This window comes from Cyclobacterium plantarum, from assembly GCF_011290685.1.
Taxonomy (GTDB): Bacteria; Bacteroidota; Bacteroidia; order Cytophagales; family Cyclobacteriaceae; genus Cyclobacterium; species Cyclobacterium plantarum.
Genome location: NZ_JAANYN010000004.1, coordinates 288,357 through 403,699, shown reverse-complemented (window position 1 = coordinate 403,699; position 115,343 = coordinate 288,357). Strand labels below are relative to the sequence as shown.

Genomic DNA, 115,343 nt, shown 5'->3' with positions numbered 1-115,343 from the left:
GTAGACCTTCTGACTGACTGCCTTTTCATTTCTTGTTTTGTTTACCATTCCACCAATAACAATTTTTTCCTCCAGGGTAATTTAATAATGGACAGGTTCCAGGGTAATCCATCCAACAAAACATCCTGGGCTTTCCGCTCAATAAATAAACGGTCCTGATGGTCTTCTAAAACCAGCTTCCCACTGCGGGTCAAAAATTCATTGCGAACTGTCTCTGCACCTGTATTTTTCAGTTTACTCCAATTTTCCAACAAAGATTCCAATAACATAGCCGCTTTTTCCCGGATGCCCCTACTTAATTTTATATCCCTGGGTATGGGTTGATGAATGTCCAATCCACAGAGGTATTTTTCAAAAACCAATTCAAAATCAAATGGAGCAACCTGTCTGCTGGCCAGGTAATAAAGGCTATGGACGGCAAGCTCAGGTTCAATAAGTTTACCACCCTGATCCAAAAACCCACAATCACTAAAAAATGCCTTCAGAAATGGATGTATTAAGACCAACCCCGCATGTTCAAGGTAATGGCTTTCTCCATCATTCTTTTGACTCCTGTCCGAAGATTCAATCATTACATGCTGTGCTTCTGAACCATCACCGCCTTGATGACCCTTTTGGCTTTCGATAATATTTTTAAATTCATCAAAAAAACTTTCCCAAATGGGTAATTCAGATTTTCTTAGGGTATCTTGAACCACTGCGTTAATTGAAGCAAAAAACTTTATAGGGATACCATTTGCTGTCAGTGCCTTACTGAAGGGTACTTCATAAGAAGCTTTACCTTCCTGGTAATGGCTTATCCCGATAAGGATTTGAAAAAAAACTTCCTGCTCATTGCTGGATATTTTCTTGTTGATACGCTCAAAATCTAACCGACTCATTGGAATTTTATCGTTTAAAATAAACCATAACAACTGCTTTATCTCTTCACCCGAATATTGTGACAGCAGCCGATCAAAAAACACCCGATTAGAAGCTATTTTTTGCCATAAAGCATTTCTATTTAAGTCATTTTCCAAAAAGGGCTTCAAAGTTTTGAACTGAAAATTGATTCTTGCCTGAACTTCAGGATACCACCAGGGCAGCTCACCTTTTTCCAAAAAATATATCCAAGCCTGAAAATCCTTGTTTTCATTTTCCAAAAGCAGGACCTTTTCTGTTTCATTTTCCCCTGAGAAATTTTCTACTGGTAAATTATTCCTCAATTGCCCGTTTGCTTTTTTGGACAGCCGAAAAGAATCCTTTTGGTAAGAAATAGCCGGTGCTTTTTCCATTACTTCATACATTTGAGCATTAATTTGAACTTCCAGGTCGGCTATGGTCGGGAAATCATTTTTGGCAAAACCAATTTCCAGAGACAAAAGCGGTATTTGAAGAGAACGATTATCCAGTTTACTTTCCAGTTCATCCAGATATTGCTCGATCAAGGGGAAGATCCTCTCCCGGATAAATGACCTCATGTCCCTTTCCATCAACTTACCTGTATCCATGGAAGAAGTGAAAATATCCACCTGAACTTTTTGTATGCTATGAGTTTTATTTTTACTCATAATATTTTGATTCGTAGCCAATTATTCTTTATCTTTATTTCAGCAAAGTCGGTAAGACTAAGCGTTATTTTACTGGCAATAAGTATGGAATAGGAATCAGTCTGGAAGTCAAAATGTCTGGAAATCGCGCACTTTCTGTGTTGTTTACATCACTGTTGAGTCGTTGAGTTACTGGATTAGAGATTAAAGTCTGTGGAACTAGGAAAGAAGCCCATGAGGGACCAATCATCATCCGGAATTTGTATGATTGGTCCCTTTTCATAACCTTAATTTTTCAGTAATACCATCAATAATTCTTCTTCTCCCTCTTACCTGAGGCCCTTCGATATATATATCTGCCTTATCAGTCCAGGGTTCCATAAGGTTTTCTATTTCGGCTCTATTGGATTCATTGGTCAATACTACAAAAAGGGAGGCCTTTGTGGCTTGTTCTTTCTCGTGTAATTTAGACCTTAGATTCAAAAACCGGAAAATCAAGTCATTTGTATTGGTTGTGTTTTTGTAGTCATCAATCATTTCTATACTGGCCCAGCTTCCATTCATCCAATCACCGGTCAGGTAAAGTTGATGAGAAACTCCTGACCCTGTCAATTCATTTCTAATCGGCCCGATGATCCTTCTCAGGGAGGCGGGCAGGTCTTCATAACTTTGGGGGATTCGGGGAGGGTTATTGGTTCCGGTAAATCTTGCGTCTGTTTTGAGTCGTTCAATAAGCGAATACCATTCCTGCCACTTTCCCTTGTATGCCCCATAATCGTCATCTTTATTGGTAGGGGCAAATTCATTCTGCAACTGCATATAGGTAGATTCTCTGTACAATCTTTTCTCCTCACAACGAATGGCATCCAGCCTGAAGGTCTGATCGGTTTTCTCCATTCCGTCCTGGGTATAGGTATAGACAGGGCTGTTGATATTCAGGGTGGTATCTGCAAAACTTACTGTAAATTCATCATCATATGGTCTCGTGATTAGAAACCTCTTTAAAGATTCATCATAATCAAACACCAATCCCTTTGGAAAACGCTCATTAAGGCTTTCAGTAATGGCATGCATCCTCCGATTAAATATATTCTCCAAAGGAATGGCCAAAGTTACAGGTCCACTGATCATCGGCTGCCCGTTGATCTCGTAATCCCTGATCACCAAAAGGTAAGATTCGGGTTGTACTCCGGAATTTCTGCGACTTCCCTTCAGACTCCTGGACAAATTATTCAGGTATTTGAGGGTACTGATCCAGGGATAGGAACAAGCAGCTACCCTGACGTGCGAATGGTCCGACTGCCTGATCTCATCCACCACCCGGTAGGAAAGAGACAAGTCCCCAAATACCTGGTTTTGATAACTCAACAGGATATAGGTTCCCGATTTGGCCACTCCTCCCATACTTATACTAGAAGGATGGGATTGCAAAAACTTCTTTAACTTCCCATCTGTAGCCGACAAATCAAAATGATATACTTTAAACTCCAATCCAAACTGCTTCACCATCGACAGCAGCGACTGATAGGTTTGTTCTCCATCTGCTCCTAAATGCCCTCCTATCCAATACGAATCCAGTCCGCTGTATTCCATCAATAAAGGGTTACTTCCAATATCATATCTGAAAATCAATGGATTACCCTTAAATCGCCAATGGGCAGTGAGGCCCTGGTTGTTTTGATAGAAAAATGGAATGGAAGGAAAACGGCTATTGGAAGATGAGTTCCCATTGGGAATGATTCTCAGCCCTTCCCCTCCGCTGATTCCAAAGGAAACGAGAAGGTAATAGGTTTTTTTCAAAAGAGAATTGATCAATTCCAGCTGTTCGGTTCCTGAGCCCAGGGATGGGGAAGGAAAAAAAGCATGCCGGAAGGACGCATCGCTAATTTTTCCAAAAAGCAGGTGCTTGGGAAATGCAGCTATATCAGGATTTGGCCAGGAGTTAAAGATTTTCAATTCAGCCAATAATTCATTGTAAGTTCCTACCAAATCTTTAGCCAAAAGATAGCGATACTGATTGTATTGATAAGCAGCGTCCTGTTCAAAATTGAATACCGCATCCAATAAAGTATCCAGATCCTCCCTTAAGGCAGTTATTAAAACACTATCCTCAAAAAGAAATTCAAATTCGTTTAGAATAGTCTGGATTCCTGATTTAAGGTCTGCAATGGTGTTTCCATCCAGTATAGCATCTCTGTAAAGGCGATCTATCTGCAATTGGGAAGACGTATTACTTTCCTGATGCACTACTTTCAGCAATTGAAGCGGAGAAAGGGCAGAAACGGCATTGTCGATTTGTCTTTTTCTTAGGAAAAGAGGATCATGACTGACAAGCTGTTCCACATCACCTTCGTTCATCATCAAAATTCTCAACCGGGTAACCTGTTCTTCTCCCTGATTGTCACAATTTATATCCCCACATATATCCTGGGGTTTGGGGTAGCACTCCAGGTAGGCCAGCAGGATTTTGTCCTGCCAGTCAGGAAGACTATCCAATGACTGGGCATTTTCATCGTTTTCCTGACACATTTCCCACAGAGGTACCTGTCCTTCTTCAGGAAAAAAATATGGGCTATACCTGGCATTCGCATCTTCATATTCCCTGAAATGGGTAAATATGAGCTGATCTATGCCAATATTTTTCTCTTTGGGTTGGGTTTCGGTTAGGGCCTGATGCAGCAAAATTAAATCACCATCGGTTGTAATTCCCACCCCCTGACGAATGATAAGCTGGGTCGTTTCGGAAGACTCGTCCAACTCGATTTGCAGGCCATGGAGGATGCCTACACCGAACAGGGCCATACGTGTGAGCCGGTCCTGATCTTCAAAATAGGCTATGGTCTCGTTTAGCTGGGTATGGGTAAGCACCTGATCAGCCTTATAGTGTCTGTATTGGTAGATGACGGAACTAAGTTTGTTTGACATGGCCGTTGGGATTAAATGGTACCTAAATTTGTTCTTCCTAATATGATGCTATCCCGCAATGCATTGCTTTCATTCTCTTCTTCACAATTATACAATGTGCCTGTGGGATAAATGGAGCGCAATTCGGAAAGTATTTTTATAAATTGTCCGTGATTTTCATATGTTCCCTGGCTTAAACCCTTTAAAAATTCCAGGTAGGCCTCTTCAAAGAGTGACAGCTGGTCTTCCTGGTCTAGATCTCCGGTATTGGCTCTTCCAATCCAACATATTTTTGCCAGGATGTGGGCCGGTAACTCCTCCCTGATCAGGTTTTCCAAAAAATCCCTGAAATCCCTATCCGCAAAACGAAAGGTATTTCCAGGTAAAACCATCGTTACCCTGAAAGAATAGGGATCCAGGCAATTTCCTACCTGACAATCTTCTTTACAAAAGGGTAAAAAGGTGTTATTTGTGTCATCTTCCTCATCGATATTGGGCCTCAACAAGATGTTTTCTACCAAAAATAAGCCTTCATCATCAAATTCACGATCCATAAAATCTTTAAATGAAAGGATTGCCTGTGGAAAGTTCTGAAAGGCATAATACCTGTATTGGCTGGCGATAATATAGTCCGGGTCATCAGTGTCAGTAATGGACGGATCAATGATGCTGAAAGAAAACCTTCCCGATGGAGACTGTGTGATGCGAAAACAGCCCAGAGAAAACGGAGTCTCCGGAATTTCTTCTAACCCATCAAAAAAAGCACTGATTTCTTCCCTGGAAAAACCTTTCACCAATTGAATTACCAGGTAAATTTCTTTATGGGCAGCAGTTCGGCTAGGGTATTCTTCAGTTGCCGTCAATAAAATGCTTCTGTTATGGTCATAGATCCTCCAGCGGTACACCTTGTCGCCCTGAGCATTAGTAAGTGGATAAATCTCGACGAAGGATCTGGCCAGGTTTTTCCGCATAAAATTTCTTATCCCAGCCAATAAGGCCACTCTTTTTTCGAATCCAGAAGTATTGTCGCTGTCCCAGATACGGTTTAAAGGTTGCTGGTAATAATTCATGGCCGTGGACCTTTCTACACTTATTTTTCCATACTCTTTTAAAAAAAAGGACTTGGTATCCAGCACTTGCTGGTCAATACCCGTTCCATAGATCTTTTTCATTAAAAAAGCATAGTCACTGAATTTCTCTGCAAACCTGGCCAGAAGATGATCCTTGATTTTCTGGTTCCTTGCATTGGCTTCATCGAAGGCAGCAAATAATTCCTCATTCAGGTCCCCGGTTGTATACCCCTCTACCAAAAATTCATTATGGTCTCCAATATCTGTCACCGCTCTGGTGAAATAAGTTTTTTCAGAGGTTGTAAAAACTGATAATAAGGATTTTACCTGAGACAGGTGTTGGAAATAACTGACCAATACCTGGTCAAAGAAGGACAAATAAGCCTTCAGTTGATTGGCCTTTCTTTTCCGCGCCGGGTCAACCGTTTCGGGCAATCCAATGGGACCCACCCCATATACTTCCGGAAAGTCATTGCGGATACTTGCATATTCTCCCAATGGATAACTGTAGGGTTCTGGTAAAGAATAACCCTTTTCCTTCACCCCATATTGCAAATCGTATTGTTCCTTTCTCAATACCTCCTTGTAATTGGCCACCCGTTCTTGATTCACATTTACCGGCAATAAACCTTTAAAAAAGTTGAATTTACTTTTGTCGCAAAGCACAGGTTTTTTTCCGGGATCCACTGGGATGACCCATCCTCCATCTTCATTTTCTTGCTCACAGTGGTTGATCCTGATCTCCTTGATGGCCGTAACCCCCTCCAGGTCCATGATCAATTGAATAATATCAGATTGCCGGATTTCTTTTCTAAGGGAAGCTTGCTTTACCTCCTTGGGATCCAAAAACCCATGTTTCAAGGCAGGTCCTTCAAATATCTGATCTGTAGTATATCCCTTTTCAAGCATTTCACTAAAGGAATAAAACCGGATATCCGGAGAAAAATATTGCCTGATGCCCTGGTCAATGGAGGCTGCAATCCACTCCTCATCTGCCTCCGATTCCAGCTCAATTATGGCACAAACCTGAATCGGATGCTCATCTACAGCCACAACTTCTACCAGATCCTCACATAAATTCCTGTTTTCATGATAGCTTTTCCTGATTCTATTCTTAACCGATTCCACCGACACTTCCTCCTCTACATCTACCAGGATGCGGTGCAGCCCCTTAAGGTCAAAAGAACGACTGTCTTTGGACGCTATCCCCTCCAAAACCTCCGGATGGTAGGACATTTTAAGGTTTTTGCAATCTGCATAAAGGGTCTGCTGATAAGGTTCAAGCCAACAATTGCGAACTCCCTTCAAATCGATGAAAAGCATTCTGTAATCCAGTTCGGTTAAGGCTTTACAAGGCAGAACATCCGGACCCAGGTGAAAATGATCCTTCAGAAAACTCTTCTTATCCCCCTCAAAAAGTAAATCCTGCACAGGTAAAGAAAGCCGGTATCCCAAATCTGTGATGGCATAACACAAAACCTCCAAAATGGTAACCCCCGGATCATGGGCATTATAGTCAGTCCATAGGCCGGAACCCAGCTTTTGAATCCTCGAAATTCCCTCCTTCCTTAGAAATTGAAAATCCAGATCATCCTTGCTGTGGACATCTTTAGAAATAGGGCCATATGTTTTGGAATTCATCATTGGTCAAATCAATTGGATCCGTACAAAATGATATCGTGTGATTTGGCAGATACCAAAATATGCCTGGGGCTTTTGGGTAATATTTCTTTTGAAGTTTCTATTCCATCTTTAAATACCCTGAGTTGCTGTATAAAGTCCACATAATCCAACTTCTCAATAAAGTAAATCAAACCGCTAAAGTTGAAATGATTGCTGAAATCAATGGCCTGCCTGTTTTCAGCAGTCCAGGGTGCCAAATGATGAATAATGTCTTCTTCCATAAAGTTGGAATAATAGGCTTTGTCCAGTCCTGACTTAAAACTCACCACCACCTTGATGCTAATTTCCTCATACAGAGGATTCATTACAGTGAGTTTCACCTGAGGGGATATTTTTGCTTCCAGGAAAACTTTGATCTGATTTAATTTGGACGCGCTAAGCGTTGGTTGAAACAAATCGTATACGTTTTTATTCACCGTGTCGGGCACGGTGATCAGCGTTACCTGCCCTGGCGAAAGGTGAGATTTTTCACAGGTATGGTTCAAACATTTCACCTTGTAAACTTCCGGGAATTCCTGGAGCACCAGGTGTTCATAATCCCATAGGGAAACAGCCCGGTTTTTATGTCTCAGGCGTTCGCTGACCCTGGTATAGAATTTTTTATCAGTCTCCGGGGCTTTCCCCCCAAATGTATTATAGGGTTGACTTACGGCCTTGACTCCCGCTTTTCGTTCTGCCATTTTACCGATAGTACCGGCAGGCAAGCCATCCTGAAGATGTTTGAGTTCATTTCCCCGGTCCTGAAATTTCACTTTTACCGCCTGCGCAAAAACGCCCAATACCCGGCTGGTCGCATCATAGGGAGCCATTGATTTAAGCCTGATCCAGGTAAATTCGCCGGGCATTCTGGTTTGACTTTCAAGTGCTTCCTGAGGTAAATTCAAAACGATAATTCCGGATTGAAGCAGGTTTTCCGTTTGATTGGAAACGATCTGATCCTTGCTCAGAGGTTTCCAGTAATTATCCACCAGGACTGCCCAGGAAAGGGTATTTTCTTCGGAAAAATCCGCATGCTGGGGGTTTTCACTTCCTTCCAGCACCTGAAATAATAGGGACAGTTGCTGGTTCTTTTCCAGATTTTCAATCCCCACAAAAAGTTCTCCTCCCGAGCCTGGGAAAGACAGTAGATAAGGTTGCTTTTCCTTTACATGAGCAATGCCCTCTTTTTTCGTTTTTTGCTCCTCCAGGTAGCCAAAATCATCCCTAAGAAACAATTGTAAATCTTGTGCTGAATTAGTAGTTAAATCATAAGTTACTTCACAATCAAAATCCACTTCCAGACTTTCCATAAGTGGGGTATAGGGTTCGTTGGGGATGGGCGTTTCAGGCTGGTCACTGGCCATGGCCAAAGCATACAACCTTGGGTAAAGTTCATGCAGAAAAGACTGTAAGAGGGAAATTTTAACCCCTCCCCTGGCATCGATCTCTGTTTTACCAGGTTTTGGGGAGATGGCTATTGAAGTACTGTAATTGCCCGAATTCTCCTCGAAAAGTGCTTTGGAGCCGGTGTAATTGGTCCAGTTGTTTCCATCACCTAAAGAAATACTGGCTTTAAAATAATCATCCCCATCGACAATTAAATTTTCCGGATCGTCATTTACCTTGATCTTTTTGTCCAACAAGGGAGCTTTTAACCCAGTGGGCTGCAACAAAAACATTTTAATGGGTTCGGCCAAGGTTGTTACCGGTTTGAAATGTTGGGAAAAATAATTGTCTTTGCTTAAATAGTTCTCCCCTAAATCACGGTATCCAAAATACCAATGCTTAAAATGTTGGGGAGGTTTTTCTGTGGATTTATCCGGCGTGTTGGACCATTTTCCTTTTATAGAAATGCTTTTTGGTTGCTTGTAATCCCATTCCGGATATTTAATATAAAAGCTGCTGCCTTTTTTGGGAACACTGCCAAAAGGCTGAAAGGGTTTGGATGGATTGAGTATACCCAGATCGGACTCCAAAACAGGTTGCTGAATACCTTTGTATTTAGATTTGACCTTGACCTTTTTGACCGGTGATTCTCCCAGTGCTTTGATCCATTTAAAGGTTTTTGGGATTCCGACAGTCAAATCAAACCAAATGATGGGGGAGCCCTCCCCTACGATTTGGCCATGAATTTTTTCATCCTGCGAGACCAGAGAGGGCTGTTCTTTCCCCAGATGAATAACGATACCCAATTGGTTTTCGGTAACCGAACAGCTGAGCCCGACTTCAGGATGATTGGATGGGGTCAAAGTGATCCACCCTTTTTCCCCACTCAGATGAGCGGTTAAAATTTCAGGGATATCACTGGCTTCACCGGAAAAAGCCAATTTTTTTGTGAATTCAAACTCAAATTTAAAATATCTGTCCGCTGTGGCAGCGGCTCGCAGGGAAGGAAAAGCAAGACCAAAACCGAAGGTGGCCGGGGCCAATTCCGGAAAATCCGCTGTACCCAGCTGATGTCCAAATGGCCACCATCCCGAAGTTTCCGATTTGAAAGGTTCGCCTCTGCCATCAAGAGAATTCGCCACCTGACTGATCCTTATTTTCTTGCCAGCCTCGTCTACCCATCTGTTTTTCAAGTGGGCCACCTGGGCCAGATTGGGAGAAAATCCCCGGGTACTGCTATAATACCTGGCAATTCCTTTTTCGTCCTTCCCTGCATCGAAAAGCTCCCCTTCAGGAAGGAAAACCGCAGGGCTTTTGGATGCTTCAATCAGCAGGAAGGTTTCATCAGCCTGGGGTGCTTTTCTGGGGATATTCAAAACAGTGGAATAATAAAAATCAAGGTGCCTTTTGGTAATTCCATTTATGTGGTCCTTTGAATAGCCCAAAAGTTCAAGAAAAGCAACTAGTAGGGTCATATGGGGGGCCAAATCAGCAGAGGCGGAGAAAGCCTCTAATTTGGATGCTATGGACTTTTGTAAATCCCGGTAAGCGGTGGAACCCTTTTCTGGCAGCTCCTGTATATCGATTAACTCCTTGAAAAATAGTTGCCAGTCTTTGTGGATTACAGGGGAACTGATTTTAGGAAAATAAGGCAAAAACCGGGCAAAATTATGGGCAAAAAGCAACCAATCTTCCACTTCCAGACCCATCAACTCTATATTGTCAGGATCAAGTGCTGAAAGATTTCTATCAGCTTGTGAGCTGCCCTTCCTCCATAATAATTTCAATATGTGCAGGTTTTCCGGTTGCATGTGTTTTAGTTGGCATTTCCTTCATTGAGGTAATAGGGATAGACCAGGTTGAACCTGGAATTGGTACCTCGTACCATGTAGGTTAAATGGATCAATACCTTACCTTCGACCATTTCTTCTTCTGTGATGTCAATTTTTTCCACTTCAATACGCGGTTCATGGTACAAGATGGCAGTACGGATCAATTCAGACACATAAGTAATAGTGGTCCGGTTCAGGGGGCTGAACTGCAATTCATCCAACTGGCAGCCATATTTGGGTTGCATTACCCGCTCCCCAAGCCGGGTGGACAAAAGAATCCAAAGGCTTTCCTGAATATCTGTGACCCCGAAACTCATTTCTACCGATTCGGACTTATCATTGAAGGCAGGAGGAAAGCTCCATCCCGTACCTAAAAATTCCATTTCATCTTCCATGTTCACCTGTTTTTTTATCCAATCAGAACAGTTGCTAAACCCGCCACAATGGACCCTCCATGTGAGGTGCTGTCTCCCATTCTTGCTGCAGGCATGCCACCAATCATTACAGTAGCAGAACCGGCCACAATGCTATCCGGTGGTCCGGAACAGGTGGCCATATCTCCTACCCTCGCAGCAGGCATTCCTCCAATTAATACCGTTGGCTCACCAGGGGGCATTACTGGCCCACCTACATGCGGAACCCCTCCGGGATTGACCATGGGGCAAATGTGCATGTCTGTAATTCTTGCTGCTGGCATTCCCATTTTATATTAATTTATTTGTATCAAAGATCCTTTAATGGTAGTAGTCGCACTACTGGAAACCGTAGACCCGGCCGATCCCTCAGCGGTAAATTCTGCCTGGGCCCTGACCTTAACATTGGTACCCTCCAAACTCAGGTCACCACTGCACTTCAGGATCAGGTCACCCGCACTTTCCACTTCAATGCCATCGGCATTGAGGATTACTGTATTACCGTGGTCATCGCTCATCTCCATCTGGTCAGCATCATCATCCAGGGAAAACTTTTTTCCCTTTGGCGTTTCAATAGTGACCGCTGCCTTTTCATCATCAAACAGAATCTTTATCCCTTCACGTGACACATAGCCCTTTTGATGGTTATCATCTGCAAGGGCTATGGGAGCCGGATTTTTACTGCTGTGAAGGGAGCCCAAAACAACTGCCTGATTGGGGTCTTCATTGATAAATCCAACGATTACCTCGTCTTCAATTTCAGGACGGAATACTATGCCTCTTTCATTGCCGGCATCCAAACAGGCCAACCGACACCAAATCCCTTGTTCTTCTCCATTAATAACGGGTAAGGTCACCATTATCCTGTCCTCTCCCTCGGGGTCGTCCTGTAGTTGGGACACCTTTCCGATCTGCAGGCCTTTAACTGCTCCAAACAGACCTGAGGCAGGTTGGGCATGAATTGGGAATTTTTCCGAAAACCATTCAGGATCCATTCCGAATTGCACATCTACCAGCCAATTTCCCGCCGCCAACTGATGCATGACACCTGATACAAAAGCCTTACCAGAGAATCTATTACCTACCCCGCTGAGATCAATTAATTTACCTGGCGCTGCTTGCGGAATCCCCTGAAATTTGACCCTGCCTCTGATTTTGGATAATTGCTGTATTAGCCACTTTGAATCCGCCCAGTCCTGAAGACTTACTTCGGCAATTCTTCCTCCATTTCGGAGTTCAATTGGACCCAAACCCATGCGATCTGCCAGGTTTGAAGGAGAAAGGTTGCCATTTAGACTTATTCCTGGATCATTGGCTTCAATTTTTTCCATTACCTGGTCTGCCGAATTCCAGGCTTGTGTAGACACACTTTCCACCTGATTCCTGGCATCTATTTCTGCATCAAATTCCAGTATATTGGCGCCAAAAGTAACCGTCTCCAGGCTATCCTGTGCTAAATCGGGCTCGGTGACCAGTACCTTTCCCCCTTCTACCAAAACAATCCTTCCATTGGCCTGAGCCCTTGTTACCAGAAAATCCCAATCTGTACACTGGTATTGGGTCAATTCGGGATGGGTAAAATTGGTGGCGGCTACTTCAGCCTCCAATCCATTTCGGGAAATCAATTGCTCCATCAGATCACTGTCCTTTTGATCATAGAAATATCCCGAACTGCGGTTAACGTGCATTTTATAGGCTTTGTCCCTGCACTCAATTACCAATTCCTGCCTGCCATCCCTGACCCTGAGTTTATGGTTGACGATTATCCCTTTGAAGATGGATTCGTTGTCCGAATGGTATCCTGCCAAAACTTCTATTTCATTTCCGGGAATAAAGGTATCCTCATTGCTTAAAGGAAAGTCACTAAGTGAAACATCTCCATCTACAATACTTATTTTTGCATAGGGAATCCGATTGATTTCCTTTTGGACAACAATACTTTGCACATGGACAGTATCCGGTAAGGTGTCTCCTTCAATAATCAAATCAAAAGTGACTAAATCTGAACTTCTACTGGTTTGTATCACATTGTTATTGGGCATTGGCTTGTTTTTGTAGAGGTGGAAAATAGAGTACCTGCCCGGGTTTGAGGCTTCTGAAATTGATCAGCTTATTAACTCTGGCTACTTCCAGGTAATATTTTGGATCTCCGTATATCCTTTGCGACATCAAAGAAAGATTTTCACCCGCCTTTACGACCCTGAAATGGGTCAGGTCCGGCGAACTGTTGTTTTCTTTGGCGGCACGCAGGTTATCTTCAACAAAACCTTTGAATTTGGCTTTTGCCAAAGCCCTGAGGGGTGTACCATCTGCCCTAAATAGCTTGAACTCCAAAGTCATCTCGGTCAGACATCCCTTGAAAAGCAGGCTGCCCCAGGAAATCATCACATAATTGGGTTTGTGCTGATCGCCATTGTAATCCAGGATTACTTTTTTGAAGTGTTCGATATCATCAATCACGCCATCTTCGGTAGCTTCCTTTCCCGGAACCACTCCAGTGCGGTCGAAAAGGAATTCTAAATCCAGTTCTTCGGGAAGCTTCTTGTTGAACCTGGTTGGAGCGGCACTGGTACCCGGAGCCTGGTCCTCATTTTGATCTATTTTATATTGATAAATGTATTTCTCAGGATTCAGCAGGGTCGTAAATTCTCCATCAGCCACCTTTTCGTTAAACTCAGGGTCACTGTAAGCCACCAATTTCAATTTCTCCAATTTACCTTCGCTCATTTATCTTTCATTTTGAAGCCTCAGGATTTCCATGACCTGTTCCACACACTGGGCTACCAATTCCTCTTTTCCCGTAACATTCCCATTTTTTTTCTTTCCGGGATCGTCCACATGAATTTTAATGTGCAACTCTTTGATTTCTATAGGCATCATTCAATGGTTTTAAAATACTGGTAGGAAAACTCAAGGGTTTCGATCACCAGCTTGCTCTCCTGTGCATTAAAATCATCCACAGCCCATTTCACCGGAAAGGCATGCACCACATTCCAGGTCATCAAAGGCTCATGTTCCTCATTCAACAGTTGCACGGTAAGGTCTTTGGGAGCAAACTCAAAATTCTCAAGGGCATCTCTGCACCAACTGATCAATTCGGACCCCACCATCAAGCCTCTTTTCAGGACCAGGTTGGCATATTTGGTTTTTACCGGAAACTTGTGCTTGAACCTGTTTTCGCCACCTTCGGCAAACTCCTCTGTATCCATGTCCACCGTCAATCCGGAAACAGACTGAAAATGGGTGTCATTCTCCTCCCCGTCTAAGCCCGAAAAGCTGACAGAAAAATGAAAGCCAACCGGAGGATATGCATAGGCCATAAATTAGTCGTTTTGGATGCTGAGTCCTTCATGAACCAATTCCATGCTTTCTATGGCCACCTCATTGCCATCTGCTTTCAGGTCGGTTGACTGTACTTTTGTGGGCCATGCATTTTTTACCTTCCAGACCACCACGGGCTCGTGTTCCTCATTCAGCAGGGAAATGGTAATGTCCCTCCTTTCGATTTGATTGAGCTGAACCGAATTCCACCAGGCATAAAACTCATTGTCGCTGGCGAAAGTCCCTCTTTTCAGGGTAATGTTGCTGAATTTTTGCATGCCTGGCATTTTGGTTTTGCTATATTCAGGACTTGCCCCGTGTCTGTACTCAATGACTTCGGTCTCTACATCCAGACCGGAAACTTCTGTAAAACCGATATTTGTTCCAGCCCACTCTACTTGAAAGTGAAACTTAGATAATGGGTAACTCATGGTTTGTTACATTTAAATGGTTCATTGTATAAATCAGGATTCCTGCATTTTATGAGAGAACTTCAGAATGATAAATTCTGCCGGCCTCACGACGGCCATGCCAATCTCCACATTCATCCGGCCTTCCAGAATATCCATGGCGGTCATGGTCTGCCCCAGGCCCACTCTTACGTAAAAGGCATGTTCCGGCTTGGCCCCGGGCAATGCTCCGGCCCTCCATTGTTGTACCAGAAAATTCTCTATCATGGCCCTGACCTTCACCCAGGTGTTGGCATCATTGGCTTCAAATACAAATTGTTCCGTAGCTTTTTTTACGGATTCTTCCACCATATTGAAAAATCTCCTGACCGGCACATAACGCCATTCATTGTCGTTACCGGCTAATGTTCTCGCTCCCCAAACCAAGGTGCCTTTACCCGTAAAGGATCGGATGGCATTGATGGACTTCCCGGCAGTAGTGTCCACATTCAACCTGTCCTGCATTTCGTTGGTGATTTTTACCGTTGGCTTGACCACATATTTCAATGAAACATTGGCGGGTGCTTTCCAAACCCCATTGTTGGCATCCACCCGGGCATAAACTCCGGCGATAAGCGGGGAAGGAGGCAATATTACCCTGAGCCGATTGATTTCATTTTTTATTTTATTATAGGTGCTGCTGTCTATATCCTCCACTTCACTGAGGGCCAGGTCATGTAAAGCCCCTTCGGATTCCATATCCAGCTCTTCAATATCCAGCAGGGCATCCAAAATAGGAGGATCGATCAAATCAAGGATCCCTTGTAGCAGGGCATTTACATCGGTCGAAGTAATGCTGGTATTCGCATCACCCGAGGCCTGTTTTACAGCCGTTCCATCCACATCCTGGTTTAGAATATCCAAATGGCCCTGAAGCCCTGCAATAAATGCAGGCAGGTCAGCACCCTCTTCCAATTCATCATTCAGTGCATTGGCTGCCTCTGTGGCTGCTGTTGCCAGGGCTTCATCTGTTGGCTGGGCCAGTGCAGCCACATTATTGGTATCATCTACTACTTCGGCCATCAGACTTGAAAATTCATTCAAGGCATCAATGATGTCCTGAAGGGGATCACCAACGGTGGCCTTATTGGTAACCGCATCTCCATCCGATCCGGCCTGAATGGCTGTATTGGCATCGGTAAAAGCAGTAATTTCACCCGGCAAATCGGTCATGATACCTTCGGCCTCCACTAAAATTTCATCTATTTCCTCCATGATATCCGAAACAGGTGAAGCATCGGTAATCATATGGGAAATCTCCGTTTGTTCCGGATCATAACTGTAATTGAGAATGGTTTCCACATAAGGGTAATAAACGGCCCCATATTTTTTCTCTTCCAGATCCCCGGTAATCAATTCCCTAACTCCTGTATCCAAAGAAATCTCCGTTTCCATGATATTGGTATAGGTGTCGATGATGGTAAACCGGTCCCTCATTTTCCGGCAGAGTGCCAGGGCATTGTTATAGACAGAATAATACTGACTTGGTTCCGGCAGGGATATGGCATCCGGAAACAAGATCAAAGTCGGTTCATCCTCTTTTTCCAATTCCTGCAAGCCCAGGTTAAGTGCCGCCATGGTAACCGGGGAAGCGGGATCCGCTTCTTCGTAAATACCGACCGAAATGATAAAACAGGGCCCGCCTCCATTGGCAAAATAGGCCTGCATGGAATAATACATCAGAAAGGGCGACTTGTCCTCGGGGTCCGGCCCTTCCACCAATACCGATTTATCTCCTTCCGTCTCTGAAATCTGCACTTTTATTCCAATTTCAGGGTCAGGTCCTCCAAAGAACGTTTCATATTCCAAAAGGGAAACGATACGTTTAGGCTGGTTCAAAAGGGTTTCGGTGGTATCTGCCTCCTTCTCCCTTGCTTTTTCCGTGTAGCCAATAAAGGCCGGAATTGCGGTTTCTACCTGTGCTACGGACGGGGGGAATTTTGAAATCTCCTCAATGTAGACACCTGGTGTTCTGTAATTTGCTGCCATGATTCATCCTGTTAAATATTAATTTCTGAATAGTAATTGATTCCATCTGATTGAATGTGTTTTACCCCGGGATTGGGGAACCGCAAATGGCTGATTGCTGCCGGATCTGTATCAAAATCCGTCTCTGTGGACAGCTGCACAAATCCATTTTTGGTTAAGGGCTTAGGCTGGTTGGTCTCGGCACCGGTATCACTGGATGCCTGATAATATCGCCAATACGTGCTTCGATTGGCAAAATGCATTTTAAAGACCGTGGGATTTATTTTAAGGGTATTGTTTACATTGATCACATTGAGATTACCAGTTTCCCCCTGCATCCGGATGAGAATAAGACCTGCGGTATCCTTACCTGCTTCTTTTATGCGGTAAGCATCCAGTAACAGTTCAAAGTTTACTGCTGAAAGGAGAAAGCTGTCGGAAAAATATTCTTCGGTAGCTTCCATAGATATGGGCTGAAAGTCCAAGCCTTCCAAGGGGGCAGGATGAAAATTGCTGAAAAACATTTTTTCACCCGATAGAAAATTCATATCGGTATAATTCTCGAAATAAGGATCCCTGTAGCTAATCAGGAAAGCCAGGGTAAGTTCCTGATCCAATGGAATAAAACTATCCTGTGAATCGACCTCCAGTGTGCGCACCATTACCCGCAGGCTTTTGTTGGTATTTTTACTTAGGAGTTGAAATCGCCGGAACTGCCTTTGGGTTTCCCTCGTTGGACTTAATTTGAGAAATTGGTTCCAATCGTATCCGGCCATCATTTTTTCCTGATTTGCCACATTCAGATCCAGGTAGTTTTCTTCCCCGTTATTGAGGTGATACCCGTGCAGGATATTTATGGAAAAAAGGGTGGTATAGTGAGTAGTGAACATGATCAGGGTTTGTTTTTAACATCTGAATGTACACTTTGTATCAAAGGACCTGCTGCCTGATCCAACTCTCTTTCCAAAGGAAGGAGGTTCAGCTGGTACAAGACCGAGGGAAGCTGTTTTCCTCCCAGGGTGCCCCAGATAAAATTAAGCTCTTCGAAAGTAGGCGTATACAGCTCCATGGTAAAGCGAAAATTCCCCACTTGTTGCATGGTATCAAGGTCCCGGTCAAAAACCGTGTTCCCCTGAGTAAACAATTTCTTTCCCTGGAAAAATGAAATGATGGCCGATAAATCCTTCAGGGATTTGCCATAGGCATTTCTGTTGGCAGAAAACAAGAGAAACAAGTGCAGGTGAATGACCCTGTTGCGGTATTGTATCTGATCGTTTCTAACATGGTGGTTGGGTTGGTTTTTCATGGTCCCCTCTTCATGCAGATTTACCAGGCTGAGCACCACCTTGTCCCGCATGGCATCAGCTGCATCTGAAGAACCCTCTGCCAGTGCGATGTTGTCAATGACCAATTGAGAATCCTCCAGGCCTATTTCCTGAAAATAGGCATTTACCTGCTCGCTTAAAATTTGAAAAACCTCAAAAACCATTATTCACTCCAACTAAAAGAATTTAACGAAGCTTCCTTTTGTTTTAAAGTTGGTCCTGTTTCAGAAATAACAAAAGGTTACAGAAGAAAAGATTGTATTTAAAAGCAATTTGCAGACATGCACAAAGAAAATCACCTTAAACCAAATCCAAATACCTGTCATTATAGACAGGTCAAAATAAATATACTGTCACTCCCAAATTTCAAATAAATAAATCGAAAATCCTAACAGGAATTTAAATTTATTAAGTGGAAAAAACAGTATTTACTTTTAATAAGGCTCTCCTAAACCCATTAAATTAGTTAGATGAAAAATTATATTTGGATCATGCAATTTATGGGAGAAGCGTGAAGATTTGGTGGGTGTTAATAAGTTTATGCTGAGATATTTTTTTGTATAAATGAGTCGTTTGGGTCGTAAAATACAGGTTAAAGTCATTTCTAATCGAGGATTTATTGATAGACTTACTGATAATATGGCTTTTATTTGGTGAAGGTCTATCATTCTACCTTAAATAATCAAATTGATCAAATTTTGAATTCTTATTGACTGCAATTTTCTGGCATTCCAGGAATTGGTCCTGCAGTAGATGGCCTGAATCTGTTAGAAGGGTAAAGAAGCACATCGTGTTCTATAGCATAGAGAGTAGGTAACAGTCACTGGATCTGCGGCCTGCCGAGGAGCGTTATACACAACTGGCAGCATCAAGAAAGAAAAAAAGGAGGAAATAATAATAGATTAATTTATTTAATTTTGAAGAATTATTGGCTTAACAATGTAGCGTACTAAACTTTTCCCCACTAGCAAAATTACCCCTTGGTATGAAAAATATTCTGGTCATAATGGCCCATCCCAAATTTGAGCATTCCAGGATAATGAAAGGAATGGTAGACGAAATTCAGGACATGCCTAACGTAACCATACGTGATTTGTATGAGCTGTATCCCGATTTTAATGTACAGGTGCAGGAAGAACAGGAATTACTTCTTTTGGCGGATGTCCTTGTGTGGTTGCACCCTGTTTACTGGTATTCTTCCCCCCCACTCCTGAAACAATGGATCGACCTGGTTTTGGAATTCAATTGGGCTTATGGTCCTCGCGGGACCTATCTAAAGGGGAAAACTGCTTTTAGCGCAATTAGTACAGGAGGAAATGATGCCGCCTATTCTGCTAATGGAAAGCGCGGTCATGGCCTAACCCAATTTTTGCTGCCCTTCAAACAGACCGCTACCTTGTGTGGAATGAACTATTTACCGCCTTTTCATATCGGCGGATCACATGAGCTGGCTGCACAAAAACTAAAGCAGGAAACAGGTTTGTTTAAATCCCTTCTTGAATTTCTTACTCAAAACCGCGATTTTTCCGGTTTGCACCAATTTCCAAAACTCAACCAGTAAAATCCTTAATCATATGGAAAACGGATTTCTATTTCAGGCTATGATTTACCTGTCTGCAGCCATCGTTTGTGTTCCAATTGCAAAAAAATTGGGAATGGGCTCGGTATTGGGCTATTTACTAGCGGGTATGCTCATAGGCCCCTTTGTACTCGGCTTCATAGGAGAAGAAGGTGAAGATATCCTTCACTTTGCGGAGTTTGGTGTGGTAATGATGCTTTTTCTGATTGGACTGGAACTTGAACCAGCAAAACTTTGGAGCATGCGAAAAATGATCAGCAGGGTGGGACTTTCTCAGGTATTGCTGACTACATTCCTTTTTTTCGTAGTTTTACTCGCACTGGGGCAAGATTGGAGGCAGGCGCTTGCAATCAGTTGCTCGCTGGCACTTTCGTCCACAGCCATTGTTTTACAATCTCTGGGAGAAAAAAACCAATTGAATAGTACCGCCGGGCAGAACTCATTTGCCGTATTGTTGATGCAGGATATTGTCGTCATCCCGATTCTTGCACTCCTTCCTCTGCTGGCAGCAAGTGGAGCAATGGTTTCAGAGGAGGCGCTTCATAGCCCCATTTCTCAATTTTCTGCGTTGGTCCAAACGTTATTCGTGTTTGGAGCTGTAATCTTTATCATAATCGCTGGCAAATACTTGCTTGTACCTTTGCTGAGACTCATTGCAAAGACCAGGCTGCGGGAATTATTTGTTGGCTCTGCATTATTGATAATTGTTGGAATCGCCTTTTTAATGGAATTTGTCGGCCTCAGTCCGGCCTTAGGGGCTTTTCTCGGAGGGGTGGTTCTGGCAAATTCGGAATTTAAACATGAATTGGAGAGTGACCTGGAACCTTTCAAAGGATTGTTGCTGGGATTATTTTTTATTGCCGTCGGGGCCTCTATAAACTTTGGGTTGATTCGCGAAAATTTCTTGCTTTTAGTTGCCGCCACGTTGTCTGTCTTGCTATTGAAAAGCATACTACTATTTGGTATCGGCAAGTACAATAAAATGGGCACAGATCAAAACTTAACCTTTTCCCTGGGTTTGAGCCAGGTTGGGGAATTTGCCTTCGTAACCTTTTCATTTGCTACCCAACTATCCATCATCCCTCCTTCTACCACCGAGTTTCTGATGGCCATAACGGCCCTTAGCATGGCATGCACACCTATACTTTTACTGATTCGTGAAAAATGGATTCTTCCGCGGATTGGCACCCGGGAAAAGGCGTCCAGGGAACAAGATTACATGCATGAAAAAAATAAAGTTATTTTAGCCGGGTTTTCGCATTACGGAAGTACTGTAGGTCGCTTTCTAAGAGCCAATGGAATCCAGGCAACCATTCTGGACTTTGATTCGGACCGGGTTGATTTGTTGAGAAAAATGGGATTTGAAGTGTACTATGGCGATGTCACCAGACTAGACTTACTTGAAATGGCCGGAGCAAAGGATGCCAGCATTTTTATTTCTGCAATTGAAGATCCGGAAACCAATCTGAGGCTGGTACGGCTACTCAAGAAACACTTTCCGCATCTTGAGCTTATGATGAGGGCTCAAAACAGGGCCGATGCTTACGAAATGATTGAACTGGACGTAGCGCATATTTACAGGCAACATTTGGAAAGTGCCGTACGAATGGGTAGGGATGTTTTGATCAAACTTGGATTTCGGGCGTTCACCGTTCACCGCCTGGCACAAAATTTCATTAATTACGACGAAGATTCGCTCAAAGAATTGGTTAAAGTTAAGGATGATAAAAATGCATACATTTCAACCATTCGGCGAACCATTTCTATGCAGGAGGACCTTTTGAAGTCTGAATTGCACCGTCGCTTCAGTTTGAATGACCATGCCTGGGACGCTTCTTCGATCAAAGAAGGACTAAAAGAAAACAAAGAATAAGGTAAATCCTAATGGATGGCTACCAGGCTTTCCCTATTTGTTCCAAAATTTTATAGGTAATCAGGTAGGTAGGCCTTACACCTTCCATACCCAGGGCACCAGAGGCCAGTGTACTGCCCGTTTCAAGCGGATTATCCGAAGCATAATAAGCATACATGACCTTCACACTTTTGCGAATACTGTTCCTGATTTTGCTGGCAGATTGAATGGCCTTCTGGTAATGAGCCCCCTCCATTTCCAGTCCGATGGCTTTCCAGGAAGACTCCATAAAATAGCCCAGAACCTCTTTGTTCTGCAGGGAAGTACCTAAAACTGTAATCATGGGGCCCTGGTAAACATTCAATCCAAAGCCCTCGAAGTCTGCTGCATCTAACTCATTTTTAAATGGATAATTGTCCGCAGTCCCCTCAAATACATGGGCGTTGGGTATCATGATATCTCCTTTTTTGCCTTCCAAAATACCTGCTTTTCCCATTATAGCAGTAGAAATGATGTTTAAGGGTACTTTTTGCTGGCCTACCTCATAGGGCTTCAAAAGTTCATCAAAGCATTCATAGGCTTGTTCGCCAAAAGCATAATCCATCACCACCAAAACAGGTCTTTTCTTATCAGACTCCTCCAGTTTGACACCGGGCAATAGGTTAGATGAACTCATTTTTCCAGTATCGATTACCTGCACCCCAATATTGGTACCCGAAGTATCTACCACCTGTATCAAGCCGTTTTTCCGGGCATAATCCAGGATTTCCTTTCCTTTATTGCCTTTGCTATTGACACTGATTTTCATAGCCATGTCTTCGATGGCTTCGTAATCTTTCAATCCCAATGCCTGGTGGCCGTAAATGGTATTCACCACACTGTGCAGGTTTGCACTGATCACATGGATGGGTCGCTCCAGGAGGTTTTGTTCATCCAAAACAGTCTTGATGGCATTTGCCCAGGCTTCTCCATACACATGGTGCCCTACCCTTTCCCTCAGGGTGGCAGAAAAGGAAATTTCCCGGTCATTTCCTTCCAGAGACTCTTCCATGGAGAGCCTGCCCATATGATAAATAATGGAAAAAAGGCTGTTGCTGTTATGTGAACTTTCAAACTTTTGTACGGCGGCAATACATTCCTCAAAAGTCCTTCCGGTAAGGTGAGTCAGGTAGGAACAAGCGGCCTCCCTGTTGAACTCTTCCCCCCTATTTTCTTTATCCACAATCTCCTTCAATTTTTTCCAGTTGAGGTTGATACGGCCTTTTGGGTCGGTACTGTTGGTACGGATCTTTTCAGATTCGATATAGAGAAAGGTAAGATGGGTCAGTATATCATAAATATCGCTTTTGCCCCGGGTCATCTCCACATACATCTGTTCATCGTCCACCCGGTAACAATTTCTTTTTCTTTTTGAAGGAACCAATACCTGGAAACCGGAATCTTCATAGCCCTCTTTGCTGATCAACCGGATGTAACGACACTCCTCGATACCCTGTGGCAATCTTTCCATGACGTAAAGCAAACCCTCAAGCTCCAGCTTTTCAGGATCATTTACCAGCCCATAAATTTCCGGGCTAAGGGTGAGCAGGGCCTGAACCAGAGACTCCCCTGAAACTCCCGTTGGTTTGTAGTTGCCACGCATGAATAAATGCCTCATGGTGATATACAAACGTTCTATGGCAGACCTGGATTCCTGTGCTTTGGTTCGTTTCATGTTTTTGCGTTATTAAAAATTTGACAAAATTACAAAATATAATTCTGTTGAGTAGAAAAATTTAAATTAAAAAAATTGAAGCAGGTTTTTTACTTCAATTTTTCGCTGAATTTCTTCTTAAACTTTTCCACCTTAGGTCGGATCACAAACTGACAATAGGGCTGGCTTCCGTTCAATTCAAAATAATTGGTATGGTAATCTTCTGCCGGATAAAAGTTGGAAAATGGAGTAATTTCGGTCACGATACGACCGTCAAAAACTTTTTCTTTCTCCATGGCAGCTTTCATTTGGGTGGCCTCCTGCTCTTGCTCAGGGGAGTGGTAGAATATGGCTGACCTGTATTGAGGCCCCACATCAGCACCCTGCCTGTTCAGCGTTGTGGGATCATGGCTTGACCAAAAAACTTCCAGTAAATCAGAAAAACCAATCTGCCCCGGATCAAAAATCAAATGCACCACTTCGGCATGACCGGTGGTACCCGTTACAACATCCTTATAAGAAGGGTTTTCAATGTGCCCTCCCGAAAATCCGGACTGAACTACATCAACACCTTTCAATTTTTGAAATACAGCCTCTGTGCACCAGAAACAGCCTGTTCCAAAAGTGGCCACAGCTTTCTTTTCTGGTATTTTAATAGTGGTTTTAGGTAATTCCTGCATAAATTATATATTATTTTATGTTTAGCCTAACAGGCGCTTCAGGCAAATAGTTTTGATCGATCAAATTACCATCCTGACGAATTTCAAGTAAATTCTGATTAAAAAGCCAAATGGCCGCTTCCATCTCTTCCTCCATAAAATGTCGCCAATCATTGGGATAAAGCCAGCGGACCACATCTGAGGGGCAGAAGGAACTGCCCCTTCTCCTTTTGGCCATTTCCATCGTTGCCAAAACCAGTATACCCTGTTTTAAATAATCCATATCAAAAGAGTTTCATTTGGCCATTGCCTTTAAAATGACTCATGTCATATTCCGGCATCCGACCATTTGGATCAATATATTTGTGCACTGCAAGCTTGAAAAGACCAGCAATGGTTTGGGACAATGGCCCTTCGCCCTTTATCCTTCTTCCCCAAGCGGAATCATTTGCCTTTCCCCCATGTAGCTGTTCAATTTGGTGCATCACTTTGTCTTTTCTATCCGGAAAATGCGTTTCCAACCAACCCTCAAATAAATCCTTGATCTGTCCATTAAGCCGGACAACAGTATATCCAGCCTTTTTTGCTCCGGCTTTGCCAGCAGCTTCGATGATTTTAGTCACATCTTCACTGTTGATACCCGGAATGATCGGTGCAACCATGATGCCACAGGGTATGTTTTCAGCTGAAAATTTTTGGATCAGTTTTAATTTGAGCCTGGCTGTAGCCGTACGTGGCTCCAATAATAGCTTCAGGCCCGGGTCCAAATGGTTTATGGAAAAATAAACATGTACAAGCTTGTGCGAAGCAAGCTCCTTAAGGATGTCAATATCCCTATCAATCAGGCTATTCTTTGTGATGACACTAACCGGGTGCCGAAAGGCCAGGCACAATTCCAGTATTTGTCTTGTCAATTTAAATTTTCTTTCAGCAGGCTGATAGCAATCCGTATTACCTGAAAGCATAATGGGATGTGGTTCATAGCCCTTTTGCTCGAATTCCCGCTTCAATTGACTGACAATGTCTTTTTTCACCAATATGTTGCTTTCAAAACCCAAACCGGCATCAAAACCCCAGTACTGGTGACTGTTTCGGGCATAGCAGTAGATACAGCCATGCTCACAGCCCTGATAGGGATTTACACTATAATTCAAAGGCAGGTCAGGGCTGTCATTGAAACTCAGTGCCGTTTTGCTGCTAACGGGAAAAAATTGGGTTGAAGGGTTTTCTTCATATTCGGGAATATCTATTCCTTCCACATGATCCAACACCAGTTTGGACTTTTGATAAATATTGGCCGGTTGTCTGCCGGTTCCCCTACCCTTAAAATCTGCTCCTTTCATTGAGAGCAATTTAGAAAAAATGAACGAATTTTAGGCCTCAGGAATTACAAATTATGATAAAGGCCGGGGGAAAGTTTTTTAGTGTAAAGGCTGTTTTTATATTGCTAAAATAGGAAGCAAATTGAAACCTTAGCAAATAGGAATAGCAGATTTGAATAAAAAAACCACTGGGCTTCAGCATCACACTGCTTTTTTCGTAAATGGCGGTCCTGGATTCCTTTGGGATAAGACTAAAAGGCAATGAGGACAAAAACAGGTCAACAAGATCCCCATTCAAATGCTTGTCCATATTTTCTGCCGAATCACAGATGATTTTAACATTTTTAGAGCCATATCTTCTGTCCAGGTTGCGACAAAAATGTTCACTGATTTCAAATACATACAATATGGCATCCTTATCCATGCGGTCAATGATTCCCTTGGTAATACTGCCATCTCCGCCTCCGAGTTCTACAATTACTTTTGCTCCTTTAAAGTCTGCAAAAGACAACATTTTATTTACCAAAGACCTGGAACTAAAGGTTACTGCACCGGTAGTTTTTATATTTACAAACAACTCTTTAAAAAGCGAACTTTTATTCATTGGTTAACTGGATTAAACTATCTTTTGATACTCAAAGCGGAATTTTCTGTAAATCCGCATAGATTATAAATTTCAAAGTTACTAAAATCAAAGTCATAAAATCATTTTTATTTCAAAAAAGGAAAAAATCATACTCAAAAAAATGGACGGAGAAACGTTAACCATTCCTGTATTGATTCCAGACATTTAAAAAATAAATTTATTTTTTCCATTCTTTATCCTTTATTTTGATTTTTGATTGGATAGAAAAATTCCAGAAATGAGAGCCAACAACCTATTAAGTTCAATTTCTTTTATTTATTTGTGTTTTTTGTTCCCGGCTTTGTTGTTTGGGCAAAGTGACCGAAATGGCGATAGAAGGATTACAGGAACGTACTATATTTCAAACACCACTTTAATCCCTTCTCCCGGAAAAATATTGACCGGGCAACAGCTATTATTTGAAAATGGAATAATCAAAGCACTGGGAAAAAATATCGATATTCCCGCAGAAGCACAGGAAATCAAAGGAGATTCATTGTTGGTGTACCCGGGATTTATCGATGTGGCCAACAAAACCGGTATGGTGGAACCCACGATCCCGGAAAAACCGGATGATTTTGATCCCTCCGAGCCATTGCCCGAAATTGCTGGCATCCACCCTCATTTTTCAGCTGTTGACCATTACCAGGAAAAAAACCCTCACGATCAGGAGTGGCGAAAACTGGGCTTTACCATCGCCCAAAAACTACCCAAAGGAAAAGGAATGCTTCCGGGCAATTCTGCATTGGTTATTTATGGCCATGAAAGCCGAAACAATATCCTTTCCGATAACCAATCCCTTTATTTTAAATTCAGTACGGTGGGCGGTGTTTATCCCAATACAGATTTAGGGGTAATGGCAAAATGGAGAGATTTATTGCAAAATGCCAGGCTTTATGAAACACATGGCGAGATGTACAGCGAGCAATCATCCCTCAGACGCAGGGAAAGTAACCCGGTACTGGATGCCCTGATCCCTGTCATCAATAGAGAAATCCCGGTACTTATTGAAAGCTCAAGCGAATTGGATATCAGAAGGGCATTAAAAATGCAGGAAGAAAACAATTTCGACTTGATAATCACAGGCATCAATGAAGGTGATGCCCTGCTTCCCATCCTCAAAGAAAAAAAGACAAGTGCCGTGCTCACCCTGGATTTGCCAGATGATAAATTCTCTGATCCGACAGAAGGAGAAAAAGGTCCCGATTTTGAAAAAAGGATGGAGCGCACAAAAAATGCTTATCTTAAATCGCTATCGCTGGCAGGGGAATATGAAAAAGCAGGAATTCCTTTTGGCTTTACCACCAAGCACCTTTCCAGGACAGACTTCATAAAAAATATCAGGCTCATGATAGCAAACGGCTTATCCGAAGAAGGCGCACTGGCGGCTTTGACCGTGAATCCCGCAGAAATTTTACAAATTTCAGCTATCGCAGGGACCCTTTCGGAAGGAAAAATGGCCAATATGGTACTGATGTCGGATACCCTTTTCTCTGAGGAAGCCAAGGTTGTCATGGTGATCAGTGATGGCTATCTCTTTGATTATTCAGAGAAAGCACAAAAAATAAAGGATGGAGCTAGTGTATGGGAATATGAAGCGGAAACGGAGGGTAGGAAATCCAAAGGAAAATGGAAATTTACTAAGGAAGACAATAACTGGTCTGGGACCGTTTCCTATGATGATCCCCAGACTGAGGGTGTCAAAACCTCCCCCATTAAAAATGCAGTAATTACTGAGAAATCCCTTGCATTTACCTTTTCCGTCGAAGTAGGAGAAAACGCATTGGAGGTAAAGGTTTCGGGAGAAGTGACTGGAGAGAAATTTTCAGGAAACATGGAAATTAAAGGATATGGAAATTATCAAGTAAAGGCTAAAAAACTGGAAAAACCGGAAATAAAATAATGCAAACAAAGCTAATACTATCCGTTATCAGTACCTTCTGGTTTATTGTGGTTAGCCAGGCTCAGGAGATCAGCAAAGGAAATGTGTTTATTAAAAACGCACATGTTATCACAATCACCAATGGTCTTTTGGAGCATACCGATGTACTTGTGGAAAATGGTATCATCAGCAAAATCGGCTCGGGCCTTAAAGAACCCAAAGGTGTGCCTGTAATAGATGCCAGCGGCCAATTCCTGATGCCGGGGATTATTGATGCCCATTCCCATCTTGCATTGGAGGTCATCAATGAAGCCAGCAGCCCAATTACAGCCGAAGTTAAAATGGAAGATGTGATCGATCCTTTTGATGTGGGAATTTACAGGGCACTTGCAGGAGGCACCACCGTTTCCCATGCCATGCATGGATCTGCCAATGCCATTGGGGGGCAAAACATCACCCTGAAGCACCGCTATGGTACGAGGGATCCTGACCAATTGATCATGAAAGAGGCCCCCAGAACCATCAAGTTTGCCCTTGGGGAAAATCCTATCCGGGTACATGGGAGAGGTAAAAATCTGCAACCCCGGTCCAGAATGGGCGTGGAGGCTGTGATTAGAAATGGGTTTGAAGAAGCTTTACAGTATAAAGCCGACTGGGAAGACTGGAACGCTTCTGATAAGGGGAAAGAAAAACAACAAATTCCTCCTGTTTACAATTCAAGATTAGAAACCCTGGTGGATATTCTGGAAGGTGAAATCATCATCCATTGCCATTCCTACCGGGCCGACGAAATTTACATGCTGATCAAGGTTTGTCAGGAATATGGAATTGACAAGATTGTATTTTCTCATGTGAATGAAGGATTCAAAGTGGCTCCTGAGTTGGCCAAATATACCATGGGTGCGTCCGTTTTTGCAGATTGGTGGGCTTATAAATTCGAAGTTTATTATTCTACCGCTTACAATGCAGCCATTCTTACCAAAAACGGAGTGGTCACTTCCATCAATTCCGATTCTGATGAACTGATCCGCCATCTCTATCATGAGGCAGCGAAAACCCAAAGGTATGGAGGACTCACAGATGATGAAGCCCTGGCTTTGATTACCATCAACCCGGCCAAACAACTGGGTATCGACAAGCTGGTAGGTTCCATAGAAGAGGGCAAGCAAGCAGATCTGGTCCTGTTTGACATGCATCCCTTGTCCATATATGCCATACCGCAAATGACCTGGGTAGATGGTGTCAAATACTTCGACAGGGAAAAAGATGCCTCAGACCAGCGAATAAAGGTAAACCCGGAAGAAACTCTGGAACCCATTTTTCTCCATACAGAACACCACAACTGTATGCGGGATGTGGATTTCTATTTTACAGGATTTGGCAGAAATCTTTTCGGCCACAGTCACTAAGCAATCATTCTATTGACCGATGATGAAAAAAATCATATTTTCTTTATTATTTATTATCTGCCTTTTCAAAGCTGATCTTTTTGCCCAGATTGATGGGGAAGTGGTCAAACCGTATAAAGCAGACTTTCTATTGCAAAATGCCAGGGTAGTTACCGTTACACAAGGCATTTTGGAGGATACAGACTTGTTGATTAAAGATGGAAAGATAGCTGCCATCGGTCAAAACTTAGCTCCTCAAAATTATACCCTTGTTGACTGTAGTGGTAAATCTGTCTATCCCGGTTTTATTGATAGCGGTACCAGCCTGGGACTGGTAGAGGTCAACTCCCTTCCGGAAACACAGGATTTTATGGAATTGGGCAAACTGACGCCTCAAATGCAGGCCCTCACGGCAGTCAATCCCAATGCAGTAGCCATACCCGTTACCCGGGTCAGTGGCGTTACTACGGTATTGACCCAGCCGAGAGGCGGGTACTTTCCCGGAACGGCTGCCCTGATTCAGCTTAATGGCTATACCCCGGATCAAATGGATGCCGGTTTTAGGGCCGTGATCATGAATTTTCCTTCTGCCGCCAAATCCGGGGATTATGATAGCAGATCGGAAGAGACCATTCAAAAAGAAGCTCAAAAAAAACGTGATGAAATTGATGAGATTTGGAAAAAAGCAGCCAACTACCTTTCCATCAAGGAAAAAGGCGGGCAACTGAATTACTATCCCGAAATGGAACAACTTTCCAGGGTACTGAAAAAGGAATTACCGCTGTTCATTGAGGTCAATGCCGCTAAAGACATCATTGCTGCACTCGAATGGGTGAAAGAGAAGAACCTGGAGGTGGTTTTGACAGGGGTAGCAGAAGGTTGGAAAGTGGCAGAAAAACTGGCAGCGTCTAAAATTCCGGTGATTACAGGTCCGGTACTTACCCTACCCACCAGGGCTTCTGACAAGTATGATGTGGCCTACACCAATGCAGCCGCACTGCACAAAGCAGGCGTCAAGCTGGCTTTAAGAACACAGGATACGGAAAATGTCCGGAACCTTCCTTTCCATGCCGGCTTTGCGGCAGCATATGGACTGGGAGTGGAAGCCGCGCTCAAGTCCATTACCATAAATGCTGCTGAAATATTCAAAGTAGACGATAGGCTGGGATCCCTTGAAGTAGGTAAAAATGCCACCTTGTTCATAGCTGATGGAGATCCCTTCGAGCCTAAAACCCAGGTGGAACAGGTTTTTATCAATGGATACCGCATACCAATGACCAACCGACATATCCGGTTATATCAGGAATTTCTGGATAGAGAAATGAAACCTGCAGAATAAAGCCTAATTTTCCTGAATTAGTACTTTCTTCATACATTAGGGTGAAAATTTAATTGTTATTCATGAAACAAACATTCTATTTCTGCATACTACTTTTATTTTGGATTACAGCTTGTAAAAATAACGGGGAAGAAACCCTTGCCAGGGAGATGCTGGAGGACATACAAAGCAACTACGCTCCGGATAAAAGAGTTGCTCTTTTCGACGTTAGCTGGAAAGATGGCGTTTTGATCGGAGAAACCAACGTTAAAGAAGCCCATCAGGAATTATTGGAGAAATTGAACACAGAGGGTATTTCTTATACAGATAGTGTAAAGCTTTTACCGGATCCTGCGCTGGGAGATTTAAACATGGCATTGGTAACCAATTCGGTAGCCAATATTCGGAGCGAGCCCAGGCATTCAGCAGAATTGGCCACGCAGGCTCTTATGGGCACTCCATTGAATGTATTAAAAGCCTCCGGGAGTTGGTACCTTGTACAAACGCCAGACGGTTACCTTTCCTGGGTAGATGCTGCTGCCATTGTCAGGCTAAATCAGGAATCGCTGAACCTATGGATGGAAAAAGATAAAGTAGTCGTTACCGAAATGATTGCGAATATCTATGCAGACGAAAGCACTTCGGACATCGTCAGCGATATTACTGCAGGTAATGTGCTGGAGTTGATCGAAATTTCTCAGACTGGCTATAGTGTAGCCTTGCCAGACAACCGTAGAGGATTCATTTCCCTGGAAAAGGCGGTCCCCTATGAAAGGTGGAAAAACAGCCGCAGTACAGATGATCAATCCCTGATCCAGACAGCCCGGTTAATGATGGGGTCACCCTATCTCTGGGGAGGAACATCCCCCAAGGGCATGGATTGTAGCGGCTTTACCAAAACCATCTATTTCCTGAATGGCATGGTGATACCCAGAGACGCATCCCAACAAATAAATGAAGGGGAGTTGGTGGATTCGGACAAAAACTGGGAAAACCTGGAGGTGGGTGACTTGCTGTTTTTTGGTGTCCCGGCCACAGCAGAAAGTAAAGAAAGAGTGGTACATGTGGGCATGTGGATTGGAGACAATCAATTTATTCATTCCAGAGGGCGGGTGAGGATCAGCAGTTTTGATCCCGATGATGAAAATTATGATGCCTATGAATTAAACCGCTACCTTCGAACCAAGAGGATTCGCAATAAACCCAGCGAACACATCCTTTCCGTCGATCAAGTCCTACAATAAAATCAAACAATAATGAAAAAGTATTTCCTGGCTTGTACCTTTTTGCTCCTGGCTGGCTTTGGTTTTTGTCAAAACAAATTAGACGGGTTTTCCAGGGAAGAATCCGAAAAACAAGAGGCATTAGAAGAGCTCTTTTTGGAAACAGTAGATTTTTCAAGCTTTAAAAAACACTTGCAAACCATCACCAAACATCCACACATTGCAGGCAGCCCGGAAAATAATGCAGTGGGAGATTACCTGCTGACCGTAATGCAAGAAGCAGGATGGGATAGCCGGAAATATCCATATGATGTTTACATGCCTAAGGATCCCGGGATTTCGTTGGTAGAAATCATTACCCCTAAACGGCAGCCCCTGAACCAAATGGAAGATATTCAGGAAGCCGATGCTTTTAGCGAACATTCCGGTTTAAAAAAGGGTTGGAATGCCTTCTCGGGTTCAGGAGATGTAAGCGGGGAAGTAGTTTATGCCAATTATGGAACCAAAGCGGATTTTGAGGAATTAGAGACGTTAGGGGTTGATTTGAGCGGAAAAATCGTAATTGCCAGGTATGGTGGGAATTTCAGGGGGTTTAAGGCCAAATTCGCAGCAGCTCATGGTGCTGCCGGTTTATTGATCTATACTGACCCAAAAGACAATGGTTTTACCAAGGGCCTGGTGTTTCCCGAAGGTCCCTATTACAATGAAAGTGCCATACAACGGGGCTCCTTGTTGACCGAAAGCTTTACAGGAGACCCCCTGACTCCCTTCGAACCTGCCCTGCCACTGGATGGTAAAAAGCGTATCGCCAGACTAGACCCGGAAGAGACCCAATTGCACAGTATTCCCGTTACCCCTATCCCCTATGCCTCAGCAGAGAAAATCCTGAGCCAAATGCAGGGAACACCGGTACCGGCAGCCTGGCAGGGTGGCTTGCCCTTCACTTACCGGGTGGAAGGCGGACCAAAGCTCACCGTAAGGGTAAAGGTAGAGCAGCCCATAGATTTCGTTCGGATCAATAACGTGGTGGGTACCCTTAAAGGCAGTACCTATCCGGATGAATGGGTCATTCTCGGCTGCCATTACGATGCATGGGCATTTGGGGCCACAGACCCAAATAGTGGTACTTCCATGCTTCTTACCCTAAGCCAGGCACTGGGCAAGCTCGCAGAGCAGGGAAAAAAACCCAAGCGCTCCATCCTTATTGCCCACTGGGACGGTGAAGAACATGGTGTCATCGGTTCCACCGAATGGGTGGAGGAGTTGAAGGATGAATTGGGTGCGAAAGCGGTTGCTTATTTGAATTTTGATGGCGGAGTTTCAGGGAAAAACATCGGTGGAGCAGCCGCACCAAGTCTGAAAAAAACCATGACGGAGGCGGCCAAAAAAGTGGACTACCCTTACTCAGATGAAACAGTTTTTGAATTCTGGGCAAAAGACAATCCAACCCCCTCCATTGGAAACCTGGGCGGCGGTTCAGACCACATTGCTTTTTACATGCATGTTGGAATCCCTTCGCTTAGCGGAGGAGCAGGGGGCCCGACCTTGTACCATACCAACTACGATGATTTCTATTTTTACGAAAAATTTGCCGATCCCGGGTTCCAAATGGGTGGAACCGTTGCCCAATGGGCTGGTATCATGGCCCTGAGACTGGCCAATGCACCTATCATCCCCTACCAGGTACCGCGATACGCAGAAGACCTGAGTCAGCATCTGGCAACTGTCACTACAGAAATTCAAAAATACGATGAGGATTTTCTAGGGTTTACAGCAAGCCTAAAAATGCTGGAAGAGCTTAAAGCAGCAGCTGAAGAAATGGACAGCCTCGTAAACCAGGCATTGGAAAAAGATGCCTTGAGCTCAAAGGAAATATCCTCCGTAAACAAGGCCCTAATCAGCCTTGAAAAAAGTTTTATCCTGGAGGAGGGCATGCCTTTTGGGAGTTGGTACAAGTCGCTTTATGCATCCAATGATCCCTTCAGTGGCTATGCTTCCTGGATATTACCTGCTATTCAATTTGAAATTTCCAATCAATCAACAGCAAATTTGGAACAATGGGATCAAAAATACGAAGCAGCTTTGCAACAACTTACCAAAGTTATTCAGGGTATAAGTAAAGGTTTAAAAAAAGGGTAAAATTATCAGCAAGTGCTGAAAATGCAAGAAAACCATTCCCCATCTTTCTGCTGAGAAGCGCAGGGAATGATTTTGTGCGCAGGACATACTATAAGACCCTAACAGACAGGGTTTATGCATGTTTCCTGTTTATTCCGAATAGAGAAATATCGAATGTACTTTGATACTCTAAAAGTCATTGAAAATCCTAACCCTTTTACCTCTTCTAATTTTCCATTATTTCGGGACATCAACGGAAGAAGCCTTTCCCGGCTGCCTGCTACCTTTGTACAACTCAAATACCAGAAGCCGGCAATCTATGGTCCCATTGTAAAAGGGGATCCTACGCTTCGGCTTTAATCCTATTCTTTTGCCCAAATCCAGGTTTCCGGTAAACACCAGACCGGTATAACCTGCACAGCGCTGTTTCATAAAATCACCAATCTCCCGGTAAGTCGTTTCCAGGCTTTCTTCCTCGCCAAGCCTTTCTCCATATTCCGGATTAAAAAACAAGGATCCCTTATCTGTTTCTGGTATGCTGGCATCTCTGAAATCACAGGTTTCAAACTGAATTAAATCTTCCACTCCTGCTGCCTTTGCATTGGCTCTGCTGGCATTAATCGCCCGTTCGCTGATATCAGAGGCAATGAATACCAATTCCGGCCTGTCCTTGATTTTGGCCTGCAATTTCTTTTTTAAATCATAATAGACCCCGGCATCATAGCCCTTGATATACATCATCGCATAATCATCCCTGAACAAACCTGGAAACCGATCCGTAGCCATCATGACTGCCTCTATGACAACGGTACCTGCTCCACACATAGGATTAATAAAGGGACTTTTCCTGTCCCAACCAGAGGCAATCAGCGTTGCCGCCGCCAGGGACTCCATCATGGGCGCTGTGCCGGGAATTTTCCGGTATCCGTGCTTGATCAGGGTATCTCCACTGGTGTTGATATACAAGCTGGCTTCATCCCCTTTCCAGAAAAACTGAAATACAGCTTCATTGAGTACAGAGCCGGAATCAGGCCTGACTCCAAATTTTTCCCGGAACCGGTCTGCAATGGCATCTTTGATTTTAACATTGACAAATAGTGGATTATCCACCGATTCATGCCGTACATTGCTGATTACAGAAAAATATCCATCAGGATCAATATAATCTTCCCAAGGAAGCTCTTTTACAATAGGATACAGGTTTGAAATGTGGTCCAGGGGAAAACTATCAATTTCGTATAAGACATGACTTGCCGTTCTCAGGTGCATGTTTAAAAAAAGGCAATCATACAAACTGCCCTTTAATTCCACATGCGTTCGGTAAACTCCCTCAGGTTCAAAACCCAACTCAATTAATTCCGATTCCAAAAAAGGGGCATTTCTATCATAACAGGTAATTACCAATCTACCTGTCTGGTTAAAATCTATCATGGCACAAATATACCTGAAATTTTTGGCTTTGGGGTCAATGAAATACAGGACTAGATTTTGGGGTTTTTACTTTTCAGTACCGTCATGGCCGCTTCGTGATCTTCGGGGTAATTGATGTTTTGAAACTCTGAAGTATCCGGTGCCTCAAGTAATTCAATAGCCGAATTGATCAGCACCTTACGCGGACAACTGTATCCCTGACTTAAAAATCGGTACATTACCGGGTAGGCACGTGGTTCCCAAAGCGTAACCAATGGCTCAGGAAATTCCCCTTTCGGATCCAAAAATGCGGTGGCCAATTTGGACGGATTTCTGTGCGCTATCAAATATTGAATGGTTTTTTCGGACAAAAAAGGCAGATCACAAGCCACTGTGAGCCATGCTTTATCGGGATCTTTCATAAAAGCCGAAAGCAATCCTCCAAAAGGACCCAAATGTAAAACCGTATCCGTTACCAGAGGATAGGAATTTTGAAATTCTCCAGCCTGGTCCGGATTACAGGAAAGGTAAACAGCATCACAAAAAGGGGCAAGTAAATCCATCATGTAGTCCTTTTGACTTTTGCCATGATAGGCCAGCTTGTATTTGTCCCTGCCCATTCTGGTACTTTTACCACCCACCAATACCAGGCCGTTTACTTTTGGCCTGTTATTAATGATAAAATCCTTTACAAATCCTGCCAATCTATCTGTCTCCTGGATTCCAAAAACGGGAATTTCTTTCCAATTAGGCAAATGCTCCCTAACCACTTCAGGTATTTCACTTACTCCCTCTTTCAAAAGAATAAGGCTTACCTGGGTTAATTTGGATAATTTTTTATCCAAAGGTTTTTTGGGATCTATGACCAGTACCTGGTGAGTAGCCTTGAAATGGTTGGCATTGATCAACACCAAATCCTGTCTGTTGAGCCATTCTCTTTGCTCAAAAACAGAGGTTTCTTCCAACCGCATGTCCAATCTTTTGAAAACAATTTTGTCCCTCATTTCCATGAACTCGGGATATTGCATCAGACTATCGGGATCTCCTGCTCCGGCCAATAACTGGTCTCCCTCCTGATGGTCCGCATCTACATAAGCCAAACCAAAATCAAGGGAAAGCTTATGGATAATATCCCTTGCCATTTCCTGTATCAGCTTACAGGAAGTTCCTAAAAATCCCAGCTCAAGCCTGCCAAAATCTCCAAATTGCGCTTTGGCAAGCTTGGCATGTTTTTGATGTTTATCTTTTGAAATCACGTTTTCCTCCCGTTTTTTCTTCTAATCTGATCTCTTTAACCCTAATGTCATGCGAGAAACCTTTGCACATATCATAAATGGTCAGCGCTGCCACGGAAACACCGGTCATGGCTTCCATTTCCACCCCAGTCTTGCCAAATACACTCACACTACATTGAACGATTACTTCTGATTCATTGTACACATCAATGCTTACCTTACAATCATCCAATCCGATTGGATGACAAAGTGGAATCAGGTTGGAAGTTTGTTTGGCACCCATGGTACCGGCAATAATGGCCGTTTGAAAAACAGGGCCTTTTTTGGTCATCAGGTCAGCTGATGCTGTCAGCTCCCGCATGATTTCTTCTCCCAAAACCACCCGGCAGGAAGCCCTGGCTGTTCTTTGGCTGGGTTGTTTTTCTCCCACATCCACCATATTGGGATTTCCGGTTTTTTTATCCAGATGGGAAAAGTTTTTTTCTGACATGGCTATTTCATTAACTATAGGACACTGATGATTGCTTCAAATCCCTGTGCACTTCTCTAACCCAATCAATGGCATGCGCAATGTCTTCACTGTTGGTAGATTTTCCCAGGGAAAACCGCAAAGTAGCCATTGCTGTTTCAGCATCCAAACCCATTGAAGTAAGCACGTGCGAAGGTTTGTCGGTAATACTGCTACAGGCTGCACCTGAACTCACTGCAAGGCCCTTGTTAATCCGGAGCAGAAAAGGCTTGCCGGGAATGCCTTTAAAAGAAATATTGCTTACATGTGGCAGCCTGTTTTTCCTGGACCCATTGACTTCGGACCCCGAAATTTGCAGCAGTCCTTCTTCCAATTCATCCCTCAAAGCAGAAAGGCGGAGTGCATCTTCCTGAAATTCATTCAAGGCCAACTCCGCAGCTTTTCCCAAACCTACAATGCCCGGGACGTTAAGGGTACCACTCCTTCTTCCGGTCTCCTGCCCTCCTCCTGTTATCTGTGGTTCCAGTGCAATATGTGGCTGAGACTTTCGCAGATACAAAGCGCCCACTCCCTTGGGACCATACATTTTATGCGCGGACAAGGCCATCAGGTCAATGCCTGCCTCCCTGACGTCCACTGGAATTTTACCTACAGCCTGCACCCCGTCCGTAAAAAAAAGCACCTCATTCTGTTTGGCCATAGCGGCCATTTCACCAACAGGTAACACGAGCCCGGTTTCATTATTGGCAAACATGGCAGCAAGCAATATGGTGGTTTTTCTGAAAGTTTTTTTCAGCAATTCCTGAGATACCAAACCGTCCTCATTCACCGGCAAATAGCTGATCTCAAAACCCTGCTTTGAAAGTGATTTCATGGTATCCAGAACGGCACTATGTTCGGTCTCTAGGGTAATAAGGTGGTTTCCTTTGGCTTTATTTGCCCATGCCACACCCCTGATGGCCAGGTTAATGGCTTCTGTTGCTCCACTCGTAAATACAATTTCTTTTGCCTGAGCACCTATCAATTCGGCAACCTGCTCCCTGGCCATTTCCACAGCTTCCTCTGCCATCCATCCGTATGGATGGTGACTACTGGATGCATTGCCAAAATGAGTCCCAAAATAGGGCATCATTGCTTCCAGCACCGTAGGGTGGCAGGGAGTGGTGGCGTTGTGATCCAAATAGGTGGGATAGGATTTCATTTATTGAAGAATAGGTTTATTACTTCTCCATGCTTTCTGCCATTTGAACAGCCTGATAAGCATTGACCAAACCTCCCGTATCACTGAGCTCATCAAAGCGAGTGGTCTTTTCTTCTCCGGGGAGGTTTACTTCCACTATTTCAGGTTTGTAAACTGAACTTCTTAATATTGACCTGACTTCTTTGGCTTTCAAATCCGGATAATAGGCCAGCAATAAGGCAGCCACTCCGGAAACTGTGGGAGCAGCCATGCTTGTGCCGCTGTTGGATTTGTATTCAGAACCGGGAACGGTAGAATAAATATCCACACCCGGAGCGAACAAATCAACCCGTTTCTTACTGAAATTAGAAAAATCGGCAGGCAGGTTCTCCCCATCCAGGGAAGATGAGGCTCCTACTTCCAACCAGGAGTTGGATTCTCCTCTCCTCTCATACCAGCGGTTGGGAAAATTATTATCGGGATTGATCTCTTTGGAACTGTTGCCGGCCGCATGGATCAGCAATACTCCTTTTCTGGCAGCATATTTTACTGATTTATCTACCTGTTTTTTCCCGGGAGAATAAGATTTACCAAAACTCATGTTGATGATATGGGCACCATTGTCCACAGCATAACGGATGGCATTGGCGATGTCTTTATCTCTTTCGTCCCCATTGGGCACTGCTCTAATAGGCATGATCAACACATGCTCAGCTATCCCATCCACACCAATGTTATTGCCTCTGTTGGCTGCTATGATACCGGCCACATGTGTACCATGTGATGGGTCTGGACCTGTGGGGTCATTGTTGCCATAATATTTTTCCTTATAATCATCGGGGTCATCACCGACTATATCCCTTGGATCAAAATCAGTATTGTAAGCATATTCGGCTTGAACTTTATAATGTTCAACTGCCTCTTCTAACATTCCCAGAATTTCATTGATTCCAGGATCCTGCATGTTTACCATGGAAAACAATTGATTCATCATGTCCACTGCAGTTGCTACTTTCTCGTCCGAGGTGTCAAAATCTTTCAGGTCAGCTTTTCGAAAATTATCCAATTCAAATTTCTCTTTGAGCAATTCTGCCATCCCGGAAAAGCCCTTCATCATATTGGAATACATGTTAAAGTTCATTTCAGCTTCTTTCTGGCTCTCCTCAAAATTGGCTTTCACCCGATTCCAGTAGGCAAATTCTTCCCTGTCTCTTCTTTTTACCTCATCCTGCTCCATTTCTCCGTATTTTGCCTTTAGCCTGACGAATTCACGGGTCAATTCATGAGAATCTGCATCCACATGGCTTCCATCAGGTCCACCGATGAAATTCCACCCGTTTACATCGTCCACGTAACCATTCCCATCGTCATCAATACCATTTCCAGGGATTTCTCCTTTATTTACCCAGATTTTTCCTTCCAGGTCCTCATGCTCCAGATCAATTCCGGAATCAATCACTGCAACTACTACCGTCTGTTTGGGTGATTTATTTTTTAAGATCAGGTCATAAGCTTTTTCTGCACCGGTTCCCATAAATCCATCTTCCAATGGATCAAGTAAAAACCAGTTATCCGGTGTTTTGATACTGTCACTTTCCACGACAAATCCAAAGGACGTGCCGACAAAAAAGAAGATACCCATAAACAGGGTATAAAAATAATGTTTAAGATGTATTTTCATAAGATGGATACTAACAATTGTCGAATTTTTTATGATGTATGGTAAAACCCATTTGTATAACGGATGAAAGTTATTAAAGATCTGAATCGGATCAAATTTCAAAAATTTTTTTGGTTGGAATTCACTTTGTACGGTAAACACATTCGTTTTAAAACAACCATCCTGCCCTGAAACCGATGTTTTCAGCGACATGGCCATGAACTTTCATGTCTGCCCCAAATCGAAACCCGGTCTCAAACTGATAAGATAAAGAATACCGCTGGTAAAACAGCTTGCCTTCCTGATATCCATCAGGCTTGCTGAGATAATAGGCCATGCGTTGGCTAAAATCCATTTTCCCAAAAGTCAGGTGATGGGAAATAAATAGGGCCGGAAGAAAACCGAATCCCTGCCCGGAGCTGCGTAGTGACTGATCCCAGGTACTTTCCAGTCCTATACCGAGATTATTGATCCGGGAAATTCCATACATCAGATCGGCTGTAATACCAATTGCAGGAAGTCTTCCAGAACCAGCGGGGTTATCCCTGAAAGTGCCAAAACCTTCCAGAATAAAATAGCTGCGGGATTCAAATGGGGGTTTTTCAAACTCTGGAAAATCATCAGCTGAAAGCCAATAAGTTAGGCCAAGTCCAAAACCCGGAAAATTCATACCTCGGTTGGGTTGCCGCTGGCCGCCATTGGATATATGGTTATAGTTGAAGCCGGCATTTACCGACCAATTTTCATTCAGCTGGAAGTTCACCTTGGGGCTTACAGATAATAAAAAGCTTATTGGACTGCTAAAGAAGGTGTTTTGGGGATTGGTGTTGGCATCAAAAACCCGGGTTAGGTGGGTGACGCCCATAGCTCCCCTTAGGCTGATTTGCCAATCTTTTCGCCTCCATAAAATGGGTTCAAAATATCCGGATAAAAAATAGGCATTTCCCAAAACTGTGGGATGATTAAAATTGGTATAACCAATGGTGCCACCCCAGTAATAGAAACAATTGCAATTCTCCCAGGCAGTTTTATTCATTGGAAGATATTCCCAATTGAATTGAAATCCCTGCGGATGGCTTTGAGATATAGGAACCAACTCCGCTGAGTGCGGAATGATCCAAGCCCTTTGCCCATCCAGTCCAATTCGGGAAAGCCCCTGAGAAAAGGCTTCCATGTTTAAAAAAAGCCAAATCAGGCTTGTCAGCATAAGGTATAGATACTTTACCATCAATTTATCTCACTGAATTCCTGTGATTTTGTTTCAATAAAAGAAAAAATCGCAGGGATCTATTGGAAAATATACCAATCTAAGCTTATTTTGCAGCATCCTTTTACTTTTTACGGTACAAAGGATTTATATAGAAGAGGTAAGAGACAGGCTCGGTGACCCTCTGGCAACCTGGAAAATCCAAGGTGCCAATTCCTGCCAGATGAAAACAGTTTCATTTGGAAATATAAATTCTATAGAATGAGTTCAATTTTATATTTATTCAAGGATAAAAATTCCAAAAATTTCTTCCCAGGTATTCACTGCGATTCTAGTGCTCAGGTGAGCATCTCATGCCTTTGCTTCCGGCTTAAGGCAATTACCTGATGCATTTAGTATATTTATAGCTATGTAATCAAAAAAATAAACCTAAAACACAACAAACATGTCAAAAGATTATCGTTTCGAAACATTACAGATTCATGCCGGTCAGGAAGCCGATCCAACGACCAATTCAAGGGCAGTGCCCATTTACCAGACCACGTCTTATGTTTTCAATTCAGCAGATCATGGGGCCAATCTCTTTGCCTTAAAGGAATTTGGAAATATCTATACCAGGATTATGAATCCTACCACAGATGTATTCGAAAAAAGAATGGCAGCTTTAGAGGGCGGGGTTGCTGCTGTGGCTACTGCATCTGGGCAGGCAGCTCAGTTTTTGGCTTTGAATAACTTCCTTACAGTAGGTGATAATTTCGTTACTTCTCCCTTTTTATATGGAGGTACCTACAATCAATTCAAGGTATCCTTTAAAAGGATAGGGATTGAAGCCAGATTTGCGAAATCCGACAAAGCGGCTGACCTGGAAGCAAAAATTGACAGTACCACCAAAGCCATATATGTTGAAACCATTGGCAACCCGGAGTTCAATGTTCCGGATTTTGAAGCGGTTGCTGCTTTGGCCAAAAAATATGACATTCCGCTGGTAGTCGACAATACCTTTGGAGCAGGCGGATATCTCTGCCAGCCCATTAAGCATGGTGCGAATATTGTCACATCTTCTGCCACCAAATGGATTGGCGGCCATGGCACATCCATTGGGGGGATCATCGTAGATGGTGGAAATTACAATTGGGGAAATGGAAAATTCCCTCAGTTCTCCGAGCCTTCTGAGGGCTACCATGGCCTTAATTTCTGGGAAACCTTTGGCTATGACAACCCCCTGGGCATGCCCAATGTGGCCTTTGCCATCCGTGCAAGGGTGGAAGGACTTAGGGACTTTGGTCCGGCACCCAGCCCTTTCAATTCCTTCCTGCTAATCCAGGGCCTGGAGACCCTTTCTTTAAGAGTACAGCGGACTGTAGACAATGCACTGGCCCTTGCGCAATGGTTGGAGAAACACCCCAAGGTCAAGAAAGTAAATTACCCGGGGCTGCCCTCCAGTCCATACCATGAATTGGCAAAAAAATACCTCCCAAATGGATATGGAGGAGTTTTGAGTTTTGAATTGAAAGGGGAAAAAGAAACCGCCTCTGGCTTTATCAACAATCTGGAATTGATTTCCCATTTGGCCAATGTCGGAGATGCCAAAACGCTGATCATTCAGCCAGCGGCTACCACCCACCAGCAACTTTCAGATGAAGCTCAGCTGGCCGCGGGAGTGACGCCTACCATGTTGAGAATTTCTTGTGGTATAGAGCACTTAGATGACCTGAAAGCAGACCTAAGTGCTGCATTTGATAAAATATAGTTGTTAAAATGAACCTCCAATCGCCGCATTTGTCTATTGAAATGACCCAAGAGATTTTCTATTGCAAGGAAGCCCTCCATTTGGAATCAGGAGAAATATTGCCCGAATTCCAGTTGAGCTTTACTACCCAGGGACAACTTAATGACAAAAAAGACAATGTTGTCTGGGTCTTGCATGCCCTTACAGGTGATGCCAACCCTCAGGAATGGTGGGCCGGCTTGATCGGTGAGGATAAATTCTATGATCCTTCCCGTCATTTCATCATTTGCGCCAACTTCCTGGGGTCCTGTTATGGGTCAACGCAGCCCCTGAGTGTTAATCCCGGAACAGGGAAACCCTATTATTACGATTTCCCAAACCTTACTACCCGGGATATCGCTGCTTCCATGGATAAGTTGAGGCTTCACCTGGGCCTGGATCAAATTGATACGGTGATTGGAGGATCATTAGGTGGTCAGGTAGCCCTGGAATGGGCCTATACTTTGAAAGAAAGGCTAAATAACGCCATTATCATCGCTTCAAATGCCAAAGCATCTCCCTGGATCATCGGTTTTAATGAAACACAGAGGATGGCCATTGAATCTGACCAAACCTGGGGCAGCATGGATGCTAAAGCGGGAAAAAAAGGTTTGGAAACAGCCAGGGCCATAGGCATGCTCAGCTACAGGCATCCACAGACATTTATTCAGCATCAAAGTGAAACCGAGGAAAAAAGGGATAACTTCAAAATCAGCAGTTACCTGCGCTATCAGGGTATGAAATTGGCAAACCGGTTCAATGCCCTCTCATACTGGACACTATCCAAAGCCATGGATAGCCATGACCTGGGAAGAGCCAGAGGGGGGACTGCAGCGGCTTTGGCCAAAATCCAATGCAAGGTACTCTCCATTGGGATTGATACGGACCTGTTGTTTACCTTCGTAGAGTCCCGGTTTATCAGTCTTCATGTACCCAAGGGAACCTACCGGGAGATCAGTTCCCTTTATGGACATGATGCCTTCCTGATAGAATACGAACAACTTCAATACATCTTACAATCTTTTTATTTGGAAAACAACCATTCCATTAGGACCTGAATAGCATGATTCCCTACACCGGTATTAAAGAAACCTGCTTGTATATTGACGACCTTCAAAAGGCAGTTGAATTTTACCAGGGATTACTGGAAATGCCCTTGATTTCAATAGTGGAGAAAAGACATGTTTTTTTCAGATGCGGCAAAAGTGTTTTGCTTTGTTTTTTGCCTGAGGTCACCAAAGAAGAATCCACATTACCCCCACATTTTGCCTATGGCAAGCAGCACCTTGCATTTGAAGTGCTGCCCGGAGACTTCCAGAAAACAAAAGACCTGCTGATCAAGAAGGGCATTGCCATTACCCATACCCAGGACTGGGGAAATAATCAGAACAGCATTTATTTTGAAGATCCTTTTGGCCATGTGCTGGAAATCGTACCGAAAGGTATTTGGGAATAAAATTTTCCGGGTGATTTATTATTTAATGGTTATTTCACCCGATTGTCTTGTGGTTTTATTTTTCTTTTCGAATATTGCAGCGATCCATTCTTTTAAACTGATAAACTGACATGATCTACAAAACTTTATTTACGGTATGTTTTATTTGTACTGGTATTTTATTTTGTAAAGCTCAAAATATGGAATTTCTAAAAAACAAGGTCATCGCCCACAGAGGTGCCTGGAAGGCCAATTCCCATCCCCAAAATTCACTGGCCTCATTACAGGAAGCCATAGATCTGGGATGTGAAGGATCAGAATTTGATGTATGGATGACTGCCGATGGGGTGCTGGTGGCCAATCATGATGCTGATCATGACGGCATGAAGATCGAAGAAGTGACCTATGCACAATTGCTGGAATTCCCCCTGCCCAATGGAGAGAAAATACCTACTGTCGAAGCCTACATCAAACATGGCATGATGCAACATAAAACCAGGCTGATCTTTGAAATTAAACCTTCCGGGATATCCAAAGAGAGAGGGCAGCGACTTGCCGCTAAATCTGTGGAATTGGTAAAAAAATTAGGGGCTGAGAAATGGGTTGATTATATTACTTTTGACTATGACATTGGTTTAAAAGTACTGGAAATGGATCCCAATGCCAATGTGGCCTACCTGACCGGAGACAAAACTCCTGCCGATCTAAAAAAAGATGGATTTTTTGGTTTTGATTATAATATCAATAAACTGAAAGAAAATCCCCATTGGATTCAGGAAGCACAATCACTGGGCCTTACCGTAAATTCCTGGACGGTAAATAAGGAAGAGGACATGCGTTGGCTGCTGGACCAGAAGGTAGACTTTATCACTACAGATGAACCGGAAAAGTTGTTTACATTGATTCGGTAAAAACCCACATTTAATATGATTGTATCCATTACCTCACCACTGTTCTTGGTATGGCTGCAGGAAGTCGGCTAAGCATTTCATTGTTAAGCAACTGAGTGACATTGGTAAAACTGGAAACATTTATGACACTATTATTTTGTCTTCCAATCAACACCACTTCGTCTCCTACCTTTACTTCTGGAATATGGGTGATATCCACCATAAACAAGTTCATATTGATCAGGCCAACTATCGGAGCCTTTTTGCCTTTTATCAACACCTGCCCCCTATTGGACAAAGCCCGGGGATATCCATTGGAATATCCCAATGGTAAAACGGCAACTGTCATGGGCTGTGTGGCTTGAAAAGCCGTTCCGTATCCAATAAACTCTCCCTGATCCACCTTTCTGATATCCATTACATCGGTTTTCCAGCTAAAAATCCGCTTAAGCGAAGTGTCGGATTTTTTGTTGGTTTCATGGAGATGGGCAAAATATACATCAGGGCTTGGCCAGAAACCATACTGTGCCACTCCTATGCGTACCATATCATAAACAGTATCCTTCATGGCAAGGGCCGCTGCAGAGCAAGCAATGTGGCGTAATTCTGGAAGAATATTCTTTTCCTTACATATTTTAAGGGCTGCTTTATACCGCTTGTGCTGCATGTCAATTTTGAACTGGTTGGCAATACTTTCCGCTCCTCCAAAATGAGTACAAAGACCTTCAAAGTAAATACATTCCGTATTTTTTTTCAAAAATGTCAAAGCTTTTGGAAATTCTTTCTCATGCATTCCAGTCCTGTTGGCTCCTGTTTCTACTTCTACATGTACTCTGGCAGGTTTGCCTACCTTTTTGGCTGCCTCAAGGGCTACCGGTAACCTGTCATAATTGTATACAAAAAAGCCAATATCATTCTCTATAGCCCATGGTATATCCTCTTGATAGATGATACCCATAATCACCACATGACTCTCCTTTTTGCAAACCCGCAAAACTTGTTCGGCTTCGAATGAGGAGGCCACACAAAAGTGATTGATACCGCACTTTTCTGCCATAGGCACGAAAGATTCAATCCCGTGTCCGTAGGCATTGGCCTTAACAACAGAAGAGAGGATAGGCTTTTCGCCTATCTTCTTCCTGATAAAATTGATATTACTTTTATAAGCAGATTGTTTTAATTCTATTCTTGATGAGTGTCTTACCATTTTCTTTTGGTTTCTAACCAGGTATAAGATTTTCCCCAACTTTCTTTTGCCAGTTTTTTTACTTTTTCAACTTCTTTTGCGGGCACATTGTTCATCATACCCGCTGCTTCAAGGTTATTGTAGTGAAAGGCATAAGTCCTGGCGGCAAATTGGTGAAACGGAAGTGAAGATTCACCGTGAATTTCACCTTTTCCATAAACAGAAGGTTTGATGTCCTGCCCCCAATCTTGCCGGCCTTCATTATTCGGATTGAGAAAATATGCCCGCAATTCACCATTATTGTCTTTATCTATGCGGAGCAAAGAAACAGCATGAAAGCCCAACATATCGCCTTTTGCGGTGGTAACGAAAATTCCGACCGGATTTGGATACACCATCCTGTGACCTCCGTTGTATTTTGGATGAAACATGGAATAGAATACCCTGACAAATCCATCAAAATCAATGATGGCATTGTACAGATAATCGTATGCTGAGGCAAAGCCAATCTGAATCCATTGGCCATACAGGGCTGGGTTGACCCACTTGTGCGGATCCTCTCCTCTTCCAGAAGCCCTCAACATCATGTCGTTATAAATCCTGTCAAGCATGGGAACCAAGGTGACGGACACGGCATCCAGATGATGGTCCAGAACCTGTACCAATCCCGGTTGCGTTTGAGAATATTTCACTTCCTGCCCTTCAAACCTGAAGGATAGGTCATCATATTCCGCTGCTGTTTGCACCATATGGATCAATTTGGCCGGTGCATGTTGACTCCACATGCTGATACCCCTGGCACTCTGACAGGTAGGATTATTACCTTGACCTACGCCAAGTGGCTGACCCAATATCCTGAAAAGTGCCCCGATAAGGTATTGCTTGGGCGTTACTTTTTCGTGTGGTGTCCTGGTAGATTTCAAGATTCTTTTGACTACCTCCGGATGAATGATTATCTTGGAAAGGTTAAATAAGCCCGAACGTACAGCTTCTCTGGCCAATACTCCGTTTTCAAGCATTTTGGCAAGCCCATATAAGCATTGTGCATTGAAGGGATCAATTACCTGGACAATTAAAAAACTCACAAAATCCCTGTATTCGTGATACCTGGCTTCACCTGCCGCACTTAAAGCAAAACATGGAGGTACCAGTTCATACAATTCTTTTCTGACAAGATGAAGCAATAAGACCGCATGGTATTGACTAACCAGGCCAAATTGCAACATCACTTTTCCCATTTCCTTCGCTTCAAACTCAAGTTCTTCAATGGTTAGTTTATCCAAATCCTGCCGGTATTTCTGAAAAGTTTTGCCAGTTGTTCTTTCGGTAGGTCGGTAAATGCTCCTTTGAAATGCCAACAAATCTTCATCTGCAGGGTCATTGGGGTCCAATTCAATTTTTTCTTTCACCAAGGCGATGATCCTTCGTTGTTTCTCTGTAACCACCGGACGTTGCTCACAGATCAATTTCAATTCCTCCGCAAGCTTTGATTTGACTTTCGAAAGTTTGACACTATTGGATAAAAAGAGAAATAGAGAATGCACTTTTTTCAACTCATGCCCACTCATTACCAACCGGGTTTCTTCCTGAGGCTCATTGAAAACAAATTCCAGATTGTAAACGATTACCTCCTGAACAAAATTTTCGGCTTCGGTGGCACTAACTTCTTCCGATTTCATTTTACCTTTCGCAATGGCCAGCATCCTAAGCTCACTGAGCAATTCAATGGTGGAATTGGGGTGTCCACTTTTATAAGTGCCATTGACCAAAGCAGGAACCAATTTTCCCGGATGCTCCCAGGGTGAATCTTTTAAAATGCCTGCACTCACCAATTTTGGAATATTTTCGTAAATCCTGGATATTCCTTCCTCACTATCACACCAGGTATCCAATTGCCCCATGATTTTCTGAGCTTTTTGGTTACTGGTCAGCGCTGTAGCTTCTTTGTATTCTTTGAATAACTCCTCAAAAAGCTCCTGGCTTCTCTCTACTATCTCCTGATTTTGCATGAATGGTTTAACACTTAAAATATTTATAATTGTGAAAAGAAAAAATATTGACAAACTTAGCTGTCAATATTTTTTCTACCTGATTTACATAATGACGAAATTAATCACCAGATTATCAAATACTACCTATTAATTATTACTGATTAATGATAAAAATCCACATTTTCATAGTGGAGTAATAGTTCCGTCATCCTGTCCGGATCTTCTCCCTTAAAATTAACAGTTCCGAAATGATTTCCAAACCCCTCTCTGTCGCTGATTTTTTGTGTGGTCATGGGAGGTATCAAATTATGGTCCAGAAAATAAGACTCTTCTTTTAACTCCTCCGGTATAATCAGTTTGGAGATCTGATTTTTATGGGGATAAATCATTACATTTCCATAAAATTCCTTAGGCCTGGCATCCAAAGGTGGTAAAATTTCTGCTAAATCCTCTTCCGTTAAATCCGGATCGTGACAAAGGACAAAAGCGGCCAGGGCATCAAAACCATAGGCCTTACCACAAAGTTCCAATATATGGCCACCGGGAATTCTGCAGGCAGTTTCACCAAAGCTGATCTCATCATTTTCGGTCAGAAACCATTCCGGATGGATCATTCCATACTGAATACCAAAAATATCCACCAGCTTTTGCATTTCTTTCATTATTTTATCCCTTTTGGTATGCAGGTAATTGCCTTCAGGAATAAAATTGCTGTAACCCAGTTTTACATATTCTGTGATATTTAAAAATCTGATTTTACCCCCGTGAATAAACGCCTCACAGGAAAACTCTTTTCCCGGAAGATGACTCTCGGCAAGGCAGGGGAAATCTTCGTCAACACATTTGTTTTCAACATCCTGTTTGGATCGCAGCAAACGGTGACCTACTGTTCCAGCTGATGCAAAAGGTTTTATATGTACCCAGCTATCTTCTTCCCCATCTATCTGAAGGTTGGCCTGGTTTAGCCTTTCCATGAAATTCAAAACGCCTTCTTTACTATAAACTTCTTCAAACAACCCTACACGAAGTCCACCAATTAGTGCTTTTCGCTTCATCATGGCCTTATTTCTAAACAAAAAGGCCCTGTTTAGCACCCTTGGGTCGTCTCTGTAAAGAGAATTTAAAGCTCCCGCCCATTCTACAGTTTCCTCAAAAAGAGGTACGGCAACATCAGCACCAAATTCATCCAACTTAGCCTTCAGGTCCAAAGAATTGGAAGAATCGCTCCATTCATCAAATTGATAAGAAACGAAAGGAATATTGTGTTCTTTGGCATAGCCTTCAAAATCCGGGTAGGATACTACAACATAAGGTTTGTTGAGTTTTTGCATACTTTCTATTACGGGCAAACTCCAACCCATTAGTGCGAAACATTTTGCCATTTTTATATAGTTTTTTGGTTCGTTTTCTTTTACAACAAAAAACAGGCTAAAGTCAATTATAATAGAAAAATAAAAAAAATTTCCTATTTTATTTAATTCCTATCTTAAAATAATCAAAATAAAGCATTTTATTTTGTCAGTTTTCGGATATAACTTGGAATTGGGTAAAGCGGAAAAGCCAGACATCTCAAAAAATGGAATACCAAAAAAAGCAGATTGCAAATTATTGTGTACCAACATTTGTATTTTTCATTAAAAAAATAAATATTTGTATGGTTTACGATGAAAAAAGAAGCACACATAAACTACAATCCCTACCTTGCCCATAACAATCTTTTTGGGTATCCGATATTGTTTTCGAAAAAAACCCTCAGGGCAGTATTTAGGGCATAGTCCCTATTTAATTTTTAATGTATCCTACGGAGATACGTATTTATCGACCATATTTATTAACAATCAAACCATCTTTCTAAGGGCTCAAGGGCACGCGTAATTATTGTAATTATGATAACCATGAGTCCAAACAATTGATACAATGGCCAATCAAAAATTTATCATTAAACCTGCCGGCGAAGAACATTGCCAATATGCTGAAACCATCACTGAAGAAATGGAACTTTCAGCTCAGGCAAGGGGTACAGGAATAGCCAAACGGTCTCCTGAGTACATCAAAACGAAAATGAAAGAAGGCAAGGCGGTCATTGCCCTTACTGCTTCCGGCCAGTGGGCAGGATTCTGCTATATTGAGGCCTGGGGTCATGGGAAATTTGTAGCCAACTCCGGATTAATCGTGTCACCTGAATTCAGAAAACACGGATTGGCCAGGGAAATAAAAAGAGAGGTATTCAAACTCAGCAGAAAGAAGTATCCTGATGCCAAAATATTTGGCCTCACCACAGGGGCTGCTGTTATGAAAATCAACTCAGAACTCGGATATTATCCCGTCAGCTATTCGGACCTTACTACAGATGACGATTTCTGGAAAGGCTGTCAAAGCTGTGTAAATTATCCTATCCTTACAAGTAAAAACAGATCCAATTGCCTTTGTACAGCCATGCTTTATGAGCCAAAAAGCGTAAAAAAAGCGGAACAAAAGAAACTTTCGGCTCAATTTAATAAGAATCTCAGTCTTTTTGAGCGATTGATCAAGATCAAACGGGCCATGTTTCTTAATATTGCCAAGGGGAAAAATGCGCTGGCAAAAGTCAAAGATAAAGTAAACCAGTCTTCTTAGGCTATTATTGGATCTCAACAATCATCTAAAAGGCAATCAATCACAGGAAATCGAGCATGACTAGAAAGGCACACATAGGGATGATACTAAAACGTGCGAGATACTCCCGAAGGGTGGCGACCTTTGGTTTTTGAAAAGTTATGATCTTTAAAGAACAATTATAAACATATGAAAAAAGTAGTTTTAGCATACAGTGGAGGTTTGGATACTACATTTTGTGCCATCCATTTAACTAAGGAAAAAGGGTACGAGGTGCACGCTGTATTGGTAAATACCGGAGGCTTTGAAAAGGAAGAATTAAAAGGCATCGGGGAAAGGGCCGAAAAATTAGGTGTAGCTTCATTTAAAGTTCTGGATGTGACCAGAACGTATTATGATGAGGTCATTAAATACTTGATTTTCGGTAATGTATTGAAAAACCAAACCTACCCCCTTTCTGTAAGTGCAGAGCGAATTTTGCAGGCCAAGGCCCTGGCCGAACATGCAAAAAGTATTGGAGCCAATTGTATCGCACACGGAAGTACGGGTGCAGGTAATGACCAGGTGCGCTTTGACATGATTTTCCAAACCATCCTCCCGGATGTGGAAATCATTACTCCTATAAGAGATCTCAAACTTAGCAGGGAAGAAGAAATAAACTTCCTGAAGAAGCACGGAGTAAGCATGAATTTTGAAAAAGCTGCTTATTCCATTAATAAGGGCATCTGGGGCACCTCAGTAGGAGGAAAAGAAACCCTTTCATCCGATCAGGCCTTGCCAGAGGAAGCTTATCCTACGCAGGTGAGCAAAACTGATCCCGAGACCATCAGCATTGGATTTGAAAAAGGAGAAATAACGCGGGTTAACGGGCAATTGTTCAGCCATCCTGTAGAAGCCATTTTAAAGGTTCAGGAAATAGCAGGACCTTTTGGTATAGGCAGGGACATCCATGTGGGGGATACCATCATTGGAATCAAGGGAAGGGTTGGCTTTGAAGCCGCCGCACCCATGCTCATCATCAAAGCCCACCAGTTATTGGAAAAACATACCCTTACCAAATGGCAGGGGTACTGGAAAAATCAGCTTGCAGAATTCTATGGCAACCACCTCCATGAGGGTCATTACCTGGATCCGGTCATGCGCAATCTGGAAAGTTTTATGGCCAGCACCCAAAGCTACGTTAGCGGGGAAGTCAAAATTCAGCTGCACCCCTACCGCTTCAGTATGATTGGTATCCACTCCAAACATGACCTGATGTCCTCCAAATTTGGGAGTTATGGGGAAATGAACAAAGGTTATACCGCAGAGGATGTCAAGGGGTTCACCAAAATATTTGGCAACCAGACAGCTATTTTTCATCAGGTTAATCAAAATCATGCTCATGAAGACCATTAGAACGGGAATTGTAGGTGCGGCCGGGTATACAGGCGGTGAATTGGTAAGGCTATTGGTGCACCATCCTCAAGTTGAACTTGTCTGGATTCACAGCAACAGCCAAAAAGGCAAAAAACTGGAGGAGGTCCACCCGGATCTGATCGGTGATGCCTCTCTTGTATTCACAGACCAGGTTGACAGCAAAAACCTGGACCTGGTTTTTCTTTGTTTGCCTCATGGAGAAGCAAGACCATTTCTGGAAAAACAATCCTTTGCTGAAAAGACCGTGATTATCGACCTGAGTACGGATTTCAGGGATGAGTCAAACGGTTTTGTATACGGCTTGCCTGAAACCAATAAAGATCAAATTCAGCAGGCTTTAAAAATCGCCAACCCGGGATGCTTTGCCACATGCATACAATTGGCAGTGGCTCCGGCCATTAAACAGGGATGGGTTCAGGACAACCTGCATGTATCGGGAATTACCGGCAGCACCGGGGCCGGGAAAAGCTTAAGTGCAACCACGCATTTCAGTCACAGAAACCAAAACGTATCGGTCTATAAGCTTTTTACCCACCAGCACCTCAAAGAAATCAATCAGACTTTTGGCAAGCTGAATACAGGTTTTGATCAGCAGGTGCTGTTTGTACCCTACAGGGGAAATTTCACCAGAGGAATTTGGGTAACAGCCTATTTTCCATTTGAAGGCTCTTTGGAGGAGGCTTATCAGGTTTACGGGGATTTTTATCAGAATGCTGCCTATACCCATGTCAGTAAAAATGATATCGACCTCAAGCAGGTAGTCAACACCAATAAATGCCTGGTGCATCTTAAAAAGGAAGCTGGTCAACTAGTGGCCTATGCAGCTATTGATAACTTATTGAAAGGGGCCTCTGGTCAGGCAGTGCAAAACATGAACCTTGCCTTTGGATTGGAGGAAAAAGCAGGCTTGCAATTAAAAAGCGTTGCATTTTAATGATTTACGGCCATAGTAAATAGAGCGGAAAGGCTCTTATCCCCCACTTAAACTTATACAAAAAAATGCAATTATTTGATGTCTACCCGTTGATGAATGTGACGCCCGAAAAGGCGGAAGGGGTTTATATTTGGGACCGGGAAGGCCGGAAATACCTGGACTTGTATGGTGGCCATGCGGTGATTTCTATTGGACACAGCCATCCTCATTTTGTCTCCCGGATAAACGAACAATTGGGAAAAATTGCCTTTTATTCCAATTCGGTAAATATTCCGATTCAAAAAGATCTCGCAGGAAAATTAGGTAAATTATCCGGACTGCCTGATTACCAGCTATTCTTGTGTAACTCCGGCGCAGAAGCAAATGAAAACGCACTCAAATTGGCCTCTTTTGCCACAGGAAAATCAGGTGTGATTGCTATTAAAGGTGCTTTTCATGGTCGAACTTCCGGAGCTGTAGCCGTTACCGACAACCCAAATATTATGTCTCCTTTCAATGCTGGCCACCAGGTGTATTTCGAAAGGTCCGGTGATTTAGCCGGAGTAGAAAAGCAACTCAAAAGCAAAGATATTGCGGCGATTATTGTTGAGGCCATACAAGGGGTAAATGGAATTCAGGTGGCCGAATCGGATTTTTTGACAGGTTTGGCCAGGTTGGCCAGACAATACGGTGCCAAATTGATTTTGGATGAGGTACAGGCTGGACATGGCCGGACAGGTAAATTTTTTGCCCACCAATGGACAGAAGGTCTGGAGCCTGATTTAATCACCATGGCCAAGGGCATGGGCAACGGTTTCCCCATAGGCGGGGTTCTGATCCATCCTGATATTCAGGCAAAATATGGGATGTTGGGAACGACCTTTGGCGGCAACCAACTCGCCTGTGCGGCAGGGTTGGCTGTACTTGAAGTCATGGAGTCTGAAAACCTTATGGAAAACGCAGCTTCACAGGGAAGTTCACTGATCGAGGCATTGACCAGGGTCTCGTCTGAAATTACCAGCGTGAGAGGAAAAGGTTTGATGATTGGCTTTGATTTGAAACAAGAGGCTGCTGCCTACCGTTCTGAGCTTATGGTGAAGCATGCCATATTTACCGGTAGTGCCGCCGGAAAACATACCATTCGCCTGCTACCCCCACTTGGTATTCAACAGGAAGAGTTGCAATTATTTATCAATAGTCTGGAATCAACCATCAACCAGAAAGAGACCGTTTAACAAAATGAATAGATTCACCCAATTTGAAAACAAAACCATCGCCGAAACATTGATCGAAAAGGCCCTGGAGTTTAAGGCTAATCCCCTAAAAAACAATACAAAAGGTCAGGGAAAGCGACTAGGATTGATTTTTTTAAACCCAAGTTTGCGAACCAGGGTCAGCACCCAATTGGCCGCTACCAATCTTGGAGTGGATAGCTTCGTATTAAACATGGACAAAGAGACATGGGCCCTGGAAATGCAGGACGGGGTACTGATGAATAAAAACAAAGTGGAACACATCAAGGATGCCGCTGCTGTCCTGGGCGGATATTTTGACATGCTGGCCATTCGGGCTTTTCCCACCTTGACAAACAAAGAAGAAGATACAGAAGATTTCACTATCAATCAGTTTATCAAATATTCAGGTATTCCTGTGATCAGCCTGGAAAGTGCCATCAGGCATCCGCTACAAAGCCTGGCTGACATGGTTAGTATCAGGGAAAGTTTTCAGGAAAAAAGAAAGCCGAAAGTGGTTCTTACCTGGGCCCCCCATATCAAATCCATCCCCCATGCCGTTGCCAATTCATTTTCTGAATGGGCATTGGGATGTGGGCATGACCTCACCATTACCCATCCTGTGGGTTATGAACTTGATGAACAATTTACCCAGGGAGCTACCATTGAATACAATCAAAAAAAGGCTCTGGAAGATGCAGATTTTGTATATGTGAAAAACTGGAGTGCATTCAATCCTTATGGAAAAATTCTTAAAGTAGACGAAAACTGGTTGCTCAAAGAAAGTAAATTAGCCAATAACCAACAGGCCAAAATAATGCATTGTCTTCCTGTCAGAAGAAATTTAGAACTCAGTGATGAAATATTGGATGGAAACCGCAGTCTGGTCCAAACTCAGGCAAAAAACAGGATTTTTGCTGCCCAGGCTGTAATTGACGCAATGATCTGAAACAAATTAACCAATGGACATTAGTGTAATCAAAATAGGGGGTAACGTCATAGATCATCCTGATAAATCCAACCATTTTCTTAAACTATTCGCCAAATTTCCCGGGACCAAAATACTTGTTCACGGAGGTGGTGTGATGGCCAGCAGAATAGGAAAATCTCTGGGAATAGCACCGAAAATGCATCTTGGAAGAAGAGTCACGGATAAGGATACGCTAGATGTAGTGACCATGGTGTATGCCGGCCTGATCAATAAAAACCTGGTGGCTCAGCTGCAAGCATTTGGACAGAATGCCATCGGACTTACCGGGGCGGACGGCAATGCCATCAAATCGGTAAAAAGACCTGTAAAGGAAGTAGATTTTGGATTTGTAGGAGATGTGGAAAGTGTCAATACAACCCTATTGGAATCTCTACTGAAGCAAAACATTGCCCCTGTATTCTGCGCCATTACCCACGACAGAAAGGGGCAGTTGCTCAATACCAATGCGGATACCATTGCCTCGGAAATTGCTACTGCACTGGCCAAAATGCATCGGGTAAAACTTTATTTTTGTTTTGACAAGACGGGAGTACTCATGGATCCTGAAAATGAAGCCTCTCTGATTCCTCTGATCAATGAGGATATTTATAAAGAATTGATAAAGGATAAAATCATTCATTCGGGAATGATTCCCAAATTGGAAAATGCCTTTAACGCCATTAATAAAGGAGTGAATCATGTTTGGATGGGTTTGCCGGAAAACTTACTTTTGGCCTCCAGGGGTAAAAATGCAGGCACTATCATAGAATCATTAAAATACGATTTGTATTAAAACACTCCCCCTTATAAATAACTAGCTGGCTTGGAAAATTTAGAAAATGTAAAAAAAGAGGCCTTACACTTACTAAAAGAACTTATCAGGATACCTTCTTTGAGTAAATCTGAAGACAAAACTGCTGATATACTTCAGGCTTTTTTAAAAGAAAAGACTGTTGACACCCATCGAAAAGGCAATAATATCTGGGCATTCCATAGGGATTATGACTCGTCTCTTCCCACTGTCATGCTCAATTCTCATCATGATACCGTCAAACCCAATCAGGGATATACCATCGACCCCTATAATCCTATCACAAAAGAGGGAAAGTTGTTTGGACTGGGGTCCAATGATGCCGGGGGATGTCTGGTGAGTTTATTGGCTACTTTTATTTATTTCCTCGGCAGACCACTGCCTGTTAACTTGTTGTTCGTGGCTTCGGCAGAAGAAGAAATCAGCGGCAAGGGAGGAATGGAATCCCTGATTCCCGAGCTCCCTGAAATGGCCTGTGCCATAGTAGGCGAGCCAACAGGGATGAAAATGGCAGTGGCCGAAAAGGGTCTAATGGTTGTAGATGCTACCGTGAAGGGCAAAGCAGGTCATGCTGCCAGGGAAGAAGGGGTTAATGCCATCTATGAGGCCTTGGATGATTTAATTGCCATAAAGGGCTTTAAATTTAAAAAAGTCTCCCCCTTTCTGGGACCCAATAAGGTTTCTGCCACCATTATTCATGCAGGATCTCAACACAATGTGGTTCCAGACCAATGCACCTATACCCTGGATGTGCGGGTAACAGACGCCTACAGTCTGGAAGAAGCTTTGAAGGAACTTCAACAGGAGTTAAAAGCCGAACTTCACCCCCGGTCGCTACGGCTTAACTCTTCTCATATTGACGAACACCACCCCATGGTTAGGGCAGGTAAATCTTTGCAGTTGGAAACCTTCGGAAGTCCAACCTTATCAGATCAGGCCCTGATCCCCTACCCTTCGGTAAAAATCGGTCCTGGAGACTCTGCCAGATCACACAGTCCTGATGAATTCATCTATATTGAAGAAATAAACCAGGGCATTTCCATTTACATCAACCTGTTGGAAACCTATTTTTCCATACTAAATCAACCCAAAAAATGAAACTTTGGCAAAAAGACAAAACCAGCAAAAAAGAAGTTGAAACCTTTACCATAGGAAGGGATCCGGAGTTTGATCTTATTTTGGCTCCTTTTGATGTGAGCGGATCAATGGCACATGCCCATATGTTAGCTTCAATAGGTCTATTGACCGAACAAGAACTGCAGGTACTGATAAAAGGGCTCAAAGAAATCCGGGAAGAAATACGAAAAGGTATATTTACCATTGCTCCAGGGGTGGAGGATGTGCACAGCCAGGTAGAATTTTTACTTACAGAACGGTATGGCGATGTAGGTAAAAAACTCCATAGTGGAAGGTCTAGAAACGACCAGGTTTTGGTGGATTTGAAGCTTTATTACCGGTATGCTATCCAGCAAACCGTGGAGGAAACCCAAAAACTATTTGACTTATTGGTGAATCTTGCCGAAAAGCACAAAGATGATCTGATGCCTGGCTACACGCACACCCAGTTGGCCATGCCCTCCTCTTTTGGACTTTGGTTTGGTTCCCTGGCTGAAGGATTGGCAGAGGACATGCATCTTTGGCAATCGGCCTATGCTTTGGTGAATCGCAATCCCTTGGGTTCAGCAGCGGGATATGGCTCCTCCTTTCCGTTAAACCGAACCATGACTACTGAATTACTGGGCTTCGCAGACATGCATTACAATGTGATCAATGCCCAGAATAGCCGGGGAAAGACTGAAAAATTCCTGTCCTTCGCGCTTGCTGGTACAGCCGGTACTTTAAACCGCCTGGCTACAGATGCCATCATGTATATGAACCAGCACTTTGGTTTTATCCATTTTCCGGATGAACTGACCACAGGTTCCAGTATCATGCCCCACAAGAAAAATCCGGATGTATTTGAGCTAATCAGGGCTAAAACCAACCAGATCCAAGCCTACCCTCAAAATATCATGATGTTGTTAACCAACCTGAGTACAGGGTACCACCGGGACTTGCAATTGTTAAAAGAAACGATTTTTCCTGCTTTTGAGCAGTTAAATGACAGTCTGAAAATCGCCCGTTTGATGTTGGAAAACATAAAGGTTAAAAAGCATCTGCTGGACAATGATTTTTACGCCTATTTGTTTAGTGTTGAAGAAGTGAACCGGTTGGTTCTGGAAGGAATGCCCTTCAGGGATGCCTACAAAAAAGTCGGAATGGATATAGAAAAAGACAAGTTCGCTCCGGGAACCAAAGTAAAACACACCCATGAGGGTAGTATTGGCAACCTCTGTTTGGAAGAAATCAAGAAGAAGATGAAGGTATCGGGTATTGACTTTTCAAAAGCCATCCAGGCGGAAGAGAAGCTCTGGCAATAAACAACAGCTACAATGAATCCTGAATAAGATAAACCATAAAAGAGGCCACAATATACCCTCCTAAAAAGGAAAGAAAATAAGGCCAGGTCAGGTCATATTGTTTATAGATCGTATTTTTTGCAGATTGGGTAATCTTGTTGAATTTTTTGAACTGCCTTACCGGAAACATGGAAAGAAAAAGTAGACCATAACAGCAAGTAAATATCAGGAGAGCTACAAATGTTTGCATGGCTATTTTTTTGTTATTGCAAATATAAATTCATTGGGATAGAACACAAAAATTCATCGGGTTAATCCGCTTGCAGCAGGGTAAATTTTTTCTTTAAAACTCTTCTGCCTAAACAGGGTAAGCTCAATGCTTTAAATTGAATATATTGAAAAAGTCAAACCTCCTGTGTCGTTTTTTAAATTTATATTTCATCTTGGCATAGGTAAAGTCAGGTATAATCCTAAATGACTGAATAATAACCAATAACATCAATAAGGTGGAGCCAATAAAAATCACATCAAAGCTAAACCCTGCATCTACAACCACACCGTATACAGCTGGTCCCACAGCTGAGCTAAGCACCATAATAGACGCAAAAATACTTCTAACCTTTCCAATAAAAGTGGCACCAAATAATTCCACCTGAAGGGCAGACATAATGGCATTGCCAAATCCTGCTGAGGCACCCATCAAAATCATGTAAGGAAAAATGACCAACTGATCACTGAACAACCAAATAAATAGGATGGCAAAGAGAAAGGGAATCAAATAAAATGGGAAAAATTTTCTTGCTGAATACTTATCAATCAGGGGGCCTGCAAACAAAATAGCCATGGAGCCGGCTATGGCATAGAAGGTAAGTCCCACAGCCATCCATTCCAGTGTCCATCCCTTAAAATCAGCAATGGCAAACTGATAAAAAAACAGGCCTGTAACGGTAAAGGAAAGCACAAACAGGTTTGGAGCGAGCAACCAAAAAGAACCGGATTTGAGGATTTCCCATTGCGAAACTTCCTTTTTTGGACCATCCTTCTCACTAGCTGGGGTTTCTTCATGGACCACAAGACTTTTTTCATCAATAAAAAAATACAGGTATATGGGCACCACTAATACCACTATAGCCGCGTTTACCATTAGGGATTCTCTCCATCCGAAAATATTGATTAATGCCACCACTAAAATGGGCAAAATGGCCTGACCAAAGGGATGCCCCAGGGAAGCCAAACTTATGGCCTTGCCCCTGCCCTTTAAAAAATACTTGGACATGCTGGTAATGGCAATATGACTAAAAAGTCCCTGCCCGGCAATTCGCAAGCCAAAAAAAGCTACCGGAAGCAGGTACCAATAGGGATTTACACTCATCAGAACCAGGGCCATTAAAAAGACCAGTGTAGCCAATAGGGTATATTTTTTAAGGTTTATTTGATCTATGTATTTTCCAACCTGCGGCAAAAGAAAGGCACTTCCAATGGTTGCTACCATATAGTAAACACTGATCTGTGCATTTTGGAGCGAAAATTCCTCTATCAGATAAGGCACATACAATGCCAAAAGATAGGTTTGACCATAGCCAGATAAACAGGTCATCAATAGCCCGAATGCCAAAAGCTTCCTGTTTTCCAATACAAAATTCCAATAATTCATCGCAGCTTTGATTTGTGCAAATTTATAAAAAGGCTTTTGGGGAAATTGGAAAAATAATTTTTAAAATTACCAAAAAATACATTTGCAAAAAATCAAACCAAAGAAAGATGAAAGATAATTCCAAGATAGTATATAAAATGGGAGAAGAGCTTATATGGCCTTCCATTGGAACGATCCCAGTTAACCTACACCAAATTGAGTGTAGAAGTAAATAATTTTGACATAAAGACCTGCTTTTTTAATGGTGGACTGGTTTTTTTTTCTTTATTTAGACTTTTGTAAAAGAAAACCATTAAAAATATGACCACCGGATTCCAACACCTACATTCCTATCTGGCATACCTCGTACTGGCAGGAATTATCTTCAGTTTTATTTTAGCACTTTTTGGAGCTTTGAGCGGAAAGGAATTTGGGGAAAAAGACCGTAAATTTGGATTGATAGGAATGATCCTGGCACATATACAATTATTAATAGGCATTGTCTTGTATTTTTTAAGCCCTTTGGGGTTTTCAAATCTGAGTGGGGATGCCATGGGAGATAGCTTGAGCCGCCTATATGCCTTGGAGCATCCTTTAATTAATATTTTGGCAGTAGCCCTGATCACCATTGGCTACAGCAGGGCCAAAAAACTAACAGAAAGTAGAAGCCGCTTTAGAAGCATTTACATGTTTTATGGAATTGCTTTCATTCTTATTCTGAGCAGGATCCCCTGGAATGCCTGGTTGAATTAATAACTTATGGATCAAAATATCCTCCTGGACCTGGTATCCAAGAAAATGCCTTTTGGGAAATATAAAAACAAATTGATTTGTGATATCCCTGAGCATTACCTGATCTGGTTTAAAAGAAAAGGATTTCCAGAAGGAAAATTGGGCATTTGGTTGGAAACCATGTATGAAATCAGACTCAATGGCCTCGAACATCTTCTTGACAGACTCAAAACTAAATAGGAGGCAACTGGTCTTCCCCTGCCATATTGTTGCAAGAATAGATATTTAAGGATACCTTTGTAACCGAATTTCGGTTTAAATCATCCTTCAGATTTGTGAAAAATTTCTTTCTATTCTGTTTTTGTCTATTTCTATTCCCCATTATTTTAGTATTTGCTCAAGAGAAGCAAACCTATACTGTAAAAGGAAAGGTAGTAGATGAATCAGGTGAGCCCTTGCCCGCAAGTATTCTGGTACATGAATTAGGAAAAGGGACTGCAGCATCTTTGGATGGCACATTTAGTATAAAAGGACTAAATCCTGGGAGTTACCACTTGCACATTACCCATATTGGGTACAAATCACTGACCAAAACCATTAATTTGGAATCAGAAGATTTGGAACTCAATTTTACTATGGTAGAAACTGCCATTACCTTGCAATCCCTTACAATAGAAGCCAACCCCTTTAAGAACGGACCCATAGAGCAATCCCAAACCATCGAAGTTGTGGACCGCGATTTTATTGAGAAAAACAATTCAGGCACTTTCTCCAATGCATTGGAGAAACTTCCCGGCATCAGCACCATCAATACCGGAGTGGGAATCAGTAAACCCGTCATCCGCGGCATGAGTTTCAACCGGATCATGGTCAATGACCGGGGGATCAAACAGGAAGGACAGCAATGGGGGGCTGACCATGGTCTAGAAATCGACCCTTTTGATGTAGATAGGGTGGAAATTGTCAAAGGGCCTGCCTCTTTGATATATGGATCAGATGGCATGTCCGGGGTAATTAATATTTCTCCAGCTCCACTTCCGGAAGAAGGTACCATTCAGGGGCATTTGATCAACAGTTACCGAACAAATAACAACATGCGCAGCCATTCTGCCATGGTGGAAGGGAATGAAAATGATTTTGTTTTCAAGGCTCGGGTTACCCTACAGGATTTTCAGGATTACCGGGTGCCTGCGGATCGATTTGTTTATGCCGGATTTGAATTACCTGTCTATGACAACCGACTAAAAAATACGGCAGGAAAAGAAAGACATTTTTCCTTCATGGCCGGTTTGAGAAAAGATTGGGGTAAATCCACCTTAACCATTAGTCAATTTAACCAAACAGCGGGAATATTTACAGGGGCTGTAGGTATTCCAAACAGTTACAACCTCCGGCACAATGGCTCCTATAGCAATATTGAGTATCCCAGACAGGACAATATGCACTTGAAGGTCATCTCCAATACCAATATACAATTGAATAAAAACTGGTTGGAAATTGACCTGGGCTATCAAAGAAACAACAGGCTTGAAGAATCCTTGCCACATATTCATGGTGTCGGCCCCACACCAGAAGGAAATCTTGCCCTGGCCCTGTTTTTGGATACCTATACCGCCAATGTCAGGTTCAACTATCACATCAACCAGGACCATCAATCCATCATAGGTTTCCAATCTTCATGGATGGAAAATCACTTCGGGGGTTTCGAATTCCTACTTCCAGATTTTCAATCCCTGAGTTCCGGCCTGTTTTATTTCCATGAATACCGTTGGAAAGAAAACTTTATCGTCAACGCAGGTCTACGTTTGGATGGAGCCATGCACGATATCCAGGCCCACTATCAACCCGTTTATGACAATTCCCTTAATCCAACAGGAGAAACCACCCAACGTAATCCCGACATCAACCGAAATTTCTTAAACCTCAGTGGCTCAACGGGATTATCCTGGATTATTGATGAAAAAAACAATTTCAAGCTAAATCTGGGAAGCAGTTACCGCATCCCTACTCCCATAGAATTGGCTACCAATGGTGTACATCATGGGAATTTCCGACATGAAGTGGGAGATGCCAATCTGAATAGCGAACGGAGTTTTCAGGCTGACTTGAATTATACCTACTCCAAAGAAAATTTTCTGGTAGGGTTTAGTCCTTTTATCTCCTATTTTGATGGTTATATCTACCTTGCCCCTACCGGCCGGTTTTCCACTTTACCAGCTGCCGGCACCCTTTGGGAATACCGGCAAAACAATGCCTTTTTTTCTGGCGCTGAATTAAAGTTGCAATGGGTTCTTTTCAAATCATTCAAGGCTACAATGGCAGCTGAGTACGTTTACAACTACAATCTGGATAGTGGACTTCCTCTGCCCCTGACCCCTCCAGCAAGCTTGATTTCAGGTTTGGAATGGACCGTACCAGCCGGTTTTTCACGCTTTTTTAAAAATGGATATATATACCTGGAATACAGGCAGGTGGCAACTCAGGAAAGAGTAGATAGAAATGAACGCATCACAGATGGTTACGGCCTGCTGGAGGCTGGTCTGGGTTGGGAGATCCCTGTCGGTAAGCAAGATTGGAAACTTCAAATCAGTGGTCAAAACCTCCTGGATACATTTTACTACAACCACCTCAGCAGATACAGGTTGCTCAACCTTCCTGAACAGGGAAAAAATATCAACATCAACCTGAAAATCCCTTTTTCTATTAAATAAGCCTAATTTATTGTTTTCAATTTTAGGAAGTTTGCCTGATTTATTTTATAATTGCAACATTAATGCATTTGCAATCATATTGTACAAGTAATAGTTCTGCAATAATTTAACTCATATCCATAATGATTAACATGAAATTTAACAAACCAACGTACTTAGTTTTGGGCCTTGCATTTGCTTTTCTGCCTGCTTGTGAACCGACAGAAGAACAACCCAACGACCTGTCTGCACCTGTTATTGACCATGCGGAAGGTAGTGATCATATAGAACCAGAAAATGGGGAGGTTTATGGGGTAAACTCAGATCACATGAATATTAGGTTTTCCGTTGAAGATCCTTCCGGTATTGGCCAGGTAAGGGTGAATGCACATGCCAACTTTGATGGCCATAGTCATGGCAGGATAAATAATAATTTTGTACGCCTGGACATCAACAATATCTTCAGTCCAACAGCAGAAAATCCTGCCTTCAGGTTTCCTGAAGGCAGTACCCGAATCAATATCAATGCTTCCGAGACCGATATTTATTGGGCTGGATCCAATTCAACTTTAAGCGGTCCTGTAATTGCCGGATCCTATGATGTCGGCATCGAAGCAACAGATATTTTTGGAAACCAGACAGGTTATGATGATGCCAGTAGCTATATTGCAACCATCCAGATAAGAACACCCTATGCCCCTGCCATTTCCATTTCAAACCTTCATGAAGGTGAACTGGAAGCAGAAGCTGGAACGCCTCTGGAGGTTCAGGGATCTGTCGCCAAAACAGACCATGAATTGAGTGCTCCTATCACATTTCTCTGGATAAGGATGGCTGAAGAAAGTCATGATGAAGATGGAGATGATCATGATGGGCACAACCACCGGGTTGCTGAAGGAGATTTCTACGACAAGATGTGGGGAAGTTCTGCTTGGTTAGACGAAGGAAACGGACCGGATTTGCCACACAATGAAATGTTGGACCTGAGCAAAATATTGACAGGAGATGATGCCATAATTGTTCCTGCAGGTGAAGATCATTTGGATTTGATCATTAGAGCAGAAGACAGCAATGGCAATACAACAGAAGAAATTTTTACCATCCATGTAGAATAATTGATTGAAGGTTTTTCATTTCATCTGTTTATAATTTGATTTTTAATGGTCAGATGCCCGCCCGGCTGACGCCAGTCGGACTGGGAATCTTTGACGATTAAAATAATCATTGCCCTGTGTGTTTAATGATGATTTTAATCATATCGATTTCATGTGTCTATAATTTGTTCTTTAATGGCCACCCCGATTTGTCGGGGCAGGCTATGGAATCTCGCATGGTTGTTAGTCGTCCCAGTGTGTGTCGCCTCCGACATGCTCGATTTCATCGGCTTTTAATTTGTGTAATAATCGGTCAGATGCCGTCCTGTCAGCAGACAAGGAACCCCGCATGCTTAATAATCATCTCAGTGTGTGACTTTCTCGTCATGCTCGATTTCTTCCGGAATGAAACTAGAAAGCGCACCCATGGGGATGCGCTTTCTTTATTATAGTTATTGGCCTAGTTAATATTGTTTGTTAAATAATAATTATCATTCAACAATAATTTTTGTGTGTGGTAGTTCAAGCAATTGGTTCAGGTAGTTTTTTTCAGTAAAAAAATTGTCTGTCCAGGAAAAATTTCCCATACCTGACAAAATAGCGTCCTTAGCTTCATTGTCAAAAGCAAGCGAATTTCCATTCTGACTTATCAGAAAGAAAAAAAGAATTATAGCCAGGTATTTGAAGGATATTTTCATAATTCATTTTGTTTAATAATTACAGAACTAGAGTTGAACAAAAATGTTTGGGAAGAAGAAAAATAATTCCAAAAAAGTTTTTTCTCTTCAGTTTGTAAAAATTTCTCTTTCCTGTTTACCCCTTTATGGACTGCAAAGGAAACAGGTCCAGGATGAGCTGCGACCAAATAAGAATGTGAGTAAACAAAATGTAAACGCGTGCCTAAGGAATTCCTAAAAAATCATATCTACACCCAAAATCTTGAATTGATGGGCTTATATAGCTGAGCCCATGTAAAAAGTGGGGAGTATGTCTTATACAAAGCCGGAAATCAGAACACCGAATTAATGCTTATTAAAATGATTCAGCAGGAAAATAAGGAGAGCAAAGCGTTAATTGCTCTGCATTAAAGGCTTCCCTGGAATTATCATTCCTGCCGATATTTCCACTTACCAGAATGATATTGTAATCCGGGCCCTGGTCTGCCAGGTGTACTTTTATGTGTCCGTCAAAATCATTTATGGCCTCCAAATCAAACTCCTTTCCATTGGATAGTTTTCCGAGAACAGTCCTGCTTTCCAGTGTTCTGCTGTCAATGGGGTTCAAGGCATGTGCGATTGGCGCATCACCCTGATCAAAACTCCCAAAATGAAGGTGACCTGTATAGAAATACGGATCATTGGATTTATCCCCAAAAAGTTGGACTAGCAGTTCCACCTCTCCGTTTGCAAGAACCTGAAAGGTAGCTTTTCCCTCAAAATTAAAATCACTGGATTGATAAAGGTCATAAGAAGGACCTACATCATTTACCAGGTTTTCTTCAGGTTGGCAGGAAATAAATCCCAGCAACACCAACGCAAATAGAAAATTAATTTTCATATTTTTAATAATTATTTTAGCGGCCATTGCCCTTTTTATTGATGGAATTATAAACTTGTATCTGTCTTCAGACAGTTAGTTGCTTAATAATCATCTTTTTGCGTGACATTCCCCGCATGTTTGACCTCATGACCTAACTGAGTATTCATCCATTTCTAAACGAATAGGTGCCTTTTTTGGTTTATCAATAATAAGATTTTATTGCCTTTTCTGACGAATATCATCCAAATTAATGAAAAGATTTTCAATTTTATTCAGTCAGCTCGACCAAACCAACAAAACAAGAGATAAACTCAAACTCCTGGAAAACTATTTTTCGGTGGCTTCTGATTTGGACAAGCTGTGGACGCTCGCTCTGTTTACACACAAGAGGCCCAAAAGGACGGTAAATACCAGACAATTGAGGGAATGGTGTTGCGAGCTTGCTGGAATTTCTCCCTGGCTTTTTGAGGAATCCTATCAAACTGTGGGCGACCTGGCTGAAACAATCGCTTTATTGTTACCCATAGCCAAAAAAAGCGCTGACCAGCCCCTACATTACTGGATAGGCTTCCTGGCGTCGATCAAGGATAAAGAAGAAACAGCTAAAAAATCTGCCATTCTGAAGGCCTGGGGGGGATTGACCAAAGAGGAAAGGCTTGTTTTCAATAAATTGATCACAGGCGGTTTTCGCATTGGTGTTAGCCAAAATCTGATTACCCGTGCTCTGGCGAATACCTATGGCCTGGAAAAGACAGAAGTGGCCCACCGCATCATGGGAAAATGGGATCCCTGGACGGCAGACTTCAATGCCATGCTATTGGAACCTGATCTTTCTGATAACCTGTCCCGCCCCTACCCTTTTTTCCTTGCCCATCCCCTGGACCAAACCAATGAGTTACCGGGCAACAGAGCGGAATGGCAGGTAGAATGGAAATGGGATGGTATCCGTGGCCAGGTCATAAACCGCAAAGGAGAAATTTACATCTGGTCCAGAGGGGAAGAATTGCTTACCGATAAATTTCCCGAATTGAAAGTCATGGCAGAAAATTTACCTGAGGGCACCGTTCTTGATGGGGAAATACTACCCTTTGAAAATGGTAAACCCCTGCCCTTTGCCCTGTTACAAACCAGGATAGGACGAAAGCAGGTGAACAGCAGCCTGATGAAAAAGGCCCCTTTGAGCTTTATATCCTATGACCTGCTGGAGTGGCAGGGGGAGGACATCAGGCATTGGCCTTTGAAAACCAGAAGGAAACAATTGGAAAAACTAGTTGCGGACTGGCCTTCCGAAAAATTAGAAATCTCAAAACTTATAGCATCTGAAACCTGGGAGGAGCTGGCCGGTTTTCGGGAACAGTCGCGGGAGGTCAAAGCAGAAGGCTTGATGTTGAAGCATATCAATTCTCCTTATGAAACGGGCAGGATAAGAGGAAGCTGGTGGAAATGGAAAATCGACCCTTTAACCATAGATGGGGTGATGATTTATGCGCAAAAGGGCCATGGAAGGAGGGCAGATCTTTACTCAGATTATACCCTGGCCGTATGGAAAGGAAAAGAACTCATTCCCTTTGCCAAGGCTTATTCCGGACTTACCGATAAGGAAATGAAAACCGTGGACTCATTTGTGAAAAAAAACACCAAAGAGCGGTTTGGCCCTGTGAGAACCGTGAAACCTGAATTGGTTTTCGAAATAGCGTTTGAAGGGATCCAGGAAAGCCCACGACACAAATCAGGAATTGCATTGAGATTTCCAAGAATTCACCGATGGAGAAAAGACAAGCCCATTGAGGAGGCCAATACTCTGGAAGATTTACAACTACTTTTGGAGAAGTATGGAAAATAGATGGGCAGAAGAGTGGTTTACCAGCAAGGGCTGGGAGCCTTTTGATTTCCAAAAAGAATGTTGGAAGCAATATCTGGAAGGAAAAAGTGGCCTGCTAAATGCTCCTACAGGATCTGGAAAAACCATGGCCCTATTTATTCCGGTATTGATGGAATACGTTCGTAAACACCCAAAAACATGGAATAAACCAAAAAAAAATGGTCTGCTGCTGATTTGGATTACACCACTCAGGGCGCTGGCACAGGACATACAGCAGGCCATGAAACAGGTTTGTGAAGAAATGGGCATTCCCTGGCAGATTGGGGTTAGAAACGGCGATACCAGTACTGCTGAGAGGCAAAAACAGAAAAGGTCCATGCCGGAATGTCTGGTGACCACACCTGAAAGCCTTCATTTACTTTTTGCCCAGAAGGACAATCACCAAATTTTTAAGGATTTGCAGACGCTTGTCGTGGATGAATGGCATGAATTGCTCGCCAATAAAAGGGGAGTTCAGGTGCAATTGGCCCTACAACATGTCCGCACGCTGGCACATGAACCGTTGAAGGTATGGGGCATTTCAGCAACAATTGGTAACCTTACTCAGGCACATGAGGTTTTATTGGGGAAATCCGCCCCAATACTCATTGTCCGGTCTTCAATAAAAAAGGATATCCGGGTAAAATCCATCCTTCCGGATGAAGTAGAAAAATATCCCTGGGCCGGGCATTTGGGGGTAAAATTATTGTCTAAGATCCTTCCTATCATTGCGTCCAGCCAAAGCGTACTGCTTTTTACCAATACCCGTTCCCAAACTGAAATCTGGTACCAGAAAATTTTGGAGGCCAAACCGGAATGGGCAGGAATTATTGCCATGCACCATGGCTCACTGGACCCGGGAGTCAGGGCCTGGGTAGAAAATGCCTTGCATGAAAAAAAGCTCAAACTTGTGGTCTGCACCAGCAGTCTGGATCTGGGGGTAGATTTTCGTCCAGTGGATACCGTCATACAGGTAGGCGGTCCAAAGGGAGTAACCCGCTTTGTGCAAAGAGCAGGAAGGGCAGGTCACCGTCCCGGAGCCAGAAGCAGCATCTATTTCGTGCCTACCCACTCCCTTGAATTGATTGAAGCCAGTGCCTTGAGGCATGCCATCGAAGCCGGCCAATTTGAAGAACAGGTACCATTGGAAGATTGCTATGATGTGTTGATCCAGTTTTTGGTCACCCTCGCAGTCGGTGAAGGTTTCTTACCGGAAAAAATTTTCCCGGTGATCAAAAAAGCACATGCTTATGAAGGGTTGAGTACTGAAAAATTTGCCTGGCTGTTGGAATTTGTCACCATAGGAGGAAAAGCCCTGGGTAGCTATGAGGAATTTTCAAAAGTTGAGATTCTTTCCGACGGCTTACACAAGGTAACCAATAAAAAAATAGCCATGAGGCACCGTCTTTCGATGGGAACCATTGTCAGTGACCCCATGATTCAGGTGAAATACATGACGGGCGGTTACATAGGTTCTGTGGAAGAAAGTTTCATTAGCAAGCTCAAAACGGGAGATGTATTTTGGTTTGCAGGCCGAAGCCTTGAATTCGTAAATATCAAAGAAATGAAGGCCCAGGTAAGGAAATCCAAAAAGAAAACCGGTACCATCCCCAGGTGGATGGGGGGAAGGATGCCCCTGTCATCCAGATTGGCAGCACTTATTCGGGATGAACTCGACAAAGCAGCAAACAATCAATTGAGTGCCATTGAACTCCGGACCATAAAACCCATATTACAGCTACAGCAATCTTTGTCCAAAATCCCCGACAAGAAATCTCTTTTGATTGAAACCTGCAAAAGCAGGGAAGGATACCATGTATTTATCTTTCCATTTGAAGGCAGGTTTGTCCATGAGGTACTTGCGGCATTGGTGGCCTACCGAATAAGCGTAAGCCATCCGATCAGTATCAGTATTGCCATGAATGATTATGGATTTGAATTGCTCTCCGATAGTCCTATACCCATCGGGGACGCTCTTGAAACTGACCTGTTTTCTCCTGAGAATTTGATGGAGGATGTATTTTCCAGTATCAATGAAAGTGAAATGGCGCGCCGGCGATTTCGGGAAATTGCAGCCGTTGCAGGCTTGGTATTTCAGGGGTTTCCCGGAAAAGGAATCCAAACCAGGCACTTACAGGCCAGTTCAGGTATTTTGTATGGCGTATTTGAAACCTATGATCCGGATAATCTGCTACTGGCTCAGGCAAGAAGTGAAGTGCTAAACATACAAATGGAAAAAAGCAGGCTGGAGAAAGTTATTCAGCGGATCAACCAACAAAAAATTCTGCTGCTTAATACCGTGAGGATAAGTCCTTTTGCCTTTCCTATTATGGTGGACAGGCTTAGCAGAAACAGCCTGAGTTCTGAAAAAATAGAAGACCGAATTCAGCGCTTACAAGCCGAACTATTGGCTTAAAACTTGTTTTGGAGGGATTTTAGGCGTAAATTAGAACTTTATTTGTCAACATCATTTATTTCTTTCCATTTATACCGAACCTTATGAAATCGACATTTCTTGCAGTGATAATGACTTTTCTATATGTGGCCTGTATGGGCCAGACTCCTCCCAATGGCCCTGAAGTTACCGAGCCAGAATGGAGCAATTATGACATCGAAACAGTTGTAGGTGATTTGAAACTGCCTTGGGGTTTGGCTTTTTTACCGGATGGCAGCATGTTGATTACCGAAAGGTCCGGTGAACTGATCCACTTTAAAAATGGTGAAAAAACCATGATAAAAGGGGTACCGGAAGTAAGGGCCAAAGGTCAGGGTGGCCTTTTGGATATTACCCTTCATCCGGATTATTCCAGCAACGGGTGGATTTACATGTCTTATTCCTCAGAAGAGGGACCAGGTGATGGTGCGCATACGGCCATCAGCAGGGCAAAATTACAAGGAAATCAATTGACCAATCTTGAGGTCTTATATAAAGCTACCCCAAATACCGAAGCCGGGCAGCATTATGGATCCAGAATTGTATTCGACAAGGACGGTTACATGTTCTATTCTATTGGGGAGAGGGGCAATCACCAGGAAAACCCACAAGACATTACGCGAGATGGTGGCAAGGTATATCGTTTGAAGGATGATGGAAGTATACCTGAAGATAATCCCTTTGTCAATGATGCGGCTGCAAAAAAAGCCATTTATTCTTATGGTCACAGAAATCCTCAGGGAATGATCCTGCACCCGGAAACAGGTGAAATTTGGGTACATGAACATGGCCCAAGAGGGGGTGATGAAATCAATGTGGTAAAAAAAGGAGCCAATTATGGCTGGCCGGAAATATCTTATGGCATCAATTACAACGGAACCATCCTGACGGAGGATACCGCCAAACCCGGAATGGAGCAACCCCTCTATTATTGGGTTCCTTCCATTGCTCCAAGTGGTTTTGCCCTGGTAACAGGAGATAGGTATCCAGCCTGGAAAGGAGACCTCTTAGTGGGTTCCCTGAGTTTTGCCTATCTGGAAAAACTTACTCTGGAAGGCGGGGAGGTAACCAAAAGAGAAAAAGTCATTGATGGCATGGGGAGGGTCCGAAATGTAGTACAGGGACCGGACGGTTATATTTATGCGGGCATAGAGGGCAAAGGCATTGTGAAAATCGTTCCTAAAATTTAGATTTAAACAGCATTCGTATAAATTACCCGTTTTCATCAACTAAGAAAAAGGAATATCCGAAAAAATTCCAAAACTTGTTACCAGTTACAAATTTTAAATAATGCCGAACGATAAGTATGATTTTATCATCATTGGCGGCGGCTCTGCCGGAAGTGTGTTGGCCAATAGATTGAGCAAAGATCCTAAAAACAAAGTACTCGTTATTGAAGCAGGAAGGCTGGACCATGGCTGGGATTTCAGGATCCACATGCCTGCAGCACTTACCTACCCCTTGAGTAATAATTTTTACAATTGGGGATACGAATCGGACCCCGAGCCATACATGCACAATAGAAGGATCTACCAGCCAAGGGGAAAAGTGCTGGGCGGATCAAGTTGTATCAATGGCATGATTTATATTCGAGGCAATGCCCTTGATTATGAAAAGTGGGCGCAAGACGAAGGGTTAGAGGCCTGGAGCTATGCCCATTGCCTCCCTTATTTTAAACGCATGGAAAATCGGCTGATCGGGGGGGATAGTTACCGGGGTGAAGGCGGCCCATTGCACCTTACCACGCCAAAATGCGATAATCCCCTTTTTGATGCATTCTTTAAATCTGTGCAGGAGGCAGGCTACCCATTGACCGAGGATGTAAATGGTTACCAGCAGGAAGGATTCGGGAAATTTGATGCCACTATATATAAGGGTAGGCGCTGGAACGCTGCGCGGGCATATGTGCACCCTGTAATGGATCGCAAAAACCTGACCATCAGTTTGAAATCAAATGTTTCTAAAATCCTGTTTGATGGTAATAAAGCAATTGGTGTGACCTTTTCCAAGGGAGGAAAAATGCATACCGCACATGGCGGTCAAATCATTTGTTGTGGGGGAGCCATCAATTCCCCTCAGGTATTGCAACTCTCCGGGATTGGTAACGGGGAAGAATTGACAAAATTAGGCATTCCTGTAGTAGCCGATCTCAAAGGAGTAGGAGAAAACCTTCAGGATCACCTGGAGGTTTATGTGCAATGGGCAGCTAAAAAGCCGGTTAGCCTCTACCCTTCCCTGAAATTTTACAACCAACCCAAAATCGGTCTGGAATGGCTTTTCAATAAAACGGGCGTTGGAGCCAGCAACCATTTCGAAGCCGGTGGATTTATCAGAGGCAATGATGAGGTGGCCTACCCCAACCTGCAATATCACTTTTTACCCATTGCCATCCGTTATGATGGTTCGGCTCCCAATGAAGGACATGGCTTCCAGTTGCATGTAGGGCCTATGAACACCGATGTCAGGGGACATGTGAAAATAAAGTCCGATGATCCTTCGGAATACCCCAGTATTCTTTTCAATTACCTGTCCACCGATCAGGAAAGAAAAGAATGGATAGAAGCCATACGCTGTACGCGCAAACTGATCAACCAACCTGCTTTTGATACCTTGAGAGGAAAGGAAATTTCACCTGGTGATGGTGTTGACACCGATCAGAAAATTCTGGACTTTGTTGCCAGAGAGGGGGAAAGTGCCTACCACCCCAGTTGTACCTGTAAAATGGGTTATGATGATATGTCTGTAGTAGATAGCCAGCTAAAGGTTCATGGTGTTTCTAATCTGAGTGTGGTGGATGCTTCTGTCATGCCCCATATTACCAATGGCAACATTTATGCACCGGTGATCATGATTGCAGAGAAAGCTGCTGACATTTTGCTGGGAAATACCCCCGAAGCACCACAAGAGGTTCCTTATTACAAACATTCACCTAAGGTGGAAAAAAATCAGTTTACCCATTAATGGATTTACTTCATCAATTCATCAATGGCCAATGGGTGCCGGCAAAAAGCGGAGCCCAAAGGTCCATCCAAAATCCCTTTGACCAAAAAGTCATTGCTCATGTGACGGAAGGTGACCGGGAAGATGCCAAAGCTGCTATAAAAAGTGCCCAAAATGCATTTTACCAGGGAGAGTGGTCAAAAATATCTGCCACAGAACGTGGTAAAATGATTTATGAGTTGGGAAACCTCATTGAGGCCCATAAAGAAAAGCTGGCAGAACTGGAAACCCTGAATACGGGAAAAACCTACACCGAAAGCCTGTGGGACATGGATGATATTGCGGGGATTTTCAGGTATTACGGCGGACTGGCCGATAAGCAGGCCGGAGAGGTAATAGCCAGCCCCAACCCAAATACGCAAAGCCGTCTGGAGAGGGAGCCGGTAGGCGTAGTAGGGATGATCTGCCCCTGGAATTACCCTTTATTGCAAGCCGCCTGGAAAATTGCTCCGGCACTGGCAGCAGGATGTACGCTGGTCATCAAACCCAGCGAAATAACTCCTCTGACTACCATTGAATGGACCAGATTGGCATTGCAGGTCGGTTTTCCCCCTGGGGTGATCAATACCGTACTGGGTCCGGGTCATTCAGTAGGTGCAGAACTGGCAGAAAATCATTCCGTAGACATGATCTCCTTTACGGGTGGGGTGCTGACTGGCAAGAAGATCATGCAGGCCGCTGCCGGAAACGTCAAAAAAGTAGCTCTGGAACTGGGAGGCAAAAATCCGCATATCCTTTTTGAGGATGGCGACTGGCAAACAGCCATAGATTTTATCCTCAACGGTGTTTTCTTCCATGCCGGACAAATTTGTTCTGCCGGCACCAGGCTGCTAGTTGCTTCCGGTATCCATGACCAGGTAGTCTCCTTATTGGAGCAAAGAATCCGAAATATCCGATTGGGAAATGGTATGGATGAAAAGACCCAAATGGGCCCTTTGATCTCCGCTGACCAATTGCAAAAAGTCGAAAATCATGTTCAAACTGCGGTTCAGGAAGGTGCCAAACTGCTCGTTGGGGGAGAAAGACCGGAGGATCCGGGTCTAAGAGAAGGTTTTTTTTATGCACCTACCCTATTGGTCGGATGCGAGGAAGACATGCGCATTGTACAAGAGGAAGTTTTCGGACCTGTAGTACATGTGGAAAAATTTGAGACGGAAGAAGAAGCCATTGAAAAATCCAACAATACCATTTATGGCTTGTCCGGAGGTTTTTGGTCCAGAGATCCCGAACGCATCGATCGGGTATCCAAAGCCCTGCGTTTTGGCACTGTATGGGTCAATGATTTCAACGTGTACTTCACCCAGGCGCCATGGGGAGGATACAAACAATCCGGTCTTGGAAGAGAACTGGGCCATACTGGCCTGGAAGAGTTTCAGGAAATCAAACACATTTACCAAAATTTTAACCCCCAGCCCATAAATTGGTTTGGGAAGTAAAACTACAATATCATCGATACCAGGACGCTAGGCATTTTCGTAACCCTTTTCTTTTACCTGATCATTCTGCTTACTGGATATTATGCCAGTAGAAAAGAATCGGGAGATCAAAGCTCGCAAGGCATGTTACTGGCAGGCAGGCGGATGCCCGCATGGATAGGGATTTTTACCATGACAGCTACCTGGGTAGGTGGCGGCTATATCATCGGCACCAGCGAGGCAGTATATGACAGTGCCCGGGGGCTGGTCTGGGCCCAGGCTCCCTGGGGATATGCACTGAGTTTGATTTTGGGCGGTTTGTTTTTTGCCAAAAAAATCAGAAGCTTTGGTTTCACCACCTTTATCGATGTCTTTGAAAACAAATATGGCAAAAAGACCGCCGCTGTTCTTTTCATCCCCGCTTTGATAGGGGAAATTTTCTGGAGTGCTGCTATATTGGCTGCCCTGGGAATTACTTTCGCCACTATATTTGGCCTGGATCTGGAAACTGCCATTCTGGTATCGGCGAGTATTGCGGTGGGCTATACCATGCTGGGAGGCCTGTGGTCTGTAGCCTATACCGATGTAGTGCAACTCGCATTTATTATCATTGGTCTGGGCATCAGCATACCTTTTGCTCTGGATAAAATCGGCGGATTAGAGCAGGCCATGGTGCTTTATGATCAAAACATAGCCAATGGCTTTACCTTATTTCCATCCTTAAATGCCTTCACTGGCAATGATCCGGATTGGGGAAACGGGATATGGGTTTGGCTGGACTTTGCCTTGTTGCTGGTCATGGGAGGCATACCCTGGCAGGTTTATTTCCAACGCGTATTGTCATCCAATTCCGATAAATCCGCTGTGAGGCTTTCCATATTTGGTGGGATTTGTTGCGCCCTGATGGCCATACCTGCCATATTTATCGGAGTAGCGGGTGTTGGTTTTGATTGGAGCACAAGCACCCTGGGAACAGCTCCCGAAGCCACCATGGTCCTTCCCTATGTACTACTGGAAATGACACCTCCTTTGATCGCAGCCCTTGGACTGGGAGCAGTTGCGGCGGCGGTAATGTCATCTGTGGATTCCTCTATATTATCTGCCGCCTCCATGTTTACCTGGAATCTATACCGCCCACTCATCAAACCTGCCTGTACCGACAAGCAAATAAAACTAACCATCCGTTTGGCTATTTTGGTAATTGGGGCCGTTTCCACCTGGCTGGCCCTGACGCTTCAAAGTGTGTATGAGCTTTGGTACCTCTGTGCCGACCTGGTCTATGTGGTACTGTTTCCCCAATTGGTATTGGCGCTTTATTTCAAAAAAAGCAATCAATATGGTGCCATTGCAGGAATTCTGGTAGGCTTGATTTTGAGGTTTGGCGGTGGAGAACCCATTTTCGGTATAGAACCCTTCCTACCCTACCCAATGAATGATCCTGTTGCTGGCATACAGTTTCCCTTCCGAACCTTTGCCATGTTGACCAGCTTGTTATCCATTGTATTGGTATCTTACCTGACTCATGGAAAGGTCAAAGAAAAATAGGCTAATGAAAAATTTACTCCTTTCCTGGCTTTGCCTGATTTGCTGTGAATTGACTTTTGCCCAAACCGAAAAGGTCATCCTGGACACTGATCTCGATTCGGATGTAGATGATGTGGGGGCAATGGCCATGTTGCATACCCTTGAAGATCATGAACGGGTAGAAATATTGGGCATCATTGTTACCAGTGATGATCTTCATGCTCCACTTTGTGCCGATGCCATCAACCATTATTTCGAAAGGCCTGAGATTCCCATAGGAGTAGAAAAAGGAATTGCATTGAGAGAATTCTCCAAATACACCAGGTCGATTAGCCATTCCTTTCCAAAGCGGCTAAACAAGTATGCCGATGCGGAAGATGCAACCCGGCTATACCGTAAACTCCTGGCAAAAGAAGCAGACAGCAGTGTAACCATTGTCACCATAGGTCATTTGACCAATCTGAAGCATTTGATCCAGTCTGCTCCTGATGATATCAGTAAACTCTCAGGTCTTGAACTGATCCGAAAAAAAGTAAAACTATGGGCCTGTATGGGCGGACAATTCCCAGTGGGCAAAGAAGCCAATTTCTACAGGCCTGACCCGGAATCCACCCAAATCACAGCGGAGCAATGGCCGGGCAGGGTGATCTATTCCGGATGGGAAATCGGCAATGAAATCATTACCGGAGGAGACTATCTTAAAAAATCCCTGAAATCGGATAGCCCCGTCTATATGGGTTACGAATTGTACAATGACTTTTCGGGCAGGCAAAGTTGGGACCAATCTATATTGCTGTACCTCATCTCACCAGACAGCTATTGGGAGCTAAGCCCCAAAGGAATGGCAATAGTTCATGATGATGGCAGCAATGGGTGGAAAACGGATAAAAACGGGCAGCAGCAGTACCTCATGCCCAAAACACCTCCCACAGAAGTTGCCAAAATAATTGATGCCTTGATGGTAGGCCATTACAGGGCTGGATTTTAAGGATATGTTTTGAAAGTAAATTCAATCCAGGTAAGTCAGTCGATTCCTGTAAAGCCCTATAAACAAAAAGGCCGGAGTTTCAATTTTCATGAAACCCCGGACAAACCCTACATTAAAAAATAACCAACTAACCAAAATTCCTTCAAAGCTTTTACACTTTGTCCATTTTTCCTTTTTCCAGACCTTGGGGCCGGGTTTAAAAAAACGGATGCCTAAATCTCAAATATTCTTTTATCTTATTGCTGTTTGATGATTTAAAGGTAACAGATAAAAAATGGTAAATATAATATTTTACGATATTTTTTACCTTTAAAATGAACAAAACATTTTTTTAATTTTGAAAAACATAATCAATTGTATAGATTATTTTATACCAACTATTTTGCATTTGCCAAAGACTTAAAAGGGATTTATCCAATTTAGCCTACTTAAAATCAATTGGTTACAAGGTTTTTAACAGGCTATGGCAGAGGCAGCCTGGGAAATTTTATTTGCTTCTCGCCTGCTCATTCCATCAACAGTAAAAAAAGATTCTTTTATGGTTCCAAAAAGGGGATTTATAGATCCATTCTTTTACGTTCAAAATTGATCGTACATCCAGCCACTTAAAATAGCCAATCCAAAACTCAATAAAGTTCCAATCAAAATATACTCCGTCAATTTTCTATCCTTTGACTGCCGGAGATCTCCAAATCTAAAAACTGATTTTGCGGCTACCAAAAACCCTATGGCCTCCCATCTTCCCGCCATGATAAATACAAATACAAACCAGCGCTCCAGTATACCTATATATTGGCCTGCTTTATCCAGCGAAGCGGAATGATCATCCGGCAGCGGGTTCCATCTGGAAATAATGGTCTTGATGATCACGGATGAAGGTAAAGATAAAAACACAAAAATTGTGGCTGCCAGCCAATGCTTGTCCCTGAGCTGAAAAATCCAGTCAAACAGGGAATGGTCATAGTACCATACTGCGACAAGTAAAGTAAGAAAATGGCCGGATTGGTCGATAAAAAACCAATACCGCCTGCTTTGCTCATTTTGAGCATATAATTTTATCAGGTCAATGAGCCCATGGGCCATTGTGATTCCCAAAGCATAGGGCCAAAAATCAATATCGGCTACCAGAAGCATCAGTAACAAGCCATGTACCAGCAAATGCAGGTACAGTTGATAAGCACCCATCTTTTTCCTTTCCTTAGCTGCTACCCACTTCCTGGGTTGAAAAACAAAATCTCCTAATAAATGGGCCAATATGAGCTTAATTAAAATGATCATGACAAGTACATTTCCAATTTACGGGGAAAATAATCCAACAAAGCACTGATTGCATCAAACCTGGCTCTGGTTAACCTGGCACTTATGGCATGCTGGCTGATTCCCTCCATCTCCCCAAGTTCCCGCTGTGTTTTTTCGGGGTGCTTCATGACCAGGTAAACCGTCCTGGCTGAATTTTCTGTCCATTCATCCATTACTGTCAGCGCTAATTTCAACATTAGGTTAATTTCCTGATCAAATACATCAAAGGGACTTTTTATCAGCAAAGCCTGGTTGCTTTTTGACAGGTTCTCAAATGCTTCCCCAGAATGTATATAGGCTGTTCCGTTGTTTTCCAGAAGGCGTTTTGACCTGAAATTTTCATCTCCCAAACCGATACCCATCCTGATATCCAAGGGAGCTATTGATTTGATCCTTGCCTTCATGCTGATAGCAACCTGCAGCAGATCCGCAGGATCCTGCAATTTCAATTGAAAGCTGTCTCCCCGGTAGATGTCCCAGTCCTCTCCTGTTTTGCCCCAAATCCCCAACTCAGCCTTTAGCAGCCCCATCCATTTTTCTGCTGGTACCATCCTGGAATCCTTGATGTCTCCGGTTATGATTGCAATCATTATAATATCCTGTTATTAAACGATAATTAAATATATCACATTAGAACATGATAATCAATTTTATCAATTAAAAAGATGATAATTTTACTAAACATTGATCAAAAAGCGATCCACCACTCCTATCAGACCAATTAGAAGCATCCCTATCAATCCTGTAAAAATCAAATAATAAAGGGTAGGTAAAACAGTTTTCCTCAGTACACTCCCCTCTTTGCCCAACAAACCCACCGTAGCTGAAGCAGCCACCACGTTATGGATAGCGATCATGTTACCTGCGGCTGCTCCCACGGCTTGCAAGGCCAGGATCCAGGTGGGGGCCATTCCCAACTTGTCGGCAACACCATACTGAAAAAGACTGAACATCAGATTGCTGACAGTATTGCTTCCGGCTATAAATGCACCTAAAGCTCCAATCATGGGGGCAAAAAAAGGATAAATCATCCCTACCTTTCCTGCCGTCCATTCAGCCATTAAAATTGGCATGGCTACCAAGCCTGAATCATTTTCTCCGGAATTGATGTATACCCTCACCATGGCCACGGCAAATAGCAGTACAGCTCCTGCCTTCAGGATCATCAAACCGCTATCTCTTAAAGCAAGCTTCACCGAAGCACCCTTCATCTGATGGAGAAAATAGGTCATGCAACAAACCAATAAAAGGATGGTCCCTGGCAAATAAAAGGGGGTACTGCTGCCTGAAATGTTGGTGCCCAAAATACCTTCCAGACCAAATGATATACCAGTAAGCCAGGCTTTAACGGGCAATTGGGGTAATCGGCTGATGACCAATAAAATGGCCAGAAAAACATATGGCATCCAGGCCTTAATCAAAGTTACCCTGGCAACCGAATTCTTGGAGCCGGCAGCAGGGATATTTAAGGTACCTTTCCATGCAGGTGGCCAGGCATCGGAAGCTTCCAAACCCCAAACCTTCCGCGGAACCAAAAAGCCAATTTTAGCCGCTGTGACCACTAAAGCCAAACCAACCAAGGAGCCAATCAATGAAGGGAATTCTGGCCCAAGGTAAATTCCTGTTATCAAATAAGGCAATGTAAAGCAAAAGCCAGCAAACAAGGCGAAGGGAAAAATTTGGAGACCTTCCCTCCATGATCTGTTTTTTCCAAAAAACCGGCAAAGCATCAATACCATCAAAAATGGCATCAGAGTTCCCACAACTGCATGAATAATGGCCGCGTTGGCGGTGACTTTGAGCAACACTTCTGAAAATTCCCAACCGAGTAAATCTAGTCTGGAAGTCAATTCGGGACTTTCCAGACCACCCCTTATCCCTACCAATATAGGCGTACCTACGGCCCCGAATGTTACCGCTGTACTTTGCACCATCATTCCCAAAACCACCGCAGCCAGGGCCGGAAAGCCCAGGGCCACCAGTAAGGGGGCAACAATTGCCGCAGGGGTACCGAAGCCAGCTGCGCCTTCGATGAATGACCCAAAAAGCCAAACAATGATGATCACCTGTACCCTCCTGTCTGCACTAATTCCCTGAAAACCATTCCGGATGGTATCCACCCCACCGGAATATTTCAATAAATTGAGTAGCAGTATCGCTGCAAATACAATATACAAAATATCAAAGGTGATGAAAAAACCTTGTATGGTGGCAGCCACAATGGTCAGCAATGACATCTCCCAAAAGATATAGGCCAGAACCGACGTCAGCACAAAAGTTACCGGCATGGTGATCCTGGCAGACAGCCGGAAACCTACCAACATAATTGCGGCAAGTAAAATGGGGAAAAGAGCAAGTAAAAACAGCAGGTTTATCGACATGGCATTCCGGCAAGACTTACAGGGTAAAATCCAGATTTTCAGTGACCCGCTCTCCCTTTTCTTTCAATTTCTTCACATAAAGGTTTATCCTATCTTCCGCAATTTTCAAATCAGTATTATTCAAATTGATATTCAATAAATCGATAAACCAGGGAATTTTAATGTCCTCTTTGACGTACACGTCAACGATTTTCCTTGCAATTGGAAGGGTTGTATCTTTAGATGCATTGTACACATCTTTGTTATTGGCGTTCAGCAGCTTATCATATTCCTCTTTAAGTAATTTATCGAATACTTTTTCAGTAAAAGTATCCCCTTGGACCAAGCCTGTTTCGGAATCATCTTCCGTTATTTCAGCGCCTTTGTGAAGCCATTCCCAAAGAATACTTAAACGGATTTCTCCTGTAGCCATATCTTCCATCAGGTAAAGGACATCATCATCTCCAAAGAAATCAGCAGGTTTCAGAGCTGCAGCCTGCATGCCCTGCCCAAAGGCATTGCCATATTGCAAACCAACACTCAACAGGTTTCTGGCTCCTCTGATGGTCCTTGGTGCTTTTTCTAGTAGTATCAAGCCAGCTGCATCCTCGGCAGAATAAGTCAACGGTGGAAATTTTCTTCCCAATTGATTGGCTTCACCTTTCTTTTCCCATACCGGGCGAATAATGTGAACCATTTTCCAATGCGCTACCCATTTGCCACTTGCTCCCTCCCGCTGCTCTCTCTCTGCTCCTGAAATGGCTTTATTCATACTGTTGCTCACGCCTTCTTCTGAGCCCACCGGTATATTAGGCTCCATTCCTCCTTGCCAAAGGGCGAAATTCCCAAGCTTATCAGCCGTATTGACTGCCCTTCTTACCCGGTCTTCGTAATTTCTCATGTAACCATAGGTCATTCCTATGGATTCTATATTTGGGTTGATAAAGGAAGGATCCCAGGCCATGGCATCGGATACGCTATTGATATAATCCCACCTGCCGGTATTGTATCCAACAAAATGTTTGCCCAGGGCTGCCCTGATTTCCATCAGCTGATAAGTTGCCTCAAGTTGTTCCACCAAAACATAAACCTTTACCTCTCCTTCTTCCAATCCAAGGTGTTTTTCCAGATGGGATATGATCTTGTTCCATAAAGCCGCTTCTTCAGCTGTCTGGATCTTTGGCAGGTAAAGCACGATAGACGAACCTTTTTCCCTGAGCGCCTGATAATTATTGGTCACATATAGCGCAAGATCTGCAATAGAGGCAGAAAAAGAAGCGCCATCTTTCATGCGCAGGTGTCTGTCATCCAGATGGAGGCCCCTGGCCCTAAAAATCACGGTAGTAAAATCCAACTGTGATTTATATTCCCGGATCTTCTCCTCTCCAAAAAATCCTTTGGACCAGCTGTTCATTTGTGCTGCCACCTGTTCAGCCACAGTTAAAAAAACGGGTTCCCGATGAATGGCCAACTTTAGGTTTCTTTGATTATCCAGCGACATGGTACCCGTTTGACCCAAAGCATCTTCACCATCAAACATCCAACCGTCGGCCCCTGACAACAGCGCATAGGCTACATTTCGTATACTGCTTTCCAAAGGGGCGTTGGGTTTGGCACCCGGCCCTGTACCCTGAACCCACTGCCTTTGCAGGTCTTTGGGTATGGGCGTTCCTTCAAATTTCCCGCTTCTTGCATCTTCCACTTTGATTGAAGTACCGGGGATATTGGTAGAAGGGTCTAAAAAATCAATCCGCTTTTGCTTTTGCCTTCGTTCCTGCCTCCTGCGCAAACGGACTTCCATTAACTTTTTCACCTCCGCATTAAAAGGTGCCATTATTTCCAGGGCAGACAATACCTCATCGGTATAGACATCCTGATATTCCTGATATAAATTATTGCGGATAATGATACTTTTTTCACTCATAGGTTACACAATTGAGGTTTAAATGATCTAAGGATATTTTTACGAATGGCTTTAAAATTTATGTTTGTTGCAACAGAAAAATCTTTTTTATTTTCTGCCTAAACCAAACTGGTCTCCGGCAGCTATGGCCTTTTTGTTTTCCAGGTGCACTTCAATCATTTTTTCACTGGCAACGTAATTGTAAAATTCATCCTGGAGCGTATAGAGAATGGACCTTGTTTTCACATCAATTACCTCTCCACTGGAAGGATAGGCGTACTTACCATCCAGACTAAAGGTAACCCAGCCTGGCATGTCTTGAAGGGGGATCGTCGTCAATTGTTGATAGGGAGGTTTTGCACTGAAAACATGCAGGCGCATGTTGTGACCATCGCTGATCCATATTTCCTCCTCGTCTGGTGTCAACCCTATGCCGTGACTGGGGTTGCCGTGTCTTCTGACAGGACCCTTGTCCCAGCCCTCCACCACCACCTGTGCCAATTTTTTCCCGGACTTTAGGTCGCCCACCTCAAAACCCAACAAATCATTCACATTAACAAATACAAGACTTTCATCGCTATTGATGGTAAAAGGTCGGATACCATTGGAAAAGGGCCCTATTTTTTTAGCCACTGTATGGTTTTCTGTTTCTGCCACATGCAATAAGGGGGAAGCAATATCGGCCATATAAACCTGCCTTCCTGATGGCCCATAGATGGTATTATGGGCTCTTTGTACCACTTTGATTGTAGTAATCAAATCACCCGTCTCGCAATCCACCACATTCCAAAAGTCTTTTTCAAGAGAGGGCATGTACATGGTCAGCCCATCGGGTGAGATGGACATGCGGTCTGCCCCACCCTCATATTGCCTTTCCCAAACCAACTCTTCGGTTTCTAGGTCTATCCTTTGCAGACCCTCAAGGGTGCTGATAAAAATACTGTTCAGTGGAATGCTGATATCTATCCCTTTCACATTGGAGGGAGTTCCATCTGCTTTGAAACCTCTGGTAGGTATTCTTTTTACAAATTTGTGCTCATTGTCCATGTCAAAAACCAGCAATCCGTGACCACCATATCCCAGGTAATTTCTTATTCCGGGTACAGCTACATATAAATACCTTTTACCCGCGACTGATTGGTCTTCGCCGTTCGTTTGCGGATAAGCCGGTGAGAAAAATGCGCTCAGGAAAAAAAGAAAAAATACGACAACAGCACAAAAGGGCTTAAAGGTTTTCATTAATTTGGGTTTATCATTCATAACGGTGAGCATTAATATAATACCAAAGACCCTATCAAACAAATGATTGGTTTGAATAAAAAATTAAATCCCTTTCAACCGGAGCCGAAAGGGATTTTTACGGATTACCAATTGCGTTCTTTAAGATAGGCATCCAACTCCTCCCTGCTCATGGGCAGGTCCTGCTTGTCGTTAAGCCAATTCAAAAAATCCTCTTTGATGGCATCACTCCAGCGACTGTCTATTTCACCGGCGGTATACTTTTGCTCCCTGAGTCGCTGATGGCCGAATTGGTCCCTAAGGGCCGTAAATTCCGCATTGATGACCAGGTCTGCGACCAGATAAGCCGGGATAAAAATCACACCCCATTTATTGGCCAAAACCGCATCTCCGGGCAAAACAGTTGCCCTGCCCATTCGGATGGGATAATTAATGGTGGTCAGCATCATTTCCTGAATATAAGAAGGATCATGACCTTTGATCCAGGCATTGAACCCGTCAATTTTACTAAGACCTGCCATATCCCTTACCGAACCGTTGAAAATTACCCCATTGCCAGAATTGGCATAAATGGCGTTACCGAGGTTGTCACCTATCAGGGTACCATCCACGATTTTTCCGTATCCATCCGCAACATAAACGTCGCCATCTACCAATACATCTATTGGCCAGGAATTTGTTCCCCCGGATTGGGCCCTGTTTTCTTCTTTACCAATCTCTTTAACCAACTCATTAACATCTTCCCTGAATGGCATGTATTGGGCCGTTACAGCCCTTCCAGTCAATACTTCGTCTTCTTTTAAGATAATCCAGTCATTTTCGAATTGGTTGTTGTAACCATTATTCCGCAAGATGCCCCAGGCCTCCTCCATAGAAATCCCCTTGAGTCTTTCCAGTAGATCATCCGGGATTTTTGGACGCCCATCAGGGAATCTTTCCCCATCCCAGGATGAAGTAAGGGCCCTGATCTGATCCGGAGTTGGGGAAATCTGTTGGGAAAATCCCAATCCGGTAAAAGTGAGACACAAAACAAAAGATACCAGCGTTATTCTAATCATCATTTTAGGTTTAAATAGTTTTTTTCGTCAATTTCTTGAAAAGAACCTAATAAAGCAACCCATATCCCATGCTTTTATCCAAGTGGTTACAGATTCTCTCCATAGGGTTCGGGAATTTCAACTCCACCACCTGTCATTGGAGCGGTCAGTATTCCACTCCTCAGTAGGAGCAAAATAGGATGTACCTTCTACCAGGTGCTGCTTGATTACCTCTTCATTCAACTCAACTCCTAGTCCCGGGCCTTCGGGAACCTTGGCAAACCCATTTACAACCAAGGGCTTGGGTATATTTTTTACCATGTCTTCCCACCAGGGAATATCAACGGAGTGGTGCTCCAGGGAAATAAAATTCTCAGTAGCTGCCGCACAATGGATATTGGCCATAAATGAGACCGGAGTGCCTGCAAAATGCATGGCCATGGGAATTCCCTGCTCTTCAGCATAATCGCCTATTTTTTTGGTTTCCAGGATACCTCCCGAAGATGCCAAATCCGGTTGTATCATGTCAATGGCCCTGGCATCTATCAATTTTATGAATTCTTCTTTTAAAAAGATATCCTCTCCTGTCAAGGTAGGTGTCTTGATGGCATCAGTGATTTGCTTCCATTTTTCCGTATAAAACCAGGGCACCATGTCTTCCAGCCAGGCCAGGCGATAGGGCTCCAATGCTTCTCCCAAGCGGATGCATTCCTTATAATCAAAATGGCCAAAATGATCTGCTGCCAGAGGTATATCATATCCCACCTTTCTTCTTACCGCCGCCACATATTCTACCATCTCTGCCACACCTTTGTCGGTAAGCTGCACGCCGGTAAAAGGATGGGCGGTTCTACTGTAGCTACCATATTCAGATGTCCATTTATTCCCTTTATCAAATGCTTTGGTATTGACCACAGAACCCTCATTGTCCCGGACCATTTGTACCCCAAAATCCATTTTGAGAAAGGTATAGCCCAGATCCATTCTTGCCTTTAGGCGATCCGCAAAAACCTCCGGGTCTTTTGATTGGGTAGTATCGGAATAAAGCCGAATCTCATCCCTGTACTTCCCGCCCAACATTTGATAAACCGGGATATTATAGGCTTTCCCTGCCAAATCCCAAAGGGCCATTTCCACAGCACAAACACCTCCAGCCTGCCGGGCGTGGTTGCCAAACAATTTGATCCTTTTAAATATTCTTTCAATCTGACAGGGGTTTTCCCCCAATAAGCGGCTTTTTAATACGAGGGCATACCTGGCACTGGCTCCATCCCTGACTTCACCCAAACCATAAATTCCCTGGTTGGTATCAATTCTGATGATGGGGCAGCGCATGGGGGCACCTGCCACTTCAGCAATACGGAGATCGGTAATCCTCAGCTCGGAGGGGCTTGAATTTCTGTTTACCTTTTGTGTACTGTGGGCCAGCGTTTCTTCTATTGGCTGGAACATAAAGGCTCCTAAAGTCAGGCCACCTAGTCCTGCTTTCTGCATAAATTCCCTCCTTGAAGGCACCGGCTTCGGATGCAATTCAGACTTCTTTTCTATTTTGTCTTTGCTTTTTCCGGGTAATTTGAACAAGTCATTGAATTTGGGATTGTGATAAGGTTTCATGGTATCTGGGTTTGGTTAATTGATAGGCTTATTCAAAAAAGGGTATCCCCTTCACGGCATATTTCTTCATCCCCTCCTCGTTGATCTCCACCCCTATACCTGGTTTCTCTGAAAGGCTGATAAATCCATCCTGGGTTCTGGGACCATCATAGCTGACAATATCCTGCCACATCTGGTCGGTATCCATATATATTTGCCATTCCATAATCTGAAAATTGGGTACAGATGCACAAACGTGACAAGAGGCCATCGCTCCTAAAAAGGATGCTACCATATGGGGACTGAAAGGAACGTAATACAGATTGGCCAAATTGGCTATTCGCTGGGCTTCGCCCAATCCTCCGGCTTTCTGAATATCCGGCATGATAATGTCTGCCCCGCCCTGGTTCAACAAATTGACAAATCCATAGGCCAGGTAGATGTTTTCACCGGTACAAATAGGCGTTGAGGTTTCTCTGGTTAGCTTTTGGTAAAGGTCAGGATTGTCTGCAGGTAAAGGTTCTTCCAGCCACATCAGGTCAAGATCTTCATACTTTTGGGCCATCTTAACCCCGGTAATAAAGTCATACCTGCCATGCATGTCCACACAAATATCTATATCAGGCCCAACTTCTTCCCTGACCGCAGCAATGGCATTATACATCCTTTCAATCTCAGGAGGGCTGGCTGTCCAGTTGAAGCGGTCATATTTATTTGGATCCCGCCCGTCGTCCACATCAAATTTAACAGCAGTGTACCCCCGGTCCACCGCACCTCTGGCCGCTTCCGCATAGTCCGAGGGGCTGGGGTTTGTTGCTGTATATAGGGCTGTATCACAGTAAACCCTGACTTTGTCCCGAAATTTTCCGCCCAATAACTGGTACACTGGTACATTATATACTTTTCCGGTAATGTCCCAAAGGGCTGTTTCTATGGCTGTCAATACGGCAACGAAAACACCTGATTGGGCCCCACCAAAAAATGCCCCTTTTCTCAACTGCTCGGCAAGTCTATTGGGGTTTAATGGGTTTTGTCCCCTGATTTGATTGCCCAATCTTTTGACCAGGTGATAAGTACCATGAATGGCATCCACAGCCTCCCCGCAGCCCCAAACATCCTGGTTGGTATATACTTTTACATAAACAGCCCCCCTTACGTAGCCACATTTGACATCTGTGATTTTCAGGTCAGAGGGATTGGAAGCTGATGGCATCCTTTCCACTGCCGCAGAAAGGCCGGAACCATAATTGGAAAGAAAGGCGGCCCCTGTAATCCCAGCCAAAGTAGTCTTGGAAAGAAAGGACCTTCTGTTCAATTTGTTTTGCATAATGGTGTATTTTGAGGTTTATTCATTCTTCATACCTATTTGTTAAACCTTTAGGTAAAAAAAGAAAATAGATTTGATTTGCTGAATCAGCTTTACCAGGTACGGTTTTTTAGAATTTCCTGAACCTGCTCCCTGGGTACCGGCAATTCATCGATGTGTTCATTCAGCCAGCCGGAGAAATCCTTTTCTATTTCATCAGACCAGCGGGTATCGATCTGTCCAGCTGAATAAACCCCTGCCCGAAGCCTTTCGTGTCCAAACATGTCCCTGAGCCTTACAATTTCTGAGGTGACGACAACCTTTTCTGCCAGGTGAGGAGGAATAAACGAAACGGCCCCATCCCTTCCCAGGACAACATCTCCTGCCATCACGGTCGCTTGCCGTATTTTGGTGGGCTGGTTGATCCCAATAAGCATGGTATTTAAATTCCCTCTTTGGTTATGGTGAGAGGGATGATAACTGGTAAAAAAGGAGGTAAATCCTTCTATTTCTCGCAATCCCACAATATCCCTGATAGCACCGTCGTAAACAATCCCGTTTCCCGAACGGGCAAATATGGCATTTCCCACATTGTCGCCGATCGTAGGGCCGTCTATATGAGCCCCAAACTGGTCAGCCACATAAACATCGCCCTGAACCAATACATCTACGGGCCAGGAATTCTGTCCTTTTTTTCCTGCTGCCTTACCCCTTTTATCGATGGCATCGTGTATATCCGGCCTGCCTGGCATAAAGGTAGCCGTGACCGCCCTGCCCACCAGTATACTATCCGGATGGATGGTTTCCCAACCTTCCGCATATTGGTACTTGTATCCTTCATTTTTCATGACCGCCCAGGCCTCGTCGTGGGTTACCTCCTTCATGCGCTGAATGATATCATCCGGGACTTTTGGCCTGCCGTCTTCAAATCGTTCCCCTTCCCAGAGGGGGGTGAGGAAAAGCATTTCCTCTTTGGTAATTTGTTGGGCGTTCAGCGGATTAACCACAAGGAAAAGGAACGCTGAGAAAACAAATTGCTGAAAAATGATACCGATTTGCTTCATGTTGTTTTTTTTAACTATTTTCCTAAAAACAGGTCTTTTGTTCTATTAAGAATACAAATTGTGGACTATTGAAAGTATTCTATTACCATCTGGTCTTTTGAAAAGTCCAATCTGGATGCACTTTTTTCATTTCAATTTCATCGTCCCTCTTTTTAAGGCCGCTATCCAGGTATTGCTGATGGAGTTTTGCAAGAGCATCACGATCCAATTCAACACCCAGTCCCGGTCCGGATGGCACAGCCACAGCACCATCCTGGAATTTCATGGCACCTCCTTCGATGATTTCTTCCGACTGCCAGGGGTAATGGGTATCCAGGGCGTAGGGAAGTTGGGGAAGCGCTGCTCCCAGGTGGACCATGGCTGCCAGGGAAATTCCCAGATGACTGTTGGAATGCATGGAAAGGTGTCGGCCAAAGGTGTCACATAGCCTGGATAATTCCATGGAAGCCCTCAAGCCACCCCAGAAATGGTGGTCACTCAGAATAATGTCCTCGGATCCCAAAGCAATACCCGAAGGGATTTCATCAAATGAAGTAGTACACATGTTGGTGGCCAGTGGGGTGCGGATCATTTTTCGCAACCAGGCCATGTTTTCCTGCCCCCTTACCGGATCTTCCAGGTACTCCAAAATCGGCTCCATGATTTTACCATATTTCAGGGCGGTTTCCGGTTTCCAAATGGCATTTGGATCAAATCTCAGTGGAACTCCCCCACCAAATTCCTGGAAAAGGGCCTGCATACTGGCCACTTCCAGTTCTGGTTCAAAAGCCCCTCCCTTTAATTTAATGGATTGAAAACCATAGGCTTTACACATGGCCCGTGCCTGTACAACAATCCCTTCCGGATCTATGGCTTTCTCCTGCCTTGCAGCATCCCAGCCGGTAGCGGAAGTATTCTTAGCAAAGCCCAGTTTACCTCCTGCCCCCTCATATTTAAAAAAAAGATAAGCCGCAAAGGGGACTGCATCCCTCATCTTTCCTCCCAGCAAATCAACTACAGGCCGGTTAACAATTTTGCCTATGATATCCAGACATGCCACCTCCAATGCTGAAAATATATGGACCAGTTTTCTTTGATCCCAAGGCGCATCACCCCGATCAAAACTGGAGTCCTTACCAAACCAGGCCTCCAGCTCTTGTTGAATTTTACCCAATTGATAGACATCTTTGCCGATAATAATTGAGGAAGCTTCCCGTAAGGCCGCATCAATAGCCTCATTGCCGGGAATTTCACTGATACCCACAATACCGTCTTCTGTTTCCAATTCTACAATGGTACGTAAGGCATATGGTGCATGTAATCCTGCAGCATTAAGCAATGGAGGATCTGTAATGGCAATAGGGGTGATACGGATTTCCCGGATCAAGGGCCCTTTTGCTGAATGAACTTGTTTCATAGGTAAAATAAAATTGGGCTGGTAGGGACTAAATTATTCCTCAAGACCACTGAGCTTTTCCATCAATAAAGCCAGGGCACTGTGGTCTTTTTCATCCAATCCAGCTGCCAGCACCGCATCCATATGACTGGCTACCAAAGCTGACCCATATAGAGGTACTTTAAATTCCTTTCCAGCCATTAATGCAATATTCATGTCCTTGCGGTGCAATTTAATTTTAAAGCCGGGATCAAAATTACGGTCTATTATCCGTTGCCCATGGAGATCCAGAATCCTGCTTTGGGCAAAGCCTCCCAAAAGCGCTTCTCTCATCTTTTCCAGGTTTACACCCGCCTTTTTAGCCAGAGTAAATGATTCAGCCACTGCCTGTATGGTCATTCCCACAATCATCTGGTTACAAGCCTTGGTCATCTGCCCCGCTCCGGCATCGCCTATCAAAACAGCACTTTTTCCCATTATTTCAAATAATGGTTTTACCTTTTCATAGGCTTCCTGGCTTCCACCTACCATAATGGAAAGGTTTCCTGACTCAGCTCCAACTTGTCCTCCGGAAACAGGTGCATCCAAGGCTTCAACTCCCTTTTTTTTCATGGCCTCAGCTACTTCCCTTGCTGTGGAAGGCGCAATGGTAGACATGTCTACAAAAATGCTTTTGGATTTAATACCTGCCAATACCCCCTGATCAGCAAAAACCACTTCATTTACTTCCGGAGAATCCGGCAGCATGGTAATGATAATTTCTGCATTTTCAGCTACTTCTTTACAGGTGGAAAATGCAGTGGCACCCTTATGGGTCAAGTCTCCTGCTGCCTTGTTTGTTTTCAGCACAATTAGCTCATGTCCTGCATTCATTAAATTGATAGCCATGGGTTTTCCCATGATTCCCAAACCTATAAATCCTACTTTCGTCATAACAATTAAAATTTTATTTATAATACATATTGAAAATTCTAAGATCAGCTGGTATCAGGCTTCATCTTTTACGGCTTGAAGGAGACCGATGATATGGCCATAAGCGAAAGCAAAAGCTTGTAAACCGGCTCCTTCGGCGTCGTGTTGTGGCACATGGTCGGGCATTACCATACCATCAAATTCCACATCCCGCAAAGCCCGGATAACATGAAAGAAATTCATTTCCCCATTATCCGGATAGACTTCCTGAAAATTATTGTAGCGCCCCTTAATATTCCTCAAATGAATATTGAAAATCTGTTTTCGTTTACCCACCCAATCAATAATAGGGAAAATCTCATTTTTAGGATCCCGAAGACCTTCTGCTATGGAACCTATGCAGAAATTAAATCCATGATATGGGCTATCATATAGCTGGGCAAAACGTTTGATACCCTCAAAAACCTCGGGGCTGTTCCACCGCATGATACCATTGTATGCATCTGGTACCGGTGGATCCGCGATGTGATTCCCTAATTTGACCTGGTATTCTTCAGCCACCGGCAGAATTCTGTCCAAAAGATAAGTAATTCTTTCGAAAACTTCATCCGCATCTGCCCTTCCTGCTTTGGTAAGCTGCTGTTCGCGGTTCAATGCCTCCTCGTAATTCCATGTGCTATAGGAGGCATTTCCCCTGGCAGGATCAATCGTTCTTCCAGTGCGTAAAACCGGCAGGATGGTGGTGTTGTAATTCAGAAGTTTAACCCCTGTTTTGGCTGCAACCTCAATCATCTGCTGAACCATTTCTATTTCATGGTCTCTTTCTGGACTTTTTCCCATCATGATGTGGGGAATAATCACCCTGTCAATTCCTGCTGAAGACAAAGGCAGGTGGTAAGCGTCCAGACTGATACCATACTCTTCACAGGCATCCCTTTTCCGAAGGGAATCTTCAAGATCCCAACCCTTTCCTTCAATGAATTTTGGCATGCCGCCATCCATATTGAATACCCCGTGGCGGGCTTTGAAAGCCAGGTTCTCTTCCGAGGTGCCCCCCGATTGACAACCAACTTTCATCAATACCTCCTTTTTTTTGGCTGTTGCTTTGCCAGTCCCCCGTTCAGGACTATTCTCTGTTCCAAAAGCAGCCGAAGCGGCGGCGAATGCCCCGGCTGTTCCTGAGGCAAATAACTTAACAAATTTTCTTCTGTGCAGATCTTTCAGGAAATGTTTCATAAGTCTATGGGTTTATCTGTTTTTTATACCAATGGGAAAAGTTTGGCAGCCACCAAAATGGTAATCAACCCAACTATTCCCATGATTGTCAATAATGGTGAAAAGGTCTTTAATGCTTCTTTTTCCGTAAGGTTGCTCATTTTACATACGATCCAGAAACCACTGTCATTCATCCAGGGGATCAGCTTGGACCCACAGGCAATGGAAAGGCCAAGGTACAGCTGATGGTACTCCAATCCTGCGGTGGACATTCCCGACAATATGCCGGAAGCTGTTATCATGGCTACGGTGGCTGAGCCCTGGGCTGTTCTGACAATGGCCGTGATAAAGAAGGCCAGGGGTATCAGGGCTATCTGAAAGCCCTCGGTCATTGATTCTATCCGGATACTTATCCCGGTTTGCTGAAGCATGGCGCCAAATGCACCACCTGCCGCTGTAATCAAAATAATTACCCCTCCACTGGTCAGGGCAGCCTGAACCGCTCCCTTCATACCAGCTCTTTCCTTATCCTGCTGTAAAAACAATGTGAGCAAAGCGGCCAAAGCCCCCAGAATTAAAGCCATATTTTTCTCCCCCAGGAAATGAATCCCATCAAAAATCACCCCTACCGTACCTCCTGCTGCCTGATCCCAAAAAGTGCTGATGGTAGCACTTCCGGTAATCAATAAAAGCGGGACCAATATGGGGGATAAAGAAAATCCCAGAGATGGCAGTTGGGTACTGTCTTTATCTGCCAGGGATTGAATTTCTTTCAAGGGGGCATCCAATGAATCCCTTAAAGGGATTTGGTTTCTTTTATTGGTCCATACAGCAAAGAGATATCCAGCGGCTGTGGTAACCAGGCCAACCAAAAATCCCCCGACCATCATCATGCCAATAGGAATGTTCATTTCTGCAATCAAAAACAAAGGGCCCGGTGTAGGGGGCACAAGGGAATTGGCCATGGCTGCCCCCGCTGTAATACAAAGTACCAGTAAAAGATAACTTTCCTTAAGGCGCATTGCCATTGCCTTGGCCAGGGGGATCATGAGGTAGAAAACGGTATCAAAAAAAACTGGAATCCCAAGAAAAAAACTACCACTCAGAAATGCCAAAGGGGCATTTTTTTCCCCGGTCAATCCAAGAATGGAACGTACAATCCGTTCTGCTGCCCCACTCATCAGCATGGATTTCCCAATAATCGCCGCCATGGCTATCAGGATACCAATTTTCCCAACCGTGCTCCCAAATGCTCCTGCTATCCTTTCTCCAATAGGTGTGGTTGCCAGGGCTATGGCATTGGCATCAGATTGGCCTTTGCTGAGGGCAAATTCTACAATTGCCGCAGCGGGAGTCATCCATGCCACCACCAATGCCGCAAGAAGCAAAGCAATAAAGGGATTTAACTTGCCTGCTAAAATCCCCCCTACCACAATCAACATCCCTACCAATAAAATAAAAAAGGGGTCCTGTATCATTTTCCTGGTTTTTTGAATTGACTTAGCTTGCTTTGCAAGTCCCGGGCCCCTGAGGCAACAAAGGTAGCATCTGACCCACAGGCTATCAATTGAATACCCATGTCCTGATACTTTCCGAAATCCGAAGGATCAAAGATCAAAATTCCCACAGCTTTGGAAGCATTTTTTGCCGCTTTAACTATTCGGTCTACTGCCTCCAGAAACAGGGGGTGGTTCAGGTCTCCGTCTATTCCCAGCGCAACTGTCAAATCGGCTGGTCCTATGAACAAGGCATCAACGCCGGGAGTTGCGGCTATTTGATCCAGTTCCTCCAGCGCTTCAAGGGTTTCTATTTGGATAACTCCCAAAAGATTTTCCCAGGTACTGGATTTATACTGATTGAAATCCTTACCAAAGCCAGTAGCCCGTACCATTTTGGCCACTCCCCTGATACCTTTTGGTGGGTAATGCATGCCTCGGACGGCTGTTTTGGCTTCCATGGCAGAATTAATCCGGGGACACATGACCCCTTCTGCGCCCAGGTCCAATACGCGGTGAATGCGTTCTTTTTGGTAACTTTCTACCCTGACAATGGCTGCTGCCGGGGTATGCTGCAAAGCCTGAAGCTGGTGCAACAGGTCTTTTGGTTCTCCTGCACCATGCTCCAGGTCTATCAATACCCAATCGAATCCCGATAGCCCCACAATTTCTGCTGTTATTGAACTACCCAGATTAAGCCAGCAGCCTATCAGGGTTTCTCCGGATTTTAATCGTTTTTTAATTTGCTTCATTCAATATAATAGGTTGGTTATTTGGAAGAAAGTACTAAAGTTAGAATTATATACATAAAAACCTACTTTACATCCCACCAAACCCGCGTATCCAATACATCCGGCCCCATGCGACTGGTCGCCTCGTCTACATTTTCTTTATTCACTGTAAGTTCCGAATCAGGATAGGTCAATCTTCGGATGAAATCCTCGTTTTGTAAATCGCTTCCCGGATAAGGATTGGGATTTACCAACGGATACCCGCTTCTCCTGAAGTTTGCCCAGGTTTCTGGTCCGATAAGAAAAGAGGAAACCCAATACTGTGTATTGATCAATTCCAGCTCATTGCCTGTTTCCAAAGGATGATTTTCGATATAGGCATCAATCGCTTCGGGAGCTATTTCGGTATCATTGGGCCAAAGTGCCATTTGCTCCATATGCGCCCGGATACCATCATGATAGAGCTGTTCAGCATCTCCCGGCACCCAACCTCTGGCGGCTGCTTCAGCATGAAGCAAAAGGGTCTGGGAATAAGTAACCAGAAAATTCGGCGCTTCGGGATTCCCCAGTCGGGTACGGTCCAATTGACTATAACTAAACAGACTGGCCAACCCGGCAGCTTCTGCCACCGGTATAATGGTCGTATTGTCATACCCCTGAGGCATTCCAATTTGAACCTCTGGTGACCTGTTTGCATTGGCTTCCACTTGCTCCCCCCCACTCAGCGCCCCAACATACCTTACGGCAATGGATTCCAATCTTGGATCGTTATTGCTTTGTAGAAAGTTGACAAAATCTTCATCCAGGTAATAAAAGGGTGCCTGTCCCCCATTTAAATTTGTCCCTACATTGTTACGGTAATCGGCATTGTGCCGTACTACCGCATTATCATCGTTGGATTGCATTAATCCCCCATTTACGGCCTTTAGGGCATATTGGGAAGCTACAGTTGGATTTACCTTAACCAGACGCATGGCCGCACGCAACAACAGGGAATTGCCCAGCCTTTTCCACTGCTCAATATTGCCGCTGTATAGTATTTCCTGGTTAATGGGGTCCTTGCTTTCATCAAGGCCCTGAACGGCCATTTCCAGATCATTCAGAATATTGGTGTAAATAGCTTCCTGGGAATCGTATTTTGGGAATACGTTTCCCGCAATATAGCCCAGACCTGCTTCAGAATAAGGAATGTCACCATAGGTATCGGTAAGCATCATGAACGCATGGGCCTTCCAAATCCGGATGATACTGTTGAGATTTGTTCTTTCAGGGGCATTTCCCAGACTTTCAAGGCCATCTATTAAATTTTTCACGATTGTCCTGTAGCCGGTTTGCCAATTTCCCTGAGTAGCAGATCGGTTATCCTGGTTAAGATTTCCACCTGTTCCCACCCCCTGAAAGGGAGTAATCATCTGCTTGACAATGGTTGTTTCATAGGTCAGGTTGTTGTATCCAGGAGAACTGGAAATAATGGCTTGATTCAATTGAAATGTTGGATCAATGGAGGTAAGACGCACCGGATTGGTATTCATTTCATCAAAACCTTCATCACAGGAGCCCATAAAGAGGACTATAAGCAGCCCTTTAATCAGATATATTATTTTTGACTTTTTCATTTCAGTTGTTGTTTTTTGTAAATATCAATGGTTCTTTGAAGCAAGGATTGCTTAGAATTTAACATTGAGATTGAATCCCGTGCTTCTGGTGACCGGCAATCCAGTAGCCTCCAGACCCGCATTGTTGTCGGATATGATTCCGTTTTGATCGGGATGGATATGCGGTACCCATTTCTTGATAACGGCCACATTGTTTGATACCAGATTCAGACGCAACCCCCTTATGAATTTGTTTTCAGGCAGAAGAGATGTAAAATCGTACCCCAATGTTAATTGCCTCAATTGCCAGGAACCCGCATTGAATACAGATTGCTCAGACATCCTTCCTGAGCGAATCGTTTCATAGTAGGTTTGTACCGGAGACTGGGCTGTATTGATTTCTCCATTAGGATTGACACCATCTCCCACAACGAACCCCTGCTCCCTGCCAACCAGGGTAGCCTTATCCAAGCCATGTCTATAAGCATTGGTATGGGTACCTGAAATCATCTTATGACCCAACTTGTAGTCAATCAAAAATGAAAAATTCAGGTTTTTGTAGGTGAAACCATTGGTAAAGCCCCCTACCCAAATAGGAATTGCTGTTCCAAAATTCAATTGCTGGTTGGAACGAAGGGGCCGGCCGTTATTTGGGTCAAATATTTGTCGCCCCTGGTCATCTCTGAGGTATCCCCATCCATAAAGTTGGGCCATGGGTTTACCCACCTCCTGCCTTACCTCACCATGAAACTCAGCAATACCAACGGTAATAAAACTACCTTCCACATCATCTCCCAAACTCAGCACCTCAGATTGGTTGTAAGAAGCGTTGGCGCTGAAATTCCAGTTGAAATTATTGGTGGTAACCGGAGAAATAGCTGCAAACATTTCAACTCCTTGATTTCGGCTTTCCCCCACATTGATTAATTGATCCAGGAACCCAGACCCATCTGAAATCTGGGCTTGCAGGATCTGATCAGATGAAAGTTTATCATAATAGGAAACTTCAAACCGGAGATTATCAAATAAAGTCATTTCAAGGCCGATTTCCTTTTCAGTAACCCTCATTGGCCTAAGGTTATCATTAGGAACCACGGATCCACTAATGGCCCCTACCGGCTGGGCGATACCATTTGAATTTGGAAATTGCTGCTGGTTGATGTTGTAAAAAAGGTTGTTGGCATAAGGTTGAACGTCCGTATCGCTACCCACTTCAGCATAAGCTACCCTGATTTTGCCAAAAGAAATCCAATTGGGTAAATTGGCAAAGGCCTGAGAAAAAACAAAACTACCTGTGATGGAGGGGTAGAGTATACTTCTGTTGGCCGGAGAGAGCGTAGAAAACCAGTCGTTTCTTACAGTTCCGTTCAGGTATAAATAGCCTCGGTAAGACAATTCAGTACTGGCGTACAAAGAATTTACCTGCCTTTCTGAGATGGAATAATCTGTGGTGATTTTACTGGAATTGCCTATAGTGTACAGGCCACGGGTATAAAAATTTTCCCCTAACAGGGTATTTACATCCAACCTTCTGTACATCTGGTTGCCTCCCAGGTTCACCAGTAATCCAAAATCCCCAAAAGTACGGTTTATGCCAAGTAGGAAATCTGCATTTACTTCCCTGAAACGCCTTAAGTCTTGTACATATTGGCCATTTACAAAACCCGGGGGAGGCGAGGACTGTCTTTGGGAACCAGTGGGGAGATTATACTCTGAGTCCCTTGAGAAAAAATCCTGCCCAAACCGTCCCTGCAAATACAGCCAGTCTGTAAATTCATACCTGGCAGTAATGTTACCATAAATCCTGTCACGAACATTATTTTCAAATCGCGACAATGCAAAATAGGGATTGGTCCGGTTGGTAAAACGGGAATAGGGAAATTCATCCCCATTCTCATCAAAAGCATATTCTTCCAACAGATCCATTGGCATGGAAGTAGCCAGTGTATAGATGACCACCGGGCTGAAGTCCTGCTCGGCGATATTCGGAGGATTAATACGGTCTTCCTTGGAATAATTTATATTTCCTGAAACAGTCAGTTTCTTGATGTTTTGGGTAAAACCCAGGTTTATGGTTTTTCGGTTATAATTAGAACCTGGAAGAATGGCCTTGCTGTCCATATTGGCTACAGAAAGACTAAATCCACCATTTTCCCCTCCGGAAGAGAGTGTTATGGTATTGGAAAAAGTGGATCCATTCCGGTAATAATCCCTTACTTTGTTGGGTTGAGGTTCATAAGGAACTTCTATCCCATCAAATAAAATCTGGGTCATTCCCGGCTCGAATTTTTCTCCGAAACTCCATACACCAGAAACCGGTCTGGGAGAATTGGGTCTTATTCCTCCCTCCCCCTGACCATATTCGTATTGGTAATCAGTAAAATCAAATGGGGTATCTGTTGTAAAGTTTGAATTCAGTTCTACCTGGATTCCGGATCCGGTAGCCCTGTTCCTGGTGGTGATCATGATGACACCGTCCTTGGCCCTTGCCCCATAAAGGGCAGAAGCAGCTGCTCCCTTGAGGACCGTCATGGAAGTGATGTCATCGGGGTTGATACTACTCAATCCATCACCGCTATCTGATTTTCGGTTGCTACCTACCTCAGATACATCACCACTAACCCCGAAATTGGTATTATCTATGGGCACCCCGTTCACCACAATCAATGGGGAATTGTTACCTCCAAAAGAAGACACCCCCCTGATCCGCACTTTGCTGCTTCCTTGTGGTCCAGAACCCATAGGAGTGATGTTTACCCCTGCAACTTTGCCTTGAAGGGAATTCATGAAATTCGGTGTTCTGTTGATGGTCATCTCTTCAGATTCCACCGTTGAAGTGGCATATCCAAGACTTTTTGCCTCCCTTTTTATACCTAATGCCGTTACCACCACTTCTTCCAAACCTGCAATATCTTCTTTCAGGGTAATATTGATATTTGACCGGGAATTGATATTGACCTGTTGGGTGGCAAAACCTATATAGGAGAACAGTAAAACACCATCTTCAGGTGCTGTGAGTGAAAATTCCCCATCAATATTGGTAATGGTGCCGATGGTAGTGCCTGCCACAGATACGGCTACTCCCGGTAAAGGCTCACCGGTTTCGTCCAGGACCTTGCCAGATACTTCAATATCTGCTTGTTCCATTCCGATCTCCATCACTTCTTCATTGGGATTATCGGTAAGAAAACGGACACTGATGGTATTGTTCACCTGCTTGAAATAAAGTCCTTTTTCTCCTGCCAATTCCTTTAATATATCTGCAACACTTCCTTTGGTCAGGTCCAAATGAATGATTTCATGGTCATTGAGTCCCTTTTCCGTATAGAAAAAACGGTAATCGGTTTTACTTTCAATGTGTTCTAAAATATCCTGCAAGCTACCCTGCATGATATCCATTTCAATGAACACATCTTCAATGCTTTTTGCGCTGTCAAGGGCATAACCGGTATGAAAAACCAGCATGCACAGGATTACTAAAGCCAGTATCCTGACTTTCAGATTTTCAATTGGTTTTAATAAAACATGTTTCATGGGATTTTGGGAAATGGTTAAAATTTTAAGTAAAGTATTCAGGCAATTCAGCCTGATGACAAAGGATAGATGGCTACATTTTTTCCATTTAAGTCATAATCAAATTGTAATGCATGGCCTAATACCTTAAGCACATCACTCAGGTAAGCTTTCTTTTGAAATGTTCCGGTACAAAGGTCATTTGGAAGCTCTCCCTCAACCGATATGCTGACCCCATACCAGTTCTCCAATTTTTCTATTACTAGCTGAAATGGCTCTTTTTCAAAGTGGAGAATTCCTTCCTTCCAGAGAGATACTTTGTCCGGATCTACATCTATTATTTCCATGGACTGTGTGCTTTTGGATATCTTACCGGCCTTTCCAGGGCTAAGCAAAAGATCTTTTCCAGTTTGTTCATTCAGGATTCGGATCTTTCCTGTAGCCAAAGCTATTTCTATGGATTCCTGATATTCGGTATTGATATTAAATGAGGTTCCCAAGACGGTGGCTGTAACTTGTCCAGCCTGAACGAAGAATGGTAATCCAGCTTTCTTTTTTACATCAAAAAATGCCTCACCAGTTAAAATAACCTGTCGGTTGTTAGTAAAGTCCCTTGTATACCTGATCCTGCTGGCTGCATTTAAAAATACCCATGAACTGTCCGGTAATAAAATCTTGGACTTGACTCCTTTTGGGTTTGATTTGTTGATCCAGGCAGTCTCCTTTACCGGCGGTGGATCCTCTTGTCCTTGTGGCCAATTTTTGAAAATTCCCCATTCCTTGGCTATCATTAAAATGGCTACTATACAAGCAGTATACCGGATCCAGGTGAATAAATGCCGAATTTTCCTGTTATTTTGCTGACTTAGGCCCCCGGTTTTTTTTTGCCGGCTTGAAACTTTAAGAACAGGGTGATTTGGAGAAGGCGTCAAATTCGCTTGATCAGCCTTATTTTCAGCCTCCCAAATCATTTTCAGCATTTGTTGAAAATCACTCTTCCCTTCGGGACTAGTCAAATATGCCAGAAATGATGCTGCTTCGCTTTTGGAAAGCTTGCCTTCATGAAATTTTTTCCACTTTTGAATGAAATCCTTCATCTTGACCCCTTAGGTTATATGGTATATATCCATAAGTCAGGTCATTTACTCACATGAATAATAACTTTTCCATATATTTTAATGAAAATTATTTATTTTATAAAATATTAAAAATAAAGGTGATTAAATTAAAAAATCAAAAACAAAACAACCAAATCATAGGGTATCAGGTCATTGGATATAAATTCTTGCTTTAGCTTTTTATTGGCCTTATAAAGCTGGTTTTCTACCGTTCTCTTCGAAAGATGAAGCCTACTTGCAATTTCATCAGCTGTGAGATTTTCGGTGAACTTCAATCTAAATATTTTCTGTTGACCTTTGGGAAGTGCATCAATGATCCTTTCAGAAAAAACTTTCAATTCTTCAAAGTCCAATGCTTCCTCCGTATAGCAACTTGCACCAGTGCCATTGTTCAGCTGGTATGTTTTATAAGCAACGTCCATAGCATTTTTTCGGGACCTTTTAAAAATGGAGCAACGCATAATGGTAAAAAGGTAAGCGTTAAAAGACAAGGAACTGTCCAATCCCTCCCTTTTTTCCCAAACTTTTAAAAAAACCTCCTGAACCACTTCCTCTGCATCCTCATGTGGCAGATACATTTTTTTACAGGTACTAAGGATTTTGGAAGAAAATTTTTCATAGAGTTGCTGAAAAGCATTAGGGTCTCCAGCCCTCAATAAAGCAACAAGCTCGGGAACCGAATATGTATTGTTTGCTATCATCGGTTATTCAAACATTTTAGTCTTACAATTAATGTATTTTTAGCATTAAACACAATATTTTATTCCATTTAATATTTATAAAAAAAGATTATTTTATGATTCTTAAATTTTATTTTAATCAGCGTAATACAAATTAAATTTATAATTAAAGACACATTTAAAAAATAATTTTGACATCAAAAGATTTATAGTTAAATATTAATTTTAAAAAATACTTTATTAATAAATTATAATTTTTTTTAACTTATCAAAAAAAGTACAGGCTTATCATTGGCTTAATTGTTGCTTATTTTAAGAAATTACGCCTCCGCCCAATTTCAAAAACCTGTCATTATCCTACTCAAATTCGTGTTAAATCAAATGCAATTGTGTAAATTGTACCTTTGCAAAAAACAAGCTTTAAAAGCAATTATGGAAGTACTGCTATTCGGTATATCGAAAGAAATTACAGGCCAAAAAATCCTTGATTTATCAAAAGATAATCAGATCAATACTGTATTGGATTTAAAAAAATGGATCCTGAAAAAATACCCGCAGATGGGAAATCTTAACAGTTTTGCCATTGCCGTAGATCAGGAGTACGCCAATGACGACCTGCGGCTAAGTGATCAGCAGGAAATTGCCTTGATTCCCCCTGTAAGTGGTGGCTGAAATGAAAAAAATTGAAATTCTCAGTGATATCAACCTTAATGAAGTCTATGCATGGCTTCAACACCCTGAGGCAGGAGGAATTGATTTATTCATCGGTTGTGTAAGAAACCATGCCCATGGTAAATCGGTTATTAAACTGGAATTTGAAGGATATGAACCTATGGCCCTTCATCAAATGGATCGATTGGCCAACAAAGCAATAGAGCAGTGGCCAGTCAAAAAGTTATTGATGATTCACGCACTGGGAAATAAACAGATAGGAGATCCTGTGGTAGTCATAGGTGTGGCTTGTGCCCATCGGGATGATGCGTTTAAAGCTTGTAAATTTCTTATTGATGAGCTTAAAAAATCTGTACCCATCTGGAAAAAGGAATACTTTACGGACCATACGGTTTGGGTAAATGCCCATCCATAAAACATGTGCAGAATTGACGATTGAATGCCTATGAAAAATGAATTGGTTGACCGGTACGGAAGAAAGTTGGATTATCTGAGATTATCGGTTACAGACCGGTGCAATTTCAGGTGCTACTACTGTATGCCTGAGGAAGGTATTGATTTTGTACAAAGGAAGGATTTACTGACCTACGAAGAACTGGACTACCTCACCGGTATATTTGTTAATCTGGGCGTGGAAAAAATCAGAATTACCGGAGGAGAGCCATTTGTGAGGAAGGGAATCATGGATTTTTTAAGCACATTGACCAGGCACCGTACTTTAAAGGAAATCACCCTTACCAGCAATGGCTCCATCAGTGAAAAACAAATTCAAGAGCTGCATCGTTTGGGCATTCACAAAATAAATATCTCCCTGGATGCACTGGACAAACAAAGGTTTTTTGAAATAACAAGAAGAGACAAGTTTGATGAGGTTTTTGCTTGTATTCTCAACCTTTTAAAACTAGGCTTCGAGGTCAAATTAAATTGCGTGGTAGATGGTAATAAAAACATAGCCGACATCATTCCCTTTGTAAAATTGACTGCCCATTACCCTTTATCCGTCAGGTTTTTGGAAGAAATGCCATTCAATGGCACAGGGAAATTTGAAGTGCCTGAATGGAATCACCTGGCACTTTATGATTATATATCCAGCCACTTCACGGCAATCCAAAAGGTGCAAGATGGAAAAAACAGCACTTCCGTCAATTATCAAATTCCCGGTTATCAAGGTACTTTCGGTATCATACCTGCTTTCAGCAGAACTTTTTGTGGCACCTGCAACAGAATCAGGCTTTCTGCTACCGGAGAATTAAGAACCTGCCTTTACGGACCAGCAGTCACCAATTTAAGAGATGTTCTTAGAAGTGGCGCTAATGAGGCATCAATAAAAACTGAAATACGGGACGCGGTAGCCAAAAAAGAGAAAGATGGGTTTGATGCAGAGGAATTGAATGCCAAAACCCCTAAAAAATCCATGTCATTTCTTGGTGGCTAAACTGAATCAAAAATCCTATTTTGGTCCCATTAAACAAAAAAATCCGATAAGCATGAACAGTGTAGCGGAAGCATTGCAAAAGGTACTGGAGAATGAACTCCCGGTGAGAACTGAAACGGTCCCATTAATGAACTCCCTGAACCGCATACTGGCTGAAGATATTAAAGCAGATAGAGATGCTCCTCCCTTTCATCGGGTAACCATGGATGGTATTGCCATTCACAGCACTCAACTGCTTAAAAAAGCCCTATTTCCCATTGAAGGCATTCAGGCAGCCGGTGATGCACAGGGCAGGCTCCTGGATCCGGAGAATTGCCTTGAAGTCATGACCGGAGCGATTTTACCTGAAAACACCAATTGTGTCATACCCTACGAGCAGGTCAAAATAATTGACAATGTGGCCAACTTACTGCATTCAGATTTTACCGAAAACCAAAATGTTCATTTAAAAGGGACCGATGCGGGTAAAGGTGATGTTTTGCTTAAAAAAGGCATTTTTATACAGGCAGGCACCATCGGTGTGATGGCGACAGTAGGCGTATCAAATGTAAAAGTCGTCAAGCCACCTACGATCACGATTTGCTCCACAGGCAATGAATTGGTGGATATCACTGACAATCCCTTGCCCCATCAAATCAGAAAATCCAATGTTTACATGCTTCAGGCAGCCTTGAAATCCCTTGGAATTGAAGCGCAAACCTTACATATTGATGATGATAAAAAGCTATTAAAAGCTGCTTTGGAAAAATTGCTACATAAAAATGATATACTGCTGTTTTCGGGAGCGGTTTCAAAAGGCAAATACGATTTCCTTCCTGAAGTGCTGGAGGATTTGGGAGTTAAAAAACTGGTGCATGGTGTGGCCCAAAAACCAGGAAAGCCATTTCTTTTCGGGAGAAGGAAAAATACTTTTGTTTTCGGATTTCCTGGAAATCCAGCTTCTACCCTCATCTGTTTCCATCTTTATTTTAAGGCCTGGCTCCTGACCCATTTGGGAAAACAGAGAAATAGTCTCTTTGCCACACTGACCGAGGATGTCTCATTTAAAAGGCCCGTCACTTACCATCTTTTGGTGAAAGTGGTGGCCGAAAAAGAAAAAATCCTGGCCGTGCCGGTCAGCAATTCAGGGTCCGGAGACCTTGTTCATCTTGCAGCGGCCGATGGATTTATTTCTCTGCCAGCCCACCTGGAAACCTTTCAAACAGGTACGAGTTATCCCCTAACATTTCTTACCCAGCCCTGGTTTAATTGATATCCAAGTACCATGAAGGAGACAAAAGAAATTATTAAAGCTTTTGACCTTGCCCGCCAATCCGGAGAGAAAATAGCCCTGGCGACTGTAGTCCAGGTGGACGGTTCCTCTTACAGAAGACCTGGAGCAAGAATGCTGGTCACTGAAAACGGGCAATTAACAGGTGCGATTTCCGGAGGTTGTCTGGAAGGAGATGCCCTTAAAAAAGCACAGCTTGTAATTTTCAAAAAAAAGTCCATGTTGGTGACCTATGACACTACGGATGAGGACGATGCCAAATTTGGCATAGGCCTGGGCTGTAATGGGATCATTCATATTTTGATGGAACCCATTGATGAGGAGCAAGAAAATAACCCCATAGCTTTACTCAGACAATGCATTGAAGATAGGGAAGACAAAGTACTGGTTACCATTTTTGATGTAAAAAACAAAAGATCAACGCAGGTTGGCACCTGTTTGCTTTTTAAGGACCGACGTTTTGCCAGTAACGCCAACTTCTCGATCCTCAATGAGTTGGGCCAAATTTATTCGATGGAAAAATCCAAAGAGGTTTTTTCCCTGGAGAAATCCGTGATTTTGCCCCTTCATGGTGCTGAAAACCTGCATGCATTTGTGGAATTTGTTCCTGCGGCGATCAAATTGATCATTATTGGAGCTGGAAATGATGTTCAACCTTTGACCCAATTGTCCTCCGTATTGGGTTGGGAAATGGATTTGGCAGATGGAAGGTCAGATCATGCCACAAAAAATCGTTTCCCGTTGGTGGATCAAATAATATCAGGAAAAGCTGCTGAAATCCTTCCGAAGCTCAAACCCGATAAACAAACTGCAGTGGTTTTGATGTCCCATAATTTCAATTATGACCTGGAGATCATGAAAGGTTTGTACCCTTACCGATTTCCTTATTTGGGGGTTTTAGGACCAAAAAAGAAATTACAAAAATTAATCGAAAATCTCTCCAATTCAGGTATCCATCTAAATGAAGAAAATCACAAAGTGGTTTTTGGTCCAATGGGACTGAACTTAGGGGCTGAAAGTCCCGAGGAAATTGCCCTTTCAATCATTTCCGAAGTGAAAGCAGTAATTTCCAGGCAAAATCCGGCCCACCTAAAACTAAAGGAGGGGCCAATCCATGAGGATGAAAAGCCATCCTGGTAGTTTTACGAATCTGTATTTTTAGATAGCAATTTGAAACTGCACGACAAGCATGCCTTTCCTGTCAGATTGAAATGTTCCCGAAGTACCTTCCATAAAAACCGGGCGACTTTGGTAATGCATAGATAATTTGGTTTGGTTTCCCCTGATCAGCCAATTGAACCCATATTCATACATGAGCATGGAATCATCCAATCCGTCAAAGTCCGAAAGTTGGCTGGTTAGAAAAGGCTGTAGCGTACCCCATGTACCCAAAAGGTTTCTTTCCATCAGGTAGCCAATTTGCCCATAAAAAGTACTTCCAGTTCCCATCATGGGAAAGTTATTCCCTGCTCCATTAAAAATGCCTGCACCCACAGTACCATTGGTGGGATTCATCACTCCTACATTTCTGACATAGTTCCTGCCATAATCACTTGCCTGGAAAGCCCCATATGCGGTGATGGCAGTGCCTTTATTTGAATCAAGGGGTTGATCATAAAACACATCCATTGAAAAAAGCGAGAGGTTACCATATTCCAGAGCGTCATTGGGACCATTAAGAAACCACATGGCATCATTCTGAAAAAGAAACCCTGCCCCGATATTAAATACACTTTTCTTTCCCAGGTAAGAGCCGGCATTGTAAGGCGTTAGGTTTGATTCCAGATCCTGAAACTGATACATATAATACCCGTGCCATTGCAAACTTGCGGGTGAAGCAGCAAAGAGCGCATTTTCTGCGGGATTGTCTGGCTGTACGCCTGATTGGCTCACCGCCATAGGTTTACTAATGGCCATGCGGTAATCCAGGCGGTTCAGTTTTCCTTTAAAATACAGCGAATATTTTCTTAAAAACTGGTCTGTGGCATCATTGGTGGTCTGCTGGTACAAAGGGGCATCCAAGGATAGAATTGAACCTATTGACGGGGACGCATACCTGGATACCCCATTCCAGCCTGTAAGACCTGTTCCCACGGAAAGCTTATTTCCAATTACTTCCAATTCACCTAAAGCATCATGAAAAAATAATCCTTGCTTTCTTTCTCCCAAATAAGTAAGGTTATTGTTACCAAACTGGGTATAAAAAAATATTTTATCAGCAATTTTACCAAATAGCTGAATTCTGGTCCGGCGAAGTCCTATATCGAATGTCTGATTTTCAAGATACCCATCTACTGTAGTTCCGGGATTGTTCCAGGTATTCCTCACCCATATTTGATTGAGAAAGGTGGCTTTTACGTAATGGCTACCATCTTCATTCAAATGATATTTTAATTCACCACTGTCATTTTTCTGTGCTGAGGTATTTCCTTTTTGAGCATTAACATCTAAAGAAAACAATAAAGTTAAAAATAAAAGGGAACAAACTGTAAATTTCGTCATGAGCACCAAACGTATAATTCCAAAAGAGATCAATTAGTAAAATCCGTACATCAAAGTACATTTTTCAACAAAATTAAGCTTCTTTACCTGAATGATCAGGGAAAAAATAAGTTTATGCCCAAATTTTATTTAAGTGGGAAAAAAACCGGGCCTTAATGTCCCGGTTCATAAATTAACCTTAAGAAAGAACTAAATCTCTCATTTTCCCTACTTACCGGTACTCCCGTCACAATCCCTATCAAAAGATTTTCTGCAATTCCTAACCTCATCTGAGGCCTTATGACCATTTCAAACTTTCCGTTTTCCAATGCTTTATTAAATTCAACGCCAATAAAATTTCTTGTTCCGCTGATCATGTAATGAAAGTTAGAATTGACTTGCCAGGAAATGTCTACCCCGCTTTGTCCAAAATGATTCCGAATAAAAGGGCCTGCATAAATCAGGGTATGGTAATTTGTCGCCCACCGTTTTGCAGCAATAAAAAAAGGATTGTAAGCATTTCCTGAAAAGACACGGTTTTGCCTGATTTCTGAGAACTGGTTCATCTCGAATTCATGGATATAGCCAAAAGCCATAGAGGTTTTGTACTTTTCGGATACAAAAAAGGAGTATTGTCCGGCAAGTTTTATACTGTTCAGTCGGTTTCCGGGTGCGTTTTCATTTCCATTGATGGGATAGTGAAATGAAAAAGGAAGCTCTATCTCCAGGCCCAACCTGTCAACAGGTGCCCACTCATACTCCACCAATGCCAGATATTCATCAAATCTTTCCTTATCGGTCAATCCGAGTCCAATATTCCATTCCTTTTCTCCTTTTCTTGCTCCCAGATCCCGGATCAAATCAATATACAATGGTTCGGCGTGCAATACTTTTGCCGGACTATCTTTTTTTTCCACATCGGACAGGTACATACTATCCAATTCTATTTTGGGGATATCCCCTTCTGTTTGCGCAACACCATGAAGGTGAAGGCCAAACAGTACATAACTGATGACAGCCAATCGAATTATCATAAATTTCTACAATTTTTGAGGTAATAAAAAACGACTCCTACCCTATCAAAACAGGAGATTATAAAAAGAAAATCAGCAAAAATACCGGGGAGGTGGTGAAGGGACCCTAAAAAATACAGATGAAATAAGCACTGATTGACCGGTTGTATATTTATTGGTCAACACTTCCAAAAACCTGAAATCGTTGATTTTACTCGCGATAAAAAGATGGATATCACTTTTAAGCTTCTTTTTGTGTGTAGTCTCCCGGTCACCATCAGCATCCTCACTTTCGGGTATGGCATCTTCTATTCCCAAACCTATTTCCAGGACAATTTCAATTATACTTTCCTGGTCATTGATGGATAAATCCTCCGGTAGGTAATTTGGGTTTTCATCACCCGCATCTACGCTGCAATTGAGCAGGTAAAGGGCCATGAAAATCCAAAAACCTTTCAAAAACCTTGAATTCCTGGCAACTTGCATCATTGACGCAAAATTATAAAAATTATATGTATGGTTCCTTTAATGTGGCGAGAAAACTTACCAGGTCTCTTATTTCTCTCCGGGATAGAAATTGCTTCATATCGGGCATGCTTGAGGGGGCATCTCTCCTTTCTACTATATCTGATTTGTTAATAAGAGTGTCCGGTTGGTTTCCCATTTTCAGGGTGATGCTCATTTCATTTTCAGCTACTTTTATGCCAGCTAGTTTTTTATCCGTATCAAGTTCCAGGGTCACTACCCCAAATCCTGGTGCCAGTCTCTTACTGGGATCAATCAATGCTTCCAATATTTCCTGTCGGTTAAGCTTCTTTCCTATTCCATTGAGTTTTGGTCCGGCATTTCCACCAAAATCATCATAAGCATGGCATTTGATACACTGGCCTGTAGCATGCTGAAAGAATATCCTTCGGCCCCGTGATTCATCCCCACCATACATGCTTCCACTATAACTGGCCAAAACATCATCCTCCGACATATCTTGCTTGATTTTTTCATAACGCTCCAGAAGGTCTTTGTTATCCATCCCATCCATGGCTTCATAAAACTCCAGTTCGATGGCAGGAGATAAAGTACCTGTTTCCAATTGTCCAAGTAAATTTTCAAAAACAGGATATGCACTTTCAGTATCCAATTTGGCCAGGGTTTTAACAGCGGCTTGTTTTTCCTCTACCGTTCGTTTTTGGATGACTTCTTCCAATAGCGTAGCCTTGGTTTCCCCGGCAATGTCCAATTGTTCCATTAAATCCAAGCCAGCCACCCTTACATTTTTTTCATTATCTGAAAGTGCTATTTTTACTGCTTCACCTACAGGAGCCTGATCAATTTTCGCAAGTGCTTTTATGCTTTCCTCCCTAACATCTGCCGAGGCATCTGTTTGAAGTACAGCCAACAACCTATCATTGGCTCCTTTAATATTTAAAGTTCCCAAAGCTTTAACAGTAGCTTGGCGAATTCGGTCACTGCCATTTTTGGTCAACTGGATAAGCAACTCCGAACTGCTTGCCTGAAGTTTGGCCAAATCCCTGGTGATCTCACCCCTATACCATCCATCTACCCTGTCCAAAACAGAAGGAGCTGCCCAGGTGCTGAGCGCTTCAAGAGCTTCAATTCTCATGGATTCAGGAGCATCTGCTTGATTGATGTAAGTCAGCAAATTGTTCAATGCTTCATCTGATCCCCAGCGCAAATTGGCGTTAATAGCTCTTCTCACTATTGGTTCAGAGACAAAGTCCTTTGATACCAACAGGTTTCCAAGGGAAGGAAGGGCTTCCGGGATAGAGAAATCATCGTTGATGGCCCTGGCAGCCTCTGCTACAATGTATTCACTTTCATCCTCCAGAAAAACAATTATTCCTTCATGTCTAAGCCTCCTCAATGCTATAACTGCTGCCAATCTAACTGCGTTTGAATGGTGATCCGAAAGCTTTATTATGGATTCCGGCCTGCCTAATCTCGATAATGCAAGACTTGCAGCATGCCTGATATACACATCTTCATTGTCGTTTTCCATCAATAACTTCACCAGGCCATCAAAACCATCAACGAAGCCCATTCTTCCCAAAGCCTCTGCCGCAAAAAACCTCACCCTGGGCTGTCCATCCTCAAGCAAAGGCAAAACCTCATTTCCAGCCTCGGCATACCGCAAGTCACCTAACCATTTGGCAGCCTGGGCACGGATTTCATCATCGCTATCCCTGAGATATGGGATCAACATCGCTGCATTTTCTCTCTCCCTTCGTGACATCTGAGTAATCCCCCAAATAGCATGTATTCTGGCCAACCTGTCTTTACTTTCTGCTAGCTTTTCGCTGAATACCTCAAGTCCGTCAGCCCCTCTTTTTGCCAACTCAAATTGTGCCTTTTGCCGCACGCGTTGATCCTCAAATCCCAAAATATCACCCAAATCCTTGACTGATAATGAGCCATAATCTGCAGCCAAATGTTTTTCCGTTAATTCTCTTACACCCGGACTGGCCGTATTGTCCTTCAATTTCCAAATCCTTCCATAACCTTTATTGACCCAGCCGTCAATCCAGTCAGAAAAATACAAAGATCCATCCGGTGAAAAGTCCATTCCAGTGGCCAATACGCCTTGCAATATTTGTTCGGTTTCTTCCAGCTCAAAACCTGCACCGCTGGGTTTAAGACTAAATGCATGTATGCCGGACCGGGCAGGATTTCCAGCAAACTCAGCTACAAAAAATTTGTTTTTCCACTGATCTCCAAGGGCTGTACCGGGATTGTAAAGCATACCAGTAGGGCCGTTTACATAATTCGCTATTGTGGGAATAAAATAGGCTGCCTGTTCATCTGATCTGGGCAAATGCATTTTTTCATCCATCCAGACTTTGTATTCGTTGTTTTTGGGGTCGCGGTATTTTCCAAATTGCCAATTGATCCGCCAACCTGTGTCAGACCCTTCCACCAGATAGACTATTCTTTCCCTTTCTCCCCTGTGGTCCCCATCATTGTCCACGCTTATCAGGTTGCCTAATTCGTCAAAAGCAAATTCATGCGTGTTTCTGACGCCATAAGCAAATATTTCAAAATCACTTCCATCGGGATTGGCCCTGGCAATTACGCCACAATTTGGATATTCATGTTTGTTTCCCTCCTTGTCCACTCCATTGAATCCTATATCGCCTATCCCCCAGTATATTTTTCCTTCTGGTCCGACTTTTAGTCCGGACATATTGTGTCCACCAAAACCAATGTGAACACCAAAACCATGAATTAAAGACTCTTTTTTGTCCATTGTGCCATCCCCATTGGTGTCTTTCAGGCGCCAAAGGTCGGGGGCCACTCCCACAAAAAGTGCATCATCATGATACAAGACAGCACCCGCAACATCAGAAACCTCCTCATTAAAATCGCTTACTACCAATTGAGACCGGTCTGCCCTTCCGTCACTATCTGTGTCTTCGACCCTAAATACATTTTCTTTTTCTACCGTTAAATCCTTCCAATCATGAGAGCCATCTCCATTGATATCAGGCAACCATTCATTTCTATCACTGTACTCAGGAGACAATTCCTCATGGAGAAAAGCCCTCCGATCTGATACGTTTTGGAGTTTAAGAGAAGCAATTTCCCAGTCCTGGTGACTTCTGATATCAAATTCCGAAATTTTTCTTCTGTTGGTTTTGGAATAAAAAACTCGCCCCTGACCATCTATTTGCATGGATATGGGGTCTGCTATCAGTGAATCCACTGCCCAAAGATCCAATTCAAGGTCTTCATGAAATTGAGGCTTAACCAAATTTTTGATCGCAGCGGCCTGTTGATCGACTTCTTCCTTACTCATTTGCTTGATTTCAGGTGGCGTTGAATTGGTTGTACAGCCAATAAAGGCAAGCAATACCAAACCAAGAAAAGTAGGGCTGGAAAGGAATTTGGGTTTATGCATTAAATCAACTTTATTAATCATATTTTAATAACAAATTTTTTGGCTTTCCTGTTGAGGTTTTTCTTTACTTAAACTGGTGATTTGAAACAATTTAATAGTCATCTGTCAAAGTCGCCAAAAAGCTGACCAAATCCCTTATCTCTCTTCTACTTAAAAGGCCCTTCATATCAGGCATGGAAGACATGGCATTGGTTCTTTCGGAAATATCAGATTTCAAAATTTTTGTTTCCGGATCGTTACCTATTTTTAAGGTAACCGCTTCCTCATTTTCGCCTAGCAATATTCCAGAAACGGTTTCACTATTGTTCAATTTAAGGGTAACCAGCCCGTAACCTGGTGCCACACGCTTGCTGGGATCGATCAAAGCTTCCAGCAGTTGCTCCCTGTCAAGCCTCCTACCAATTCCATTTAACCTGGGGCCTGCATTACCTCCAAAATCATTATAGGCATGACAGCGGATACACTGTCCGGTCTGGTGTTGAAAAAAGATTCTTCTGCCGGACCTGGTATCCCCTCCATACAGACTGCCGCTGTAGGATGCCAATAAATCATCGGCATTCAAAGAGGAATTAATCTCCCGATACCGTTCCAAAAGGCCTTCGTTGCCCAGTTCCTCCAATGCTTCAAGCAGTTCCAATTCCATCCCGGGAGAAATACTTCCTTTCTCTAATTGATTCAGCAGATTGTTGAAAACGGGAAGCGCATGTTCTTCGTCAACTTGTGCCAATGTCAACACGGCAGCCTGTTTTTCCTCAATGGTCTGTCTTTCAATTACCCCAGTCAGCAAATCAGCCAATAATTCTCCCGAAAAATCCATATTTCCCATCAGATCAAGACTGGCCACCCTGACATTTTTTGATTTATCTTTGGAAGCCAGTTCCAAAGCCAAATCCAGATTTTCCCATTCCATACTTCCCAAAGAACGCAGAGCCGCCTCGCGAACATCATCATTGTCATCTGACTTTAATCTTACCAGGAGGTTTTCAGACGCCTCGGATAAATTTATTTTTCCCACGGCCTTCACTGCAGCCAAACGCAGGTCTCCGTTACTGTGATCGATCAAATCCATAAAAACCTCTGAGGTCAATCTTTTAAGAACAGAAGGGTCGCGGCTAACCGGACCCCTAAATCTTCCATCCACCCTGTCCAATACGGATGGTTCGTCCCAGGTTGAAAGGGTTTCCATGGCTTCGATACGCATGAGAACAGGGGCGCTTTCGGTAGACACATACTTTACCAAATTATCCAAGGCCGCATTGGTACCGACTCTAAGGTTAGCATTGATGGCCCTCCTGAGCAATGGTTCTGAGCTGAGACCATTTCTATTTAAAATTTCGGCCAGTTGGGGCAATGCCCCTTCAATAGAAAAATCGTCATTGATGGCTCTCGCAGCTTCTGCAACAATATATTCATCAGCATCCTGAAGAAATACAGCAACTCCCGGATCTTTCATTCTTCTGAGAGCGACAACAGCCGCAATCCTTACCGCTTTTGAGGGATGATCATTTAGCCCAATTACGGATTGAGCATCACCAATTCTTGCCAATGCAAGGCTCCCCGCATGCCTCAGATACACATCTTCTTCATTGTTGTCTTCAAGCATATCGATAATAGGAAATACAGCGTCCTTGAAAGCTATTCTTCCCAATGCCTCGGCAGCATAAAATCTTGCTCTTGGATAGCTATCTTTCAGCAATGGGATTAGTTGTTGTCCTGCATTGGCATACCGAATGTCTCCAAGCCATCTGCTTGCCTGTGCCCTGATTTCCGGATCATTGTCCTTCAGGTAAGGGACCAAAACTGCTGCTGCATCCGGGTTATCGTTTCTGGCTATCTGAGCAATTCCCCAAATACTATGAATCCTGGCCAATTGACTGGTTTCTGCTGACAACCCATTCGTAAATGCTTCCAGGCCTTCCTTACCTCTTTCAGCCAATTCAAATTGTGCTTTCTGCCGGACCCTTTTATCCTCATGTGCCAACAGGTTTTCCAATTCCTCCAGTGATTTTTTTGCAAAATCAGCTTTTATCAACCCGGCTGTTTCCTTTCTAATCTGTTCTTTTTTTCCTGAAGTATCATCCAATTTCCAAACCCGTCCGTAGTCCTTGGTACCCCAGCCATCTATCCAATCCGAAAAATAAAGGCTCCCATCAGGACCAAAGTCCAAACCTGTTGCCAAAATGCCCCCCATGATTTTTTTTGTTTCCTTTAAGGCAAACCCAGCTCCATTGGGTTCTAAAGTAAAGGCATGTATGCCAGATCTTGCCGGATTACCAACAAAAGAGGCAACAAAAAATGTGTTTTTCCAGGACTCACCCAAGGCAGTACCCGGATTGTGAACCATACCGGTAGGTCCATTTACATAATTGACGATGGGAGGTAAAAAATAGGCTGCCTGCCCTTCGTGTCTGGGCAAATACATGCCCTCATCCATCCAAACTTTGTATCCGTTATTCTTCGGATCTCTGTATTTCCCAAATTGCCAGTTGATCCTCCAGCCTGTATCCGACCCGTCTACCAGGTATACCAATCTTTCACTTTCGCCCTGGTGGTCCCCATCATTGTCTACGGATATCAAATTACCATAATCATCAAAAACAAATTCATGGGTATTTCTCACTCCCATGGCAAAAATCTCAAAATCACTCCCATCGGGATTTGACCGGGCAATGACACCACGATTGGGGTATTTGTGGATATTTCCTTCCTGGTCCTCTCCATGAAACCCAATATCACCAATCCCCCAATACACCCTGCCATCAGGCCCTATCTCCAAACCTGACATGCCATGCCCGCCAAATCCAATATGTACCCCATAGCCATGAGAAATAGAAGTTTTTGATTTGGCAATGCCTGTTTTTTCGTCTTCTTTTATCCGCCACATATCAGGACCGGCACCTACGAACAGCTCGTCCCCATGTTTCATCA

91 protein-coding genes and 1 riboswitch (2 of these 92 cut by a window edge) are annotated in these 115,343 nt (G+C 43.3%); of the genes, 35 read left to right on the top strand and 56 right to left on the bottom strand.

Going from position 1 to position 115,343, the window contains the following annotated elements:
• From G9Q97_RS11770 to G9Q97_RS11700, 15 genes are all read right to left on the bottom strand, one after another.
• A protein-coding gene (locus tag G9Q97_RS11770; RefSeq protein ID WP_166147046.1) for an eCIS core domain-containing protein crosses the window boundary here: on the bottom strand, positions 1 to 29 show its beginning. 1,411 nt of this gene lie to the left of the window's left edge; only the first 29 of its 1,440 coding nucleotides appear in the window; the start codon lies at positions 27 to 29; its stop codon lies off the left edge, out of view.
• Between the two features lie 12 nt (positions 30 to 41).
• On the bottom strand, positions 42 to 1,550 hold the full coding sequence (locus tag G9Q97_RS11765) for a contractile injection system tape measure protein (protein ID WP_166147044.1): 1,509 nt from the start codon (positions 1,548 to 1,550) through the stop codon (positions 42 to 44).
• A gap of 258 nt (positions 1,551 to 1,808) precedes the next feature.
• Positions 1,809 to 4,454: a hypothetical protein gene (locus G9Q97_RS11760; protein WP_166147042.1), complete on the bottom strand. Its 2,646-nt coding sequence runs from the start codon at positions 4,452 to 4,454 to the stop codon at positions 1,809 to 1,811.
• 11 nt (positions 4,455 to 4,465) lie between these two features.
• Positions 4,466 to 7,147: a hypothetical protein gene (locus G9Q97_RS11755; protein WP_166147040.1), complete on the bottom strand. Its 2,682-nt coding sequence runs from the start codon at positions 7,145 to 7,147 to the stop codon at positions 4,466 to 4,468.
• An 8-nt stretch (positions 7,148 to 7,155) separates the two neighbouring features.
• Positions 7,156 to 10,338, bottom strand: coding sequence for a baseplate J/gp47 family protein (locus tag G9Q97_RS11750; RefSeq protein ID WP_166147038.1), 3,183 nt, complete (start codon positions 10,336 to 10,338; stop codon positions 7,156 to 7,158).
• A gap of 29 nt (positions 10,339 to 10,367) precedes the next feature.
• Positions 10,368 to 10,778 (bottom strand): GPW/gp25 family protein, encoded by a 411-nt coding sequence (locus G9Q97_RS11745; RefSeq protein ID WP_166147036.1) that lies wholly within the window; start codon positions 10,776 to 10,778, stop codon positions 10,368 to 10,370.
• Positions 10,779 to 10,792: 14 nt separating this feature from the next.
• Positions 10,793 to 11,086, bottom strand: a complete 294-nt coding sequence (locus G9Q97_RS11740) for a PAAR domain-containing protein (RefSeq protein WP_166147034.1) — start codon at positions 11,084 to 11,086, stop codon at positions 10,793 to 10,795.
• A gap of 6 nt (positions 11,087 to 11,092) precedes the next feature.
• Complete coding sequence (gene vgrG / locus G9Q97_RS11735) at positions 11,093 to 12,838, bottom strand: type VI secretion system tip protein VgrG (RefSeq protein WP_166147032.1); 1,746 nt, start codon at positions 12,836 to 12,838, stop codon at positions 11,093 to 11,095.
• The gene (locus G9Q97_RS11730; protein ID WP_166147030.1) at positions 12,828 to 13,523 is read right to left on the bottom strand and encodes a CIS tube protein; all 696 of its coding nucleotides are present in this window, start codon (positions 13,521 to 13,523) and stop codon (positions 12,828 to 12,830) included. The genes vgrG and G9Q97_RS11730 overlap by 11 nt, the downstream gene beginning before the upstream one ends.
• A complete protein-coding gene (locus G9Q97_RS11725; RefSeq protein WP_166146540.1) occupies positions 13,524 to 13,676 on the bottom strand; it encodes a DUF5908 family protein in 153 nt (50 codons plus the stop codon).
• Positions 13,673 to 14,116 (bottom strand): phage tail protein, encoded by a 444-nt coding sequence (locus G9Q97_RS11720; RefSeq protein WP_073093354.1) that lies wholly within the window; start codon positions 14,114 to 14,116, stop codon positions 13,673 to 13,675. Before G9Q97_RS11720 ends, G9Q97_RS11725 begins: the two co-directional genes overlap by 4 nt.
• Before the next feature lie 3 nt (positions 14,117 to 14,119).
• Complete coding sequence (locus G9Q97_RS11715) at positions 14,120 to 14,548, bottom strand: phage tail protein (protein WP_073093359.1); 429 nt, start codon at positions 14,546 to 14,548, stop codon at positions 14,120 to 14,122.
• Positions 14,549 to 14,581: 33 nt separating this feature from the next.
• Positions 14,582 to 16,555, bottom strand: a complete 1,974-nt coding sequence (locus G9Q97_RS11710) for a phage tail sheath family protein (RefSeq protein WP_166147028.1) — start codon at positions 16,553 to 16,555, stop codon at positions 14,582 to 14,584.
• An 11-nt stretch (positions 16,556 to 16,566) separates the two neighbouring features.
• Positions 16,567 to 17,424 (bottom strand): hypothetical protein, encoded by an 858-nt coding sequence (locus tag G9Q97_RS11705; RefSeq protein ID WP_166147026.1) that lies wholly within the window; start codon positions 17,422 to 17,424, stop codon positions 16,567 to 16,569.
• A gap of 2 nt (positions 17,425 to 17,426) precedes the next feature.
• Positions 17,427 to 18,023 carry a DUF4255 domain-containing protein gene (locus G9Q97_RS11700; RefSeq protein ID WP_166147025.1) on the bottom strand — a complete coding sequence of 199 codons (597 nt, stop codon included), beginning with the start codon at positions 18,021 to 18,023 and terminating at the stop codon, positions 17,427 to 17,429.
• Between the two features lie 821 nt (positions 18,024 to 18,844).
• Between G9Q97_RS11700 and kefF the strand changes: the two genes are divergently transcribed.
• Together kefF and G9Q97_RS11690 are read left to right on the top strand one after the other, a co-directional pair.
• Positions 18,845 to 19,420, top strand: coding sequence for a glutathione-regulated potassium-efflux system oxidoreductase KefF (kefF, locus tag G9Q97_RS11695; RefSeq protein ID WP_166147023.1), 576 nt, complete (start codon positions 18,845 to 18,847; stop codon positions 19,418 to 19,420).
• A 13-nt stretch (positions 19,421 to 19,433) separates the two neighbouring features.
• Positions 19,434 to 21,311: a monovalent cation:proton antiporter-2 (CPA2) family protein gene (locus tag G9Q97_RS11690; RefSeq protein ID WP_166147021.1), complete on the top strand. Its 1,878-nt coding sequence runs from the start codon at positions 19,434 to 19,436 to the stop codon at positions 21,309 to 21,311.
• Positions 21,312 to 21,330: 19 nt separating this feature from the next.
• On the opposite strand, the gene G9Q97_RS11685 is transcribed toward G9Q97_RS11690, so the two are convergent.
• The 5 genes from G9Q97_RS11685 to G9Q97_RS11665 all read right to left on the bottom strand — a co-directional run bounded on the left by G9Q97_RS11685 (position 21,331) and on the right by G9Q97_RS11665 (position 25,568).
• Complete coding sequence (locus G9Q97_RS11685; protein ID WP_166147020.1) at positions 21,331 to 23,004, bottom strand: DUF6909 family protein; 1,674 nt, start codon at positions 23,002 to 23,004, stop codon at positions 21,331 to 21,333.
• Positions 23,005 to 23,093: 89 nt separating this feature from the next.
• Positions 23,094 to 23,663: a peptide-methionine (S)-S-oxide reductase MsrA gene (msrA, locus tag G9Q97_RS11680; protein ID WP_166147018.1), complete on the bottom strand. Its 570-nt coding sequence runs from the start codon at positions 23,661 to 23,663 to the stop codon at positions 23,094 to 23,096.
• A gap of 10 nt (positions 23,664 to 23,673) precedes the next feature.
• Complete coding sequence (locus tag G9Q97_RS11675) at positions 23,674 to 23,925, bottom strand: DUF3253 domain-containing protein (protein ID WP_166147016.1); 252 nt, start codon at positions 23,923 to 23,925, stop codon at positions 23,674 to 23,676.
• A gap of 1 nt (position 23,926) precedes the next feature.
• A complete protein-coding gene (locus G9Q97_RS11670; protein ID WP_166147015.1) occupies positions 23,927 to 24,985 on the bottom strand; it encodes a PA0069 family radical SAM protein in 1,059 nt (352 codons plus the stop codon).
• A 37-nt stretch (positions 24,986 to 25,022) separates the two neighbouring features.
• Positions 25,023 to 25,568 (bottom strand): class I SAM-dependent methyltransferase, encoded by a 546-nt coding sequence (locus tag G9Q97_RS11665; RefSeq protein WP_166147013.1) that lies wholly within the window; start codon positions 25,566 to 25,568, stop codon positions 25,023 to 25,025.
• Between the two features lie 259 nt (positions 25,569 to 25,827).
• Here G9Q97_RS11665 and G9Q97_RS11660 point away from each other — a divergent pair, with 259 nt between their 5' ends.
• The 5 genes from G9Q97_RS11660 (at position 25,828) to G9Q97_RS11640 (ending at position 33,539) form a co-directional block, all read left to right on the top strand.
• Complete coding sequence (locus tag G9Q97_RS11660; RefSeq protein WP_166147011.1) at positions 25,828 to 27,492, top strand: amidohydrolase family protein; 1,665 nt, start codon at positions 25,828 to 25,830, stop codon at positions 27,490 to 27,492.
• Positions 27,492 to 28,880: an amidohydrolase family protein gene (locus G9Q97_RS11655; protein WP_166147010.1), complete on the top strand. Its 1,389-nt coding sequence runs from the start codon at positions 27,492 to 27,494 to the stop codon at positions 28,878 to 28,880. The genes G9Q97_RS11660 and G9Q97_RS11655 overlap by 1 nt, the downstream gene beginning before the upstream one ends.
• A 22-nt stretch (positions 28,881 to 28,902) precedes the next feature.
• Entirely contained in the window at positions 28,903 to 30,198 is a 1,296-nt protein-coding gene (locus G9Q97_RS11650; RefSeq protein WP_166147278.1) for an amidohydrolase family protein, read from the top strand.
• 62 nt (positions 30,199 to 30,260) lie between these two features.
• A complete protein-coding gene (locus tag G9Q97_RS11645) occupies positions 30,261 to 31,421 on the top strand; it encodes a C40 family peptidase (RefSeq protein WP_166147008.1) in 1,161 nt (386 codons plus the stop codon).
• A 12-nt stretch (positions 31,422 to 31,433) separates the two neighbouring features.
• A complete protein-coding gene (locus G9Q97_RS11640; protein WP_166147006.1) occupies positions 31,434 to 33,539 on the top strand; it encodes a M28 family peptidase in 2,106 nt (701 codons plus the stop codon).
• A gap of 216 nt (positions 33,540 to 33,755) precedes the next feature.
• Here the strand turns inward: G9Q97_RS11640 and G9Q97_RS11635 are convergent, their stop codons facing one another.
• The 6 genes from G9Q97_RS11635 to G9Q97_RS11610 form a co-directional block, all read right to left on the bottom strand.
• Positions 33,756 to 34,949, bottom strand: a complete 1,194-nt coding sequence (locus G9Q97_RS11635; RefSeq protein WP_166147005.1) for a THUMP domain-containing class I SAM-dependent RNA methyltransferase — start codon at positions 34,947 to 34,949, stop codon at positions 33,756 to 33,758.
• Between the two features lie 50 nt (positions 34,950 to 34,999).
• On the bottom strand, positions 35,000 to 36,184 hold the full coding sequence (locus G9Q97_RS25220; RefSeq protein WP_222851977.1) for an NTP transferase domain-containing protein: 1,185 nt from the start codon (positions 36,182 to 36,184) through the stop codon (positions 35,000 to 35,002).
• Positions 36,168 to 36,653, bottom strand: coding sequence for a cyclic pyranopterin monophosphate synthase MoaC (moaC, locus tag G9Q97_RS11625; RefSeq protein ID WP_166147003.1), 486 nt, complete (start codon positions 36,651 to 36,653; stop codon positions 36,168 to 36,170). Before moaC ends, G9Q97_RS25220 begins: the two co-directional genes overlap by 17 nt.
• Before the next feature lie 10 nt (positions 36,654 to 36,663).
• Positions 36,664 to 37,833: a cysteine desulfurase family protein gene (locus G9Q97_RS11620; protein WP_166147001.1), complete on the bottom strand. Its 1,170-nt coding sequence runs from the start codon at positions 37,831 to 37,833 to the stop codon at positions 36,664 to 36,666.
• Between the two features lie 19 nt (positions 37,834 to 37,852).
• The gene (locus G9Q97_RS11615) at positions 37,853 to 39,493 is read right to left on the bottom strand and encodes a S8 family peptidase (protein WP_166146999.1); all 1,641 of its coding nucleotides are present in this window, start codon (positions 39,491 to 39,493) and stop codon (positions 37,853 to 37,855) included.
• 148 nt (positions 39,494 to 39,641) lie between these two features.
• Positions 39,642 to 40,700 (bottom strand): acyloxyacyl hydrolase, encoded by a 1,059-nt coding sequence (locus G9Q97_RS11610; RefSeq protein ID WP_166146997.1) that lies wholly within the window; start codon positions 40,698 to 40,700, stop codon positions 39,642 to 39,644.
• A gap of 123 nt (positions 40,701 to 40,823) precedes the next feature.
• A riboswitch (SAM riboswitch) is annotated at positions 40,824 to 40,933 on the top strand.
• 191 nt (positions 40,934 to 41,124) lie between these two features.
• On the opposite strand from G9Q97_RS11610, the gene G9Q97_RS11605 reads away from it, so the two are divergent.
• From G9Q97_RS11605 to G9Q97_RS11590, 4 genes are all read left to right on the top strand, one after another.
• Complete coding sequence (locus G9Q97_RS11605) at positions 41,125 to 42,429, top strand: O-acetylhomoserine aminocarboxypropyltransferase/cysteine synthase family protein (RefSeq protein WP_166146995.1); 1,305 nt, start codon at positions 41,125 to 41,127, stop codon at positions 42,427 to 42,429.
• Positions 42,430 to 42,437: 8 nt separating this feature from the next.
• Positions 42,438 to 43,505 (top strand): homoserine O-acetyltransferase family protein, encoded by a 1,068-nt coding sequence (locus G9Q97_RS11600; protein ID WP_166146993.1) that lies wholly within the window; start codon positions 42,438 to 42,440, stop codon positions 43,503 to 43,505.
• A gap of 8 nt (positions 43,506 to 43,513) precedes the next feature.
• The gene (locus G9Q97_RS11595; protein WP_166147274.1) at positions 43,514 to 43,903 is read left to right on the top strand and encodes a VOC family protein; all 390 of its coding nucleotides are present in this window, start codon (positions 43,514 to 43,516) and stop codon (positions 43,901 to 43,903) included.
• 179 nt (positions 43,904 to 44,082) lie between these two features.
• A complete protein-coding gene (locus tag G9Q97_RS11590) occupies positions 44,083 to 44,793 on the top strand; it encodes a glycerophosphodiester phosphodiesterase (protein WP_246255626.1) in 711 nt (236 codons plus the stop codon).
• 28 nt (positions 44,794 to 44,821) lie between these two features.
• Here the strand turns inward: G9Q97_RS11590 and alr are convergent, their stop codons facing one another.
• The 3 genes from alr to G9Q97_RS11575 form a co-directional block, all read right to left on the bottom strand.
• Complete coding sequence (gene alr, locus G9Q97_RS11585; protein WP_166146989.1) at positions 44,822 to 45,979, bottom strand: alanine racemase; 1,158 nt, start codon at positions 45,977 to 45,979, stop codon at positions 44,822 to 44,824.
• Positions 45,973 to 47,967 (bottom strand): hypothetical protein, encoded by a 1,995-nt coding sequence (locus G9Q97_RS11580; protein ID WP_166146987.1) that lies wholly within the window; start codon positions 47,965 to 47,967, stop codon positions 45,973 to 45,975. The genes alr and G9Q97_RS11580 overlap by 7 nt, the downstream gene beginning before the upstream one ends.
• 143 nt (positions 47,968 to 48,110) lie before the next feature.
• A complete protein-coding gene (locus tag G9Q97_RS11575) occupies positions 48,111 to 49,331 on the bottom strand; it encodes an ATP-grasp domain-containing protein (protein WP_166146986.1) in 1,221 nt (406 codons plus the stop codon).
• 535 nt (positions 49,332 to 49,866) lie between these two features.
• Between G9Q97_RS11575 and G9Q97_RS11570 the strand changes: the two genes are divergently transcribed.
• The 8 genes from G9Q97_RS11570 (at position 49,867) to argH (ending at position 58,306) form a co-directional block, all read left to right on the top strand.
• Complete coding sequence (locus G9Q97_RS11570; protein WP_166146984.1) at positions 49,867 to 50,565, top strand: GNAT family N-acetyltransferase; 699 nt, start codon at positions 49,867 to 49,869, stop codon at positions 50,563 to 50,565.
• A 168-nt stretch (positions 50,566 to 50,733) separates the two neighbouring features.
• Positions 50,734 to 51,939, top strand: coding sequence for an argininosuccinate synthase (argG, locus tag G9Q97_RS11565; protein WP_166146982.1), 1,206 nt, complete (start codon positions 50,734 to 50,736; stop codon positions 51,937 to 51,939).
• On the top strand, positions 51,926 to 52,894 hold the full coding sequence (gene argC, locus G9Q97_RS11560; protein WP_166146980.1) for an N-acetyl-gamma-glutamyl-phosphate reductase: 969 nt from the start codon (positions 51,926 to 51,928) through the stop codon (positions 52,892 to 52,894). Before argG ends, argC begins: the two co-directional genes overlap by 14 nt.
• 65 nt (positions 52,895 to 52,959) lie before the next feature.
• A complete protein-coding gene (locus G9Q97_RS11555) occupies positions 52,960 to 54,108 on the top strand; it encodes an aspartate aminotransferase family protein (protein ID WP_166146978.1) in 1,149 nt (382 codons plus the stop codon).
• Between the two features lie 4 nt (positions 54,109 to 54,112).
• Positions 54,113 to 55,054 (top strand): Rossmann-fold NAD(P)-binding domain-containing protein, encoded by a 942-nt coding sequence (locus G9Q97_RS11550; RefSeq protein ID WP_166146976.1) that lies wholly within the window; start codon positions 54,113 to 54,115, stop codon positions 55,052 to 55,054.
• 13 nt (positions 55,055 to 55,067) lie between these two features.
• Positions 55,068 to 55,868 (top strand): acetylglutamate kinase, encoded by an 801-nt coding sequence (argB, locus tag G9Q97_RS11545; RefSeq protein WP_166146974.1) that lies wholly within the window; start codon positions 55,068 to 55,070, stop codon positions 55,866 to 55,868.
• A gap of 30 nt (positions 55,869 to 55,898) precedes the next feature.
• Positions 55,899 to 56,984: a M20 family metallo-hydrolase gene (locus tag G9Q97_RS11540; RefSeq protein WP_166146972.1), complete on the top strand. Its 1,086-nt coding sequence runs from the start codon at positions 55,899 to 55,901 to the stop codon at positions 56,982 to 56,984.
• Entirely contained in the window at positions 56,981 to 58,306 is a 1,326-nt protein-coding gene (argH, locus tag G9Q97_RS11535; protein WP_166146971.1) for an argininosuccinate lyase, read from the top strand. Before G9Q97_RS11540 ends, argH begins: the two co-directional genes overlap by 4 nt.
• Before the next feature lie 7 nt (positions 58,307 to 58,313).
• Here the strand turns inward: argH and G9Q97_RS24780 are convergent, their stop codons facing one another.
• Positions 58,314 to 58,535, bottom strand: a complete 222-nt coding sequence (locus tag G9Q97_RS24780; protein WP_222851975.1) for a hypothetical protein — start codon at positions 58,533 to 58,535, stop codon at positions 58,314 to 58,316.
• A 123-nt stretch (positions 58,536 to 58,658) separates the two neighbouring features.
• Positions 58,659 to 59,939, bottom strand: coding sequence for an MFS transporter (locus G9Q97_RS11530; protein ID WP_166146969.1), 1,281 nt, complete (start codon positions 59,937 to 59,939; stop codon positions 58,659 to 58,661).
• Positions 59,940 to 60,239: 300 nt separating this feature from the next.
• On the opposite strand from G9Q97_RS11530, the gene G9Q97_RS11525 reads away from it, so the two are divergent.
• From G9Q97_RS11525 to G9Q97_RS11510, 4 genes are all read left to right on the top strand, one after another.
• Entirely contained in the window at positions 60,240 to 60,671 is a 432-nt protein-coding gene (locus tag G9Q97_RS11525) for a hypothetical protein (RefSeq protein ID WP_166146967.1), read from the top strand.
• Positions 60,672 to 60,677: 6 nt separating this feature from the next.
• Complete coding sequence (locus G9Q97_RS11520; protein ID WP_166146966.1) at positions 60,678 to 60,890, top strand: DUF3820 family protein; 213 nt, start codon at positions 60,678 to 60,680, stop codon at positions 60,888 to 60,890.
• A 95-nt stretch (positions 60,891 to 60,985) separates the two neighbouring features.
• On the top strand, positions 60,986 to 63,361 hold the full coding sequence (locus G9Q97_RS11515; protein ID WP_317168753.1) for a TonB-dependent receptor: 2,376 nt from the start codon (positions 60,986 to 60,988) through the stop codon (positions 63,359 to 63,361).
• Between the two features lie 131 nt (positions 63,362 to 63,492).
• Positions 63,493 to 64,455 carry a DUF4625 domain-containing protein gene (locus G9Q97_RS11510; RefSeq protein ID WP_166146964.1) on the top strand — a complete coding sequence of 321 codons (963 nt, stop codon included), beginning with the start codon at positions 63,493 to 63,495 and terminating at the stop codon, positions 64,453 to 64,455.
• Positions 64,456 to 64,925: 470 nt separating this feature from the next.
• Here the strand turns inward: G9Q97_RS11510 and G9Q97_RS11505 are convergent, their stop codons facing one another.
• Together G9Q97_RS11505 and G9Q97_RS11500 are read right to left on the bottom strand one after the other, a co-directional pair.
• Positions 64,926 to 65,132 carry a hypothetical protein gene (locus G9Q97_RS11505; protein ID WP_166146962.1) on the bottom strand — a complete coding sequence of 69 codons (207 nt, stop codon included), beginning with the start codon at positions 65,130 to 65,132 and terminating at the stop codon, positions 64,926 to 64,928.
• A 334-nt stretch (positions 65,133 to 65,466) separates the two neighbouring features.
• Positions 65,467 to 65,991, bottom strand: a complete 525-nt coding sequence (locus G9Q97_RS11500; RefSeq protein WP_246255625.1) for a hypothetical protein — start codon at positions 65,989 to 65,991, stop codon at positions 65,467 to 65,469.
• A gap of 232 nt (positions 65,992 to 66,223) precedes the next feature.
• On the opposite strand from G9Q97_RS11500, the gene G9Q97_RS11495 reads away from it, so the two are divergent.
• From G9Q97_RS11495 to G9Q97_RS11465, 7 genes are all read left to right on the top strand, one after another.
• The gene (locus G9Q97_RS11495; RefSeq protein WP_166146960.1) at positions 66,224 to 67,816 is read left to right on the top strand and encodes an ATP-dependent DNA ligase; all 1,593 of its coding nucleotides are present in this window, start codon (positions 66,224 to 66,226) and stop codon (positions 67,814 to 67,816) included.
• Entirely contained in the window at positions 67,806 to 70,250 is a 2,445-nt protein-coding gene (locus G9Q97_RS11490) for a ligase-associated DNA damage response DEXH box helicase (RefSeq protein ID WP_166146958.1), read from the top strand. Before G9Q97_RS11495 ends, G9Q97_RS11490 begins: the two co-directional genes overlap by 11 nt.
• 83 nt (positions 70,251 to 70,333) lie before the next feature.
• Positions 70,334 to 71,458 carry a PQQ-dependent sugar dehydrogenase gene (locus G9Q97_RS11485; protein ID WP_246255624.1) on the top strand — a complete coding sequence of 375 codons (1,125 nt, stop codon included), beginning with the start codon at positions 70,334 to 70,336 and terminating at the stop codon, positions 71,456 to 71,458.
• Between the two features lie 100 nt (positions 71,459 to 71,558).
• The gene (gene betA, locus G9Q97_RS11480) at positions 71,559 to 73,229 is read left to right on the top strand and encodes a choline dehydrogenase (protein WP_166146956.1); all 1,671 of its coding nucleotides are present in this window, start codon (positions 71,559 to 71,561) and stop codon (positions 73,227 to 73,229) included.
• Positions 73,229 to 74,704: an aldehyde dehydrogenase family protein gene (locus tag G9Q97_RS11475; protein ID WP_166146948.1), complete on the top strand. Its 1,476-nt coding sequence runs from the start codon at positions 73,229 to 73,231 to the stop codon at positions 74,702 to 74,704. Before betA ends, G9Q97_RS11475 begins: the two co-directional genes overlap by 1 nt.
• Before the next feature lie 123 nt (positions 74,705 to 74,827).
• Positions 74,828 to 76,228 carry a sodium:solute symporter family protein gene (locus tag G9Q97_RS11470; protein WP_246255622.1) on the top strand — a complete coding sequence of 467 codons (1,401 nt, stop codon included), beginning with the start codon at positions 74,828 to 74,830 and terminating at the stop codon, positions 76,226 to 76,228.
• Between the two features lie 4 nt (positions 76,229 to 76,232).
• Entirely contained in the window at positions 76,233 to 77,195 is a 963-nt protein-coding gene (locus G9Q97_RS11465) for a nucleoside hydrolase (protein WP_166146946.1), read from the top strand.
• Between the two features lie 579 nt (positions 77,196 to 77,774).
• Here the strand turns inward: G9Q97_RS11465 and G9Q97_RS11460 are convergent.
• The 18 genes from G9Q97_RS11460 to G9Q97_RS11375 form a co-directional block, all read right to left on the bottom strand.
• Entirely contained in the window at positions 77,775 to 78,473 is a 699-nt protein-coding gene (locus G9Q97_RS11460) for a DUF3307 domain-containing protein (RefSeq protein ID WP_166146945.1), read from the bottom strand.
• Complete coding sequence (locus G9Q97_RS11455) at positions 78,470 to 79,084, bottom strand: hypothetical protein (RefSeq protein ID WP_166146943.1); 615 nt, start codon at positions 79,082 to 79,084, stop codon at positions 78,470 to 78,472. The genes G9Q97_RS11460 and G9Q97_RS11455 overlap by 4 nt, the downstream gene beginning before the upstream one ends.
• A gap of 87 nt (positions 79,085 to 79,171) precedes the next feature.
• Entirely contained in the window at positions 79,172 to 80,875 is a 1,704-nt protein-coding gene (locus G9Q97_RS11450; RefSeq protein WP_166146941.1) for an L-lactate permease, read from the bottom strand.
• Between the two features lie 16 nt (positions 80,876 to 80,891).
• Positions 80,892 to 82,778 carry an aldolase/citrate lyase/malate synthase family protein gene (locus tag G9Q97_RS11445; RefSeq protein ID WP_166146940.1) on the bottom strand — a complete coding sequence of 629 codons (1,887 nt, stop codon included), beginning with the start codon at positions 82,776 to 82,778 and terminating at the stop codon, positions 80,892 to 80,894.
• 87 nt (positions 82,779 to 82,865) lie between these two features.
• Positions 82,866 to 83,996 carry a YncE family protein gene (locus G9Q97_RS11440; protein ID WP_222851973.1) on the bottom strand — a complete coding sequence of 377 codons (1,131 nt, stop codon included), beginning with the start codon at positions 83,994 to 83,996 and terminating at the stop codon, positions 82,866 to 82,868.
• A gap of 125 nt (positions 83,997 to 84,121) precedes the next feature.
• Complete coding sequence (locus tag G9Q97_RS11435) at positions 84,122 to 85,057, bottom strand: RraA family protein (protein WP_394352987.1); 936 nt, start codon at positions 85,055 to 85,057, stop codon at positions 84,122 to 84,124.
• A 114-nt stretch (positions 85,058 to 85,171) separates the two neighbouring features.
• Complete coding sequence (locus tag G9Q97_RS11430; protein WP_246255633.1) at positions 85,172 to 86,527, bottom strand: mandelate racemase/muconate lactonizing enzyme family protein; 1,356 nt, start codon at positions 86,525 to 86,527, stop codon at positions 85,172 to 85,174.
• 148 nt (positions 86,528 to 86,675) lie between these two features.
• On the bottom strand, positions 86,676 to 87,953 hold the full coding sequence (locus G9Q97_RS11425; protein WP_166146936.1) for a mandelate racemase/muconate lactonizing enzyme family protein: 1,278 nt from the start codon (positions 87,951 to 87,953) through the stop codon (positions 86,676 to 86,678).
• Between the two features lie 92 nt (positions 87,954 to 88,045).
• A complete protein-coding gene (locus G9Q97_RS11420; protein ID WP_166146934.1) occupies positions 88,046 to 88,996 on the bottom strand; it encodes an RraA family protein in 951 nt (316 codons plus the stop codon).
• A gap of 82 nt (positions 88,997 to 89,078) precedes the next feature.
• The gene (locus G9Q97_RS11415) at positions 89,079 to 90,392 is read right to left on the bottom strand and encodes an enolase C-terminal domain-like protein (protein WP_166146932.1); all 1,314 of its coding nucleotides are present in this window, start codon (positions 90,390 to 90,392) and stop codon (positions 89,079 to 89,081) included.
• A gap of 33 nt (positions 90,393 to 90,425) precedes the next feature.
• Positions 90,426 to 91,304 carry a 2-hydroxy-3-oxopropionate reductase gene (locus G9Q97_RS11410; RefSeq protein WP_166146930.1) on the bottom strand — a complete coding sequence of 293 codons (879 nt, stop codon included), beginning with the start codon at positions 91,302 to 91,304 and terminating at the stop codon, positions 90,426 to 90,428.
• A 54-nt stretch (positions 91,305 to 91,358) separates the two neighbouring features.
• Entirely contained in the window at positions 91,359 to 92,519 is a 1,161-nt protein-coding gene (locus G9Q97_RS11405; RefSeq protein WP_166146928.1) for a mannonate dehydratase, read from the bottom strand.
• A 23-nt stretch (positions 92,520 to 92,542) separates the two neighbouring features.
• Complete coding sequence (locus G9Q97_RS11400; protein WP_187357721.1) at positions 92,543 to 93,976, bottom strand: GntP family permease; 1,434 nt, start codon at positions 93,974 to 93,976, stop codon at positions 92,543 to 92,545.
• Complete coding sequence (locus G9Q97_RS11395) at positions 93,973 to 94,746, bottom strand: HpcH/HpaI aldolase family protein (RefSeq protein WP_166146926.1); 774 nt, start codon at positions 94,744 to 94,746, stop codon at positions 93,973 to 93,975. Before G9Q97_RS11395 ends, G9Q97_RS11400 begins: the two co-directional genes overlap by 4 nt.
• A gap of 62 nt (positions 94,747 to 94,808) precedes the next feature.
• Positions 94,809 to 96,341 carry a SusD/RagB family nutrient-binding outer membrane lipoprotein gene (locus G9Q97_RS11390; protein ID WP_166146924.1) on the bottom strand — a complete coding sequence of 511 codons (1,533 nt, stop codon included), beginning with the start codon at positions 96,339 to 96,341 and terminating at the stop codon, positions 94,809 to 94,811.
• Between the two features lie 51 nt (positions 96,342 to 96,392).
• Positions 96,393 to 99,854, bottom strand: coding sequence for a SusC/RagA family TonB-linked outer membrane protein (locus G9Q97_RS11385; RefSeq protein WP_166146922.1), 3,462 nt, complete (start codon positions 99,852 to 99,854; stop codon positions 96,393 to 96,395).
• Between the two features lie 47 nt (positions 99,855 to 99,901).
• On the bottom strand, positions 99,902 to 100,930 hold the full coding sequence (locus tag G9Q97_RS11380; protein WP_166146902.1) for a FecR family protein: 1,029 nt from the start codon (positions 100,928 to 100,930) through the stop codon (positions 99,902 to 99,904).
• Positions 100,931 to 101,058: 128 nt separating this feature from the next.
• Complete coding sequence (locus tag G9Q97_RS11375) at positions 101,059 to 101,652, bottom strand: RNA polymerase sigma factor (protein ID WP_166146900.1); 594 nt, start codon at positions 101,650 to 101,652, stop codon at positions 101,059 to 101,061.
• A 411-nt stretch (positions 101,653 to 102,063) separates the two neighbouring features.
• Between G9Q97_RS11375 and moaD the strand changes: the two genes are divergently transcribed.
• From moaD to G9Q97_RS11350, 5 genes are read left to right on the top strand one after another with little or no spacing between them, the layout of a single operon-like run.
• Positions 102,064 to 102,303, top strand: coding sequence for a molybdopterin converting factor subunit 1 (gene moaD / locus G9Q97_RS11370; RefSeq protein WP_166146898.1), 240 nt, complete (start codon positions 102,064 to 102,066; stop codon positions 102,301 to 102,303).
• 1 nt (position 102,304) lies between these two features.
• Entirely contained in the window at positions 102,305 to 102,718 is a 414-nt protein-coding gene (locus tag G9Q97_RS11365) for a molybdenum cofactor biosynthesis protein MoaE (protein ID WP_166146896.1), read from the top strand.
• Positions 102,719 to 102,742: 24 nt separating this feature from the next.
• Complete coding sequence (moaA, locus tag G9Q97_RS11360) at positions 102,743 to 103,738, top strand: GTP 3',8-cyclase MoaA (protein ID WP_246255621.1); 996 nt, start codon at positions 102,743 to 102,745, stop codon at positions 103,736 to 103,738.
• Between the two features lie 52 nt (positions 103,739 to 103,790).
• Complete coding sequence (locus tag G9Q97_RS11355) at positions 103,791 to 104,990, top strand: molybdopterin molybdotransferase MoeA (RefSeq protein WP_166146894.1); 1,200 nt, start codon at positions 103,791 to 103,793, stop codon at positions 104,988 to 104,990.
• A 12-nt stretch (positions 104,991 to 105,002) separates the two neighbouring features.
• The gene (locus tag G9Q97_RS11350) at positions 105,003 to 106,148 is read left to right on the top strand and encodes an XdhC family protein (protein ID WP_166146892.1); all 1,146 of its coding nucleotides are present in this window, start codon (positions 105,003 to 105,005) and stop codon (positions 106,146 to 106,148) included.
• An 18-nt stretch (positions 106,149 to 106,166) separates the two neighbouring features.
• Here G9Q97_RS11350 and G9Q97_RS11345 read toward each other — a convergent pair whose 3' ends face one another.
• The 5 genes from G9Q97_RS11345 to G9Q97_RS11325 form a co-directional block, all read right to left on the bottom strand.
• A complete protein-coding gene (locus tag G9Q97_RS11345; protein ID WP_166146890.1) occupies positions 106,167 to 107,510 on the bottom strand; it encodes a hypothetical protein in 1,344 nt (447 codons plus the stop codon).
• 152 nt (positions 107,511 to 107,662) lie between these two features.
• Positions 107,663 to 108,523, bottom strand: a complete 861-nt coding sequence (locus G9Q97_RS11340) for an HAEPLYID family protein (protein WP_222851972.1) — start codon at positions 108,521 to 108,523, stop codon at positions 107,663 to 107,665.
• A 72-nt stretch (positions 108,524 to 108,595) separates the two neighbouring features.
• Positions 108,596 to 108,991, bottom strand: coding sequence for a hypothetical protein (locus tag G9Q97_RS11335; protein ID WP_166146888.1), 396 nt, complete (start codon positions 108,989 to 108,991; stop codon positions 108,596 to 108,598).
• Positions 108,992 to 109,010: 19 nt separating this feature from the next.
• Positions 109,011 to 112,415, bottom strand: coding sequence for a PVC-type heme-binding CxxCH protein (locus tag G9Q97_RS11330; protein ID WP_166146887.1), 3,405 nt, complete (start codon positions 112,413 to 112,415; stop codon positions 109,011 to 109,013).
• A gap of 91 nt (positions 112,416 to 112,506) precedes the next feature.
• Positions 112,507 to 115,343, bottom strand: partial view of a HEAT repeat domain-containing protein gene (locus tag G9Q97_RS11325; protein WP_246255614.1) — the 3' portion only. The gene runs 445 nt beyond the window's last position; only the last 2,837 of its 3,282 coding nucleotides appear in the window; the start codon falls outside the window, past its right edge; it ends in the stop codon at positions 112,507 to 112,509.

Coding starts and splice junctions, on each gene's coding strand:
- G9Q97_RS11765 (WP_166147044.1), bottom strand. CDS start 1,550: ATGAGTAAAAATAAAACTCATAGCATACAAAAAGTTCAGGTGGATATT.
- G9Q97_RS11760 (WP_166147042.1), bottom strand. CDS start 4,454: ATGTCAAACAAACTTAGTTCCGTCATCTACCAATACAGACACTATAAG.
- G9Q97_RS11755 (WP_166147040.1), bottom strand. CDS start 7,147: ATGATGAATTCCAAAACATATGGCCCTATTTCTAAAGATGTCCACAGC.
- G9Q97_RS11745 (WP_166147036.1), bottom strand. CDS start 10,778: ATGGAAGATGAAATGGAATTTTTAGGTACGGGATGGAGCTTTCCTCCT.
- G9Q97_RS11740 (WP_166147034.1), bottom strand. CDS start 11,086: ATGGGAATGCCAGCAGCAAGAATTACAGACATGCACATTTGCCCCATG.
- vgrG (WP_166147032.1), bottom strand. CDS start 12,838: ATGCCCAATAACAATGTGATACAAACCAGTAGAAGTTCAGATTTAGTC.
- G9Q97_RS11730 (WP_166147030.1), bottom strand. CDS start 13,523: ATGAGCGAAGGTAAATTGGAGAAATTGAAATTGGTGGCTTACAGTGAC.
- G9Q97_RS11725 (WP_166146540.1), bottom strand. CDS start 13,676: ATGATGCCTATAGAAATCAAAGAGTTGCACATTAAAATTCATGTGGAC.
- G9Q97_RS11720 (WP_073093354.1), bottom strand. CDS start 14,116: ATGGCCTATGCATATCCTCCGGTTGGCTTTCATTTTTCTGTCAGCTTT.
- G9Q97_RS11715 (WP_073093359.1), bottom strand. CDS start 14,548: ATGAGTTACCCATTATCTAAGTTTCACTTTCAAGTAGAGTGGGCTGGA.
- G9Q97_RS11710 (WP_166147028.1), bottom strand. CDS start 16,555: ATGGCAGCAAATTACAGAACACCAGGTGTCTACATTGAGGAGATTTCA.
- G9Q97_RS11705 (WP_166147026.1), bottom strand. CDS start 17,424: ATGTTCACTACTCACTATACCACCCTTTTTTCCATAAATATCCTGCAC.
- G9Q97_RS11700 (WP_166147025.1), bottom strand. CDS start 18,023: ATGGTTTTTGAGGTTTTTCAAATTTTAAGCGAGCAGGTAAATGCCTAT.
- kefF (WP_166147023.1), top strand. CDS start 18,845: ATGAAAAATATTCTGGTCATAATGGCCCATCCCAAATTTGAGCATTCC.
- G9Q97_RS11690 (WP_166147021.1), top strand. CDS start 19,434: ATGGAAAACGGATTTCTATTTCAGGCTATGATTTACCTGTCTGCAGCC.
- G9Q97_RS11685 (WP_166147020.1), bottom strand. CDS start 23,004: ATGAAACGAACCAAAGCACAGGAATCCAGGTCTGCCATAGAACGTTTG.
- msrA (WP_166147018.1), bottom strand. CDS start 23,663: ATGCAGGAATTACCTAAAACCACTATTAAAATACCAGAAAAGAAAGCT.
- G9Q97_RS11675 (WP_166147016.1), bottom strand. CDS start 23,925: ATGGATTATTTAAAACAGGGTATACTGGTTTTGGCAACGATGGAAATG.
- G9Q97_RS11670 (WP_166147015.1), bottom strand. CDS start 24,985: ATGAAAGGAGCAGATTTTAAGGGTAGGGGAACCGGCAGACAACCGGCC.
- G9Q97_RS11665 (WP_166147013.1), bottom strand. CDS start 25,568: ATGAATAAAAGTTCGCTTTTTAAAGAGTTGTTTGTAAATATAAAAACT.
- G9Q97_RS11660 (WP_166147011.1), top strand. CDS start 25,828: ATGAGAGCCAACAACCTATTAAGTTCAATTTCTTTTATTTATTTGTGT.
- G9Q97_RS11655 (WP_166147010.1), top strand. CDS start 27,492: ATGCAAACAAAGCTAATACTATCCGTTATCAGTACCTTCTGGTTTATT.
- G9Q97_RS11650 (WP_166147278.1), top strand. CDS start 28,903: ATGAAAAAAATCATATTTTCTTTATTATTTATTATCTGCCTTTTCAAA.
- G9Q97_RS11645 (WP_166147008.1), top strand. CDS start 30,261: ATGAAACAAACATTCTATTTCTGCATACTACTTTTATTTTGGATTACA.
- G9Q97_RS11640 (WP_166147006.1), top strand. CDS start 31,434: ATGAAAAAGTATTTCCTGGCTTGTACCTTTTTGCTCCTGGCTGGCTTT.
- G9Q97_RS11635 (WP_166147005.1), bottom strand. CDS start 34,949: ATGATAGATTTTAACCAGACAGGTAGATTGGTAATTACCTGTTATGAT.
- moaC (WP_166147003.1), bottom strand. CDS start 36,653: ATGTCAGAAAAAAACTTTTCCCATCTGGATAAAAAAACCGGAAATCCC.
- G9Q97_RS11620 (WP_166147001.1), bottom strand. CDS start 37,833: ATGAAATCCTATCCCACCTATTTGGATCACAACGCCACCACTCCCTGC.
- G9Q97_RS11615 (WP_166146999.1), bottom strand. CDS start 39,493: ATGAAAATACATCTTAAACATTATTTTTATACCCTGTTTATGGGTATC.
- G9Q97_RS11610 (WP_166146997.1), bottom strand. CDS start 40,700: ATGGTAAAGTATCTATACCTTATGCTGACAAGCCTGATTTGGCTTTTT.
- G9Q97_RS11605 (WP_166146995.1), top strand. CDS start 41,125: ATGTCAAAAGATTATCGTTTCGAAACATTACAGATTCATGCCGGTCAG.
- G9Q97_RS11600 (WP_166146993.1), top strand. CDS start 42,438: ATGAACCTCCAATCGCCGCATTTGTCTATTGAAATGACCCAAGAGATT.
- G9Q97_RS11590 (WP_246255626.1), top strand. CDS start 44,083: ATGGAATTTCTAAAAAACAAGGTCATCGCCCACAGAGGTGCCTGGAAG.
- alr (WP_166146989.1), bottom strand. CDS start 45,979: ATGGTAAGACACTCATCAAGAATAGAATTAAAACAATCTGCTTATAAA.
- G9Q97_RS11580 (WP_166146987.1), bottom strand. CDS start 47,967: ATGCAAAATCAGGAGATAGTAGAGAGAAGCCAGGAGCTTTTTGAGGAG.
- G9Q97_RS11575 (WP_166146986.1), bottom strand. CDS start 49,331: ATGGCAAAATGTTTCGCACTAATGGGTTGGAGTTTGCCCGTAATAGAA.
- G9Q97_RS11570 (WP_166146984.1), top strand. CDS start 49,867: ATGGCCAATCAAAAATTTATCATTAAACCTGCCGGCGAAGAACATTGC.
- argG (WP_166146982.1), top strand. CDS start 50,734: ATGAAAAAAGTAGTTTTAGCATACAGTGGAGGTTTGGATACTACATTT.
- argC (WP_166146980.1), top strand. CDS start 51,926: ATGAAGACCATTAGAACGGGAATTGTAGGTGCGGCCGGGTATACAGGC.
- G9Q97_RS11555 (WP_166146978.1), top strand. CDS start 52,960: ATGCAATTATTTGATGTCTACCCGTTGATGAATGTGACGCCCGAAAAG.
- G9Q97_RS11550 (WP_166146976.1), top strand. CDS start 54,113: ATGAATAGATTCACCCAATTTGAAAACAAAACCATCGCCGAAACATTG.
- argB (WP_166146974.1), top strand. CDS start 55,068: ATGGACATTAGTGTAATCAAAATAGGGGGTAACGTCATAGATCATCCT.
- argH (WP_166146971.1), top strand. CDS start 56,981: ATGAAACTTTGGCAAAAAGACAAAACCAGCAAAAAAGAAGTTGAAACC.
- G9Q97_RS24780 (WP_222851975.1), bottom strand. CDS start 58,535: ATGCAAACATTTGTAGCTCTCCTGATATTTACTTGCTGTTATGGTCTA.
- G9Q97_RS11530 (WP_166146969.1), bottom strand. CDS start 59,939: ATGAATTATTGGAATTTTGTATTGGAAAACAGGAAGCTTTTGGCATTC.
- G9Q97_RS11525 (WP_166146967.1), top strand. CDS start 60,240: ATGACCACCGGATTCCAACACCTACATTCCTATCTGGCATACCTCGTA.
- G9Q97_RS11520 (WP_166146966.1), top strand. CDS start 60,678: ATGGATCAAAATATCCTCCTGGACCTGGTATCCAAGAAAATGCCTTTT.
- G9Q97_RS11510 (WP_166146964.1), top strand. CDS start 63,493: ATGAAATTTAACAAACCAACGTACTTAGTTTTGGGCCTTGCATTTGCT.
- G9Q97_RS11505 (WP_166146962.1), bottom strand. CDS start 65,132: ATGAAAATATCCTTCAAATACCTGGCTATAATTCTTTTTTTCTTTCTG.
- G9Q97_RS11500 (WP_246255625.1), bottom strand. CDS start 65,991: ATGAAAATTAATTTTCTATTTGCGTTGGTGTTGCTGGGATTTATTTCC.
- G9Q97_RS11495 (WP_166146960.1), top strand. CDS start 66,224: ATGAAAAGATTTTCAATTTTATTCAGTCAGCTCGACCAAACCAACAAA.
- G9Q97_RS11490 (WP_166146958.1), top strand. CDS start 67,806: ATGGAAAATAGATGGGCAGAAGAGTGGTTTACCAGCAAGGGCTGGGAG.
- G9Q97_RS11485 (WP_246255624.1), top strand. CDS start 70,334: ATGAAATCGACATTTCTTGCAGTGATAATGACTTTTCTATATGTGGCC.
- betA (WP_166146956.1), top strand. CDS start 71,559: ATGCCGAACGATAAGTATGATTTTATCATCATTGGCGGCGGCTCTGCC.
- G9Q97_RS11475 (WP_166146948.1), top strand. CDS start 73,229: ATGGATTTACTTCATCAATTCATCAATGGCCAATGGGTGCCGGCAAAA.
- G9Q97_RS11470 (WP_246255622.1), top strand. CDS start 74,828: ATGTTACTGGCAGGCAGGCGGATGCCCGCATGGATAGGGATTTTTACC.
- G9Q97_RS11465 (WP_166146946.1), top strand. CDS start 76,233: ATGAAAAATTTACTCCTTTCCTGGCTTTGCCTGATTTGCTGTGAATTG.
- G9Q97_RS11460 (WP_166146945.1), bottom strand. CDS start 78,473: ATGATCATTTTAATTAAGCTCATATTGGCCCATTTATTAGGAGATTTT.
- G9Q97_RS11455 (WP_166146943.1), bottom strand. CDS start 79,084: ATGATTGCAATCATAACCGGAGACATCAAGGATTCCAGGATGGTACCA.
- G9Q97_RS11450 (WP_166146941.1), bottom strand. CDS start 80,875: ATGTCGATAAACCTGCTGTTTTTACTTGCTCTTTTCCCCATTTTACTT.
- G9Q97_RS11445 (WP_166146940.1), bottom strand. CDS start 82,778: ATGAGTGAAAAAAGTATCATTATCCGCAATAATTTATATCAGGAATAT.
- G9Q97_RS11440 (WP_222851973.1), bottom strand. CDS start 83,996: ATGAAAACCTTTAAGCCCTTTTGTGCTGTTGTCGTATTTTTTCTTTTT.
- G9Q97_RS11435 (WP_394352987.1), bottom strand. CDS start 85,057: ATGATGATTAGAATAACGCTGGTATCTTTTGTTTTGTGTCTCACTTTT.
- G9Q97_RS11430 (WP_246255633.1), bottom strand. CDS start 86,527: ATGCAGAAAGCAGGACTAGGTGGCCTGACTTTAGGAGCCTTTATGTTC.
- G9Q97_RS11425 (WP_166146936.1), bottom strand. CDS start 87,953: ATGCAAAACAAATTGAACAGAAGGTCCTTTCTTTCCAAGACTACTTTG.
- G9Q97_RS11420 (WP_166146934.1), bottom strand. CDS start 88,996: ATGAAGCAAATCGGTATCATTTTTCAGCAATTTGTTTTCTCAGCGTTC.
- G9Q97_RS11415 (WP_166146932.1), bottom strand. CDS start 90,392: ATGAAACAAGTTCATTCAGCAAAAGGGCCCTTGATCCGGGAAATCCGT.
- G9Q97_RS11410 (WP_166146930.1), bottom strand. CDS start 91,304: ATGACGAAAGTAGGATTTATAGGTTTGGGAATCATGGGAAAACCCATG.
- G9Q97_RS11405 (WP_166146928.1), bottom strand. CDS start 92,519: ATGAAACATTTCCTGAAAGATCTGCACAGAAGAAAATTTGTTAAGTTA.
- G9Q97_RS11400 (WP_187357721.1), bottom strand. CDS start 93,976: ATGATACAGGACCCCTTTTTTATTTTATTGGTAGGGATGTTGATTGTG.
- G9Q97_RS11395 (WP_166146926.1), bottom strand. CDS start 94,746: ATGAAGCAAATTAAAAAACGATTAAAATCCGGAGAAACCCTGATAGGC.
- G9Q97_RS11390 (WP_166146924.1), bottom strand. CDS start 96,341: ATGAAAAAGTCAAAAATAATATATCTGATTAAAGGGCTGCTTATAGTC.
- G9Q97_RS11385 (WP_166146922.1), bottom strand. CDS start 99,854: ATGAAACATGTTTTATTAAAACCAATTGAAAATCTGAAAGTCAGGATA.
- G9Q97_RS11380 (WP_166146902.1), bottom strand. CDS start 100,930: ATGAAGGATTTCATTCAAAAGTGGAAAAAATTTCATGAAGGCAAGCTT.
- G9Q97_RS11375 (WP_166146900.1), bottom strand. CDS start 101,652: ATGATAGCAAACAATACATATTCGGTTCCCGAGCTTGTTGCTTTATTG.
- moaD (WP_166146898.1), top strand. CDS start 102,064: ATGGAAGTACTGCTATTCGGTATATCGAAAGAAATTACAGGCCAAAAA.
- G9Q97_RS11365 (WP_166146896.1), top strand. CDS start 102,305: ATGAAAAAAATTGAAATTCTCAGTGATATCAACCTTAATGAAGTCTAT.
- moaA (WP_246255621.1), top strand. CDS start 102,743: ATGCCTATGAAAAATGAATTGGTTGACCGGTACGGAAGAAAGTTGGAT.
- G9Q97_RS11355 (WP_166146894.1), top strand. CDS start 103,791: ATGAACAGTGTAGCGGAAGCATTGCAAAAGGTACTGGAGAATGAACTC.
- G9Q97_RS11350 (WP_166146892.1), top strand. CDS start 105,003: ATGAAGGAGACAAAAGAAATTATTAAAGCTTTTGACCTTGCCCGCCAA.
- G9Q97_RS11345 (WP_166146890.1), bottom strand. CDS start 107,510: ATGACGAAATTTACAGTTTGTTCCCTTTTATTTTTAACTTTATTGTTT.
- G9Q97_RS11340 (WP_222851972.1), bottom strand. CDS start 108,523: ATGATAATTCGATTGGCTGTCATCAGTTATGTACTGTTTGGCCTTCAC.
- G9Q97_RS11335 (WP_166146888.1), bottom strand. CDS start 108,991: ATGATGCAAGTTGCCAGGAATTCAAGGTTTTTGAAAGGTTTTTGGATT.
- G9Q97_RS11330 (WP_166146887.1), bottom strand. CDS start 112,415: ATGCATAAACCCAAATTCCTTTCCAGCCCTACTTTTCTTGGTTTGGTA.